This window comes from Arthrobacter sp. SPT-J7 (assembly GCF_059089965.1).
The window spans coordinates 57672-170503 of the sequence record NZ_JBNHFF010000001.1 but is presented as its reverse complement, the minus strand read 5'-3'; the positions used below and the strand labels follow the sequence as shown (position 1 = coordinate 170503).

The 112832-nt window shown below is 65.8% G+C and carries 111 protein-coding genes, 1 pseudogene and 1 riboswitch (1 of these 113 only partly in view); of the genes and pseudogenes, 50 read left to right on the top strand and 62 right to left on the bottom strand.

Annotated features, from left to right (window positions below):
* Positions 1-109: 109 nt before the first annotated feature.
* Together AC5RWX_RS00785 and AC5RWX_RS00780 are read right to left on the bottom strand one after the other, a co-directional pair.
* On the bottom strand, positions 110-565 hold the full coding sequence (locus AC5RWX_RS00785) for a DUF4190 domain-containing protein (protein ID WP_494096852.1): 456 nt from the start codon (positions 563-565) through the stop codon (positions 110-112).
* Positions 566-657: 92 nt separating this feature from the next.
* A complete protein-coding gene (locus AC5RWX_RS00780) occupies positions 658-1197 on the bottom strand; it encodes a TetR/AcrR family transcriptional regulator (RefSeq protein ID WP_494096851.1) in 540 nt (179 codons plus the stop codon).
* A 113-nt stretch (positions 1198-1310) separates the two neighbouring features.
* On the opposite strand from AC5RWX_RS00780, the gene AC5RWX_RS00775 reads away from it, so the two are divergent.
* From AC5RWX_RS00775 to AC5RWX_RS00760, 4 genes are all read left to right on the top strand, one after another.
* A complete protein-coding gene (locus AC5RWX_RS00775) occupies positions 1311-2816 on the top strand; it encodes an MFS transporter (RefSeq protein ID WP_494096850.1) in 1506 nt (501 codons plus the stop codon).
* A gap of 194 nt (positions 2817-3010) precedes the next feature.
* Positions 3011-3367 (top strand): metal-sensitive transcriptional regulator, encoded by a 357-nt coding sequence (locus AC5RWX_RS00770; RefSeq protein ID WP_493942607.1) that lies wholly within the window; start codon positions 3011-3013, stop codon positions 3365-3367.
* 37 nt (positions 3368-3404) lie between these two features.
* The gene (locus AC5RWX_RS00765; RefSeq protein ID WP_493942606.1) at positions 3405-3629 is read left to right on the top strand and encodes a heavy-metal-associated domain-containing protein; all 225 of its coding nucleotides are present in this window, start codon (positions 3405-3407) and stop codon (positions 3627-3629) included.
* Between the two features lie 109 nt (positions 3630-3738).
* Positions 3739-6180: a heavy metal translocating P-type ATPase gene (locus tag AC5RWX_RS00760; RefSeq protein WP_494096849.1), complete on the top strand. Its 2442-nt coding sequence runs from the start codon at positions 3739-3741 to the stop codon at positions 6178-6180.
* A gap of 17 nt (positions 6181-6197) precedes the next feature.
* Here AC5RWX_RS00760 and AC5RWX_RS00755 read toward each other — a convergent pair whose 3' ends face one another.
* The 3 genes from AC5RWX_RS00755 to AC5RWX_RS00745 all read right to left on the bottom strand — a co-directional run bounded on the left by AC5RWX_RS00755 (position 6198) and on the right by AC5RWX_RS00745 (position 8750).
* The gene (locus AC5RWX_RS00755) at positions 6198-6473 is read right to left on the bottom strand and encodes a DUF2277 domain-containing protein (protein ID WP_493951515.1); all 276 of its coding nucleotides are present in this window, start codon (positions 6471-6473) and stop codon (positions 6198-6200) included.
* Between the two features lie 85 nt (positions 6474-6558).
* Entirely contained in the window at positions 6559-7275 is a 717-nt protein-coding gene (locus AC5RWX_RS00750; RefSeq protein WP_493951516.1) for a ZIP family metal transporter, read from the bottom strand.
* 152 nt (positions 7276-7427) lie between these two features.
* Positions 7428-8750 (bottom strand): MFS transporter, encoded by a 1323-nt coding sequence (locus tag AC5RWX_RS00745; RefSeq protein ID WP_494096848.1) that lies wholly within the window; start codon positions 8748-8750, stop codon positions 7428-7430.
* 312 nt (positions 8751-9062) lie between these two features.
* Here AC5RWX_RS00745 and AC5RWX_RS00740 point away from each other — a divergent pair, with 312 nt between their 5' ends.
* Complete coding sequence (locus tag AC5RWX_RS00740) at positions 9063-9740, top strand: NADPH-dependent F420 reductase (RefSeq protein ID WP_494096847.1); 678 nt, start codon at positions 9063-9065, stop codon at positions 9738-9740.
* Between the two features lie 133 nt (positions 9741-9873).
* The gene (locus tag AC5RWX_RS00735) at positions 9874-12591 is read left to right on the top strand and encodes a PEP/pyruvate-binding domain-containing protein (RefSeq protein WP_494096846.1); all 2718 of its coding nucleotides are present in this window, start codon (positions 9874-9876) and stop codon (positions 12589-12591) included.
* A 78-nt stretch (positions 12592-12669) separates the two neighbouring features.
* On the opposite strand, the gene AC5RWX_RS00730 is transcribed toward AC5RWX_RS00735, so the two are convergent.
* Positions 12670-13662, bottom strand: coding sequence for an EamA family transporter (locus AC5RWX_RS00730; protein WP_494096845.1), 993 nt, complete (start codon positions 13660-13662; stop codon positions 12670-12672).
* Between the two features lie 106 nt (positions 13663-13768).
* Between AC5RWX_RS00730 and AC5RWX_RS00725 the strand changes: the two genes are divergently transcribed.
* Positions 13769-14317, top strand: a complete 549-nt coding sequence (locus AC5RWX_RS00725; RefSeq protein WP_494096844.1) for a CGNR zinc finger domain-containing protein — start codon at positions 13769-13771, stop codon at positions 14315-14317.
* Between the two features lie 40 nt (positions 14318-14357).
* On the opposite strand, the gene AC5RWX_RS00720 is transcribed toward AC5RWX_RS00725, so the two are convergent.
* From AC5RWX_RS00720 to AC5RWX_RS00625, 20 genes are all read right to left on the bottom strand, one after another.
* Entirely contained in the window at positions 14358-15242 is an 885-nt protein-coding gene (locus tag AC5RWX_RS00720; RefSeq protein WP_494096843.1) for a DUF4261 domain-containing protein, read from the bottom strand.
* A 41-nt stretch (positions 15243-15283) separates the two neighbouring features.
* Positions 15284-15715: a hypothetical protein gene (locus AC5RWX_RS00715; protein WP_494096842.1), complete on the bottom strand. Its 432-nt coding sequence runs from the start codon at positions 15713-15715 to the stop codon at positions 15284-15286.
* A gap of 121 nt (positions 15716-15836) precedes the next feature.
* Positions 15837-16469, bottom strand: a complete 633-nt coding sequence (locus AC5RWX_RS00710; protein WP_494096841.1) for a hypothetical protein — start codon at positions 16467-16469, stop codon at positions 15837-15839.
* Between the two features lie 10 nt (positions 16470-16479).
* Positions 16480-17829, bottom strand: a complete 1350-nt coding sequence (locus AC5RWX_RS00705; RefSeq protein WP_493962715.1) for an MATE family efflux transporter — start codon at positions 17827-17829, stop codon at positions 16480-16482.
* Between the two features lie 111 nt (positions 17830-17940).
* Entirely contained in the window at positions 17941-19095 is a 1155-nt protein-coding gene (locus AC5RWX_RS00700) for an MFS transporter (RefSeq protein ID WP_494096955.1), read from the bottom strand.
* Between the two features lie 180 nt (positions 19096-19275).
* Positions 19276-20649 carry an allantoinase AllB gene (gene allB / locus AC5RWX_RS00695; protein ID WP_494096840.1) on the bottom strand — a complete coding sequence of 458 codons (1374 nt, stop codon included), beginning with the start codon at positions 20647-20649 and terminating at the stop codon, positions 19276-19278.
* A gap of 7 nt (positions 20650-20656) precedes the next feature.
* On the bottom strand, positions 20657-21472 hold the full coding sequence (locus AC5RWX_RS00690; protein WP_494096839.1) for a bifunctional allantoicase/(S)-ureidoglycine aminohydrolase: 816 nt from the start codon (positions 21470-21472) through the stop codon (positions 20657-20659).
* Positions 21469-22755, bottom strand: coding sequence for a DUF6986 family protein (locus tag AC5RWX_RS00685; protein WP_494096838.1), 1287 nt, complete (start codon positions 22753-22755; stop codon positions 21469-21471). The genes AC5RWX_RS00690 and AC5RWX_RS00685 overlap by 4 nt, the downstream gene beginning before the upstream one ends.
* Entirely contained in the window at positions 22755-24353 is a 1599-nt protein-coding gene (gene aceB / locus AC5RWX_RS00680) for a malate synthase A (RefSeq protein ID WP_494096837.1), read from the bottom strand. Before aceB ends, AC5RWX_RS00685 begins: the two co-directional genes overlap by 1 nt.
* Before the next feature lie 44 nt (positions 24354-24397).
* A complete protein-coding gene (gene pucL / locus AC5RWX_RS00675) occupies positions 24398-25306 on the bottom strand; it encodes a factor-independent urate hydroxylase (protein ID WP_494096836.1) in 909 nt (302 codons plus the stop codon).
* Between the two features lie 5 nt (positions 25307-25311).
* Positions 25312-25653, bottom strand: a complete 342-nt coding sequence (gene uraH, locus AC5RWX_RS00670; protein WP_494096835.1) for a hydroxyisourate hydrolase — start codon at positions 25651-25653, stop codon at positions 25312-25314.
* Positions 25650-26144, bottom strand: a complete 495-nt coding sequence (gene uraD / locus AC5RWX_RS00665) for a 2-oxo-4-hydroxy-4-carboxy-5-ureidoimidazoline decarboxylase (RefSeq protein ID WP_494096834.1) — start codon at positions 26142-26144, stop codon at positions 25650-25652. Before uraD ends, uraH begins: the two co-directional genes overlap by 4 nt.
* 566 nt (positions 26145-26710) lie before the next feature.
* Positions 26711-27136, bottom strand: a complete 426-nt coding sequence (locus AC5RWX_RS00660; protein WP_494096833.1) for a hypothetical protein — start codon at positions 27134-27136, stop codon at positions 26711-26713.
* Positions 27133-27606: a riboflavin kinase gene (locus tag AC5RWX_RS00655; protein WP_494096832.1), complete on the bottom strand. Its 474-nt coding sequence runs from the start codon at positions 27604-27606 to the stop codon at positions 27133-27135. The genes AC5RWX_RS00660 and AC5RWX_RS00655 overlap by 4 nt, the downstream gene beginning before the upstream one ends.
* A gap of 5 nt (positions 27607-27611) precedes the next feature.
* Complete coding sequence (locus AC5RWX_RS00650) at positions 27612-28145, bottom strand: NUDIX domain-containing protein (protein ID WP_494096831.1); 534 nt, start codon at positions 28143-28145, stop codon at positions 27612-27614.
* A 274-nt stretch (positions 28146-28419) separates the two neighbouring features.
* Positions 28420-28968 (bottom strand): flavin reductase family protein, encoded by a 549-nt coding sequence (locus AC5RWX_RS00645; protein ID WP_494096830.1) that lies wholly within the window; start codon positions 28966-28968, stop codon positions 28420-28422.
* Between the two features lie 11 nt (positions 28969-28979).
* Positions 28980-29906 carry an SDR family NAD(P)-dependent oxidoreductase gene (locus AC5RWX_RS00640; RefSeq protein ID WP_494096829.1) on the bottom strand — a complete coding sequence of 309 codons (927 nt, stop codon included), beginning with the start codon at positions 29904-29906 and terminating at the stop codon, positions 28980-28982.
* Positions 29906-30859 (bottom strand): isocitrate lyase/PEP mutase family protein, encoded by a 954-nt coding sequence (locus AC5RWX_RS00635; RefSeq protein WP_494096828.1) that lies wholly within the window; start codon positions 30857-30859, stop codon positions 29906-29908. Before AC5RWX_RS00635 ends, AC5RWX_RS00640 begins: the two co-directional genes overlap by 1 nt.
* On the bottom strand, positions 30856-31377 hold the full coding sequence (locus tag AC5RWX_RS00630; RefSeq protein WP_494096827.1) for a cupin domain-containing protein: 522 nt from the start codon (positions 31375-31377) through the stop codon (positions 30856-30858). The genes AC5RWX_RS00635 and AC5RWX_RS00630 overlap by 4 nt, the downstream gene beginning before the upstream one ends.
* 35 nt (positions 31378-31412) lie before the next feature.
* A complete protein-coding gene (locus AC5RWX_RS00625) occupies positions 31413-32609 on the bottom strand; it encodes an LLM class flavin-dependent oxidoreductase (RefSeq protein ID WP_494096826.1) in 1197 nt (398 codons plus the stop codon).
* Positions 32610-33002: 393 nt separating this feature from the next.
* On the opposite strand from AC5RWX_RS00625, the gene AC5RWX_RS00620 reads away from it, so the two are divergent.
* Positions 33003-34109, top strand: a complete 1107-nt coding sequence (locus AC5RWX_RS00620) for a helix-turn-helix domain-containing protein (protein WP_494096825.1) — start codon at positions 33003-33005, stop codon at positions 34107-34109.
* A gap of 152 nt (positions 34110-34261) precedes the next feature.
* On the opposite strand, the gene AC5RWX_RS00615 is transcribed toward AC5RWX_RS00620, so the two are convergent.
* On the bottom strand, positions 34262-34813 hold the full coding sequence (locus tag AC5RWX_RS00615) for a TetR/AcrR family transcriptional regulator C-terminal domain-containing protein (protein ID WP_494096824.1): 552 nt from the start codon (positions 34811-34813) through the stop codon (positions 34262-34264).
* A 74-nt stretch (positions 34814-34887) separates the two neighbouring features.
* Here AC5RWX_RS00615 and bioB point away from each other — a divergent pair, with 74 nt between their 5' ends.
* From bioB to bioD, 5 genes are read left to right on the top strand one after another with little or no spacing between them, the layout of a single operon-like run.
* The gene (gene bioB, locus AC5RWX_RS00610) at positions 34888-35964 is read left to right on the top strand and encodes a biotin synthase BioB (protein WP_494096823.1); all 1077 of its coding nucleotides are present in this window, start codon (positions 34888-34890) and stop codon (positions 35962-35964) included.
* Entirely contained in the window at positions 35957-37312 is a 1356-nt protein-coding gene (locus AC5RWX_RS00605) for an adenosylmethionine--8-amino-7-oxononanoate transaminase (protein WP_494096822.1), read from the top strand. The genes bioB and AC5RWX_RS00605 overlap by 8 nt, the downstream gene beginning before the upstream one ends.
* A complete protein-coding gene (locus AC5RWX_RS00600; RefSeq protein WP_494096821.1) occupies positions 37312-38508 on the top strand; it encodes an 8-amino-7-oxononanoate synthase in 1197 nt (398 codons plus the stop codon). The genes AC5RWX_RS00605 and AC5RWX_RS00600 overlap by 1 nt, the downstream gene beginning before the upstream one ends.
* Positions 38505-39626, top strand: a complete 1122-nt coding sequence (locus AC5RWX_RS00595) for a cytochrome P450 (RefSeq protein WP_494096820.1) — start codon at positions 38505-38507, stop codon at positions 39624-39626. The genes AC5RWX_RS00600 and AC5RWX_RS00595 overlap by 4 nt, the downstream gene beginning before the upstream one ends.
* Entirely contained in the window at positions 39626-40402 is a 777-nt protein-coding gene (bioD, locus tag AC5RWX_RS00590) for a dethiobiotin synthase (RefSeq protein WP_494096819.1), read from the top strand. The genes AC5RWX_RS00595 and bioD overlap by 1 nt, the downstream gene beginning before the upstream one ends.
* A gap of 530 nt (positions 40403-40932) precedes the next feature.
* On the opposite strand, the gene AC5RWX_RS00585 is transcribed toward bioD, so the two are convergent.
* The 6 genes from AC5RWX_RS00585 to AC5RWX_RS00560 all read right to left on the bottom strand — a co-directional run bounded on the left by AC5RWX_RS00585 (position 40933) and on the right by AC5RWX_RS00560 (position 46595).
* Positions 40933-41106: a hypothetical protein gene (locus AC5RWX_RS00585; RefSeq protein WP_494096818.1), complete on the bottom strand. Its 174-nt coding sequence runs from the start codon at positions 41104-41106 to the stop codon at positions 40933-40935.
* Between the two features lie 401 nt (positions 41107-41507).
* Positions 41508-42443, bottom strand: a complete 936-nt coding sequence (locus AC5RWX_RS00580; protein WP_494096817.1) for an SDR family NAD(P)-dependent oxidoreductase — start codon at positions 42441-42443, stop codon at positions 41508-41510.
* A 382-nt stretch (positions 42444-42825) separates the two neighbouring features.
* Positions 42826-43779 (bottom strand): isocitrate lyase/PEP mutase family protein, encoded by a 954-nt coding sequence (locus AC5RWX_RS00575; protein ID WP_494096816.1) that lies wholly within the window; start codon positions 43777-43779, stop codon positions 42826-42828.
* 105 nt (positions 43780-43884) lie between these two features.
* Positions 43885-44394: a cupin domain-containing protein gene (locus AC5RWX_RS00570; protein ID WP_494096815.1), complete on the bottom strand. Its 510-nt coding sequence runs from the start codon at positions 44392-44394 to the stop codon at positions 43885-43887.
* 216 nt (positions 44395-44610) lie between these two features.
* On the bottom strand, positions 44611-45825 hold the full coding sequence (locus AC5RWX_RS00565) for an LLM class flavin-dependent oxidoreductase (RefSeq protein WP_494096814.1): 1215 nt from the start codon (positions 45823-45825) through the stop codon (positions 44611-44613).
* 191 nt (positions 45826-46016) lie between these two features.
* Entirely contained in the window at positions 46017-46595 is a 579-nt protein-coding gene (locus AC5RWX_RS00560) for a flavin reductase family protein (protein ID WP_494096813.1), read from the bottom strand.
* Positions 46596-47043: 448 nt separating this feature from the next.
* On the opposite strand from AC5RWX_RS00560, the gene AC5RWX_RS00555 reads away from it, so the two are divergent.
* From AC5RWX_RS00555 to AC5RWX_RS00545, 3 genes are all read left to right on the top strand, one after another.
* Positions 47044-48063 carry an AraC family transcriptional regulator gene (locus AC5RWX_RS00555; RefSeq protein ID WP_494096812.1) on the top strand — a complete coding sequence of 340 codons (1020 nt, stop codon included), beginning with the start codon at positions 47044-47046 and terminating at the stop codon, positions 48061-48063.
* An 84-nt stretch (positions 48064-48147) separates the two neighbouring features.
* A complete protein-coding gene (locus AC5RWX_RS00550; RefSeq protein ID WP_494096811.1) occupies positions 48148-48276 on the top strand; it encodes a hypothetical protein in 129 nt (42 codons plus the stop codon).
* Positions 48277-48619: 343 nt separating this feature from the next.
* Complete coding sequence (locus tag AC5RWX_RS00545) at positions 48620-48796, top strand: hypothetical protein (protein ID WP_494096810.1); 177 nt, start codon at positions 48620-48622, stop codon at positions 48794-48796.
* 146 nt (positions 48797-48942) lie between these two features.
* Here AC5RWX_RS00545 and AC5RWX_RS00540 read toward each other — a convergent pair whose 3' ends face one another.
* Together AC5RWX_RS00540 and AC5RWX_RS00535 are read right to left on the bottom strand one after the other, a co-directional pair.
* Positions 48943-49110: a hypothetical protein gene (locus tag AC5RWX_RS00540; RefSeq protein WP_494096809.1), complete on the bottom strand. Its 168-nt coding sequence runs from the start codon at positions 49108-49110 to the stop codon at positions 48943-48945.
* Between the two features lie 460 nt (positions 49111-49570).
* Positions 49571-50491 (bottom strand): SDR family NAD(P)-dependent oxidoreductase, encoded by a 921-nt coding sequence (locus AC5RWX_RS00535; RefSeq protein ID WP_494096808.1) that lies wholly within the window; start codon positions 50489-50491, stop codon positions 49571-49573.
* 467 nt (positions 50492-50958) lie between these two features.
* Between AC5RWX_RS00535 and AC5RWX_RS00530 the strand changes: the two genes are divergently transcribed.
* The 11 genes and pseudogenes from AC5RWX_RS00530 to AC5RWX_RS00480 all read left to right on the top strand — a co-directional run bounded on the left by AC5RWX_RS00530 (position 50959) and on the right by AC5RWX_RS00480 (position 62149).
* Positions 50959-51516, top strand: a complete 558-nt coding sequence (locus AC5RWX_RS00530) for a hypothetical protein (protein ID WP_494096807.1) — start codon at positions 50959-50961, stop codon at positions 51514-51516.
* 248 nt (positions 51517-51764) lie between these two features.
* Positions 51765-53099: an MFS transporter gene (locus AC5RWX_RS00525; protein ID WP_494096806.1), complete on the top strand. Its 1335-nt coding sequence runs from the start codon at positions 51765-51767 to the stop codon at positions 53097-53099.
* 60 nt (positions 53100-53159) lie between these two features.
* Positions 53160-54323, top strand: coding sequence for an amidohydrolase family protein (locus AC5RWX_RS00520; RefSeq protein WP_494096805.1), 1164 nt, complete (start codon positions 53160-53162; stop codon positions 54321-54323).
* Between the two features lie 4 nt (positions 54324-54327).
* A complete protein-coding gene (locus AC5RWX_RS00515) occupies positions 54328-55542 on the top strand; it encodes an alpha-hydroxy acid oxidase (RefSeq protein WP_494096804.1) in 1215 nt (404 codons plus the stop codon).
* 15 nt (positions 55543-55557) lie between these two features.
* Positions 55558-56133 carry a Rieske (2Fe-2S) protein gene (locus AC5RWX_RS00510; RefSeq protein ID WP_494096803.1) on the top strand — a complete coding sequence of 192 codons (576 nt, stop codon included), beginning with the start codon at positions 55558-55560 and terminating at the stop codon, positions 56131-56133.
* A complete protein-coding gene (locus AC5RWX_RS00505) occupies positions 56130-57218 on the top strand; it encodes an amidohydrolase family protein (protein WP_494096802.1) in 1089 nt (362 codons plus the stop codon). The genes AC5RWX_RS00510 and AC5RWX_RS00505 overlap by 4 nt, the downstream gene beginning before the upstream one ends.
* Positions 57215-57979 (top strand): HpcH/HpaI aldolase family protein, encoded by a 765-nt coding sequence (locus AC5RWX_RS00500; RefSeq protein WP_494096801.1) that lies wholly within the window; start codon positions 57215-57217, stop codon positions 57977-57979. The genes AC5RWX_RS00505 and AC5RWX_RS00500 overlap by 4 nt, the downstream gene beginning before the upstream one ends.
* Positions 57980-58007: 28 nt before the next feature.
* The gene (locus AC5RWX_RS00495; RefSeq protein WP_494096800.1) at positions 58008-59033 is read left to right on the top strand and encodes a phosphotriesterase family protein; all 1026 of its coding nucleotides are present in this window, start codon (positions 58008-58010) and stop codon (positions 59031-59033) included.
* 45 nt (positions 59034-59078) lie between these two features.
* Positions 59079-59411, top strand: a complete 333-nt coding sequence (locus tag AC5RWX_RS00490; RefSeq protein WP_494096799.1) for a 2Fe-2S iron-sulfur cluster-binding protein — start codon at positions 59079-59081, stop codon at positions 59409-59411.
* Positions 59408-60649 carry an NAD(P)/FAD-dependent oxidoreductase gene (locus AC5RWX_RS00485; RefSeq protein WP_494096798.1) on the top strand — a complete coding sequence of 414 codons (1242 nt, stop codon included), beginning with the start codon at positions 59408-59410 and terminating at the stop codon, positions 60647-60649. Before AC5RWX_RS00490 ends, AC5RWX_RS00485 begins: the two co-directional genes overlap by 4 nt.
* A 191-nt stretch (positions 60650-60840) precedes the next feature.
* Positions 60841-62149: pseudogene (locus AC5RWX_RS00480) on the top strand (ISL3 family transposase).
* On the opposite strand, the gene AC5RWX_RS00475 reads toward AC5RWX_RS00480, so the two are convergent.
* Together AC5RWX_RS00475 and AC5RWX_RS00470 are read right to left on the bottom strand one after the other, a co-directional pair.
* The gene (locus AC5RWX_RS00475) at positions 62129-62893 is read right to left on the bottom strand and encodes a GntR family transcriptional regulator (RefSeq protein ID WP_494096797.1); all 765 of its coding nucleotides are present in this window, start codon (positions 62891-62893) and stop codon (positions 62129-62131) included. The pseudogene AC5RWX_RS00480 and the gene AC5RWX_RS00475 sit on opposite strands and share 21 nt — an antisense overlap.
* 300 nt (positions 62894-63193) lie before the next feature.
* On the bottom strand, positions 63194-63655 hold the full coding sequence (locus AC5RWX_RS00470) for a hypothetical protein (RefSeq protein WP_494096796.1): 462 nt from the start codon (positions 63653-63655) through the stop codon (positions 63194-63196).
* Positions 63656-64086: 431 nt separating this feature from the next.
* Here AC5RWX_RS00470 and AC5RWX_RS00465 point away from each other — a divergent pair, with 431 nt between their 5' ends.
* Together AC5RWX_RS00465 and bcp are read left to right on the top strand one after the other, a co-directional pair.
* Positions 64087-64692: a hypothetical protein gene (locus tag AC5RWX_RS00465; protein ID WP_494096795.1), complete on the top strand. Its 606-nt coding sequence runs from the start codon at positions 64087-64089 to the stop codon at positions 64690-64692.
* A gap of 439 nt (positions 64693-65131) precedes the next feature.
* Positions 65132-65596 carry a thioredoxin-dependent thiol peroxidase gene (gene bcp, locus AC5RWX_RS00460; protein ID WP_494096794.1) on the top strand — a complete coding sequence of 155 codons (465 nt, stop codon included), beginning with the start codon at positions 65132-65134 and terminating at the stop codon, positions 65594-65596.
* Positions 65597-65688: 92 nt separating this feature from the next.
* On the opposite strand, the gene AC5RWX_RS00455 is transcribed toward bcp, so the two are convergent.
* Positions 65689-66936, bottom strand: coding sequence for an MFS transporter (locus AC5RWX_RS00455; RefSeq protein WP_494096793.1), 1248 nt, complete (start codon positions 66934-66936; stop codon positions 65689-65691).
* Between the two features lie 95 nt (positions 66937-67031).
* Between AC5RWX_RS00455 and AC5RWX_RS00450 the strand changes: the two genes are divergently transcribed.
* The 3 genes from AC5RWX_RS00450 (at position 67032) to AC5RWX_RS00440 (ending at position 68736) form a co-directional block, all read left to right on the top strand.
* Positions 67032-68129 carry a WD40/YVTN/BNR-like repeat-containing protein gene (locus AC5RWX_RS00450; protein ID WP_494096792.1) on the top strand — a complete coding sequence of 366 codons (1098 nt, stop codon included), beginning with the start codon at positions 67032-67034 and terminating at the stop codon, positions 68127-68129.
* Between the two features lie 15 nt (positions 68130-68144).
* Entirely contained in the window at positions 68145-68447 is a 303-nt protein-coding gene (locus AC5RWX_RS00445) for a MoaD/ThiS family protein (RefSeq protein ID WP_494096791.1), read from the top strand.
* Positions 68448-68514: 67 nt separating this feature from the next.
* Positions 68515-68736: a hypothetical protein gene (locus AC5RWX_RS00440; protein WP_493963745.1), complete on the top strand. Its 222-nt coding sequence runs from the start codon at positions 68515-68517 to the stop codon at positions 68734-68736.
* A 46-nt stretch (positions 68737-68782) separates the two neighbouring features.
* On the opposite strand, the gene AC5RWX_RS00435 is transcribed toward AC5RWX_RS00440, so the two are convergent.
* Positions 68783-69322, bottom strand: coding sequence for a DinB family protein (locus tag AC5RWX_RS00435; protein ID WP_494096790.1), 540 nt, complete (start codon positions 69320-69322; stop codon positions 68783-68785).
* Positions 69323-69358: 36 nt separating this feature from the next.
* Between AC5RWX_RS00435 and AC5RWX_RS00430 the strand changes: the two genes are divergently transcribed.
* Positions 69359-69943: an LOG family protein gene (locus AC5RWX_RS00430; RefSeq protein ID WP_494096789.1), complete on the top strand. Its 585-nt coding sequence runs from the start codon at positions 69359-69361 to the stop codon at positions 69941-69943.
* 197 nt (positions 69944-70140) lie between these two features.
* On the opposite strand, the gene AC5RWX_RS00425 is transcribed toward AC5RWX_RS00430, so the two are convergent.
* Positions 70141-71127 (bottom strand): ABC transporter substrate-binding protein, encoded by a 987-nt coding sequence (locus AC5RWX_RS00425; protein WP_493943907.1) that lies wholly within the window; start codon positions 71125-71127, stop codon positions 70141-70143.
* A gap of 259 nt (positions 71128-71386) precedes the next feature.
* Positions 71387-72049 carry a transglycosylase family protein gene (locus AC5RWX_RS00420; RefSeq protein WP_493956864.1) on the bottom strand — a complete coding sequence of 221 codons (663 nt, stop codon included), beginning with the start codon at positions 72047-72049 and terminating at the stop codon, positions 71387-71389.
* 833 nt (positions 72050-72882) lie between these two features.
* Between AC5RWX_RS00420 and AC5RWX_RS00415 the strand changes: the two genes are divergently transcribed.
* Positions 72883-73077, top strand: coding sequence for a DUF2795 domain-containing protein (locus tag AC5RWX_RS00415; protein WP_493942116.1), 195 nt, complete (start codon positions 72883-72885; stop codon positions 73075-73077).
* Here AC5RWX_RS00415 and AC5RWX_RS00410 read toward each other — a convergent pair.
* Both AC5RWX_RS00410 and AC5RWX_RS00405 read right to left on the bottom strand, forming a co-directional pair.
* Positions 73074-73586, bottom strand: coding sequence for a metallophosphoesterase family protein (locus tag AC5RWX_RS00410; protein ID WP_493956865.1), 513 nt, complete (start codon positions 73584-73586; stop codon positions 73074-73076). The two genes, AC5RWX_RS00415 and AC5RWX_RS00410, sit on opposite strands and share 4 nt — an antisense overlap.
* Before the next feature lie 22 nt (positions 73587-73608).
* The gene (locus AC5RWX_RS00405; protein ID WP_493956866.1) at positions 73609-74229 is read right to left on the bottom strand and encodes a LysE/ArgO family amino acid transporter; all 621 of its coding nucleotides are present in this window, start codon (positions 74227-74229) and stop codon (positions 73609-73611) included.
* Between the two features lie 70 nt (positions 74230-74299).
* On the opposite strand from AC5RWX_RS00405, the gene AC5RWX_RS00400 reads away from it, so the two are divergent.
* The 7 genes from AC5RWX_RS00400 (at position 74300) to AC5RWX_RS00370 (ending at position 82232) form a co-directional block, all read left to right on the top strand.
* Positions 74300-75199, top strand: coding sequence for a LysR family transcriptional regulator ArgP (locus tag AC5RWX_RS00400; RefSeq protein WP_493956867.1), 900 nt, complete (start codon positions 74300-74302; stop codon positions 75197-75199).
* 109 nt (positions 75200-75308) lie between these two features.
* Entirely contained in the window at positions 75309-76820 is a 1512-nt protein-coding gene (scpC, locus tag AC5RWX_RS00395; RefSeq protein ID WP_493956929.1) for a succinyl-CoA:acetate CoA-transferase ScpC, read from the top strand.
* A 111-nt stretch (positions 76821-76931) separates the two neighbouring features.
* Positions 76932-77041, top strand: a riboswitch (TPP riboswitch).
* 30 nt (positions 77042-77071) lie between these two features.
* Positions 77072-77743, top strand: a complete 672-nt coding sequence (locus AC5RWX_RS00390; protein ID WP_493956868.1) for a YkoF family thiamine/hydroxymethylpyrimidine-binding protein — start codon at positions 77072-77074, stop codon at positions 77741-77743.
* Between the two features lie 21 nt (positions 77744-77764).
* Entirely contained in the window at positions 77765-78382 is a 618-nt protein-coding gene (locus AC5RWX_RS00385; RefSeq protein WP_493956869.1) for an ECF transporter S component, read from the top strand.
* Positions 78372-80090 (top strand): ABC transporter ATP-binding protein, encoded by a 1719-nt coding sequence (locus AC5RWX_RS00380; protein ID WP_493956870.1) that lies wholly within the window; start codon positions 78372-78374, stop codon positions 80088-80090. Before AC5RWX_RS00385 ends, AC5RWX_RS00380 begins: the two co-directional genes overlap by 11 nt.
* Positions 80087-80899: an energy-coupling factor transporter transmembrane component T family protein gene (locus AC5RWX_RS00375; protein WP_493942390.1), complete on the top strand. Its 813-nt coding sequence runs from the start codon at positions 80087-80089 to the stop codon at positions 80897-80899. Before AC5RWX_RS00380 ends, AC5RWX_RS00375 begins: the two co-directional genes overlap by 4 nt.
* Entirely contained in the window at positions 80883-82232 is a 1350-nt protein-coding gene (locus AC5RWX_RS00370; protein ID WP_493956871.1) for an NtaA/DmoA family FMN-dependent monooxygenase, read from the top strand. Before AC5RWX_RS00375 ends, AC5RWX_RS00370 begins: the two co-directional genes overlap by 17 nt.
* Before the next feature lie 4 nt (positions 82233-82236).
* Here the strand turns inward: AC5RWX_RS00370 and AC5RWX_RS00365 are convergent, their stop codons facing one another.
* The 3 genes from AC5RWX_RS00365 to AC5RWX_RS00355 form a co-directional block, all read right to left on the bottom strand.
* A complete protein-coding gene (locus tag AC5RWX_RS00365; RefSeq protein ID WP_494096788.1) occupies positions 82237-83061 on the bottom strand; it encodes an oxidoreductase in 825 nt (274 codons plus the stop codon).
* 235 nt (positions 83062-83296) lie between these two features.
* Complete coding sequence (locus AC5RWX_RS00360; protein ID WP_494096787.1) at positions 83297-84703, bottom strand: YibE/F family protein; 1407 nt, start codon at positions 84701-84703, stop codon at positions 83297-83299.
* Between the two features lie 367 nt (positions 84704-85070).
* Entirely contained in the window at positions 85071-87653 is a 2583-nt protein-coding gene (locus tag AC5RWX_RS00355) for an AMP-binding protein (RefSeq protein ID WP_494096786.1), read from the bottom strand.
* A 266-nt stretch (positions 87654-87919) separates the two neighbouring features.
* Here AC5RWX_RS00355 and AC5RWX_RS00350 point away from each other — a divergent pair, with 266 nt between their 5' ends.
* Together AC5RWX_RS00350 and AC5RWX_RS00345 are read left to right on the top strand one after the other, a co-directional pair.
* Positions 87920-88681 (top strand): hypothetical protein, encoded by a 762-nt coding sequence (locus AC5RWX_RS00350; protein ID WP_494096785.1) that lies wholly within the window; start codon positions 87920-87922, stop codon positions 88679-88681.
* Positions 88682-88959: 278 nt separating this feature from the next.
* On the top strand, positions 88960-90798 hold the full coding sequence (locus tag AC5RWX_RS00345) for an FAD-dependent oxidoreductase (RefSeq protein ID WP_494096784.1): 1839 nt from the start codon (positions 88960-88962) through the stop codon (positions 90796-90798).
* A gap of 117 nt (positions 90799-90915) precedes the next feature.
* On the opposite strand, the gene AC5RWX_RS00340 is transcribed toward AC5RWX_RS00345, so the two are convergent.
* A complete protein-coding gene (locus AC5RWX_RS00340; protein WP_494096783.1) occupies positions 90916-93378 on the bottom strand; it encodes a hypothetical protein in 2463 nt (820 codons plus the stop codon).
* A 7-nt stretch (positions 93379-93385) separates the two neighbouring features.
* Positions 93386-94135: a peptidoglycan-binding protein gene (locus AC5RWX_RS00335; RefSeq protein WP_494096782.1), complete on the bottom strand. Its 750-nt coding sequence runs from the start codon at positions 94133-94135 to the stop codon at positions 93386-93388.
* Between the two features lie 266 nt (positions 94136-94401).
* Here AC5RWX_RS00335 and AC5RWX_RS00330 point away from each other — a divergent pair, with 266 nt between their 5' ends.
* Positions 94402-94998, top strand: a complete 597-nt coding sequence (locus AC5RWX_RS00330; RefSeq protein ID WP_494096781.1) for a hypothetical protein — start codon at positions 94402-94404, stop codon at positions 94996-94998.
* A gap of 10 nt (positions 94999-95008) precedes the next feature.
* On the opposite strand, the gene dnaB is transcribed toward AC5RWX_RS00330, so the two are convergent.
* Positions 95009-96376, bottom strand: a complete 1368-nt coding sequence (gene dnaB / locus AC5RWX_RS00325) for a replicative DNA helicase (protein ID WP_493941666.1) — start codon at positions 96374-96376, stop codon at positions 95009-95011.
* Positions 96377-96866: 490 nt separating this feature from the next.
* On the opposite strand from dnaB, the gene AC5RWX_RS00320 reads away from it, so the two are divergent.
* Both AC5RWX_RS00320 and AC5RWX_RS00315 read left to right on the top strand, forming a co-directional pair.
* Positions 96867-97574 carry a hypothetical protein gene (locus AC5RWX_RS00320; RefSeq protein ID WP_494096780.1) on the top strand — a complete coding sequence of 236 codons (708 nt, stop codon included), beginning with the start codon at positions 96867-96869 and terminating at the stop codon, positions 97572-97574.
* A 104-nt stretch (positions 97575-97678) separates the two neighbouring features.
* Positions 97679-98110: a DUF1801 domain-containing protein gene (locus AC5RWX_RS00315; protein WP_494096779.1), complete on the top strand. Its 432-nt coding sequence runs from the start codon at positions 97679-97681 to the stop codon at positions 98108-98110.
* Between the two features lie 72 nt (positions 98111-98182).
* On the opposite strand, the gene AC5RWX_RS00310 is transcribed toward AC5RWX_RS00315, so the two are convergent.
* From AC5RWX_RS00310 to AC5RWX_RS00270, 9 genes are all read right to left on the bottom strand, one after another.
* Positions 98183-99022 (bottom strand): PhzF family phenazine biosynthesis protein, encoded by an 840-nt coding sequence (locus AC5RWX_RS00310; protein ID WP_494096778.1) that lies wholly within the window; start codon positions 99020-99022, stop codon positions 98183-98185.
* Positions 99023-99098: 76 nt separating this feature from the next.
* The gene (rplI, locus tag AC5RWX_RS00305) at positions 99099-99548 is read right to left on the bottom strand and encodes a 50S ribosomal protein L9 (protein WP_493951687.1); all 450 of its coding nucleotides are present in this window, start codon (positions 99546-99548) and stop codon (positions 99099-99101) included.
* 27 nt (positions 99549-99575) lie between these two features.
* Entirely contained in the window at positions 99576-99815 is a 240-nt protein-coding gene (gene rpsR, locus AC5RWX_RS00300; RefSeq protein WP_136787674.1) for a 30S ribosomal protein S18, read from the bottom strand.
* Positions 99816-99874: 59 nt separating this feature from the next.
* The gene (locus AC5RWX_RS00295; protein ID WP_493941671.1) at positions 99875-100444 is read right to left on the bottom strand and encodes a single-stranded DNA-binding protein; all 570 of its coding nucleotides are present in this window, start codon (positions 100442-100444) and stop codon (positions 99875-99877) included.
* A gap of 95 nt (positions 100445-100539) precedes the next feature.
* Positions 100540-100845 carry a 30S ribosomal protein S6 gene (rpsF, locus tag AC5RWX_RS00290; RefSeq protein ID WP_136787676.1) on the bottom strand — a complete coding sequence of 102 codons (306 nt, stop codon included), beginning with the start codon at positions 100843-100845 and terminating at the stop codon, positions 100540-100542.
* A 281-nt stretch (positions 100846-101126) separates the two neighbouring features.
* Positions 101127-101846 (bottom strand): response regulator, encoded by a 720-nt coding sequence (locus AC5RWX_RS00285; protein WP_493951688.1) that lies wholly within the window; start codon positions 101844-101846, stop codon positions 101127-101129.
* On the bottom strand, positions 101839-103107 hold the full coding sequence (locus tag AC5RWX_RS00280; protein ID WP_494096777.1) for a sensor histidine kinase: 1269 nt from the start codon (positions 103105-103107) through the stop codon (positions 101839-101841). Before AC5RWX_RS00280 ends, AC5RWX_RS00285 begins: the two co-directional genes overlap by 8 nt.
* A 21-nt stretch (positions 103108-103128) precedes the next feature.
* A complete protein-coding gene (locus AC5RWX_RS00275) occupies positions 103129-103977 on the bottom strand; it encodes an ABC transporter permease (protein ID WP_493963715.1) in 849 nt (282 codons plus the stop codon).
* A 2-nt stretch (positions 103978-103979) separates the two neighbouring features.
* Positions 103980-104966 carry an ABC transporter ATP-binding protein gene (locus AC5RWX_RS00270; protein WP_494096776.1) on the bottom strand — a complete coding sequence of 329 codons (987 nt, stop codon included), beginning with the start codon at positions 104964-104966 and terminating at the stop codon, positions 103980-103982.
* A gap of 217 nt (positions 104967-105183) precedes the next feature.
* Between AC5RWX_RS00270 and AC5RWX_RS00265 the strand changes: the two genes are divergently transcribed.
* Entirely contained in the window at positions 105184-105477 is a 294-nt protein-coding gene (locus tag AC5RWX_RS00265) for a DNA gyrase subunit A (protein ID WP_494096775.1), read from the top strand.
* A gap of 372 nt (positions 105478-105849) precedes the next feature.
* Here AC5RWX_RS00265 and AC5RWX_RS00260 read toward each other — a convergent pair whose 3' ends face one another.
* On the bottom strand, positions 105850-106509 hold the full coding sequence (locus AC5RWX_RS00260) for a GntR family transcriptional regulator (protein WP_494096774.1): 660 nt from the start codon (positions 106507-106509) through the stop codon (positions 105850-105852).
* A 98-nt stretch (positions 106510-106607) separates the two neighbouring features.
* On the opposite strand from AC5RWX_RS00260, the gene AC5RWX_RS00255 reads away from it, so the two are divergent.
* Entirely contained in the window at positions 106608-107921 is a 1314-nt protein-coding gene (locus AC5RWX_RS00255; protein ID WP_494096773.1) for an MFS transporter, read from the top strand.
* Positions 107922-107944: 23 nt separating this feature from the next.
* Complete coding sequence (locus tag AC5RWX_RS00250; RefSeq protein WP_494096772.1) at positions 107945-109174, top strand: alpha-hydroxy acid oxidase; 1230 nt, start codon at positions 107945-107947, stop codon at positions 109172-109174.
* Positions 109175-109208: 34 nt separating this feature from the next.
* Here AC5RWX_RS00250 and AC5RWX_RS00245 read toward each other — a convergent pair whose 3' ends face one another.
* Positions 109209-109865 (bottom strand): nucleoside/nucleotide kinase family protein, encoded by a 657-nt coding sequence (locus AC5RWX_RS00245; protein WP_494096771.1) that lies wholly within the window; start codon positions 109863-109865, stop codon positions 109209-109211.
* Positions 109866-110250: 385 nt separating this feature from the next.
* Between AC5RWX_RS00245 and AC5RWX_RS00240 the strand changes: the two genes are divergently transcribed.
* Entirely contained in the window at positions 110251-111033 is a 783-nt protein-coding gene (locus tag AC5RWX_RS00240; RefSeq protein WP_494096770.1) for a DUF2238 domain-containing protein, read from the top strand.
* A 43-nt stretch (positions 111034-111076) separates the two neighbouring features.
* On the opposite strand, the gene AC5RWX_RS00235 is transcribed toward AC5RWX_RS00240, so the two are convergent.
* Both AC5RWX_RS00235 and AC5RWX_RS00230 read right to left on the bottom strand, forming a co-directional pair.
* Positions 111077-111895 carry a class I SAM-dependent methyltransferase gene (locus AC5RWX_RS00235; RefSeq protein WP_494096769.1) on the bottom strand — a complete coding sequence of 273 codons (819 nt, stop codon included), beginning with the start codon at positions 111893-111895 and terminating at the stop codon, positions 111077-111079.
* Positions 111896-112020: 125 nt separating this feature from the next.
* Positions 112021-112832, bottom strand: partial view of an MFS transporter gene (locus AC5RWX_RS00230; protein WP_494096954.1) — the 3' portion only. 337 nt of this gene lie beyond the right edge of the window; only the last 812 of its 1149 coding nucleotides appear in the window; its start codon lies beyond the right edge, outside the window; it ends in the stop codon at positions 112021-112023.

Sequence of the window (112832 nt, the reverse complement as noted above, 5' to 3'; positions counted from 1 at the left end):
TTGTGGGCGGAGTGGTCAACGGAACGTGAGGGGCGCGCCTGACCCGAAACCAAGAGCCGGCGCGGCCCCCTAGGGATCGCGCCGGCTCTTGGTTAAGGGCTGGGGGAGGTCAGCTGCAGGTGTAGGTGACGCCGTCCTCGAAGTGGGTGCCGGGGCCGAGGTCGCCACAGACTTCCATCATGTAGGCGACCCCCGCGATCGTGATGATGGTGAACAGGATCAGCAGCACGGTCCCCACCGCGCCGATGATGATGCCGGCCAGAGCGAAGCCATTCTTGGCGTTGGCACGCTTGGACTGCACCATGCCGATGATGCTGACGATCAGACCGGCCACGGTCAGCGGACCCAGCAGCGACAGGACGAAGCCGACGATTCCCATGGTCTTGCCGGGCACCGGCTGTCCGGGGATGGGCTGCCCCGGGTAGCCGTACGGGGCGTTCTGCTGTGGATACGGCTGCTGACCTGGACCCTGTTGCGGGTAGGCCGGGTAGCTGGCCTGCGGCGCCGGCGGCAGTCCGGACGTTGTGGGTTCGGGATATTCCCCGGGGCCGTTAGGGGTGGACATGATTTCCTCTCATCGTGCGGTGCGGTGCGGTGCGTGATTATACGATTCATCCTTTCGCACGAAACCGGCGAAGCCTAAACGTAAGGCACGGATCAGCTCCGGCCCACCAACGCGTCGACCTGTTCCAGCAAGGCTTCCATCTCACCGTCGGCCAATTGGTTCTGCTGCGCATCCGCCGAAAAGAACGTCGCGCTGTAATACAGTCCGTCGCCGATCAGCTTCACCGCCTGCGCCACCGGCCGGCTCCCCAACGCCACCTCCAGGGTGTCCAGCCAGAGTTCCTGGATCTGCGCGAAGGTCCGGGCGGCAGCTGGGTGGCCCTGCTGGACCAGCCGGGCCACGGCAACGATCGCCCGGTCCAAGGGCGAGTCAACGTAATTGGAGGTGCGCACGTAGTAGCGGGCCGCGCCTTCCGGTGCACTGCTGATCCGTTCCGCGTCCGCGGTGGTCAACTCCGCCAGCCGGTCGCAGAGACCCTCGACCATCGCCTCCTTGGAAGGGAAGTGGTAGAGCAGCCCGCCTTTGGACACTCCGGCGGCCGCCGCGACGGCATCCATGGTGGCGGCTCGCTCGCCCTCTTTGATCAGGATGTTTTCGAAGCTGTCGAGGATCCGGTCTTTCGCACTGGCCATCCACCCATCCTAGGACGCAGCCCTCCACCAGGGACGGAAGCCGCCGCTTTGCTAGTAAACCGTCCAGACGGTACAGTAAAAGCATCACCCAAAACTTTTCCGAGAGATCCATCATGCTTACCGTCACCCAGCGCGCCGGCCGCAAGGAATGGACCGCACTGGCTGTCTTGATGCTGCCGGTCCTGCTGGTCGCCGTCGACAACACCGTCTTGAGCTTTGCCGTGCCGGCCATTTCGCTTGCCTTCAGCACCAGCGGCACCACGCTCTTGTGGATCATCGACATTTACCCGCTGGTGCTCGCCGGCCTGCTGGTGGCGATGGGCAGTCTGGGCGACAGGTTCGGCCGACGCCGGATGCTGATCATCGGCGCCGCCGGCTTCGCTGCGCTCTCCGCTTTGGCCGCCTTCTCGCCCAGCGCGGAACTGCTGGTGGCCGCGCGTGCCGGGCTAGGCATCTTCGGAGCGATGCTGATGCCCGCCACGCTGTCCCTAATCCGGAATATCTTCGTCGAGCGGACCCAGCGGCGCTTGGCGGTGGCCATCTGGGCCGCCGGCTTTTCCGCCGGCGCGGCGCTCGGCCCGCTGCTGGGCGGCGTGCTGCTGGAGCACTTCTGGTGGGGTTCGGTGTTCCTGCTTGCGGTTCCCATGCTGCTGCCGATGCTGGTGCTGACGCCGCTGTTTGTGCCGGAGTCGCGCGACCCCGACCCGGGTCCGGTGGACGCACCCAGCATCCTGCTGTCGATCACCGCACTGCTTCCGGTGGTCTACGCGATCAAGCAACTGGCATCCGGTGGCGATACGGCCACCATCGCCGCGGCCGCCGCCGTCGGCATCCTGTCCGGCTGGCTGTTTGTCCGCCGCCAGCTGCGCCGCCCGAAGCCCATGCTGGACGTCCGGCTGTTCCACTACCGCCCGTTCACCGGCGCCGTGCTGGTCAACCTTCTGGCCGTCTTCTCCGTGGTCGGCTTCCTGTACTTCGTCTCCCAGCACCTCCAGCTGGTCCTCGGACTCGGTCCGTTGCAGGCCGGCTTGGTGCTGCTGCCCGGCCTGCTGGTGACCATCGCCGCCGGACTGCTCGCGGTGCCGCTGGTGCGCCGGATTGCCCCGCACCTGGTGGTTTCCGTGGCCCTGCTGCTGTCCGCAGCGGCGTACTGGCTGGCGGCCTCCACTCCGGACGCGTCGGCTGTGACCCTGATGGCCGCGTTCGGGCTGCTCGGCGCCGGTGTCGGCGCTTCCGAAACGCTATCGAACGACCTGATCCTGTCCAGCGTCCCGGCGGCCAAGGCCGGTGCCGCCTCCGCGGTGTCGGAGACCGCCTACGAGGTCGGTTCCGTCTTCGGCACCGCCGTGCTCGGCAGCATCCTTGTCGGCGCCTACCGGCAGAACATCGACCTGCCTTCCGGTCTGACCGCGGAACAGCAGCACGCCGCCGGCGAGACCTTGGGCGGTGCCATCACCGTCGCGGATCAGTTGCCGGAACGCACCGCCGCCGCCTTGCTGGACTCCGCGGTGCACGCCTTCGACAGCGGGGTTACCGTCACCGCCGGATTGGCCGCCGCACTGATGGTGGCGTCCGCGTGGCTGGCCTTCCGGATGCTGCGGGCGCCGCAGCACCAGTAAAAAGGCTGCCCGGCACCTACGCCAGGCAGCGCGTCCCGCACCCCCGCCCGCCGGCGCACCCCACCCCCGAAGGCCGCCCCGCCGTCATTTATGCGCCCCCTTCCCGCCGTCGCGCCATGACATCCGCCACAAACCCTTGCGCCATACCCCTAGGGGGTATACTTTGGTGGTGTAGCCAACGGAACGAGGAAGTCATGAGCCACGCAGCCCTGCCAACCGACACCGAACTTGCCGGCACTCCCGTCGACGAGCACATCGGTCACGCCTACACCTCGGACAAAGACGCCTACCTGCGCCGGCTGAAGCGCGTTGAAGGCCAGGTCCGCGGCATCGCCCGCATGGTTGAAGAGGACAAGTACTGCATCGACATCCTCACCCAGGTGGCCGCAGTCAACAAGGCCCTGCATGCGGTGAGTGTTGGACTGCTCGAAGACCATATTGCGCACTGTGTGGTCGGCGCGGCCAAGGAATCCGAGCTGAGTGGCGATCCCCAGATCGTCCAGGACAAGGTCAAGGAAGCCTCGGACGCCATCGGCCGGCTGCTGCGCTGACGCCGCCCTCCCCCACCCCATCTCGAGGAGACTTTTCATGAGCACCACCACCATCAGCATCGACGGCATGACCTGCGGCCACTGCGTGGACGCGGTCACCGAGGAACTCAAGGCCCTCGACGGCGTCCAGAACGTCAGTGTCCGGCTGAACAAGGGCGGGATTTCCGTCGCCACCGTCAGCTCCACAGCGCAACTTGATCCGGCACAGATCGGCGAAGCAGTCGCCGAAGCCGGGTACACCGTCGTCGCCAACAACGCTTAACGCGCACGACGGCGGCGCCTCCCGCCGTTGTCCGCCCACCTCTTCGCGCCCACCCCTGATCTTCCGCAGCGGCCAAAGGGCCGCCCACCGAGAATCGAGATGACCACCAATGGCCTCCCATCCCGCTACCCAGGACTCTGCAGTCGGCCCGGCTCCGGCCAGGACCGTAGAACTGGCGATCGAAGGCATGACCTGTGCCTCGTGCGTGAACCGCGTGGAGCGCAAACTCGGCAAGATCGAAGGAGTCGAGGCGAGCGTGAACCTGCCGTTGGAATCCGCAGTGGTCAACGTCCCGCACGGTGTCACCGACCAGCAACTGCTGGATACGGTCAACGCCACCGGCTACAAGGCGCGGATAAAGCAGCAACCGCATGCCGGCGTTTCCACCGCCAAGGCGCACGCCGGACCTAACGCGGACCATGGCGGGCACGAACACGCCGCTCATGGCGAAGCCGGCGGGAACAGCGACACCGCCGACCACGGCGATCACGGCGAGCACGCGAACCATGAGGACCACATGGCGCACGGCGGTACCGCCGACCAGCTCCGGCCGCGCCTCTGGACGGCGGCCATCCTGACCATCCCGGTCTTCATCATTTCGATGATCCCAGGCGCGCAGTTCCCGCACTGGGGCTGGGTGGCGTTCGCGCTCAGCATCCCGGTGGTGTTCTGGGCAGCCTGGCCGTTCCACCGCGCCGCCGCGGTCAACGCCCGGCATTTCGCCTCCACCATGGACACGCTGGTGTCCCTCGGCGTGCTGGCCGCGTTCTTCTTCTCCGCCTGGCAGCTGGTCATGGATCCGATGCTGACCGAACATGTGGGCGGCAGCATGTCCGAGCACGCACTGTACTTCGAGGTCGCCGTCGTCGTGGTCACCTTCCTGCTGCTGGGGCGGTATCTGGAAGCCAATGCCAAGCAGAGGGCTGGCGATGCGCTGAAGTCGCTGCTGGACTTGGGCGCCAAGGAAGCCACCGTCCTGCGCAACGACGTCGAGGCCAAGGTCCCGGCCGCCGACCTGGTCCCGGGCGACATCATTGTGGTCCGGCCGGGCGAAAAGATCCCCACCGACGGCTATGTGGTCGACGGTCACTCCGCCGTCGACACGTCGCTGCTCACCGGTGAATCCGTGCCGGTTGAAGTGGATGTGGACGACGCCGTCACCGGCGCCACCATCAACACGTCCGGCCGCCTGCTGGTTCGCGCCACCCGGGTCGGTTCGGACACCACGCTGGCGCAAATGGGCCGGCTGGTCAGCCAGGCGCAGGCCGGCAAGGCTCCGATTGCCCGGCTGGCCGACCGGATCAGTTCTGTCTTTGTCCCGGTGGTGCTGGTCATCGCCGTCGTCACGTTCATCCTCTGGATGGTCTTCACCGGCGACCTCCAAGCGGCGTTCACCGCAGCGGTGACGGTGCTGGTCATTGCCTGCCCGTGCGCGCTGGGACTGGCCACCCCCACTGCCCTGCTTACCGGCACCGGCCGGGCTTCGCAGCTGGGCATCCTGATCAAGGGCCCGCAGATCCTCGAGGACACGCGGCACGTGGATACGATCGTGCTGGACAAGACGGGCACGGTGACCACCGGTCAGCAGGCCGTCGAGGGTGTGGTGGCCCTGGCGGACCGCAGCGAAGACGATGTCCTGCTGCTGGCCGGGGCCGTCGAGGCGGGCTCCGAACACCCGATTGCGCTGGCCATCGTGGAGGCGGCCCGGGAAACAGCGGCGCGACTGGCCGCTCCGGCGGGTGCCTCGGCTGCGTCCCTCGGCCAAGAGGCTGCTGCCCTGCCGGCCCTGTCGGACTTCCACAGCACGGCCGGCGGCGGGGTCCGCGGCACCATCACGGAAGCAGCCGGCCGCACCGGCACCGTGGTGGTCGGACGCAACAACTGGATGGACGAGAACGGCATTGCCCTCTCCGACGGCCACCGGCGCGTCCTGCTGGAGCAGCAGCAGGCCGGGTCCACCGCCGTGTGGGTCGCCGTCGACGGAGCGGTCGTCGGCATCGTCAATCTGCAGGACACCGTCAAGGAGAACTCCGCCACGGCGATCGCCCGGTTCAAGGAGCTGGGCCTGCACCCCATCCTGCTCACCGGCGACAACGCCGCCGTCGCCGCGGAAGTGGCGGCTGAAGTCGGCATCGCGCCCCAGGACGTCTTCGCCGATGTGCTGCCCGAAGAAAAGGTGGCCGCGATCAAGCGGTTGCAGGAGCAAGGCAAGACCGTGGCAATGGTGGGCGACGGCGTCAACGACGCGGCCGCGCTGGCCCAGGCCGATCTCGGCATCGCCATGGGCGCCGGGACCGATGTGGCCATCGAGGCCGCGGACCTAACCGTGATGGGCAGCGACCTCATCCAGGTGGTGCAGTCCATCGAGTTGAGCCGCCAGACGCTCTCCACCATCAAGTCCAACCTGTTCTGGGCCTTCGCCTACAACACGCTGGGCATTCCGGTGGCGGCCTTCGGCCTGCTCAACCCGATGATCGCCGGCGCCGCAATGGCCGCCAGTTCGGTGCTGGTAGTGGCCAATTCGCTGCGGCTGCGCCGCTTCGGCCGGTAAACGGCCGGGCGGCGGACCTAGACGGCTGTGCCGTAGCGCTCGGCGGCGCGGGCACGGGCCTTGGCTGCTTCTTCCTCGCGGTTCTTCGGCGGTGCCGCCGTCACCAGGTCGTCGAGCAGGTGCGCGGTGATGTGCGCGATGTCGTGCACCGCCTGGTTGAACGCTTCCTCGTTGGCCTTCGACGGCTTGTTGCTGCCGCTGACCTTGCGCACGTACTGCAGCGCCGCGGCCTCGATTTCGGCATTCGTCGCTGCGGGTTCGAAATTGTGGAGCTGACGGATATTCCGGCACATGTCGGGCCTCCGGGGTCGTAGCTGCTGGCTGGTTCCAGTCTGCTCCCCCGCCGCGGCATCGCACCAGCCCCTCCAGACGGCGGGCTCAGTGCTTGCCGAGGATCTCCACGAGGGTGAACGACAGGCCGAAACCTACAGAGATGGCGATGCCGGTGGCTGCCCCGGCGTCCCGGATCCCCTCCGGCACCATGCGGACCGTCACGTTCGTCAGGACGCCGCCGCCGGCAAAGGCGAGCACGAAGGCAACCGCTTCGGGCGGAACAACCCCGAGCAGCAGCGTAAACGCGGCCACGGATACGCCGCACAGCAACGTCATGGTTAGCCAGGCGGACATCACGTGGCGGGAGGTCAGACCGTAGGTGCGCAGCGGGCCGGTGTCGGCCATTGCCTCAGGAACGCCGCAGAGGAAGACCGCGGCCAGTACGGCGGCACTGAGCCCGTAACCGCTGACTAGGCCGCCGGCAATGACAATGGATTCGGCGACCACGGACAGCCCGATCACCAGGAAGCGGGGCTCGTGCAGAGGCGGCGAGGACAGCCGCACGCCCCGGCTCGCCCCGGTCACCACCCAGGACGTCGCCACCGCCCCGCCGAGCAGCCCCGCTCCGACGAACCCGCTCCCGCCGGCCAGCTTGCCGGCCTCGTCGATCAGCTTGTAGGCGACCGCCGACAACAGGGCGCCGGCACCGAATCCCGTCAGGACACCGAGCAGCACGCTGTTGACCCGCCACCGCAGGGCAAGCAATCCGCCCAGAAAGTAGGAGGAGCCAGCAAGCAGGCCCCAGCCCAATGCCTGCAGCATCGGCGTCCCTTTCGGCTTAGGCGCTAAAGCACCGCGCCTAGGCATCATCCCGGAACCGCCGCGGGGATGGCAAGGGTGGAACGACGACGGCGGGACTCGGCACTGTGCCGAGCCCCGCCGTCGTGAGGGGGTTCTTTTGGGCTAACCGGCCGCTAGTGCTTGCCGGCCGGTTCCTGCTCGCGGGCCGCTTCGCCCGTGGGGGCGACCGATGCCAGTACCGGTTTGCCCAGCATCGAGATCACCACGGCGCCGATCAGCATCGGGATGATGAACAGGAAGTACAGGTCGGTGGGCTGCCAGCCGCCGTCCATCAGCGCGCCGGCGATGATCGGCGAAGCGATGGCGCCGACGCGGCCCATGCCGATGACCAGGCCCAGCGCCGTGCCGCGCACGTCGGAGGTGTAGTAGGTGGGGCTGATGGCCAGCATCCCGGCGATCGGGGCGTTGGAGCCGAAGCCGACCAGGGCGGCGGCGAACAGCGCGCCGGCCAGCGAGCCGGTGGAGAGCGAGAACGCGCCGAAAGTCAAACCGCCGATCACGAAGAACACCGCGAGGACCTTGCGCATCGGGAAGCGCGCGCCGAAGGCGCCCAGCACGACGGCACCGATGATCGCGCCGACGCTGAAGAGCACTCCGGCGGTAATGCCGTCCTGCTGGCTGAAGCCGCTGGCGGTGACCAGCTTGGGGGTCCAGGAGTTGGCGAAGTAGAAGCTGGCCATCAGGATGAAGTACGCCAGCGAAATCAGGATGGTGCGGCGGGCGTTGACGCCGGTCAGCACGTCCGCAAAGCGGGACTTCTTCTTGGCCGGGGCCTCGGGCAGGGCGGGCAACTCGGCGATCACCGGCTGCTCGATCCGGCGCAGCACCTTGTTGATGCGCTGCAGGGCATTCTCCGGGCGGCGCACCAGCAGGAAGTCGACCGACTCCGGGACGGCCTTCAGGATGAACGGGATCATGGTCAGGGTGATGACGGCACCGAACAGGAAAGCGGAGCGCCAGCCGAACGCGGAGATCAGGGCGCCGGTGGCCATGCCGCCCAACACACCGCCGATCGGCTGCCCGATGCTGACCAGGGCCAGCGCGGTGGAACGGCGCTTGGCGTTGGAGAACTCGGAGGCCAGCACGTTGGCGGTCGCCTGCAGGGTGCCCACGGCCAGGCCGGTGATGAAGCGCAGCACCACCAGCACGCCATAGCCGGGCGCGAAGGCCGAGACCAGCATTCCCACGGCGACGACGGCGGCGCCGATCGCCAGGGTCTTCTGCCGGCCGATGATGTCCGCGACGCTGGAGACGAAGATGGAGCCGATCGCCATGCCGATCAGCGCGGAGCTCAGCAACACGCCCAGCTGGCTGGCGCTCAGGCCCCAGTCCTCCATCACCGCGTTGGCGCTGAACGCCATCACCAGGACGTCGAAACCGTCGATCATGTAGAGCGCCATGCAGATGGCGATGACGCCCATCTGCGTTCGCTTCATGGGAGCCGCTTCGATGCGGGCCTTAATATCCATTGCGTGGCCTCACTTGTTCCTGGCGCGGCCGCCGCGGGCGGCCACTGGTGTAACTGAACGTTCGGTAGGTTCGTTGAGCCATCAACTATATGACTTGCGCGACCCCACTTTTCGCCACATGCCTTGGATATGTGAGGAAGCTCTCGTGGCGGGCGTTACAGCGCGCCCGCGCCCCGGGCATCCTCGACCGGGCTGGCCTGCCTCCCGCGGGAGGAGCACAGTGAGTAGTGCAGGCGTCCAGATTCGACCGGGCACCCCGAACCGAAAAGCGAGTACATCATGAAAGCAGCAGTCCTTGGGACCGGCAGGGTGGGCCGGACCATCGCAGCACGACTTGCCGAGCTGGGCCACACCGTCACCATCGGAACCCGTGATCCCGACGCGACGCTGTCGCGGACCTCCTCCGATGCCATGGGCACCCCGCCTTTCTCCGCTTGGGCAGCCGACAACCCAGGCATCGGTGTCGCCCGTTTGGCCGATGCCGCAGCCGGTGCCGAGCTCATCGTCAATGCAACCAACGGCGGCGCCTCCCTGGACGCCTTGACCGAGGCCGGGGCCGAAAACCTCGATGGCAAAGTCCTACTCGACATCGCCAATCCCTTGGACTTCAGCCAGGGAATGCCTCCGACCCTCTTCGTCAAGGACACTGACTCCCTTGGCGAGCAGATCCAACGGGCCTTCCCCGCCGCGCGCGTGGTCAAGGCCCTCAACACCCTGACCGCGGATCTTCAGGCCTATCCGGCCAGCCTCCCCGAGGCCGGCACGGTCTTTGTTTCCGGCAACGACGCCGATGCCAAGACCACGGTCACCGGGCTGCTGAAGGACTTCGGCCACCAGGACATCATCGACCTCGGCGACATCACCACCGCCCGTGGTGTCGAGATGCTCATGCCCGTCTGGCTCCGGCTGATGAGCGCGCTCGGCACGCCCGCCTTCAACTTCAAGATTGTCCGCTGACCACCCCTTGGCTCTGCCCTGCGCCGCCTGTTGAATTCTTGCCGGGGCTGGCCTTAGAGTCGCATGCATCATCTTCGCCCGTCCGGTGATCGGGTCAATTATGGATCGCGCAGAGCAGCCCACCCCGCGTCCAGTGGGTAACGTCATCGACCTGGCCCACGCGGATGCGGGCATGTTGCCAGAGGTCGGGGGCAAGGCCGCCAACCTCGGTGTGCTCCTGGCGGCAGGGTTCCCCGTCCCCGAAGGCTTTTGCATTGCCACCGCGGCGTACCGGCAGGCAGCGAGCGCTGCCGGGCTGGAATCGGTGCTTGAGGATGTGCAAGCCTCGTCCGGCAGGCCGGGCGCAGCAGCCGGAGGGACAGCGTCGAGCGCGGGGGAACCGGAACTGGCCGAACTTGCGGAGCAGATGCGCGGCAGGCTCGAAGCCACCCCGATACCCGAGGGCATCGCTGAATCGATCCTTGCCGCCTACACCAGTCTGGGGAGGGACGTCCCGGTGGCTGTTCGGTCCTCGTCCACGGCGGAGGACCTCCCGGAAGCCAGCTTCGCCGGCCAACTGGACTCCTACCTCAACGTCGTCGGCCCGGACGCACTGCTGGCCGCGGTCCGCCGATGCTGGGTGTCGCTCTGGACTGAGCGGGCCGTGGCCTACCGCGCAGATCACGGCATTGCCCAGCACTCGGTCGGCATCGCTGTGGTTGTTCAGAAGATGATCGATGCCGCCGTCTCCGGGGTGATGTTTACGGCCAACCCGCTGACCGGCCGCCGCCAGGAGACCGTGGTCAATACGGCGCCCGGGCTCGGCGAGGCGCTGGTCAGCGGGGCGGTGAACCCGGACCAGTTCAGGGTCGATGCCGCCTCCGGTGAGATCCTCGAGCGCAGGCTGGGGGACAAACGCATCGAAATCCGCGCCACCCCCGGCGGCGGAACCCGTCGCCTGCAGCTGCAGGACGGCCAGCGGCAGGCATGCCTGACCGACGAGCAGGTCCACGCACTGGCCAGGCTGGGCACCCGCGTGGAGGAGCACTACGGCGAGCCGCAGGATCTGGAGTGGGCCATCGGCCCGGGTGGGGAAGTGTGGGTGGTTCAGTCCCGCCCGATCACCACGCTGTATCCGCTGCCCGAGCCATACGGCCCCGGCGACGGTGCCCGCGCCTATCTGTGCGCCAGCCTGCTGCAGGGGCTGACCCGTCCGCTGACGCCCATGGGTATGGCAGCCGTCGATTTGATGGCGGGCAGCAGCCGGGACGCACGGACCAGCGAGGGCGAGGCAGCCTACCGGTTTGCCCAGATCGGAATGCGCATTTATCTGGATGTCACCCCGCTCTTGCGCAGCAAGGGCGGCCGCAGCGGCATACTGCGCTTGATGAAGGCGGCCGATGCCCGCTCCGTGGACGTGTTGAGGCACCTGGCGGACGATCCCCGGTTCTCGCTCATCAAAGAGTCCCGATGGGCGTCGCTGAAAACTACCTTCCGCACCTTCCCGCAACTGCGCCTGCTGCCGCAGGTCCTGCGTGCGGTGGCCAATCCCGCCGCAGCGGTGAAACGGGCCCGGGAATCGCGCAACGGGTTCGAACGGATGCTGGTGTTGCAGGAGCCAGCCTCCAGTACCCGGCGCCTCGACTTCACCGAGCGCATCCTCGCCAACGACGTCACCTCCGTCCTGATCCGCGAAGTGCCGCCGCCCGCGGCCGGGTATATCTGGTTGGCCGTGGCCCGTGTGGCGCTGGGCCGGCTGGTGCAGCCCGGCGACCTGCAGACGGTACTGCGCGGCTTACCAAACAATGTGACCACGGAGATGGATCTGCGCCTCTGGCACACCGCCAGAGTGATCCGCGAGGACCCTGAGTCGGTTCGCACGCTCACGGAGGAAGACCCCCAGCTGCTGGCCCGCCGCTACCTTGCAGGCTCATTGCCCGCCGTCTGCCAAAGCGAACTGCGCGCTTTCCTGGCCACCTATGGCCACCGTTCCGTGGCCGAGATTGACCTCGGCATCCCCCGATGGTCCGAGGACCCGGCCCACATCATCAACGTCCTGGCCAACTACCTGAAGCTGACGGACCCGGAGCTCGCGCCGGACCGATTATTTGCGCGAGCCGCAGAAACGGCCGAAGCCAAAGCAGCCGAGCTGGCCGCGCGGGTCCGCGGCAGGTCCGGCCTGCGCGGAAGAATCGTGGCCTACAGCCTGCGGCGCGCACGCGCCACCGCCGGCATGCGCGAGTCCCCCAAGTTCCGACTTATCGCCACCCTCGCCGCCCTCCGCCGGCAGCTTCGGCTGGTGGGCGAGGAACTCGCCGATGCGGGCCGCATCGCCGCACCCGACGACATCTTCTTCCTCGACTTTACTGAAGCCCGGGTGGGCCTGCGCGGTGCGGACTTGCGCGGACTGATCGCCGAACGCCGCCGAGACTATCAGCGCGAAATGCGGCGCAGGCACATCCCCCGGCTGCTGCTTTCGGACGGCACGGACGTCGAAGCAGCCATGGCTGCGCAAGCCCGCGCGGCATCGCCCGCGGACGGCCAGCTGCAACCGGGAACCCTGGTCGGGGCGCCGGCCTCCGCCGGGACGGTGACAGGCAAAGCCAGAGTCATTCTGGACCCGGTCAGTGCCCAGCTGGAACCGGGTGAAATCCTCGTGGCCCCGTCGACCGACCCGGGATGGACACCCCTGTTCATGACTGCCGGGGCACTGGTGATGGAAATGGGCGGACCCATTTCGCACGGAGCCGTCGTCGCCCGTGAATATGGGATCCCCGCCGTTGTGGGAGTCCCCGATGCAACGGTACGAATCAGAACCGGTGACACCCTTTCCGTCGACGGGGCCGCGGGGACGATCGTCGTGGAAGCATGACCTGACGCCTCGGTGCGCTTGCTTTTGTGAGCTGCAGCCGGAGGCTGCGCTGGACAAGGCCCCTGCCGGTCCCCCGGCCTACGCTACGGGCCGCGGTTGGCGGCGTCTGCGCAGCTTGGGGCCGCGCAGTTCGTCGGAGCGGACCAGCACCACGCCGCCGACGATCAGGGCGCCGCCGAGCAGCTGGATGACGGCGGGGAGCTCCCCCAGCAGCAGCCAGGCCCAGATGACGGCGAACAGCACCTCGGTCAGCGAGACGAAGGATGCCACCTTGGAGCCGAGGGCGCGGGCGGCCATGATGCCGGTGACATAGGACAGCACCGTGGACAGCAGCACCAGCCCGGCCAGCGGCACCCACCACTGGGTGTTCCAGCCGGCCAGTTGCACGTCGGCCGTGCTGTAGGCCATCGGCAGGATCTGCACCGCACCCATGACAACGATGGCGGCGCCGCCCACCAGCAGGCCGCCTGCGGCCAGGACCAGCGGGGGAAGCGAATCGTTCTGCTTGGCGGTGATGAAGAAGTAGACCACCAGGCACACTGCCGCGCCGAGCCCCCAGAGCACACCGGCCGGATCCAGCTTCACCGGGCCGAAGACGTCGAGGACCAGCATCAGCCCCACCACGGCCAGGACCGTTCCGGCGATGGTTGCCGGGCGTGGCATCCGGCGGCTGGTCAGCCAGAGCCAGAGGACAATCAGCACCGGGGCCAAAAACTCCAGCAGCAGCGCGACGCCCACTGACAAGGTGGCCACGGCGTTGAAATAGAAAAGCTGGCAGCCGGCCACGCCGATCAGCCCGAAGAGCACAATGGTCTTCCAGTTCTGCCGCAACTGGTGCCACCGGCCGCGCAGCATGAACGCGGCGGGCAGCGACAACACCAACGCCGCGGCCACCATGCGCACCGCCACCGCGGAACCGGGCGTCCAGCCGGCTTCCAGCAGGGCCTTGGCAAAGGATCCGGAGAGCCCGAACACCGCCGAGGAGGCCAACGCGATGCCGACGCCGGCCACGGCGGAACCGGGGCGCGGCGGGGCTGTCTGGGTGCGCTGCTCAGCGGCGGTAGAAGCCATGGTGGTCCTTCGGAATGTGTGGTTCGCTCCTGGCACAGAGTGAGCCTGTCAGGAGTCATTAGAGGTATACTCCTGACGATAGTACCGCCAATGTTCAGGAGTCAAGATGGTGTTTGCTCATGACACGGAGCATTCGCTGGTGGACGCGGCACGGCTGGTCAACACGGCCGAAGTGCATCCGGACGGCTTGGCCAGCGTAGCGGATCTGGACGCGCTAGTGGACGACTTCGGCCTCACCGGGTCGCGCACGCATTCCCAGGAGGAACTTCAGGCGGTCCGGGAGCTGCGCCGCGTGCTCAAGGAGGTTTGGACCGCCCCGGAGGACCGCGCCGTCGTGATGGTGAATAAGATCCTGGCCGACGCCGGTGCCATCCCGCAGCTGGTCAAGCACGACCAGTGGGACTACCACCTGCACGCCACCAGCCCGTCCGCGCCGCTGGACGTGCGGATTGCGGTGGAGGTTGCCATGGCACTGGTGGACGTGATCCGCGAGAAGCAGCTCGACCGGCTGCGGACCTGCGCCGCGGAGGACTGCTCGGCGGTACTCGTGGACCTGTCGAAAAACCGCTCGAAGCGATTCTGCGATACCGGCAACTGCGCCAACCGCACGCACGTGGCTGCCTACCGGGCTCGGAAGGCGGCCGCCGTCGGCTGACCGCTTGGCCTGCCGGCCGGCGTGCCCACCGAGGCGGCGGCTACCGGTTGCCGGCTGAGTACGGCGTGCCCGGGTCCAGATCGATCACCCCGCGCAGCGGCGGCAGCAGCGAATCTTCCCAGGTGGCGGTGAACTTCATGCCGTCGGGGCCGTTCAGCTGGGCCTTGGACTGGATCACCGGCCCGTGCTCGTAAAGGTACGCCGCCACGTTGAAGGCCAGTTCCACCAGCACGTTCGGGTCTTTTTCGCGGAAGTGCACCTGCACGTCCGGCAGGCCCAGCTGGTACATGCCCAAGCTGTCCACCACCATGGCGCCTTCGTCGTTGCTGACCAGGAAGAACCGCATGTTCACCGGGCCTGCCAGCGGATGGGCGGCCCCGAGGTCGCCCGGATCGCGCCAGTGGGAGTTGTGCAGCCAGCGGATGGCCGCAGGGCCGGTCGCTCCCGCCAGCAGGCGCAACACCCGGTGGAAGGACTCGACGCGCGGCTTGGGTTCGAAGCCGCTGGCCAGCACTTCCGTGACCAGGATCCGATGGCTGCAGCCGGGCACCTCCTGCGCGGCATCCGGCCAGGACCAGCTTTGGTCGGTGGGGGTGGCCTCCAGCGCTTCAGCGGAGGACATCTGGACGCTGGGAACGGCGACGCCGGTGCTCAGGTGGACGGTCTGCACCCCGGCGGAACCGTTGATGTCGAAGGAATACTCCGCGTGCGGCAGCAGGGCCACGCCGTCGGAAAAGGTGGCGCCGGGAAATTCGGCCGCCAATCGGTTCCGGAGCTCATCGCTGAAGAGTCCGGGATCGGAGCGGTACCACAGCTCTGCCGCCAGAGTGGTTTTCGTTTCCGTGGCTTGCTCGGCGGTCGCAGCCGCGGTGTCGCCGGGGTCGGCCGGGAAGGGATGCTGCGGGGAGGGCTCGCCGGAAGTCATAGTGCCAGCTTGTCAGGCGCGGGAGGGCCCGCGCCAGCGCATCAGCGGGCGTCGCCGCCGTCGTCGTCGTCGCTGTGCGAAAGACGGTTCCCGGCCTGGCCAGGATTCTTGGCGTCCTCCGCTGCCTGCTGTTTGGCGACCTCGGCCCGGCTCTGCGGAGTGCCGGGGGCCGGCACGGTGCCCGCGCCGCCGGGGATTTTGGACGAGACCCGGTGGATCCCGGAGCCCTCACTGAGGTGGCTGGGGTTCTCCTTGGTGGACATGGTCAGCACTGCCACCACCAGCAGGGAAGCGATGAAGGCAATGCCGGCAGCTGTCACGCCGAGGTCCCAGCGCAGCAGGTTTCCGGAGCCGCCGGTGGCGAAGACCATGGTGAGGAAACCGGCGATGACGGCCAGCACCGCCGAAAAGATCAGCGGGCCTTTGACGGACATCCGCTTTTCGTCCGGACGCCCAGACGCGTTCTTGGCCACGATGATTCCTCCTGCTGACGGGGTAAAGCCATATCCAGTCTACCGGCCGTAGAAGTGGTACAGGGTGTCGGTGGCCGGCGCCACACTGGTGCCGGCCGGGCTGCTAATCCAGGCGGGCCCGTCAGCCGGCGGTGGGCTGCCGTGCGTCGTGGCGCAGGCTCAAGGCAGCGATCAGCAGCACGACGGCGATGATGATCGCCGCCCCGCCCAACACGCCCAGCAACGCGTGCGGGCCGAGGTACGCGAAGAACGGCAGGGCAATGCCGAAGCCCACGGACACCGCGCCGGTGATCAGCCAGTCACGGGCCAGCACCGAGCCGGCGTCGCCGTGGGCAGGGGAACCGGTACCGGCCACGGAGCCGTCACCGTGTGCCGGTTGTCCCTTGGCCGCGCCGGACGGCCGGTTGCTCCAGCCGAGCATCAGCTCCGCGCCGCCGGAGACCAGCAGCGCCGCAGTGGCCAACACGGTGAACATCGGCACGGTCTGGAACACGCAGGCAAGGACGCCGGTCACGGCCAGCACGCCGGCCTGCAGGAGCAGCAGCTGGCGGTGCGCCGCGGCCGCCCGCTGGCGGGCCAGCAGCCAGACCGCCCCGCCGCTGAGCAGCAGGAAGAGTCCGCCGGCCACGGCCATCACGGCGCGGCCGGGCTCTTGCCAGAAGATGGTGATGGCGCCGAAGGCAGCGGCCACCAGGGCACGGATCAGGACCGGCTGCCAGAACGCGGCGGCCTGGGTAGTACTCGGGATCGTCACGGCTTCCAGCCTAATGCGCCCCGGTGATCATCCACGCATCGTTGCGCACCCGCCAGCCCAGCGTCGCGGCGCGCGCTGCCGTGTAGCCAAGCGCGAACGCCGCCCACAACCAGAGCAGGCCCTCGGTTCCCGTCAGCCCGGCCTGGTCCACCCACACCAGCAGCGGAGCATAGACGGCCAGATTCACGACGCCGGCAATCGCCAGATAGCGCGCGTCACCTGCGCCGATCAGCACGCCGTCCAGCACGAACACGAACCCGCAGATCGGCTGGCTCAACGCCAGCACCCAGATCGCGGCGGTGAAGGCCTGATGCACAGCCGGATCGGAGGTGAAGACCCAGCCGAGCACCGGAGCGACCGCGGCCAACAGCAGGCCGGTCACCGCACCGAACCCGATGCCCCAGACGATCATCCGCCGGGTCAGCGAGTGGGCCAGCGCCTTGTTCGACGCGCCCAGTTCCTTGCCGATCAGGGCCTGGGCGGCGATCGCAATGGCGTCCAGCGCGAAGGCCAGGAAGCTGTACATGGTCATCACCAGCTGATGCCCGGCCAGGCTGACCGGACCCTGCGAGGTGGCCACAAAAACGGTGGCGAGCAGCGCGATCCGCATACTCAAGGTCCGGAGCATCAGCCAGGATCCCACGTGCGTGGTGGCCTTCAGCCCCGCCCAAGTGGGCCGCAGCGGCACGGAGTATTTGACCGCCCCGCGGTAGACGATGACCAGGTAGACCGCAGCCATGCCCCACTGCACCAGGCTGGTGCCCATCGCCGAACCGGCCACTGAAAGTCCCATGCCGTAGACCAGCAGGAAGTTCAGGCCGATGTTGACCAGGAAACCGATGCCGGCCACCAGCAGCGGGGTCTTGGTGTCCTGCAGCCCGCGCAACACACCGGTAGCCGCCAGCACAATCAGCATGCCGGGCAGCCCCGGCATTGACCAGCGCAAATAGTCCACCGCAAAGTCCTGCACTGATCCGGTGGCGCCCATCGCCGCTAGCAGATCAGGGGCGGCAAACCAGCCGGCGATGGCCATCACGACGCCGACGGCCAGCGCCAGCCAGATGCCGTCACGTCCGACGCCGTAGGCCTCCGCCAGCCGGCCCGCGCCCAGCAGTCGCGCCACCGCGGGCGTGGTGGAGTAGGCGAGGAAGATCATCAGTCCGACGACGGTCTGCACCACGGTGGCGGCCAGCCCCATGCCGGCCAGTTCCGCCACGCCAAGGTGCCCCACGATGGCCGAATCGGCCGCGAGGAACAGCGGCTCGGCGATCAGGGCCCCGAACGCGGGGATGGCCAGCGCAAGGATACTCCGGTTCAGGCCCTGTCCTTGCTGCCGTGCAGCCGTCTTCTCCGGATTCACGCCTTCAAGCTTAAGCCTCGGACTGCCCCGATGCCGGAACCTCCGACCATCACCCCGATTCCGAAACGATGAACCCTCCACCGCGAAGGCTCCTCGCTGCGGCGGCTGGCCTCATTCCCCGGCGCGGCGAGTACGGAGGGCGAGCACCGCCGTCGTACCTGCGATGGTGGCGAGCGCGGCGGTAAAGGCGACGACGCCGGTCCAGCCGAAACGGCCGAAGAAGAGGCCGCCGGCCCAGCCGAACAGGCTGGATCCTGCGTAGTAGAACAGGTTGTAGAGACTTGAGGCCTGCGCCGCGCCGACCGTGGCGAGCCGGGGTGTCCAGCCGGACGCGATCGAATGGGCGGCGAAGAATCCCGCCGTGAAGAGCAGCAGCCCGAGCAGGATCAGCGGCAGCGAATCGGCCAGCGTGACCGCCAGCCCGGCAATACTGACCACGATCCCGCCCAGCAGCACCGGCAGGCGGCCGGTCCGCACCGTCAGCCCGCCGGCCACCCGGGAACTCACGGTTCCGGCCAGGTATGCGAGGAAGACCAGTGACGCCAGCGACGCTGGCAGGAAGAACGGCGGCCCCTCCAGCCGGAAGCCCAGGTAGTTGTAAACGGCCACGAAGCCGCCCATCAGCAGGAACCCCTGCGCGTACAGCGCCAGCAACGGCGCCGAGCGCAGGTTGGCCAGGATCCGTTGTCCGAGCCCGGGGCCCTGCCCGCGCAGGATGGGACGGAATCCGCGCGGGGCCGGAGCCAGCCGGACGAACAGCACCGCGGCCAGTGCGGCCGTGAGGCTGACCGCCAGCACGCCCGCGCGCCAGTCGGCCAACTCCCCCACCGGTCCGGCGATCAGGCGCCCAGCCAGGCCGCCGACGGTAGTGCCCGCGACGTAAGTGCCGGCGGCCACCGCCGCGTGCAGCCGCTGCACCTCCTCATTTAGATAGACCAGTGCGACGGCGGGGATCCCGCCCAGCGCGGCACCCTCCAGGAAGCGCATCACCAGCAGGGCCGGGAAGTTCGGCGCCAGCGGCAGCAGCAGGCCCAGCACCACGGCGGCGCTGATCGCCCAGGTCATGGTGCGCTTGCGGCCCGCGCGGTCCGCCACGGCCGACCACGGAATCACCGCGAGCGCCAGGCCGAGGGTGGCGGCGGAGAGGCTGAGAGCCGCGTCGGCCGGGCTGACCGTGAAGCTCCGGGCGATGCCGGGAAGGACGGCCTGAACGGAGTACAACTGGGCGAAGGTGGCGAAACCGGCGAACAATAGGGCCAGCAGCATATTGCGGTAGCCCCGGCTGCCTTTCGGGTGGCCCGCCCAGGGTTGCTCCGCACTACTCACGGATCCGATGCTATGCCGGAAGCCACCGCCGGCCGGAATTGCGTGGCCGCCGCTGGTGCCGCCGAGGTCCGGCGTCGGGCGGCCGCCGCTGGCGCCGCCGGGTTCGGGCTTCTGACCTCCTCAGTCCCTGCCGCGGCGCAGCAGTTGCCCGCGGGGGACGTCATCGGTGACCGGGGCGCCGCGCAGGAAAGTGCGCCGGATGACCCCCGTCAGGGTCTTGCCGTCGTAGGGGCAGACCGGGTTCTTGTGCTTCAGCGCTGCCGCGTCCACGACAAAGTCCTCCTTGTCGGCGAAGAGGGCGAAATCGGCGTCCGCGCCGACTTCGATTCGGCCCTTCTTCGCCAAGTCCGCGATGGCGGCCGGCCGGGCGGACATCCAGTCCACCACCCGTTCCAGTGCAACGCCGCGCTGGCGCGCCTCGGTCCAGACCAGCGGCAGGCCAAGTTGCAGCGAGGCGACCCCGCCCCACGCGGTGCCGAAGTCGCCGTGCTCCAAGTCCTTCAGGTCCACGGGGCTGGGCGAGTGGTCGGAGACCACGCAGTCGATTGTCCCGCCCACCAAGCCGGCCCAGAGCAGCTCACGGTTGGCTTCCTCGCGGATGGGCGGACAGCATTTGAACGGGGTGGCTCCGTCCGGGATGTCTTCGGCCGTCAGCGTCAGGTAGTGCGGGCAGGTCTCGACGGTGAGCCGGATGCCGGCGGCCTTGGCCTCGGCGATCTCCGCCAGCGCTTCGGCAGAGGACAAATGCACAATGTGGACGCGTGCACCGGTACTGCGGGCCTGATTGATCACGTCCGCTATCGCCGCGGTTTCCGCGCTGCCCGGCCGCGAGGCCAGAAAGGACGCATAGCTGGTCCCGGCAGGTTGCGGCGCCCGGTCGATGGTCGCCGCATCCTCGGCGTGCACCAGCATCAGCGAGCCGAAGGCTGCCAGTTCGGCCAGGTCCTTCTCCAGCTCCGCCGGATCCAGCGGCGGGAACTCGTCCACTCCGGAATGGATTAGGAAGCACTTAAAGCCGAAGACTCCGGCGTCGTGGAGCGGTCGCAGGTCTGTGCTGTTCCCTGGCACCGCGCCGCCCCAGAAACCAACGTCGACGAAGGCCTGGTCGACGGCGGCAGCCCGTTTCTCCTCCAAAGCGAGTACGTTCACGGTGGGCGGGATGCTGTTCAGCGGCATGTCCAGGATGGTGGTCACCCCTCCGGCCGCCGCCGCGCGGGTGGCCGAGGCGAACCCTTCCCACTCGGTGCGCCCCGGCTCATTGACGTGGACGTGCGTGTCCACCAGGCCGGGGATCAATGTCTCGTCGGCTTGCAGTTCCAGGGTCCTGGCGCCCCGCAGCCCTGACCCCAGGGGTGCAAGTGCCACGATGGTCCCGGCCCGGACGCCGATCTCCCGTGGCCCTGTGCCCTCCGGCGTCATGACCCGGCACCCCCGGACCACCAGGTCGTAGGCCTGTTGCGCTTCCTTCGTCAACGGACTTGCTCCTGTCACCATTCCGGCCTTAGAGCATGATCTGCCGGTTGACATCCTTGTACAGCAGGTAACGGAAATTGGACGGCCCTCCGGCGTAGCAAGCCTGCGGGCAGAAGGCCCGCAGCGACAGGTAGTCGCCTTCCTGCACCTCCACCCAGTCGCCGTTGAGCCGGTACACCCCCTTGCCTTCGAGCACGTACAGCCCGTGTTCCATCACGTGCGTTTCGGTGAAGGGGATGGTGCCGCCCGGCTCGAACGTGACCACGTTGACGTGCATGTCGTAGGCCAGGTCATCGACGGGCAGCATCCGGGTGGTGCGCCATCTGTTCTCCGTATCCGGCATCGGCACGGGTTCAATGTCCTGCTCGTTGCCGAAGACCCGCTTTGCGCTATGGCCCTCCAGCGGCTGGTAGGCCTTGCGGATCCACTGGAACTGCACGGGCGCATCGCCGTCGTTCTTGACCGCCCATGGGGCACCCGCCGGGGCGTAGGCAAATCCGCCCGGGAGCAACTGGCGACGCTCGCCGTCGATCGTCACGGACAGCTCGCCGCGGAGCACGAAGATGAAACCCTGCACCGTCGGCTGCTCTTCGGGACGCTCCGATCCACCGCCGGGGTCGACTTCCATCAGGTACTGCGCGAACGTGCTGGCTCCTCCCGGGACCGGTCGGTTGAGGATCCAGGCGCGGGTGCCGGCCCAGCCGGGCAGCATGCTGGTGACGATGTCGCGGAGTACGCCGCGAGGTATGACCGTGTAGGCCTCGGTTACGATGGCCCGGTCGGTGAGCAGGGCGGTTTGCGGCGGCAGGCCGGCCGGATTCGCGTAGTAGTGCGGCGTGGTCATGGTGTTTCCTCCGGCGCAGAGGCTCTGGGCGGGTATGCCAGCGTTCGGAGCCGTGCCTCGGAGAGGTCCGCCAGCTGAAGGATCTCGGCCTCTTCCACCGCGCCGCAGGTCAGCGCCCGGTCGAGGAAGCGGGCCAGGGCGCAAACGGTGGCGGGTTCATCCAGAACTGTGCCGTCGATCCCCTGCAGGTAGTTCCTCAGCCGCGAGGCCGCGGACTGCAGCCCGTCGCGGTAGAAGGCATAGGTGACCAGGAAACGGGTGGGCAGCTGGGCGGGGTGCAGGTCCCAGCCCTGATAGATGCCGCGTTCCAGGTGCCGGCGGACCAGCCTGGCGTGCAACGCCCAGGCCGTCCTGACGTTTGCGGGTTCGCCGACCGGAAGGATGTTCGTCGAACCATCGGAGAGGCGGACGCCGGTTCCTGCCACGGCAACCTGCATCACGCTCTTGGCGTGGTCGGCCGCCGGGTGCTCCATCGATTGGTAGGCAGCGGCGATTCCCAGCGAGGCGCTGTAGTCGTAGGTTCCGTAGTGCAGGCCCGACACCCGGCCGGCGCCCTCGTGGATCAGCCGGGCCACGGGCACGGTGCCGTTCGCGGCGAGGATCAGCTGGGGCGTCTCCACCTGGACTTCAAAGCGCAGCCGCCCCGTGGTGAAACCATGTGCGCGCTCCAGTTGTTCGCAGGCGTAGACCATGGCCCGGACCTGGTCCACGGTACTGACCTTGGGCAGGGTGAGCACCAGCCCATCGGGCAGGCCGCGTCCGGCGGCATGCTCGGCCAGGGCCGCGATGAACAGGTCCAGCGTGCGCAGCCCGCGGGCGCGGGTGGCCGCCTCCAAGCACTTGAACCGGACGCCGATAAACGGAGGCGCCGTCCCGTCTGCAGCGGTTTGGGCCACCAGCTCGCCGGCCAGCAGCGCCGCGGCGTCTTCCTCCTCGTCGTCGCGGCTGCCGTAGCCGTCCTCGAAGTCCACGCGCAGGTCTTCGATCGGTTCAGTCTCCAGTTTGCGCCGGACGAGTTCGGCCAGCTGTTCCGGCTCCCCCAGTTCCAGCGAGGCCGCCAGCTGTTCCAGGCCGCCGTGCGCTTTGGCCGCTGCCAGCGCCTCGGAGCCCCACGTCGCAGGCACATCTAGAACGTATGCGTCGGCGGGAATATAGACGGTGTGGACCGGCTGGCGCCCCGCGGTCTCGCCCGGGTAATGGGTGGCGAGAAGGCGGTCGGTGGCACCCAGCTCGGCGTCGATCCAGGCCAGCGCGGCCGCCCCCAGGGCCAGGCGGCGGGCCATCAGGACACCAGCTCATAGGCCGGCAGGGTCAGGAAGTCCACGAACTCCGCCCCGGTTGCCAGTTCGAGGATCAGCCGGCTGGCCGGCAGGTAGTGGCGCTCAAAGGTCTCCGGATCGACTTCCCCGCGCAGCCGCTCGGTTTCTTCGGTCAGCAGCGTGTCCACCAGTTCCGTGCTGACCGTGTTTCCGGTGTCGGCCAGCACCACCTTGTTGTGCAGCTGCTGCCAGATCTGCGAGCGCGAGATCTCGGCGGTGGCCGCGTCCTCCATCAGGTTGTGGATCGCCACCGCTCCGTTGCCGGACAGCCAGGCGGCGGTGTAGGCCACCGCCACATAGAGGTTCAGCCGCAGGCCCGCCTCGGTGACCTCGCCGCCGGCGGACGGAATGTCCAGCAGCTGATCGGGCGTGACCTGCACGTCCTCGCGCAGCCGGTCCAGCTGGTTCGGTTTGTCGCCCAGCACGGCGTCGAACTCTTCCTGGCAGATCGGCACCAGATCGGGGTGGGCCACCCAGGAGCCGTCGAAACCGTCGTCGGCCTCCCGGGTCTTGTCCGCACGGACCTTCTCCACCGCCCGGGCGGTAGTGTCCGGTTCGCGCCGGTTGGGGATGAACGCGGCCATCCCGCCCATCGCGAAAGCGCCCCGGCGGTGGCAGGTCTTGACCAGCAGTTCGGTGTAGGCCCGCATGAACGGCGCCGTCATCGACACACTCGCGCGGTCCGGCAGCACAAAGTCCGCGCCCGCATCGCGGAAGTACTTGATGATGCTGAACAGGTAGTCCCAGCGGCCGGCGTTCAAGCCGGAGGCATGGTCGCGTAGTTCAAAGAGGATTTCCTCCATCTGGAACGCCGCCGGGATGGTCTCGATCAGCACCGTGGCCCGCACGGTCCCCCGCGGGATGCCCACCGCGTCCTGCGCGGCGATGAACACGTCGTTCCACAGCCGCGCCTCCAGATAGCTCTCCATCTTGGGCAGGTAGTAGAACGGCCCCTGCCCGGTGGAAGCCAGATGGTCTGCGTTGTGGAAAAAGTGCAGACCGAAGTCCACCAGCGCACCGATGGTGGGGGCGCCGTCGAGCGTCAGGTGCTTTTCCGGCAGATGCCAACCGCGCGGGCGGACCACCACGGTGGCCAGCGGCGCGTCGGTGCGCAGCCGGTACTCTTTCCCCTCGGCGGAGGTGTGCGACAGCTCGCCCCGGGCGGCACCGTAGAGGTTGAGCTGGGCATCAATCACGTTGTGCCAGGTCGGCGCGCAGGCATCTTCCAAGTCCGCCAGCCAGACTTTGGCCCCCGAGTTCAGCGCGTTGATCGCCATCTTGGCCGGCGACGCCGGCCCGGTCATCTCCACCCTGCGGTCCCGCAAGGCCGCGGGAGCTGCGGCGACGCTCCAGTCGCCGGTGCGGATGTGCTCCGTTTCCGGCAGGAAATCCAGCCGGCCCGATTGCGCTGCGTCGCGGCGCCGCTCGGCACGCTCGGCCAGCAGGGCGTCCCTGGCGCCGGCGAACTTGCGGTGCAGCTCTTCGATGAAGGACAGCGCCTCCGGCGTGAGGATCTCCTCGGCGCCGGCAACAGGCTGCTGCTTCGTTATCGCGATGGTCATCGTGTTCCTCCCGTAAGGAATCGGTCGTGCCCGCGGCGCCACGGCTAGCAGAATCGCGGTATGTCGGCCCAAATCGTGTGGCTGGTCGGGCTTCCCTCGCGCTGGATGCTGGCTTCAATCAGCCCGTACGGCCGGTCGGCGGCGAAGAACACCTCGTTCGGGTTGTCCAAGCCGAACGGCTGCAGGTCCACGGCGAAGTGGTGCTTGTTGGGCAACGACATCCTGATCTCCTCGATCTCCGGCTGCGCTTCCAAGACCAGCTGCCCCATCTGGAACATGGTCTGCTGCAGGCCCAGCGAATGGGTTTCGGCGAAGCCCTTGAGCAGCAGCGAGCGGACACTGGCGTAGACCTCATCGAAGTCCACTTCCGTGCTTCGGTAGCGCCAGCGCGCCGTGACGTCCGTGGCCAGGATGCGGTCGGTGGTGTCCTGCAGCGTGGTGTATCTGTCCCGCGGGAAACCGTGGAACTCGCTGCCGGTGGACTTCAGGACCGTCAGGTCCTGGATACCGGCCACCACGGTTGCCCCCGTTTCGGACATCCCGACGACGGCGGTGCGCACCTCGCTCTTGTTGCGCGCGAAGGCGTGGTCATGGTCGTTGATCCGGTCCCAGAAGTACTGCTCGGCCGACCAACGCCCTCCGGTAACCCAGTCGAACCGGCCGGTGAAATACCGTCCCAGCCGGAGCAGGAATTCCTCGGGGGTTTTCACCCCGTCCCGGGCCAGCGCGTAGATGGTGTTCTTCTGGGTGTCCGTGGCGACCACGTGCGCGTTGTCGCCGGCGGTGTGTGCTTGCTCGAAGTCTCCGCGCAGCTGGGACGTGACGTTGAGGTCCTGAATCTGGTGCCGGTCGGTGTCCCGGGTGATTTTGACCAGCCGGACTTCTGCCTTGCCGTACTGGTTTCGTCCCAGGACCACGCGGGTGGACGTCCTGCTGTTGGCTGGTGTGCTCATCCTGGCTAGCTCCCTCGGTAGGTTGAGTAAGCAAACGGGCTGATCAGAAGCGGCACGTGGTAATGCTGGGCCGGGTCCTTGATCTCGAAGGTCACCTCCACCGACAGAAAAAAGGTCTCGGTTCCCGTCGCCGCGAAGTACGGTCCCGTCTCGAACCTGATCCGGTAGACGCCGGCATCTGCTACCTCGGGCCCAAGGTTCTTGATCCGGCCGTCGTCGTTGGTCTGCCCGGAGGCGACCTCCTGCCAGCCGGACGCCGACTGGGCCTCCAGCACGGCTTTGACACCGGATGCCGGTTTGCCGATGCCGGTGTCGAGGACGTGGGTGGTGATATGGCTGACGCTCACTGCTCGATTACTCCCTCCAGCCGCAGGAGGGCGATCTCGCGCAGTTGCTGGCCCACCACCGCGAGCTCCTGTTCCGGCGAGTTGTCCAGTCGGCTGTTTAGCTGCTTGAGGATGTCTTCTGTGCTGCGGCCCGCCGCGCGGATCAGGAAGACGCGGCCAAACTTTTCCTCGTAGGCGAGGTTCCGCCGGCGCAATTCCGCCTGGACCGCGGCGTCACGCGACACCCCGGACTGTTCAGTGCGGGACATTCCCGCTTCGGTGCTGGTGCCCTCGGCGCGTTCGCCAATGCGCGGATGTCGGGCCAGCGCAGTGTCGATTTCGGCCTCGCTCCACGGCTCCGCCGCGCTTGCCGCCGCGGCCAGCAGTTGCTCTTTGTCTCCGAACGGGCGCGCAGCCACCAACTCCGACAACCAGCGGGAATTGTCCACGCAGGGACGCAGCAGCGCGGCAGCCTCGGGAGCCGGGAGGGAGTTGAAGGACGATAACTTCATGGCAGGCTTCAGCTCTTTCGTCAGTTTCCACCCCAGCGCTGAACACCCTTGACCATCGCCCACAAGCGACTTGATTCGATGTTTTTAAATGGTGGAACTCGTCAGGTGCGCCTCAGTCTAGGCCAAGCCGCCACCCTTGTGAATATCACTGACGCGGCACCTGCCGACGCGCCCATTGGCCATTCCTGTTAGACCTCCTCGACGGAGACTTTCTCGGGCGGTCTGAGCAAGCGCTAACCGACCTCCACAGACTCTATGCCAACTGATCCCGTCGGCACCACTCCAGCGAACTGCCTCCAGTGACATATTCACGAACATCGGCGGCGAACAACGGGAACTACAATGCACGCAAAACCTTCCGGCACCCCACGCGATTAACCCAGATTCGCAGTCGGGGTTTGGGCGGTCATAGGATTCCTCGCCTCCCCGGGAAGCAAACGGAAGCACCAACCCATGAGAGTTCTGCAGGAGGTGCTGGCGCGCTTTCGGATATCGTCGGAATCCTTGGGATTCACCGGCACAGTTGCCTGTTGAAGGGCTCAGTTGTCTGGCTTGGGGTGTTTTGCTTATGCGTTGCGCGTGGATACGGCTCTGAAGATCTGGTTCGTAGTCATCCGGTAGCGGAGGCCGTCGGGCAGTTCCTGGGGTGTAACCCACACCTGGTGTCCCCGGGACGCTTCAAACATTTGGCGCGGACCGTTGGCGTCCGCGGCGATCCAGAGCACGGAAGAGTCAGGCATGGCGTCTTCGACGAAGCCAGTTCTGATGACTTGGCCGTCGTGCCGGATTTCTACCAGTGCGTTGATCAGCAGGCTCCAAGCTCCGTGTTTGCTGGGCGTTGCCCGGTTGAGTGTCAAGTGGCTTGCAGGGGCTTGGGCAGCAGCGGCTGCCCCCGTTTGGGCCGCCAGCCGCCACTGCCGGCGGGTAAGAGGTGCGGCCGTGAACCGTCGGTCCAATGCGGCGCCTTCGGATTGCCGCCTGTGATCTCTCACGACCAAAATTCCTCGCCAGCACCCAGGGCCCAGGATCGCGCCCTGGCCACGTCGTCCCTGATCTGGGTTACAAGTTCATCGGTTCCGTGGAATCTGCGCTGGGGGCGTATATAAACGTGCAGACTCACCACAACGATGCGACCGTACAAGTCACCGGTGTAGTCCAGAAGGTGAGCTTCCAGCAGGCGCGTTCCTTTGCGGTAATACGTCGGGCGGCGCCCCACCGAGACAGCGGCAGCATATGTCTCGCCCAGCCCTTCCGGCCCAAGGCAGACAGTGCCCGCCCAGACACCGTCCCGGATCTTCGCGTTCGGCACGGCAATGTTGGCCGTGGGATAACCAAGCTCCCGGCCGCGGGCATCACCGTGCTCCACTGCGCCTTCAAGCCGGACGGCGCCGCCGATTTGAGGCACAACGACGGCGCCCGGCAGTGGGTGACTACCGCCGGAAGAGGCGCTCACTTCGGTCATGGCTTTCATTGACTCACTCGCTGATCTAGCTGTTTTATGTTGGTCCGTGGCTGTGGTGCCGGGACGGCAGCGGGGTAATGGCCGGTTGCGTCGAGCACTTCGTCCAGCCAGGAGACCCGATTAGTAAAGCGCTTTGCCTTGTGCGGGGCAGTCCACCGGTATGAATCGTGTTCCCAGTTTGTTCGTAATCGTCTGCGGGAGGTCAGGGCAGTAAAGGTGTGAATTAGCCAGCGAGCTCCCGAGTCATCGGTGACCACCAGAACCGGTCCCTGCCGGAGGTCAAGGAGGTCTTTGGCCTGCAGCCCGGTTTCTTCAAATAACTCTTCAAGAGCCTGCTGTTCGGGCGTTGCCCCGGCTTCCACAAATCCCGTGATGCAGTGCCAAAGGCCACTGTCGTGCCCAACCTGACGGCTCCTTCTGAACAAGGCAATCCTGCCCCGCCATTGGACGACGGCAGCGATGACGACGTGGGCCGCAGGGATGCCATTTGCAGCGTCAGAGGAACACCTGACGCCAAGGGACCGATTGATCGTGCTCATTTCCTCTCCTCACACTGGGAACGCTGCCTTGGCGGTAAACCGGGCAGGCGTTCGGTCGGCCGAGGGTACAAGGCTGGCCCTTGGCATTGCCGATCGCGCCCGAGGCCTGAGCGGTCGAGGCCACTCACACTTTCGCAAGTGCGCTCCGCCCTTTTCTTGAGCGAGAAGGGCGGAGCCGCACCCTCGAACGCGCGAGCTCTCTTACTCGGCCAGGCGTCCACCGTCGACGACCAGCTCGCTGCCGGTTATGTAGGAAGCCTCGTCGGATGCGAGGTTACGCGGCGCGGGCTGAAGGAGGATCCGCGAGCTCGCGGAACGTTGAACCGTGCCAGACGAGCGGCTCGTTCTCACCGGCACCGAGCCGGTGCGCTTCGAGCAGTACCATCCAGTGATCGCCGGCTTCCGAGACCGAGGAGATCGAGCAGTCGAGCCACAGTGCCGCCCCGTCGATGAAGACAGCTCCGTCGTCGCTGGCCTCGATGGCGACGTGCTCGAACCGCGCGGCGCGATTCTTGCTGGCGAGCTGTCGTGTGAGCCCGCCCTGCCCCTTCCCGAAGATCGAGACGCCGAGGCGGCTGGCCTTTGAGATCTGGTCCCACGTCTCGGACGTCTTCTGCACCGCGACCGCGACGAGGCACGGTTCCAGGGACACACCGACCATGAAGGAGGAGGCGACGAGGGCGTGCTTCACGCCGTCGATATCGGCTGCCAGCGCCGCGACGCCTGAGGGGAACTGCGCGAACGTTTGACGCACGATCATCGGATCGTCATCGAAACCGCACAGCCTGTTCTGAATCATGACCAGTCCTTCCTTCTCTGCCACAGACATCGCGGTCACCTCGACACGTCCGCTGCGTCGGCGGGGAGCACCGCGTCGAGCTCGGGCGCCAGGTACACCATCTGGTCGCGGAACGACTCGCTCGCGTTGCGGAACTGACGCAGTTCGCCGTCCTTCATGAGCGCCTCCCCGCTGTCGGCCCAAGCCTCTGGCGTGGGCACCTCGACCTTCATCCGCGGCATTCCAGCGATTGCCACGCGGCCGGCTGCGACTCCCGCGATCTCGAACGTCTCGCCGTACACTGTGGTGTCCTGATGAGCCAGCCAGGTCACGAAGGCGGATACAGCGCTGGGCGGAACCGTCTCGCGCATGGCGTCTTGGATGACCGGGTTCGGGAACGCGTCCTCGGTCATCGGCGTCCACGCAACCGGCATCAGCGTGGTGACCTGGACCCCGACCTCCCGCGCCTCGGCTGCGAGGCTGATGCTCAGCCCCCAGATCGCGGCCTTCGCAGCGTTGTAGGCTGTGTCGGTCGGCACTCCCATGACCCCGTTCGAGGAGATGTTGATCAGGCGGCCGCTGCCCGAGGCGATCAAGTGCGGCATCGCGGCGCGCGAGACCCCGACGACGCCCTTCACTGCGACGTCGAAGATCCGCCACCATGTGTCGGAGTCCATCTCCCAGAAGCGGCCGAAGGCGTTGATGCCGGCGTTGTTGACGACGATGTCCAGCTGCCCGAACGCATCGAGCGCCGTCTGGACGATGTCGTATGATCCGGTGACGACGTTATGGGTGTCCACCACCGCGGTGCCGCCTGCCTCGGTGATCTCGGTTACCGCCTCGGCAGCATTGGCCGCGTTGAGGTCGTTGACGACCACGCGTGCGCCGCGGGAGGCAAGCATCTTGGCGTGCTCGCGCCCCATCCCCTGCCCTGCGCCGGTGACGATCGCCACCCGTCCATTGAAATCAAGCTGTTCGCTCATTAGTAGCTCCGTTCTCCTGCGTGGAGGTTATTTTCGTAGTCGCGCTGGGAGTCCTGCGGAAGGAACTTCTCTTCCGTCTCGCGGACGTAGTCGGTCGAGGGTCGCCCGAACATCGCGCCCCAGCCGATGCCGTCGGTGTCCTCGGTCATGCGGTCGATGTACTCGGCGATCGGCGTCGCTTCGCCGGCTTCCTTCACCTGCATGAGCAGTCGCCACACCTCATTGATCCCGGGCAGCACGAAGGGCACGGGCTGGATGGCTTGACCGATGGCGGTCATTTCGGCGACGCTCTTGCGCCCGATCATCGGAACTCCGATGGCGTATCCGGGCCCGGGAGTCTCCTTCAGCGCGAGTTCTGCCTGCTCCCACGTGTGGAAGCCCTCGAAGAAGATTACGTCGGCGCCGGTCTCGGCCTTGTAGAGCTGTGCGCGGCGGATCGCCTCGTCGACTCCGCCGCCGGCCGCGCCGTATCCGTCGGTGCGCGCGACGATCACGAAGTCTGCGCCGTACTTGTCTCGTGCGTCGACCGCGGCATTGAGGCGTCCGACCGCCTCGGCGTCGGAGACCAGCTCGATTCCCGCGACACCGCCTGACTTTTTAGGCTCGCGCTGATCCTCGATATGGATGCCGCCGACGCCGGCGTCGATGAACTCCATGACGGTGCGCTGCACGTTGATCGGCGCGCCGAAGCCGGTGTCGGCGTCGCAGTAAATGGGGATGTCGACAGCGCGGGCCGTGCGTTTGGCGTGTTCGACGACCTCGGTCAGCGTGAGCCAGCCTGTGTCGGAAACGCCCTGCCACCAGGCGGACATGCCGCCCGAGAGTTGGAACGCGTCGAAACCGGCGTGCTGCGCCATTTGCGCGTGGATCGGCAGGGCTCCGAACGGCATCAGCGCCGTCTTTTTGCTCTCGAAGACCGCCCGCAGCGCCTTGCCGGGTGACGTCGGGCTCACGACGTGCCCTCCGGGGTGTTGAAGCCGACCGTTACAACGATGTAGACGCAGTCCTCGTCGTACGGGTTTTTCCAGGCGTGGGGGACGCCCGCCATTACCAGGAGGTCGCCTGGCACGAGCGTGCGCTTCTTGCCTCCCGGGAGTACCAGGTCGACCTTGCCCGAAATCACGACCTCGTAGTCAATCGTGTCGCTCGCGTGCATGCCGGCGTCGCCGTCGTCCTCCGTGGCGGTCATGCTCTCGTCGAGGGTCGAGGCGTCCACCTCGCCGGAGGAGTGCGCGGGGAAGCTGCTGATACCGAAGGTGGATCCGTTGGGTCCTGCCAGCGCTACCTTGCTCGGCGGGGCGCCGAAGTTTTCCTTGCTGTGCCCGCCCTCGACGGCCCAGTAGAACGCGCCTGCGGACACGCCGGGGAAGTCGAACTCGGCGGCAGGGCCGGGCTCAATGAAGTCGACTTCGCCCGACTCGGTCGTGCCCGCCACGACGAGACGGAACTTCTTGGGGTCAGGAAATGTCATCTCATGCCTCTCTTGTTCTGAGTAGTCGACCGTCGTCAGGCGCGCAGGCCGGCTTCGCGCATCAGCGGGAAGATCTGCTCGTTCATCCGGTCCAGGCCCTCGTCGTAGTCGACGAGTCCGGTGCAGACGCCGGTGATGCCCGAGTCCTGCAGCTTCTGCAGACCCTCGACGATCATCTCTGGCGTGCCGACGAGCGGAACAAGACCCGCGCGGAAGAACGTCTTGATCGTCTCGTCCTGCTTCGGGTCCTCGGACTTCTTGTAGTTGTCCCAGCTCCAGCCGCGTGAGTCGCCGTTCATGATGATGTGCTTGTACTTGAGCGCTGCCTCATAGTCACCGTTCTCCTCGACGTACTCGAGGTACTGGCGCGCCTCCTTCTCGGTGTCCTTACAGATGATGTGCACGCCCGACCACAGCCCGAGGTCCTCGCGGCCCGCCGCGTTGGCATTCGCCCGCAGCTTGGGCGTGACCTCGGCACTGTGCGCAACACTCGTGATCGCCGCGAAGAGGATGTTTGCATGCTTGAACGCGAACTGCTGGCCGGCGGGGCTCGAGCCCGCGCTCATCACCATGGGACCCGGCGTCTGCACCGGCTTCGGGTGCGACTGCGCACCCTCCAGTTGGAAGAATTCACCGTCGAAGTCGAACTCGATCTCGTCGTTCGACCAGAGCCGCTCAACGATCGTCATCCACTCGTCGGCGAGCTCGTAGCGCACGTCGTGCTCGGGCACCGGAACGCCGAACATGGCGTACTCGGGCTTGAAATAGCCCGCCGTCGCGTTCAGGCCCATCCGGCCGCCGCTGATGTGGTCGACCGTCGCCATCATCTTCGCAGCCATGATCGGGTGGATAAACGGGATGAGGCAGGTAGCGAAGATCTGAATGTTCTTCGTCGCCGCCGCCAGCCCAGCCGCCCAAGTGAACGTCTCGAACTGGCGACCCCAAGGACCTTCAGGGCCCGTGAGTCCCATCCACCGCGCGATCGGGATGAATCCGTCCACGCCGTAACGGTCTGCCTTCTGCGCAAGCTGCTCGACCTCGGCCCAGTTTCCCAGCTTGATCGTGTTCTCGGCCAGGTTCAGCCCTCCCTGGCCCGTCGTCACGTTCGCCCCGAAAACCGCGACCTTGAACGCGTTATCGCCGCCGATCATCGGGCTCTGATCGCGTTCGACGGTGTGATCGGCGATGAAGTCACGCTGTGCTGTTGTTGTCGTGGTTGCCATGTCGGTCATTGGTGTACTCCCATTCATTGCGTCGGTGAGTGCCTTCGAGCGCGCTGGAGGTGGGCGTGCGATAGCACGACCGCATCGATTTGCCGGATCCGAGGTTCTCGGGACAAGCCAAATCGACGCGGGACCTGCCAGTGGAGTCGACCCGTGGTCGGAGCTCTTCGACTCTCCTGTGATGCGCCAGCGCCTCTGCTTGCGGCGGTTCATGTCAATGCTATGAGCCAAATCACTGCACTGGTCCGGTAAAGTACGCCAACTAACCGGAAATCTACGCCACAAGGTAAAATCGCGATCTGGAGCACGCCACCATGCTTGCGGCAATCACACACCCTGCAACGGGTCGCCCCATAACGTTGCATCACCGTGGCGATAACCCTGACGACGAGGAGTGAAGCGATGAAGTTGAACTCTTACCAGAACCTGCGCGTGCAGAACTTCAGCGTCCACAACCTGCGCGATCTGCTCCGGGATGCTGGTCTGGACTGGCGTGCCGCGCTAGCACGCGCCGACATCGCGCCCTACGCCGTCGACCGACCGGGAGGCACCATTCCCGCCAAGAAGGAGCTGGCATTCCAGCAGCAGTTCGTGGCGCTCACGCACGATCGTGTTGATCTCTGGATCCGAGCCGCGCGGGCGTACACAACGAGTACGACCGGTGCCCGCGGAATGGCCCTCGCAACAGCGCCGACCGTCGCAGCATGGCTGGAGGCCGCCACCCCGCTGGACTACACACCGGGACTCCTGCAGATCATCCCTCTGCGGACACCGGAAGGGGCAATCACCGGAATGGAATACTCCTACCCCGAGACCCCGGAAGACCTCATACCGTTCAGCGTCTACCGCGAGCTCTGTGTCACCTCACGCTCCCTTGACTGGCTGTATGGCGAACCATTCCCCTTCACACGGGTTGAATTCCCCCTCGCGGAAATCTCCCCAGAGGCCACAACGTACGTTTCCTGCGATGTCGACTGCGGCTCCGAGGCATTACGCCTGTGGTGGGATCCCGCGATGTCGACCTATGAACTCCCCTACGGAAACGCTTTCCAGCACGCGGCCTGGGTGCGGGCCGACAACGAGGTGCTCGATTCGTTCCGCGCCACGGGAGACTGGCCCGCCACCGTCGCACAAGCCATCAAGGCCGCGCCCAAACTCAACCGGAAGCTGGCTAACGCGGCCGCGGCGCTGCGGGTATCCCCACGAACCCTTCAGCGCAAGCTGGAGCAAACTGGCCATGACTTCGTCCAGGTTCGGGATGAGACCTTGAATGAACTCGCCTCCGACATGCTCTCGAATACGAGTCACTCCATCGCACAGATCTCCCGCACGCTGGGCTACACCGACCCTGACAGCTTCACGGTGGCGTTCAAACGATGGACCGGTGTGCCTCCGTCGAGGTTTCGAGAAGCTGCCCGTGGCGAGGGTGACGTGAACCTCGAGGACCGAACGGCGCACCAACCCGTGACGAACGTCCCGGGTTCTCAACGGAAGCGCAACGCCTTCTAGATTCTGGCAGGTTTTTGATAGTCAGAAACTCCTCGCATACGCGGTACTCCACCGCCATACCATTCGCCCACCTCCGGACCACTTTGACTACCCCCTATCTTGGAGGTGGATAACCGCCGGCATGACGAGGCGTACACCGCGGCTGGAGCGACTTATAGGCCCAGTCCCCGGAGGATGGTGTCCACACCGAAGTCGAATGCTTCGTCCGCCGGTAGTTCCTGGAAGCCGGAAGGCACCAGGCGGGCGCCGGCGAGCTCAGCCCGTGTCTGTTGCTCGGCGACCGCCCCCAGGATGAAGTGCATTAGTGTTCGGGCTCCCCAGCCTGCGTGCTCCGCCGGCAGGCCGCAGTCTGACAGCAGCGCTTCGAGCAGCCGCAAGGGCTCCAGGGACTGCGGGTCCAGTGCTTGGGTGAGGGAGACGACGTCGGCGCCATCCCGCACTGACAGCAGTGCCACCCGGATGTCCTTTGCCAGACGCCGTGCATCGGCGGCCCCACCGCCGGCGGAAGCATCCACGGCGACCGGCGCCAGGATCCGTTCGGCAAGTATCCCGAGCAGCTCCTGTTTGTTCTTCACATGCCAGTAGAGGGCGCCCGGCTGCACCCCCAAGTCTCGGGCCAGCCGCCGCATGGACAGGTCGGCCAGGCCGTAGCTGCGCAGGATCTCCAGGCCGGTGTCGATGATCTGTTGCCGAGATAACGCCATGCAAGCTCCTTAACGTTCGCACCTGGCTCCGGCTCACTATTGACAACCGGCAGGGGGATGCCGACTATTGAACGGTGTTCAATTCATTCAACGATATAGCGGACCGACTGCTGGCTGGCGGTCGCGCAAGCCGGGCAGACGCACTTTCCGTCCTGCACTCTACCAACGACCAGCTGATGGACCTCGTTGCCGCCGCAGGCCGGCTGCGGCGCGCGCACTTCGGGAACACCGTCAAGGTGAACTATCTGGTGAACCTCAAGTCCGGCCTGTGCCCGGAGGACTGCACCTACTGTTCGCAGCGGCTGGGATCGGCCGCGGAAATCCTTAAGTACACCTGGCTCAAGCCGGAGGAGACGGTGCGGCAGGCCGCGCTGGGTATCGGCGGTGGAGCCTCGCGGGTCTGCCTGGTCGCCAGCGGCAAGGGCCCCACCGACCGCGACGTGGAGCGGGTGGCCGGCGCAGTAGAGCGGCTCAAGGACGAGCATCCGCGGGTCGAGGTGTGCGCTTGCCTGGGCATCCTCAAGGACGGCCAAGCGGACCGACTTAAGGCCGCCGGCGTCGACGCCTACAACCACAACCTCAACACCAGCGAATCCAACTACCGCGATATCTGCACCACCCACGAATACGCCGATCGAGTGCGCACCGTCGAGTACGCCAAGAGCGCCGGCCTCTCCCCCTGTTCCGGACTGATCGTGGGCATGGGCGAGACGGACGAGGAGCTGGTGGACGCGGTCTTCGCGCTGCGCGAGCTGGACAGCGACTCCATTCCGGTGAACTTCCTGATGCCGTTCGAGGGCACCCCGTTGGAGGGCACCTGGCTGCTCACCCCGGCCCAGTGCCTGCGCATCCTGGCCATGGTGCGCTTCGTCTGCCCGGACAAGGAACTGCGGATGGCGGGCGGCCGCGAGATGCATCTGAGGTCCCTGCAGCCGCTGGCGCTGCAGGTGGCAAACTCCCTCTTCCTGGGTGACTACCTGACCAGCGAAGGCCAGTCCGCCGAGGCGGACCTGGCCATGATCACCGACGCCGGTTTCGTGGTTTTGGGGGCGGACGACGCCGGTGCTGGCGCCGATGCTGATCCTGCCCTCGCCGGTGGGATTGCCATCCGGCGCCGCGGCGCCGGAACGGAGCTGGCGCCCAATGCCTAGTACAGCGGGCCTGCCGTCGGTGGCAACAGCAACCGCCACCTTGGCTGCCCGCGACCGGGGCCTGCTCTGGCACCCCTACGCCCCGCTGGACGGACCGTCCCCCTACGCCGTCACAGGCGCGTCGGGGGTGCGCCTGGAGCTGGAGGCCTCGGACAGCGCGCGCTTCGAGGCCATCGACGCAATGAGTTCCTGGTGGTGTGCCATCCACGGCTACCGCAACCCGGTCCTGGACGAGGCCGTGCGGCAGCAGACCGGGCGGTTCAGCCACGTGATGTTCGGCGGCCTGACCCACGAACCGGCCGTGCAATTGGCCGAGACACTGGTCCGGCTGGCCCCGGAGCCGCTGCAGCACGTCTTCTTCGCCGACTCCGGATCGGTCTCCGTAGAGGTGGCACTAAAGCTGGCCGTCCAGTACCAGGCCGCCGCGGGCAGGCCGGAGCGGCAGCAGTTCCTGGCCCTGCGCGGCGGTTACCACGGGGACACCTTCGCCGCGATGAGCGTCTGCGATCCGGTGGACGGCATGCATGCCGCCTTCCCGGGGCTGGTGCCGCGGCAGCACTTCCTGCCCAAACCTCCGGCTGCCCGGCTTGCCGACGACGGAAGTCTAATCTCCGATGCAGCCGAAGTCGCGGCTTGGACAGCGCTGCTGGAGGAGACGGTTGAACGGCACCACCGCGAACTCGCCGGGATCATCGTGGAACCCGTACTGCAGGGAGCCGGTGGGATGCACATCTACGCCCCGGAGTGCCTGCGCGCCCTGCGCCGGATCGCGGATCAGTACAACCTGCTACTGATCTTCGACGAGATCGCCACCGGCTTCGGCCGCACCGGGAAGCTGTTCGCCGCCGAATGGGCCGGGGTGGCCCCGGATGTGATGTGCGTGGGCAAGGCCCTGACCGGCGGCTACCTCACGCTCGCCGCGGTGCTGTGCTCCGCCGACGTGGCCGCTGCCATCACGGCATCCGCATTCCGGGCACTGCTGCACGGGCCCACCTTCATGGCCAATCCGCTGGCCTGCGCGGCGGCCAATGCCTCCTTGGGCCTGCTCGAGTCCAGCAACTGGCAACGGCAGGTGGACCGGGTCGGCCGCGGGCTGGCCGGGGCGCTGGCACCGGCCAGCGTCCTGGCATCGGTCCGGAACGTGCGCACCCTCGGTGCCGTCGGCGTCGTCCAGCTGAACTGTCCGGTAGACATTCCCGCCGTCACGCGGGCAGCGCTGGAACATGGTGTGTGGGTCCGGCCCTTCCGCGATCTGGTCTACACCATGCCCCCCTACCTGGCCGAAGACGACGACGTCGCAGCCATCGGCGCAGCCCTCACCGCCGCCATCGCACAGGTGCACGGCTGATGGGTGCCATGCAGGACTGGCTGGCGGACCGGGAGCGGGTGCGCACCAGCCGGGGACTGGTCCGCCGGACCGCGGTGCGGGCAGATGTTGCCGGCGGACAACTGCCCGCCGGGCACCTGCTGGACTTGGCCTCCAACGACTACCTCGGCCTGTCCACGGACCCGCGGCTGAAGGCCGCCGCAATTGACGCGCTCCAGCGCTGCGGAACCGGCGCGCGGGCCTCCCGCGTCGTGACCGGAACCCAGTCCGTCCACCTGGAGCTGGAGGAACGGCTCTGCGCGCTGACCGGCCAGCCAGCGGCACTGGTCTTCTCCAGCGGCTACACCGCCAACCTCGGGATCCTCACCGCACTGGGCGGACCCGGCACACTGATCATCAGCGATGAGCACATCCACGCCTCGCTCGTGGACGCCGCCCGGCTCGCACGCTCACCGGTGGAAATCTGTCCGCACTCGGACCTGGCCGCACTGGAACGGCTGCTGGCCGGACGCACCCAGCCGCGCGCCGTCGTCGTACTGGAATCGATCTACTCGGTGCTGGGAGACGCCGCTCCCCTGGCCGAGGCTGCCGCCCTGGCGGCACGGTACGACGCATTGCTGGTGGTGGATGAGGCGCACGGCCTGGGCATAGCCGGGAATGGACGCGGACTGGTCCACGCCGCGGGACTGGCCGGGAAGGAACATGTGGTGCTCACCGCCACCCTGTCCAAGTCCCTGGGTGCCCAGGGCGGGGCGGTGCTGGGGCCGGCCCTGCTGCGCGAGCACCTGGTCAACACCGCCCGCCCGTTCATTTTCGACACCGGGCTCGCCCCGGCCGCTGCGGCCGCTGCTGCCGAGGCCTGCCGGATCATCCTGGCCGAACCGGGACTGCCTGCAGCAGTCGCCCGCAACGCCACAGCCATTGCGCAGGCGTGCGGGATCGAGCGTTCCGCGGGAGCGGTCCAGTCTGTTCCGGTCGGCCGGCCCGGGCCGGCGCTGCGGATCGCCACGCGGCTGGAGGCGGCAGGCGTGCTGGTGGGCTGTTTCCGTCCACCGAGCGTGCCGGACGGCATTTCACGGCTGCGACTGACGGCCCGGGCGGACCTGACAGCGGAGCAGACACGGCGCGCCGCCGAGCTCGTGGCTGATGCGGTCCGGGCAGAACAGTCACTACGGGCTGAACACCCAGTCCAAGCAGAACAGGCGGTACAGGCATGAATTTTCACGTCGTTAAGGATCCGGATCAGGTCCGTGAGGTCCTGCGCCGGACGGACGTCTTTGTGCCCACGAACGCCCTGACAGCCGTCGTGCCGCTGGGTCCGGCTGCGTTGAGGATCCTCAGCCGCGCGCGCTTCGCCCTGCCGCCAGTGCTGGCCTCCGCCACCGGCGAGGACCACCGCAGCGTGCGGAAGCTGGTAGCCGGGTTCTTCTCCCCCGCCAAAGTAGCAGCACTGGGACCGAGGATCCGCGAACTGGCGCGCCAACGGGCAGAGGTGGCCGCCGCCGGGCTGGCGCACGGGACGGTGGACCTGGCCGATCTGGTGGCCAAACACGTCCCGCCGGTGATCATGCAGGAGTTGATTGGCCTCAACTGCCCGGACCTGGACGAGTTGAAACGCTGGAGCCGCGACTCCCTGGAGCTGTTTTGGGGCTGGCCGGACGCACAGCGCCAGGTCGAACTGGCCGCCGGCGCCGCCGACTTCTACCGCTGGCTGCGCGCCGAAGTCGAGGCGAGCCGAAACACGGATTCGCTGTTCGGAGTGCTGCACCGGGCGGGGGTGGATGCCGCCCGGATCTGTTCCCTGGGCTACTTCCTGGTCATTGCCGGGCAGGAAACCACCTCCCAGCTGATCGCCACCACGCTGTACCGCTCACTGGAGGACCCGCAGCTGTGGCGGCGCCTCGCGTCCGGCGACGGGGAAGCCGGGCCGATGGTGCGCCGGGTGCTGGCAACCGAATCCTCCGTATTCACCTGGCGCCGGGCAGCGGCCCAGGACACCCAGCTGGACGGACATGAACTGCCCGCAGGAGCGGAAATCCTGCTGGAGCTCAGCGGCCACCATCCACCGAATGCGGGCCCCAACGCGTATTCGCTGGCCTTCGGTTACGGCCTGCACCGCTGCCTCGGCGCCCGGTTGGCGGAGCTGGAGACGGCACTGGTGCTGGAGGAGACCGCCCGCGCCCTGCCGGAGATCGCCCTCACAGGTCCGGAACCGGGCTGGCTCCGGCTGTTGTCCTTCCAGGCACCGCTGACGGTGACCGTCGCCGGCGCCGGCAATGGAGCCGGAACGGGAACCGCCGCCGGATCCCAGCCAGCCATGGCGGGACGGCCCTGATGCCTGCTTCCCTTGACGCAGGAACACCCGCACCTCCCCGGGTCCTGGTGGTGACCGGCACAGACACCGGGGTGGGCAAGACCATAACGACGGCGGCGTTGGCCGCCGCCCTCACCTCGCCGGCATGGGGCAGCCGGACGGTGGCCGCCTATAAGCCGGTCCAGACCGGCGTCGAGGAAGGTGAACCCGGCGACTCGGACGAAGTGCGGCGCCTGGCCGGCCTGGCGTCGGTTTCCGACGGCGCCCGGCTGCGGGCGCCGATGGCCCCTGCGGCGGCCGCCGATCTGGAGGACACCCGGCTGCCGCACCTGGCCGTACACATGGAACGGGTCAGGAAACTGGCCGCAGCGAACGATCACGTCCTGGTTGAAGGCGCCGGCGGTTTGCTGGTCGAACTGGACTCGGCCGGGCACACGCTGGCGGACCTTGCGGCGGCCCTTAGCGGCGGGGCCGGCACCCGGTCCGATCCGCGCGCCCTGACCGTAGGCGTCATCGTCGTCGCGCGCAGCGGCCTGGGAACCCTCAGTCACTGCATGCTCACACTGGAGGCGCTGGGCCATCGGGGGCTGGCGGTAAGCGGCGTAGTGATCGGAGCCTGGCCGCAGCAGCCCGACGTGATTGAGGCCAGCAATTTCGAATACCTGCGCGGCCTGTCCACACCGCTGGCCGGTGCGATCCCGGCCGGTGCCGCCGCCATGGATCCCCGCCGGTTCCGGTCCCTGGCCCCGCAGTGGCTCGACGGGCTGGTCTCCGTCCTAGACCGCTCCTCCCCGTGACTCCCCAGCGAATCATGAGGACCGAGAAATTCAACCCCGCTCACGGCGACGCCCTCACCGCTCCCGCGTATCGGGACGACGAACATTCGCAGCGATCGTCTCCAACCCGTATTCAGTTGAACAAACGTCCCACAAGCCGGCCCCACCGCGACAAAAATGAGCGAGGGCTTATGCAAGTGCCTGAATAACGCCGGTGCGTCGTGTTCCGACTGCATCCGGGTTTAATACTGTCTCTTTTGAGCATTCTTCATTGCGACACCTGACCGGACATACTCACGGTTATTGGCGTCGAACAACGGAGACTGCAATGAACGCAAAACCTTCCGGCACCCCACGCGATTAACCGGTTTCGCAGTCGGGATTTAGGCGGTCATGGGATCGGATCCTCGCCTCCCAGCGAAACAAACGGAAGCACCAACCCCTGAGAGTTCTGCAGGAAGTGCTGGCGCTTTCCGATATCTTCAGAACCTTTGGGATTCACACGCACAGCTGCCTGTTGAAGGTTCAGCTGTCTGGCTTGGGGTGGTTGCTTATGCGTTGCGCGAGGACGCGGCCCTGAAGATCTGGTTCGTAGTCATCCGGTAGCGGAGGCCGTCGGGCAGTTCCTGCGGCGTGACCCACACCTGGTGTCCCTGGGACGCTTCAAACATTTGGCGCGGGCCGTTGGCGTCCGCGGCGATCCAGAGCACGGAAGAGTCAGGCATGGCGTCTTCGACGAAGCCAGTTCTGATGACTTGGCCGTCGTGCCGGATTTCTACCAGTGCGTTGATCAGCAGGCTCCAAGCTCCGTGTTTGCTGGGCGTAGCTGGTTCCGTGCCAAATGGCTCACGGGGGCTTGGGCGGCAGCGGCTGCGCCCGTTTGGGCCGGCAGCCGCCACTGCCGGCGGGTAAGAGGTGCGGCCGTGAACCGCTGGTCCGATGCGGCGCCTTCGGATTGTCGCCTGTGATCTCTCACGACCAAAATTCCTCGCCAGCACCCAGGGCCCAGGAACGCGCGCTGTCCACGTCGTCCCTGACCTGGGTTACCAGTTCATCGGTTCCGTGGAACCTGCGCCTGTCCATGAGTTCGGTTATGACATTTCTTCCTTCATTGGAGTATGCGTGCCTATTTGGTCGACAGGTCCGCCGCGTCGGCGGGGATCTCCGACTCCATCTCGGGAGCGAGGAAAACGAGCTGCTCGCGGAAGGATTCGCTCGCGCTGCGCAGCGGGGAGAGCGCACCCTCCTGCATGAGGGTCTCCGCGTTCTCCGCCCAGACTTCGGGGGTCGTGCCGGGCACCGTGATGCGCGGCATCGCGGTGATTACCGTTCTCGCTGCAGAGACACCACCGATCTCGAACGCCTCTCCGTACACCGTGGTGTCCTGGTGCGCCAGCCAGGTGGCGAACGCAGCGACCGCGGCGGCAGGGAACTTCTCCCGCATCACCTTTTGGATGGCGGGGTTGGGGAAGGCGTCTTCAGTCATCGGTGTCCAGGCGACGGGCAGAATGGTCGAGATTTGCACACCGGCCTGGCGGCCCTCGGGGATGAGAGCGTTCCCGAAGCCCCAGATTGCCGCCTTCGCGGCGCTGTAGGCCGTGTCGTGCGGCGCACCCATCAGCGCGTTCGACGACACGTTGATGAGCCGACCGGTGCCTGAGGCGATCAGGTGTGGCATCGCGGCGCGTGAAACCTCGACCAGGCCGCGGAAGCTCGTGTTGAACACGCGCCACCACACCTCACTGTCCATCTCCCAGAACAGGCCGAACCGGTTGATCCCGGCATTGTTGATCACGATATCGAGACCACCGAAGCTGTCGATTGCCGTCTGCACTAGATGGGCGGCTCCTTCGACGATGTCGTGGCTGTCGACGACCGCGGAGCCGCCGGCGTCACTGATCAGTGTCACCGTCTCACCGGCGCGCTCGGCGTTAATGTCGTTGACCACGACCCGCGCGCCTCGGGAGGAGAGCATGAGGGCGTGCTCGCGGCCCATGCCTTGTCCTGCTCCGGTGACAATTGCAACTCGTCCGCCAAAGTCGAGCTCATTCATTTCAGCCATTTCCTGCACCTTCTTCGAGTTAGGGGCCGTCGGATTGAATCCAGGGCCAGTGGTTTTACAGTGTGTCGTTCCGTACCAAGACTTTGGGGTGCCGTTGAGTGGAACCATCGAGGTCATACCTGCATGGCTCACTCCACGGCACCCTGACGCTCTCAGCCGCAGGGATACTCGTGGCTGCTGGTTCTCAAGAACGGACTGAAGCCATGGTGGACAGCTAATCTGAAGTTCGCTGGCCCCTCTGCGTCGGGCACCGCTTCTGGCTGAGATCAACAACTTCGATCTCAGCCAGAAGCTCGGCACGGACGAAGAATGCACGTTTTCCGCCGCTGCCACGATGTTCGCAGCACCGCCACTGCTTAGGCGTTCAACTGCTCACCACACGCTAGGCGTTGAGGTTGTTGACGTAGTCGGGTCGCACTTCAGCCGGAACGTACTTTTCATCCATCTTGCGCACATCCTCCAGCGAGGGTCGCACGATCCCCTGGCCCCAGCCGATGTTGTATTCGGTGCCGTGCGTTTCATTCATCTTGTCCATGTACTGGGCGAAGGGAGTGGCGTCGCCAGCTTCCCTGGCGTCCAGGAGCAGGCGCCATACTTCATGGATGCCGGGCAAAACAAACGGCAGCACATCGATGGCCTGGCCCATGGCGGTCAACTCAGCGAGAGTCTTGCGCCCAAGTTGATCGACCATCGGGGCGACGTAGTTTGCACCCGGAGTTTCCTTCAGCACGATTTCGGCCTGTTCCCACGTGTGGAGTCCCTCGTAGAAGATGACGTCGACTCCCGTCTCGGCACGGTAGAGCTGCCCGCGGCGAATGGCTTCGTCAACGCCTCCGCCTGCGGCACCGTATCCGTCGGTGCGGGCGACGATGACGAAGTCGGGGTCCAGCCGGTCCCGGGCGTCCACGGCGGCGTTCAGCCTTCCGATTGCTTCTGCGTCGGATACCAGTTCAATTCCGGCCACGCCACCAGACTTTTTCGGATTGCGCTGATCTTCGATATGGATGCCGGCTACGCCGGCGTCGATGAACTCGGCGACGGTGCGCTGGACGTTGACAGGCCCACCGTAGCCCGTGTCTGCGTCGCAGTAGACGGGGATATCGACCCCTCGTGCAACGCGCCTTGCGTGCGCCACGACCTCGGTCTGGGTCAGCCAGCCGACATCGGAGACACCTTCAGCCCACCACGCCGACATGCCGCCAGAGAGCTGAAACGCTTCAAACCCGGCGTGCTGAGCCATCTGAGCGTGGATCGGCAGCGTGCCAAACGGCATGATGAAGGTCTCGGGCCGCTCGAAAATTGCGCGCAGCGCCTTACCTGGGGAACTCAGACTCATGATGCACTGCCTTCCGTGATGCGGTGGTATTTGAACTCGGACATGATGTCTCCTACTTCTTGATGCTTTGCCTGAAAGGGCGGGTTGTTGCGGATCGGCGCTGAGCTATTTGTTGTTGTAGCCGATCGTCACCACGGCATAGACGCAGTCCTCGTCGTAGGGGTTCTTCCAGGCGTGAGGTACGCCGGCCATGACGAGCAGGTCGCCCGGTACGAGCGTGCGCTTCTTTCCGCCGGGGAGTTCGAGATCGACCTTGCCTGAGAGCACGACCTCGTAATCGACAGTGTCGCTCGCATGCATGGCGGGGTCGCCGCCGTGCCCGGTTTCAAAAGTGGGATCGATCTCTTCGATGCTGATGCCTTTGCCGGCCGAACGCGCCGGGAAGCTGTTGACCCCGAAGGTCGAACCGTTGGGCCCCGCCAGTTGCACAGTGCTGGGAGGACGCCCGATGTTCTCTCTGCTGTGTCCACCCTCGATGGCCCAGTAGAAAGCTCCGACGGCAACGTCCGGCACGTCGATAGTTGCCGGGTCGCCGACTTCGAGGAAATCGGTCTCTCCTGAGTCGGTGGTGCCTGCAACTACCAGCCGAAATTTTCGTGGGTCCGGAAAGGTCATCTTGTGCTCCTCAGTTGTGGATGATCGCTTGATTTTTTGTTCGACGCGCTGTCGTTCGAGGCTCGCTGAGCTTGGAATGGTGGTGAGCGTCAGGGTCTGAAGTGCCCGGCTCGGCTGCCTACTGCCGTCGGCGACGGGGCAGTGCAGCCGAGCCGGAGGGGGTCGCGCTTCCGGTCGCCGCGGCCAGTGGCGGCTGGATCAGCACGAAGTCCTGTGTCAGGCGCGAAGTCCGGCGCTGCGCATCAGCGGGAAGATTTGCTCGTTCAGGCGGTCCAGGCCCTCGTCGTAGTCGACCATCCCGATGCAGGTACCCGCGATACCTGCGTCGGAGAGCTTCTGGAGCCCATCGACGATCATCTCCGGCGTGCCTACCAGCGGAACAAGACCAGCTCTCAGGTAGGCCCGGACAGCTCCGTCCTTCTTGAAGTCCTCGGACCGCTTGTAGTCATCCCAGTTCATGCTGCGGGCGTCGCCGGATTCAACGATTGCCTGATAGCGTGCGGCGCTTTCCCAGTCTCCCTTTTCCTCTTCGACGTACTTGACGTAGTCCTGCGCTTCCTTCTCGGTGTCTTTGCACACGATATGGACGCCTGCCCACAGATTAAGATCCGGCCTGCCTGCCTCGTCTGCGTTCTTCCGGAGTTTGGAAACGGCCTGCTTACTCTGGTCAACGCCGGCGACCTGGGCAAACAGGATATTGGCGTGGTCGAACGCGAATTTCTGGCCTGCCGGACTCGAGCCGGCGCTCATCACCACGGGTCCGGGCGTTTGAACGGGCTTGGGGTACGCCTGCGCGCCCTCAAGCTTGAAGAAGTCGCCTTCGAAGTCGAACTCGTACTCATCACCCTCGTCGGACCAGAGTCGCTTGACGATCGTCATCCACTCGTCCGCCAACTCGTATCGCTTGTCGTGCTCGGGCAGGTCGAGTCCGAACATCTTGTACTCCGGCTGGTGGTAGCCAGCGACGGCGTTCAAGCCCATGCGGCCTCCGCTGATGTGATCGATCGTCGCACTCATTTTCGCCGCCATGAGCGGATGGAAGAACGGCATGTGGCAGGTGGCAAAAACCTGGATGTTCTGCGTTGCTGCCGCCACTCCGGCCGCCCACGTGAGCGTCTCGTGCTGCCTGCCCCAGGGCCGGTCGGGGCCCGAAAGCCCCTGCCAGCGGGCGATCGGGATAAACCCCTCGACGCCATACCTGTCCGCTTTTTGAGCAAGGCCCTGAACCTCGTCCCAGTTGCCGAGCTTGATGGTGTTCTCGGCCAGCGTGAGGCCGCCCTGTCCGGTAGACACGTTCGCCCCGAACATGGCCATCTTGAACTTGTTCGGGCCGTCCATTATCGGCCGTTGGGCACGTTCAACTGTGTGATCAGCGACGAAGTCACGTTCAACGGTGCGGTCAGTGACGACGTTGGGCGATGTAATGGTCATGATTGTCAGTCATCCTTTCGTAGAGATGCAGAGGGGTTGGTTTTGTTCAGTGCCAGTTTTCTACGGACCTATGATTGGGTGCCGAAGAGCACCGGTCTCAGGCCCGGGTCAAGGGACAGGCATTCGAAGAGTTGGCAGAGGGCAGCACGCGTATCCGACTGCCGTTGATGCTTTGCCTTCACCGGCGTCGTTTAGAGTCGCGATGCATCTCCGAGAGCGTGCCAGGACCGGTTGTGGTAAACCAGTGGCCTTCCGGGCACCCCGTCACCGGACAAACCCGGCGACGCTTCAAGCGCCTCAACGGCTACGATGGCCGATCCGCCGGCAGCCATAGAGTTCACGATCCTGCCCCTGATCCAGGCCTGGGCCATGGGAAAGTAGGGTTCTCCGGTCTCAAGCCGCGACCACTGGGAGGGGTCCGCAAACCGGTCGATTCCGCTGGTCGCACAGAGTTTTGCAATGTGCACTTCATCCGCACTGAGCAGGTGCACAACGACCGTGTCTGCACTGCGAATGGTCGGCGTGCTGGACGAGAACTCAGAGACTGAGAAGGCCAGAATATTGGGTTCCACGCTGGCCGAAATCACAGAGGTTGCGGTCAGGCCGACCGGCCCGTCGCCGGCATCGGCTGTGATGACAGCGACTCCGCCTGGATGGTTGCGGAATGCGGACTTGAATTCTTCTGCCGTAATCGCAGGCCTGTCCATTTCCGCGAATCGAGTTCCCCCTCGAGCGGTGCGGGCGGCCGAGGCACTGCTGCTAATGCTCACTGGATCTCCTGTCATGTAGTTGCGCCGGCTTCAGTGCCGACCCATTGAGCACCAACTCTAGGAACAAACGTGATCTCAACGACACAGTAAAGTGGGCCAATAGCATTGAAAAGGAGGCCAGCGTGCTCGGTTCTTGCCGCAGAGGGCGCGAATGGGAAGCTTCCAACGGATCCGCATGCCTGCTCATCCTTCAACGCGGCAGCGTTCCCGGAACCGGACGACCCAAAAAAGACGGCAAAACGCGATCCGGGACCGTTCCTCCCGACATTCGGGCGGACACGCCATGGGCAGGAACGGCACCCAAACCTGGCTTCACCGGGACCGCCGGCCGGCTCCGCCGAGCAGGAGGACACGGCTAACATGGGAGCTCTGAACAATCCGGAGGGCCTCCATACCTCGGCGGCGAAAGATGGCAGCGGTGAGATTAAGCTCGTATCAGAATCTGAGGGTGCCGAACTTCTTTGTGCATGAACTGCGCGGACTGCTCGACGATGCGGATCTCGATTGGCGAACTGCACTCGCAAATGCGGAAATTGACCCTCGCGCGGTCGACCGCCCGGGAGGCACTATTCCTGCAAGGAAGGAGCTGGCCTTTCAGCTTCAGTTCGTCGCACTCACAAGAAGTCGTGTCGATCTTTGGATGAAGGCCGCGCAAGCCTACACACTGGGCTCCTTCGGCATTCGCGGATTGGCCTTCGTAACCGCACCGACCGTTGCCGCGTGGGTAGAAGTGGGCAGCGATGCAACAGACTACGCCCCTGCCCTCATGGAAATTACGCCTCTCCGGACATCGGATGGCACGGTTACCGGGGTGGAGTACACCTATCCCGGTGCCCCGGAAGAACTGATCCCGTTCAGCGTCTATCGCGATCTTTGTTCCAGCTCCCAAACTCTCACCTGGCTGTACGGCCGCCCTTTCCCCTTCACCCGGGTCGAATTTCCTCTGGCAGAAGCCTCCCCCGAGCTTTCGACGTACGTTCCCTGCGACATCGACTGCGGCTCCGAAACCCTGCGGCTATGGTGGGACCCGGCAACATCAGCACACGAGCTCCCCTTCGGTAACGCCTTCCAGCACGCGGCATGGGTCAAAGCGGATACCCAGATTCTCGAGACCCTCAGGACGACCGGCGACTGGCCCGACACCGTCTCAAAGACCATCAGAGCCGCCCCCGAACTCAACCGCAAACTGGCAAATGTGGCCGCAGCGCTGCGGGTTTCGCCTCGCACTCTGCGACGCAAGCTCGAACTCGCGGGGAAAGAATTCGCCCAGATTCGGGACGATACTCTGAGCGACCTCGCCACCCATTTACTCTCGAATACAGATCACTCTGTATCGCGAATATCCCGCATGTTGGGCTACACAGACCCAGCCAGCTTCACAATCGCCTTTAAACGCTGGAGAGGGATGCCACCAACAGCCTTCAGGGAGGCTTCCCACTACAGAAACAAGCTCAACTCCGATGCCTAGGACTGCCCGGCCCACGCCCGACCGTGCACAGGCCAGACGAGTGAGCTAGCACTACCTCGGCGATCGTGTATCTGTGATTGGACGATGTTCTCGTCCAATTCCCGGCTAAAGAAGATTGCCTACGGCTTCCTCCCCAGGCTTATCGGCTTCACCGTAAATCTCCTGGTGCGCAACCTCGTGGACGAAACCGCCGAAAGAAGGCTCGGCCCGTAACTGACAACAATGTGAACCCCCGCCCCGCCGACTGGCCGCCGATGCCAACAAGAGCGAAAAATATCGGCGCTTATGCCCTTCTTCGTGTGCCCCATAAGCGGGTCCTTCAGCGCACCACTCCCCCGGCAAATCCCACAGTTAATAAGGAGCGGGTTTCAGCGCTCCTCGAATTCGCGTAAACCCCGCCCGCAAAGGGGCCCGGTTAAGGTGCCCCAACCGCGGCAGATACGAATCGCTCTCAGCAGACAGGGCGACTGATCACAGACCGAAGTCACGGCCCTAGGGGATTCGTCCCCCACGAACCGGGGCCGGCCCCGGTTGAGACCGACATGTTCGTTATCGAGTGCGGGGCAACATCGAGCAGAACGCCATCGTCGCGGAGTTCGTGCGTACCCTGAAGTCCTTCGAAGGGGCTGCTGTTCATGACGACGAACGGCTGACCAGATCGACGAGGCGATCATCTCCCGCTGCACGGCCCAGCTATAAGGTGCCGAGCCGGGACGATGCCCGGCGCATCTGACAGTGTGCGGGCGCTGGTGCTTTCCAGCGGGCCGGGCCGGGTCTCCTGAGCGGGGCGGGGGTCTCGTCGACGCGAAATCAATGGGTGCTAGGTTCAAGCCATGACACAGGTTCAGCCCCGAACAACCCAGACAGTAGAGATCCGCGTTACGCGCGTGCCCGGCCCCCCGGCTCGCCCCTGAGGACTTCGCCCGGCGCTTCCTCGCCCTCTGTACTGCGCTCGGCATCGACGCGGCGCTCACCGATGATGGGAGGGGCGTAGAGTTCGGCGGCGACGGACTGGAGCAAGTCGGCCCGGAGGACGTGCTCTCGCAAGGGCTCTCAGACCTCATCCAAGCCCGCTTCGATATCTAGTTAGGGCCGTTTGACGGTTCCACCGTTCAAATGATGGATCTGCAAGCGACTTCTGAAAGACGACGCCTGCGAGATGCCTAGTTGGAGTACACCTCAACCTGACGTCAGATGAGTGCCCTGAATCCCGTCAGGGTAAAGCCCCATCTCCCATTCTGACACCGTGCAACCGCAGTCTTAGACCTCATTCTGACAAGATTTGAGCTCCCGACAGCAATCTTCTCTGGCTTTGGCCTCAGCAGTGATGCAACGGCATATTCACGGTCATCGGCAGTTCACGAGTACCTGTCGTGATGCGCTGCCCCACTGCGAGCTAGCGCTCGACTAAATGTTCGCTGGTCGTCCCGTGTTCGCATGCCGGCATCGGCGGGCGGCCGGCAGCCGTTGGGCTGTCGGCCGCCCGCGGTTGTATCGGGGTTAGCGGTTAGGCGCCGAGGTCCGCGGTGTTTATGTTCTTGAAGGCCTCCGCGACGGCGGGGTTCGCCGCAACCATCTCGTCGGTGAATTGTTCGCCGGTTATCCGGTACTGCGTCAATTGGTCGGAGTCTGCCTTGAGCTGGTCCGTGACATCGACCCATCCTTCGGGGGTGTTCTCCGTGGACTGCACGCGTGGCAGACCTGCGAGAACCATCCGGCCGGCGCGGCCGCCGCTGACTTGGAACATGTCACCGTGCACCGTGGTGTCCTGGTGTGAGAGGTAGGCGACAAAGTTCGCAACGTGCTCCGGGCCGAGCCCGTCGCGGAGGGTGCTGATGATCGTCGGATCGCTGTAGGCGCTCTCAGTCATCGGGGTCCAGGCGGTGGGCATTAGCGTACTCACCTGCACGCCAACGCGGTCGCCCTCCATGGCAAGGGTGTTCCCAAGCGCCCAGATCGCGCCCTTGGCAGCACCGTAGGCGGAGGCTCCCGGGTTGGCCAGGACACCGCTGGAGGAGACCAGGATCAGGCGGCCCGAACCGGACTTCACCAGGTGCGGCCAGGCGACACGAGAGAGTTCGGCCGTGCCGCGGAAGGACACATCGAACACCTGCCAGAACTCCTCCGAGGACTGCTCGCCGAACAGGCCGACACGAATGATCCCGGCGTTATTGACTACGATGTCGAGCTGTCCGTAGACATCGATGGCCGTCTGCACGATCGCGGGGGCCTCGGTGGCGACATCGTGCACGTCGACGACGGCAGTTCCGCCGGCGTCGACGATTTCCTTCACGACCTGCTCGGCGTTCGCCTGGGAGACGTCGTTCACGACGACGCGGGCACCCCTTGATGCCAACGTGCCTGCGTGTAGCTTGCCCATGCCCTGACCGGCACCGGTTACAATCGCGACTCGGTTTTCAAATTTCAACAAGCGAATTATCTCCTTATTTATGAACCCGAAGGTTCGCCCTGATACATATCCCTAATCCGCGCGGTCGCCTACTTGCCGGACACCAGCTTGCGGAGTCGGCGCGGACTGCCAAAACCGGGGTGCGACATCGGCCCAATTGCTGGCGACCGGAACGCCGCTTAGCTGGTTCCTAAACCTGCCCTAGGACCAAGTGCCACCGAAGCACTCGTATGCTAAGCCGGCCCAGCCGGAGCCCCCGATGATGGCGGCGGCAACCCGTTAAGTGGACGCGGGTACCCTCCCGCATGACTCTTACGCTTCACCCTCTGCATCACTCTGCGTCGAAGGACCAGAACAGCGGTTTCTACCTCAAGTTGTCCCATCGATGTCCGCCTCTCCACGATGCCCTGCCCTCCTGCAGCTAATCACCAAAAACAGAATGGCACAAAGTGCCATTCCGGGCAGGAGGTCGCTATCTTCGAATAGTGAGCATTCTTCAGCAACGTCAGCTCGACGTATCACGACGGTGCATTCAGGTGATGCTGGATACGGGATCGAGCGATGTCTGCGTCAAGGATCTTCTGGCCGCCTCCTCTGTGTCGCGCCGGACCTTCCACCGCTGGTTCCCCTCTAAGGAGCAGGCGATCCGCCCCTACTTTGCCGACATTTCGGAAAGATTCGCCAGGCAAATGGCCCAGCCGGGCCGTGGCTCCATCGATGGCACGACGGCGGCATGGGCAGAAATAGTCGCGGGCCCTGACCCCCTGACGAGGCTCGCGCTGCACCGGCTGATTCAGGAGAGCACCGAGCACTGGGCAGCCTTCCTCGAGGTCCTCAAGGACGGCGAGCGGATTCTGGAGGAGAGCCTTCGCGGCATGAAGACGACGGCCACCGAGCGTGAAATACGCGTCTCAGCCGTAGCGATTGTGGAATCTTCCCGCCTCGCGCTAGATGCGGCGCTGACCGATGGGGTCGATGCCGTGGATGAATTCAGGCAGTTCCTCGCAGCGTTCAACCCTCCTGTCCTGGGCCTGCCCCACTGAACTGGTAGCACCACCCGGACGACCGCGACGTCCGAGGACTTGGTCCACCAGCGCCTTTGATATCGCTCGTTCACAGCGGCCCGCCCCTCTCGTGGCTCCGACTTCAGGACAGCGCCGGCAGCACGTGCCTGGGGTCACATCTCGGGTATTTTTAATAAAAAATAAGTGATATGGTCCACGCTAGGTGTTGACTGCAGCACCCTCACCGTTCCGACCATCCCGCACACGGAGACACTATGGATGACTCAATGACGAGCACGGCAGGACCCCCAGAAGGGCTTGTAACAGAACCGGAAGTAACTGTCACGCCGCCGCGCGAACGACGCCGTGTTCTGGTTTCCAGCCTCTTTGGCGCCCTGATCGAGTGGTACGACTTCTACTTATTTGGCATCGCGTCCGCGATGGTGTTCAACGTTCTGTTCTTCCCATCCTTCGACCCGGTCGTGGGAACGCTGCTGGCGTTCGTCACCCTGGCGATCGGCTTCATTGCCCGCCCGCTGGGCGGTGCCATCTGGGGCCATTTCGGTGACCGGATTGGCCGCAAAAAAATGCTGGTCCTGTCGATTCTCACAATGGGTGTCGGCACGACGATGATGGGGCTGCTGCCCACCTACGAGCAGATCGGTATCTGGGCTCCGGTCTTCCTGTTGCTCTTGCGTCTGGTCCAGGGACTCTCCGGCGGTGGGGAGTGGGCCGGCGCGGTGCTCATGGCGATGGAACACGTCCCGGAGAAGCGGGGTTTTGCCAGCAGTTTTCCGCAGATTGGGCTCACCGGCGGCATCCTCGTCGCGAACGGCGTTTTTGCTCTGGTGGCCCTGATGCCCGAGGAAGACCTTCTCGCCTGGGGCTGGCGTCTGCCGTTCCTGTTCTCCGCCGTTCTCGTGGTCATCGGGCTGTGGATCCGTTTGGGCGTCAGCGAAAGCCCGGTCTTTGTCGCCGCGCAGAAGAAGGCCGAGCTGCAAAAGTCCAAGCAGAAGGCGCCGCTGGTGGAGGTGTTCCGACGCCCGAAGAACCTGATCCTCACCACCCTGCTGGCGCTAGGCCCTTTCGCTGTCAGCTCGGTGTACCTGACTTTCGCCGCTTCCTACGGCCTGCAAGTCGGTTTCGATCGGTCCCAGATGCTCACCGCGTCCATCATTGCCGCAGCCTTCGGTGTCATCGGCCAGCCGATTTTCGCCATCTGGTCGGACTTCATCGGGCGGAAAAAAGTTGTCGGGATTGGGCTTCTCGGGCAGGCCGTCGCAGGCATACTTCTGTTCCAGCAGATGAACAGCGGCAGTGTGGCCGGGCTGTACGTGACGATCTCCCTGATCTCCATTGCTCACGCCATCTGCTACGCGCCCTTGGCCGCCTGGATCGGAGAACTCTTCCCGACCCATCTGCGCTACACCGGCTCCTCAATGGGGTACCAAATCGCTGGATCCCTCGGCGGCGGCCTTACCCCGGCCCTGTGCTCGTTCCTGCTCTTGTCAGCCGGCGGAGCCCCCAACGTGCAACTGGTCGTCGTCTTCACGGCGGCAGTCAGCCTGCTGTCCCTGGTAGCAGTCTTCATTGCCCGAGAAACCTACAAAGACCAGATCTAGAAATTCGTACACACGGGACAGAATTTGCGCTCGTCCCACAGAGGAATAGAAGGACTAAGGATGACCATCACGGAACTCGGCGGCCCTGCCGCCCCCACCGGATCAAAGCTGGGAGTCATCGACGTTGACTTCCACCCCATGCCCTTGCCGACCGACCCGCAGGTCTCCGACCATCTGCCGCAAAAGTGGCAGGACTACATCGCCCGCTATGGGCTGGGCGCCATGGGCGGAGGTGTCTACCCGTCCCAGCGCGAATTCACCCACCGGCTGGACGCGCTTGACGATAACGGACGCGTCGGCATCGATCCCCACCTGGCCGTCGAGCAGGTCCTGGATCCGTTCGACATGACCGCAGCTGTGCTGACCTGCCCGCAGACCTACATCATCACCAACGGCGGGGCGAACATGCCGCACCAGCTGGCTACGTCGCTCTACCGCGCCTACAACAATGCGCTGGCCCACACCTGGTGCGGCACGGATGACCGATTCCGGGCTTCCGTCACCATCGCCCGGGACATTCCGGGCGGAGAGAAAGAGATCGAGCGTTGCAAGGAGGGCGAGTTCGGCGACAAGTTCGTGCAGGTCCTCATGTCCCCTTCCGGCCAGGACCCCCTGGGAAAGCGCCGGTACTGGCCCATCTTCGAGGCGTGCGAGCACTACGACATCCCCTTGTCGTTCCACGTTCCCGGCATGGGCCGTCAACCCACCGGTGCCGGGCGGCAGAACTTCTACGCCGAGACCCACGCCGCCTTCGGCGTGCTGCCCTTGGCCCTTGTCCCCAGCCTGATCTTCGAGGGTGTTTTCGACCGATTCCCCAAGCTGAAGATCGCCGTTCTTGAGATGGGATGGGACTGGGTTGCTCCCTTCAGCTGGCGCCTGGACGCCACCTGGGCCAAGCTGCGCCACGAGCTGCCTCACCTGCAGCGCAAGCCGTCCGAATACCTCCGCGAACACTTCTGGTTCAGCACGCAGCCCTTGGAAGAACCCGAACGGCCTGAGCAGCTCGAAGGCGTGTTCCACATGTTCGAAGACTCCGGTTTCGCCGACCGGCTCATGTTCTCGTCTGACTACCCGCACTGGGACTACGATTCCCCCTACGAGTCCGTCCCCGAGAGCTTCCCCGAAGAACGGCGCCGCCGCATCCTGGGCGAAAACGCCAGCAAGCTTTACGGAATCCCCCTGCGCCCCGACAGCGGCCTGCCCTCCCCTCTCGGAAACCGGTGACGGAATGACGATCAGCACCCTCCTGGCCGATCGGCGCATGGCCCGCGTCCTGAACTACGAGGACGCGCAGAACGAAGCGCGCAAGCAACTGCCCAAAGCCATCTTCGACTATGTCGACGGCGGCGCAGAAGACGAAGTCACTCTGCGCCGCAATACGCAAGGCTTTCGTGACCTCGCCTTCGAACCGCGCGGCGCTACATGGGTCCAGGACCCGGACCTGCGCACCAGCATTCTCGGCCTAGACCTCTCCATGCCGGTCCTGACTGCGCCCTGCGGGGGCATGCGTCTGGTGCATCCCCACGGGGACCTAGGCATCGCGGCAGCGGCCGCCGCCGCTGGCATCGCCCACGTGGCGACTTCTGCCTCCGGATACACGCTCGAGGAGATTGCCCGAACCCCGGGTCCCCAATGGTTCCAGGCATACCGGTTCTCCAACCAGGAAGCCATGCAGTCTCTGGTGCGCAGGGCCGAGGCGGCGGGATACGAAGGCCTGGTCGCCACGATCGACACCAGCGTCGCCGGCAACCGCGAGAAGGACTTCCGCAACGGATTCAGCTACGACATGCGCATCAATCTGGCCAACGCCGCACGCATGGCTCCCCAGATGAGCAAGCGTCCGGGCTGGATCTACCGTTTCATGCGTGACGGCATGCCCTTCCAATTGCCCAACACGGCGGACCTCACGGTAGACGGCAAGCCGATGGAACTGACCGAAATGACTCGCACCGGCAAGGACTCCCACTCCCCCTCGTGGGAAGACATCGCCTGGATGCGCGACAACTGGAAGGGTCCGCTTGTGGTCAAGGGCATCCTCAGCGTCGCCGACGCGCTGCGGGCAGCCAAGCTGGGAGTCGATGCCATCATCGTCTCCAACCACGGCGGCCGGCAGCTGGACGGAGCTCCGGCTTCGATTGCGGTCCTGCCCGAGATATCCGCGGCCGTCGGCGGCGACATCGACATCATCCTGGACAGCGGCGTCCGCCGCGGCAGCGATGTCGTGAAAGCCCTCGCGTTGGGGGCTAAGGCTGTTCTGGTCGGACGCCTTCCTGCCTGGGGGCTCGCGGTTGCCGGCGAAGCAGGAGTCTCCCATGTGTTGGAGAACCTGCGCACCGAAATGACCAGAACCATGCGCCTGCTGGGTTGCCCGTCCGTTGGACAGCTGGATCCGTCCTGGTTGGCCGGCACCCCGCAGCCCCTCGAACCTATCGGCATCAAGTAGAAAGTGAGCTTCCCAATGACACCAGATGCACCCTCGACGAAACGGCCGCAGAAATTCGTCGTGGCCCGCGCCGACGAGATCCCCGAAGGCGGCAGGGTCATCGTGGACGTGGGCGGACGCGAAGTCGGAATCTTCAACATCAAGGGCAGCTTCTACGGAATGCTCAACCGCTGCCCCCACGTGGGTGGCCCGCTCTGCCAAGGGCAGCTGGTCAACACCGTCACCTCCCCCGGGCCGGGTGAAATCACGCTTGACGAGTCCCAGGACCTGCTCACCTGCCCCTGGCACAACTGGGAATTCGACATCAAGACCGGCCAGTCCTACTGGGACCCGAAGCACATGAAAGCCCGCCCCTTTACCGTCGAGGTCCATCCCGGCCACGAGGTAGCCCACCAGGTCGAGACCGGTGCCACCGGGCGCATCAAGGGTCCCTATCAAGCCGAAACCGTCGAAGTGTCGATCGAAGACGACTACGTCGTGCTCTCGATGCGCCCCCAACGGCCCGGGAAGGCACCGGCACCCGGCCCATGTGCCCCGCCTGCCCATGGCACCAAAAACAACACCGAACAGAAGGAAGAGGTAATGCGATGACCACCGCCCTGCTGACCAACACCAGCCGCGAACGTCTGTGGCAAGGATCGGTCATCGACTGCGACGTGCACGCGAATGTTCCCTCGATCGAAACGCTCTTTGATTACATGGATCCGGTTTGGGTCCAAGGAACGCTGGAGCGCGGCTGGCACGGGCCGACCGGACCCCGGCTCAGCTATCCCCCGGGCGCGGCAACAACCGCCCGGGATGAATGGCGGCCAGAAGGCATGCAGCCGGCCTCGAATGTGTCCTTGCTGCAGAGCGACATCCTTGACCCCTGGAAGGTCGACCGGGCAATCCTCAACTGCTACTACGGAGTCGATTCGCTCCGGCACCCCGACTGGGCAGCGGCGCTGGCAAGCGCGGTCAACAACTGGCTCATTTCCGAATGGCTCGACAAGGACCCCCGGCTTGCCGCGTCGCTGGTCATTCCCGCCCGCGACCCGATCGCCGCAGCGGCGGAAATCGACCGCGTCGGATCCCACCCGGGATTCGTCCAGGTAATGTTGCCGGTCCGCTCGGAACGACTGTACGGCCAGCGGGTCTTCCACCCGATATTTGAAGCAGCAGTCCGCAATGATCTCGTCGTGGGACTCCAATGGGGCGGAACCACCGAGGACGCACCCTCACCGACTGGCTACGCCTCCTGGTACGCCGAGGAATACGCGGCTGAAACACAGGTCTACCTGGCCCAGCTGACCAGCATGGTCTTCGAGGGCATCTTCCAGAAATTCCCCACGCTTCGAGTGGCGGTCATGGAAGGAGGCTTCAGCTGGGTACCCACGTGGGGCTGGAGCATGAACAAGAAATGGAAGGGCCTTCGCCGCGAAACCCCTTGGGTGGACCGGCTCCCGCTGGACATCATCCGGGACCACGTCCGCTTCTCCGTTGCACCGGCAGATCTGGGACCCCGGGAGCACTCCAAGCTGATCATCGACTGGCTCGGCTCGGAGGATCTACTCATGTTCGCCACCGACTATCCCCACCGGCACGACGACCAGATCGAGGAGCTACTGGAAATCGTGCCCGAGACCATGCGACCGAAGCTGATGTCCGAGACCGCCCGGAGCTGGTACAAGCTGTGACGAAGCACAACCGACTCAAGGAAAAGCTCGCCCGGGAAGACACCGCTGTCGGCCTCTCCTGTGCTTTGGGCAGTGCCCAAATCGCCGAGGAATTCGCCATGGCCGGCTTCGACTTCATCTACATCGACCAACAACATGGCCTAACCTCCCAAGACACGTTGGTCACCATGCTGAGAGCCATCGCCCCCAGTACGACCACGCCGCTGGTACGGGTCGCACACAACGACCCGGCGCTGATCGGACTGGCCCTCGACGCTGGGGCTGAAGGCGTCATCGTGCCCATGGTCAATACCGCCCAGGACGCCGCAGAGGCAGCGCAGGCCTGCCTCTACCACCCGGAAGGACGGCGCAGCTGGGGTCCCATCCGCGCAAGATACGGGCTGGGTACCGATCCAAACATTGTCAATCGCGAAGTCATCTGCCTGGTCATGATCGAAACCGCTGAAGGACTCCTAAACCTTCGGGAAATCCTCGCCGTCCCGGGAGTGGACGGCATCTATATAGGGCCTGCAGACCTCAGCGTCACCCTCGGCGGTGCACCCCGCAGCTACGAACAGGCTACGGACCGGCAACATTTGGAGGCCATCCACCAGATCCGGAAAGCCTGCGCCGACGCGGGCCTCATCGCAGGAATCAGCGGGAACCCGGAAAAGCTGGCACCCGAAGGATTCAATATGATCACCGCTGGCATGGACCTGTCCCTTCTGCGGACGGCGCTCGATCAACTCCCTAATAACGCGCCAGTCCCCGCTGTCCGCTAATTCATTTCCCACGACGAAAGGCAAGACCATGACAATGATCGAAACAGTGCGCGGGCCGGTACCAGTTGCGGACCTGGGCCAGACCCTGACCCACGAACACATCTTCACGAAGAACCCCGAGCTCGAACAGAACTATCCCCACCCCGAGTGGGACGAGGACAAGTTCGTCGGAAAGGCCATCGACGAACTCAACGCCCTCTATGCCAAGGGCATCTCTACCCTGGTGGACCTCACCGTCCCCGGGCTCGGCCGCTTCATCCCCCGCATCCAGAAGGTCGCCGCCGCCATCGAGATGAACATCGTTGTGGCCACCGGCTTCTACACCTTCAAGGACCTGCCCATGTTCTTCAAGACCACCGGTCCCGGGCTGATGGTGGACCGCTCAGAGCCTCTGGAGGAATTCTTCATCAACGACATCACCCGGGGCATAGCAGACACCGGCGTCAAGGCCGCCATGATCAAGATCGCCACCGACGAATACGGGATCACTCCCGATGTCGATCGGGTGATGCGCGCCGCCGCCGTGGCACACCAGGAAACCGGTACCACGATCACCACCCACACCCACGCCGAACACTTCACTGGTCGGGACCAACAGAGGTTCTTCGAACGCCTCGGCGTACCCCTGGAACACATCGTCATCGGCCACTGCGGCGACAGCACGGACCTGGCCTACCTCCGCGAACTCATGGACAACGGTTCCACCGTCGGCCTCGACCGCTTCGGCATGGAACAAGTCCTGAACGACGAGGCCAGGATCGACATGCTCGTCCAGCTGTGCGAACTGGGCTACGCGGACCGGCTCACGCTCTCCCACGACGCCGGCTTCTTCAGCATCAACACCCCACCGTCCTGGCGCGCGAAGAACGCTCCGAACTGGCACCACGCCAACATCTCCGACCGGATCCTGCCGACCATCCGCGAACGGGGTGTCTCCGAGGAAACCATCCACCAGATCACGGTGACCAATCCGGCCCGGGTCCTCGCCGGACGCAGGAGCGCGGCCCCTGCATCAACCGAAACGGCCGTAGCGGAGGCGTTGCCGTGGCGCTGATCGCCGACCGCAACATCCGGCCATCGAACTACGAAGGATAAAACCATGCCAACGATCACCTACCACCATCCCGACGGGCGAACCGATGTCGTCGACGCGGTAGCCGGTGCGTCCGTCATGCGGGCCGCCATCAGCAACGGCATTCCCGGGATTATCGGCGAATGCGGCGGACAGGCCATGTGCGCGACCTGCCACGTCTACGTCCGTGACGAGTACCTGAACCAACTGCCGGAAATGAGCGAGGACGAAAAGGAAATGCTTGAGGTGACTTCCTCGCCCCGCGACGAAGAGCGTTCCCGGCTCGGCTGCCAGATCAAGGTCGGCAACCCGTTGCAGGAAATCTCCGTGGACGTTCCGGCTACCCAAGGGGAGTCATGAGCGGCATCGTCATCGTCGGCGGCGGACAGGCCGGCCTCCAGCTGGCTGATTCCCTGCGCGCGGAGGGCCACGAGGAACCCATCACCATCTTCGCCGACGAACCGCACCTTCCCTACCAGCGTCCTCCCTTGTCGAAGGACTTCATGGCTGCGACGGGGAGCGCCGAACCCCTGCCCCTGCGGGGGGAAGCCTTCTTTACCGAGAACGCCGTAGATCTGCGCCGGAACACGAAGGTCTCCGGCATTGACCGGTCCCTCCGCACCGTCACGGCCGCTGACGGCTCCCGGCTCACCTATTCCTCGTTGGTGCTCGCCACCGGGACCCGGAACCGGAAACTGGACATCGAGGGAGCGGACCTGGACGGCATCCACTACCTGCGCACCCTTGATGATGCCCGGTCGATGCAGGCCCGGCTCGCTACCGCCCGCAACGCTGTGGTCGTCGGCGCTGGATTCATCGGATTGGAGTTCGCCGCAGCAGCCCGGCAACGCGGACTGGAAGTCACGGTCCTTGAGTACAGTTCCCGTCCGATGGCACGGGTTCTGACCGAAACCATGTCCGCGTTCTTTACCCGGACCCACACGGCGTCCGGTGTTGATCTGAGACTGGGCGAGGGAATCCGCGCCTTTATCGGAACTGGCGGCCACGTCACGGGAGCTGTCGGAGCCAGCGGCACCGTGTATAAGGCGGACATCGTGCTGATCGGCGTCGGCGTTCTCCCCAATAGCGAACTGGCCGAGGAAACCGGCCTCCACGTCGACAACGGCATCGTCGTAGATACCTTCCTCCGTACGTCAGACCCTGACGTCTACGCCCTAGGAGACTGCTGCGCCTACCCGAACAGCCATACCGGAACCATGATGCGACTCGAATCCGTCCAAAACGCGACAGACCAGGCCAAAGCCCTCGCACGCACGCTCACCGGCCACCCCACCGCCTACGACAGCCTCCCGTGGTTCTGGTCCCAGCAAGGGCTCGTCAAACTTCAGATCGCCGGCATCATCCGCAGCGATGACGAAACCGTTGTGCGGGGGGATCTGGAAGATGGAAAGTTCTCCGTCTACTGCTTCCGCGACCGTCAAGTCTCTGCAATCGAATCCGTCAACAGTGCCGCGGAACATGTCCAGGCTCGGAAGCTCCTCAGCCTGAACGTCCCCCTCAGTCCAGACCAGGTCAGGGACCCCGGCTTTAATCTAAAGGCCTATCTACAGAACGCGCGGGAATCTGTTGCCGTCTAGAAGTGCCCGGGAGTCGGGGCCGGAACGCACGTCTGCATTCAGGTCCTGACCCCGGGCCCCGGCTCCACCCTAGACTTAAGTGGCTCATCGGAATCGAGAGTGTAAATAGCGTTGGCGCGTCGGTGCCCGGATAGAAGTCGAGGTCTTCCGATGATGGAAGTTCCTACACTGTCCATCCGAAAGACCTCGACATGCCCAACGCTACCTTTGATGCTCGACCTGACCACATTCTGCCGTCTGGACGGGCTCGGTCTGGTGGCCGTCGGCCAGCAGTTCCGAAACGGTTGCGCGGTATTGGAGTGCCGGATCATTGACCCGGACGACTGGTGCCATGGGTGCGGTTCCCAAGGCGTGTCCAGGGATACCGTGAAGCGAAGACTCGCGCACGAGCCCTTCGGCTGGCGGCCGACGACGCTGTTGGTCAGGGTCCGCCGCTACCGCTGCACCGGCTGCGGACGGACATGGCGGCAAGACACCTCGAAAGCCGCCGAACCCCGGGCGAAAATCTCCCGCCAGGGGCTGCGGTGGGCGCTGGAAGGAATCGTCATCAACCACCTCACCGTCAACCGCATAGCGGCAGGCCTGGGAGTGTCATGGCACACGGCCAACAGCGCGGTCCTGGCCGAAGGCAAGCGGGTGCTCATCGATGATCCGGCCCGGTTCAACGGTGTGAGGGTCATTGACGTTGACGAGCACGTCTGGCGCCATACCCGCCGCGGGGAGAAGTACGTCACCGTGATCATCGACCTCACCCCGATCCGGCATGGAACGGGACCGGCACGGTTGCTGGACATGGTCGAGGGCCGCTCGAAACAGGTGTGCAAGCAATGGCCCGGCGACCGGCCCCAGCAGTGGCGCACCCGGATCGAGGTCGTGGCCATGGACGGGTTCACCGGCTTCAAGACAGCTGCCGCCGAAGAGTTGCCCGACGCGGCACCGGTGATGGATCCCTTCCATGTCGTACGCTTGGCCGGCGACGCCCTGAACCGTTGCCGGCAGCGCGTCCGGCAGCAGACCCTCGGGCACCGCGGGCGCACTAACGAGCCGCTCTATAAATCCAGAAGGACGCTGCATACCGGTGCCGGGCTGCTCACCGAGAAGCAGGCCGGACGGCTCGCTGACTTGTTCGCCGACGACCGGCACGTCGAGGTCGAAGCGACCTGGGGCATCTACCAGCAAATGGTCGCCGCCTACCGCGAACCAGACAAGCCGGCAGGCAAGAGAATGATGACGGCGGTAATCGATGCCCTCAGCCAACACGTTCCCGCCGCGTTGACCGAGCTGATCACGCTCGGCCGAACCCTGAACCGCCGCGCCGCGGACATCCTCGCGTTCTTCGACCGCCCCGGTACCTCGAACGGTCCAACGGAAGCGATCAACGGCCGCCTCGAGCACCTGCGCGGCTCCGCCCTCGGATTCCGCAACCTCACCAACTACATCGCCAGATCAAGACTCGAAGCCGGAGGATTCAGACCGCAATTACACTCTCGATTCCGATGAGCCACTTAAGTCGATCGGTTGCCGAGCTGCGATCGATCGATGCTCAACTGCCCGGTCGAAACCTACTGAAGCCTCTGATTCTTGCCAGAAGGCCAGCGAATCCAGCCACTTCAGCAAGAGGTCGCACGTGCTTTGAAGGTGCTCATGCATTAGCCGGCGTGCACCGTCCCCGTCTCCAGCTTCAATGCAGTCGATGATTTGGGTGTGCCCGTAGCGGTTGATCTCTGCCCAGCCCGGCACCGAATAAAAGGAAGAATCAAAACGAAACGGAACCAACCGCCTGGCCCCGTCGACAAACCACAAAAGCTTGGGTGCATCGGCGATCTCGTGAACGGCACTGTGCAGATCCGCATTCAGTTCCAAGGCCAAAGGACTGTCGTGATCCGGCAGCTCCCGTAGGCGACCGTCGACATGACGCAGAACCGCAATGTTTTCCGGGGTCGATCGGCAAGCGGCGCGGGCTGCCAGCTCGCCTTCCGCCATTGACCATACCCAGTACGTATCAACGACGTCCTGCCGACGGATCGGCGCAACCCGGAAGCCCCGATTGGGCTCGTGGGCGACCCAGCCGTCTTGTGAAAGTCGCACCAATGCCTCGCGCACCGGGGTGATGCTCATTTCCAGCCGTTCGGCCAGCGGGGCAAGTCGAAGAACGTCACCGCGGTTCACCTCGCCGCTGAGGATCAGCTCGCGGATGGCAGAAACGACCTCCTGCCCCATCAACTCCCGCTTGACTTTTTTCATTTTTATATTTTATCACGAAGCCTTGTTCCGGCTCCGAGGAACTGCAAGGCAGAGCGCCGCAGTCAGATACACAGCGTTACTTGAAGAGCTCAAACTGTCCTTCTGCTTCCTGGGGTAGTGTGCCGGTCAATCACCAGCCGCCAACGCGCACTCATAGGAATAGATTTTTCGTTGACGGGAAGCGCGATGATCGGGGAGGACAAAGACTGAGGCGCACAGCGGGTTCTGCAAACCATCTCTATGGTCTAGCCGCCATGGAACCTACGGACGCAGGCCTTGGAATGGTCTTCTACTTTGGATCTAGTGGCCCGGCAACGCGTTTGTTTCGCGTTCGCGTAAGGTCCCGATATGGCTTGCAGGTAACAGACGACAACCGCGGCCTTGCGCGTCCAGTTGCACCGAGTTGGCAGATATCGCGGTCACGGTGGGCTGCAACTCTCCAGCAGCCGGCAAGTAGAGCTCAGCGGCCTTAGCGTCCAAGCAACGCTGTTGCATCCGATAGATGGCCACATTAACAAGACTGGTCTTTCCGGCGCCGATGGGTCCTTCTACAGACGGATGCGCACCGGTGCTACCGATTCTTTTCTGCAGGATTTTTATTTCTTTGTCCCGTCCAGCTAAGAGGGTGTTATCAACCTCGTCTGCTTTCAGCGTGCTCTGGCTGTAGGGATTCTCGAGGAAGCCAAAGTGATGCCAGATGTCAAATGAGCCCATAACCCAAGGGCCGCGTTTGAGGAGACGTTCTATTACGTCGTCGCTCAAACACTCATTAAGAACCAGGGCCTGTTCCCGGCTGTGGGCCTACCTAAACCCGACACTAAATTGCTTGATAGGTGGTTGAATAAGCCGCAATACACAAGTAAATCAGGCGGAGCCCAGGCCGGTGGATTTGGAATCGATGCGGGATACGGATCCGAGCCGAACTCAGGGGCGGGCTTTGCAGCGTCTGGTTTTCCAGAGGCCGTTCGGTCCCTACTTGAGGTCAGCTTCCCGAAGGGGGCAGGAGGCATCGTTTGCATCTTGGATAACCTCGAAATCCTCCAAAGCGCGGGCAGAGTCAGAACGGCGCTGGATGAACTCAGGGACAAGGTATTCAACATCCCCCAGATCCGGTGGGTGCTGTGCGGTTCCCGCGGTATCGTTTCACGAGCCAGAACCGAGCGGCTCAGTGGCATGATGCAGACCCCCTAATTGTGGGCCCCATTGATGACACCTCCGCAGTGGAGGCGATAAGACGCCGAATTCAACACTTCGGGCTTGAGGATGCTGTTCCTCCCGTTACTCCTGAAGGGTTTGAGTTCATCTACCAGACCCTGAACAAGAACCTCCGTGAAGCGCTCACCAAGTCCCACGAATTCTCGCACTGGCTCGACGAGCGGAGCGATGACGAGGAGTGGGAAGACTATCCCGACGACGCGGAGCGAACAGCACTGTTGAACAGTTGGATCATGGAGTTAGCTGAGCACGCTCTTCAAGACGCGAAGGATATTCGAAAGCGGGACTGGCAATTTTTCGATGCTCTCTGTGCCGCCGGAGGCCGTGCCGGATCTGCGGAATTTGAGGACTTCGAGTTCAACAAACAACAACAAATGACCAGCGCGGTGACGTCGTTGGCAGAGGCCAACCTCGTAAGTCGAGAAACAGACCCGGAGAACGCCCAGAAGACGATCAATTCTGTAACTCCGACTGGTTGGCTGGTTACTTTCTTCCGCAAGAACTTTGACGTTTCGAAGGAAGTCGAAGTACAAGAAGTTGAAGGCCAGGAGGAACTGTCCATCCTGGGCGTCAGAAGCAGATAGTGTACGGCGAGGTGCGCCTCCCGGGTAAGGGCCGTGCAGTTTTTTGATAGGTGAGGATCTAGACGAACGTCACCGTAACCATCCCAATGCCACGGGGTGAGGGCCAGTTTGGGCAGCTCCCTCCCCTGCCGGCGGCCCTTCTCTCCGCTAGGACGGCAGATGGTGTCCCTGGTAGGTCCAAACGCCGATAACAGCGCATATGTCGTCCCTTGGCTGCTTCCAGGCATGCCCCACCACCACCATTGAAAGCGGCTAGGGAGATGGCTCCTGCAAGTTCCTGTGCGAGAAGCCCCTCAGGTCCGGAACTCTGCCCCGAGGTCTTCACCGCCCCGCTGCCTCATGCAATGGTTGAAGCAGCGGCGCTCTCTGGGGGCTTGGCGCGCTACTAGACTCGAGGAAAGCACGGTTCTACCGTTTCTTCCGACGAAAGAGGATATTCGTGTCTCAGCTTCAGCCCGGTATGCCTGCCCCCGAGTTCACCCTGTCCGACGCCGACGGCAAGAAGGTCTCGCTGTCCGACTACGCCGGCTGGAATGTGGTGCTCTACTTCTACCCCAAGGCTGCCACCCCCGGCTGCACCACTGAGGCCTGCGACTTCCGCGACAGCCTCAACTCCCTGCAGGCTGCCAACTACGACGTCATCGGCATCTCGCCGGACGGCCCGGAGGCGATCCAGGCATTCAGCGATGCCGAGGGCTTGAACTTCCCGCTGCTGTCCGATCCGGATTTTGCCGTGGCCAAGGCGTATGGCTCCTACGGCGACAAGAAATTCGGCGACAAGGTCTTTACCGGCACGCTCCGCAGCACCTTCGTGATCGGCCCGGACGGAACCATCAAGCACGCCGAGTATGACGTGGACGCCAAGGGCCACGTCGCTCGGCTTCGGGAGACCCTCGGGGTCTGATTCCGGGACTTCCCAAGGGTCTCCACGCGCTCGCTGACGCTCGCTTGGTCGACCACCGTGGGCTGGCGCTCGCTTGGTCGACCACCGGGGCGTTAAGAGTCAGGTTCGCTCCGCACTGTCAGCCGGGCAGCGGCGGCTGCGCCCAATACTGCGCAGGAGAACCAGATGGCGCCGCCGGGCCCTAGCGGCGCGGCCACCAGACCGGCGGCGAGCGGCAGAACCACCTGCCCCACCCGGTTGCCCAGCAGTCTCAGGGCCAGCGCGGCGCCGCGGGATTCCGGCCGGACCGCATGGCTGATCAGCGTCATGGTCAGCGGCTGGCCCAGCCCCAGCAAGAAACCGCCCACGAAAAGCGCCGCCGCAGCCGCCCAGAACGGTTCCATCACAAACGGCGTCACCGCGATCGCGAGGCCGGATCCCAGCAGGCTGGCCACCAGCAGCTGGATCCGGCTCCAGCGGTGCACCAGCCAGGGCAGCAGAACCCGGGAGATGATCGACGCGCTGGCGCGGACGGCCAGCAGCACGCCCACCCAGAACGGCGCCACCCCCAGTTCCTCGCCGACCAGGGGCAGAAATGCCACCAGAATGTCAATCACGGACAGCAGCGCCATCGACGCCAGCATGTTCCACGCCACCCCGGGCCGCCGCAGGATCTGCAGCACCGGCTCCTTCACCATTGGAGGTCGGACGGCACCGCCGTCGTGCTTGCGGGAGCGGAACCGCCGCCTGGCCGCACCCGGATGCGCGCCGATCAGCATCACCGGCGCCCCGGCCAGGGCAATACCGGCGGCCAGCAGCAGGGCCAGGTTGAAGGCGCCCAGCCTGTCCGGGCCCACGCCTTCCGTGCCGGTGCCCAGCAACAGCCCGGCCAGCAGCGGACCGAGCAGCTGGCCCAGCGAAAAGGCCGCAGTGAACCAGCCAAAGCCGCTGTCCATCTGGTTCAGCGGGGCGTAGCGCCCGATCGCGGACTGGCCGGCGATGGTGAAGACCAAGTGCCCCATGCCGAGCAGGGCCATGGCGATGACAATCAGCAGGAACCCCTGCGCCAGCGCCAGCCCGACGGCGGCGACCGCCAGCATCACCGCGCCGAGCGCCACCATGCCCCTGAGCGAGGCAATACGGTCGCTCACCCGCCCGAGCCACAGCGCCGCCACCACCGGCAGCACCGCATAAACCGCGGTCACCACGCCGATCACCGCCGCGTCGCCACCCAGGGCCAGCAACTTGTAGGACACCACCGGCCGCGCCACGTTCAGCGACGTCTGGGTCAGCACGGCGGCCGCCATCAGGACCCAGAGCCACAGGCGGGAGCCAGGCTGGCTTGGCGGCTGCGTGCTCATGTCCTCTTTCTTTGCGTGGCGTCGGCTCTCCTATTCTGCCCCGTTTGAAGCCTTTCATCGCAAAACCGTTGCGCCGTCCGTACCGCAGTGGTCGAATGGGTGGCATGGCTACTGGGGAAACCATTCTGGCGATCGGGACGAAGAAGGGGCTGTGGCTGGCCACCAGCCAGGACCGGACCAACTGGTCCCTGTCCGGCCCGCACTTTTTGATGAACGAGATCCCCAGCATCGGGATCGACCAACGCAACGGGTCCACCCGGCTGCTGGTGGGGGCGCGCTCCGAGCACTGGGGACCGACGGTCTTCCACTCGGATGATCTGGGCGAAACCTGGACCGAGCCGGAGAACGGCGCCATCCGTTTTAACGACGGCGACGGTGCCGCGCTGGAGCGGGTCTGGCAGATCCAGCCGGACGCGGCGGACCGTCCGGGCGTGGTCTGGGCGGGCTGCGAACCGATTTCGGTCTGGAAGTCCACCGACGGCGGCGAACACTTCGAACTCAACCGCGCCCTCTGGAACCACCCGGACAAGGAGCAGTGGGGTGCCGGCTACGGCGGGGCGGCCGCCCATTCGATCCTGCCCAGCCCGCAGGATCCGGACACCGTGCATGTTGCCATGAGCACCGGCGGTGTCTACCGCAGCACCGACGGCGGCGAGAGCTGGCAGGCCCGCAACCACGGCATCAGCGCCTACTTCATGCCCGATCCGAATCCCGAGGTGGGCCAGTGCGTCCACAAGATCGCGCGGGATGCGGTGGAACCGTCCACGCTCTTCGCGCAGAACCACCACGGCGTCTACCGGTCGGATGATTCCGGCGACACCTGGCAATCCATTGCCGACGGCCTGCCCAGCGACTTCGGCTTCGTCATGCTCACCCATCCGCGGAAGTCGCGGACCGCGTGGGTGGTCCCGATCAAGGCCGACGGCGAGCGGATCCCGCCGGACGGGCACCTTGCGGTGCATCGGACCGACGACGGCGGTGCCACCTGGGCGCGGTTCGGAACCGGCCTGCCCGAGCTCGACTACAACGTGGTGCTGCGCGATGCGGCCGCCGTGGACACCGGCGATCCGGCCGGATTCTACTTCGGCACGCGCGGCGGTTCGGTGTACGCCAGCGCAGACGAAGGCGAAGCCTTCGTGCAAGTTGCCTCAGGCCTGCCGGACGTCCTCTGCGTCCGGGCCGCCAGTCTGTAAGAGGAGGGACTCGCCATGGTGGGTGTAGCAGAGAAGACGGTCACCGTCGTCGTGCCCAGCCTGCTGGCCAAGGTAACGGGCGAGCGGCGGGAGCTCAGCGTGCCGGCGTCCGGCCCGCGGTCCGTGGCGGAGATTCTGGACGACTTGGCCGGCGACTACCCGGTGTTCAACCGCCGCGTGCGCAATGAAACCGGGGCGATCCGCCGCTACGTCAACCTCTACCTAAACGGCGAAGACATCCGCACGCTGCAGGGGCCGGCCACGCTGGTTGCCCCGGGGCAGGAACTGCTCATCATCCAGTCAGTCGCCGGAGGCTAGTCCGCGCACTACCGACAAATCCACACATCCATCACCGTCAACCGCAGCAGAGACCAGGAGGGCCGCAATGACCAGCACCGGCAACCACGATGCAGAAGTCCCGGAAGCGGACGAGGCCGACCGCGCCTGGCAGGACCGTCCGGTGGATGAGGATGCGCCGGAACAACCGGCGTCGACGGTGCCGCCGGTCGGCTGGGAAGCCAATGAGGCGGACCTGCAGGAGCAACTGGAGGAGCTTAATGCGGACGCGGACGAGGAGTACCCCCGCGAAGCCGAAGAGCCCGAATAATTCCTGCCTCGGCCGGTGCGCTTGAACGTCCTCCGGATAGCGGCGGCTACTCTCCCACCAGCCCGTCCACTGCCTCGCGCAGCAGGTCGGCGTGCCCGTTATGCCGGGAGTACTCCTCGATCATGTGGACCAGGATCCAGCGCAGGTTCGGAACGTTGCCCGTCCGGCCCGGCCTGACCGCCATTCGGTCCAGCCCGCCAGCTGCCATCGCTTCCGCGGTCAGGACGCGGGAACGCGCCACGCTCTCGCTCCACAGCTCGCGGAGTTGTTCGGGAGTATCGCCGTCCGCGGACTCCCAGTCCCAGTCGGGATCGGCCTGCCAGTCCACGCTCTCCCACGGCGGCTGCGGCTCCCGGCCGTGCAGCCGGTGCGAGAACCAGTAGTCCTCCACAAACGCCAAGTGCTTCAGCATGCCGCCCAAGGTCATGCTGGACGGCGGCAGTTTGGCCGCCAGTCCGTCTACGCCCAGACCGGCACACTTCCAGTCAAAGGTGGCCCGCTGGAACTCCAGGAAACCCAGCAGGGTTTCCAGCTCGTTGCCGGCCAACGGCGGTTCCAGGCGTCCTTGTTCGTCGACTTCGGTCATGACCCGAGAGTCTAGCGGCACTGGAATAATGGCGGCATGCGACTTGCAGTCTTCACCGGTTCGGCCAGCGGAACAGACAGCCTTTACGCCCGGGAGGCGGCGTCCTTTGCCGCCGATCTGGCCTCCCGCGGCGTCGGCATCGTGTACGGCGGCGGGCAGGTAGGGCTGATGGGCACCGTGGCGGACAGTGCCGTCGCCGCCGGTGGCGAGGTGGTGGGCGTGATTCCCTCCTCGCTGGACCGCACCGAGGTGGGGCACACCGGCCTGAGCGCCCTGCACGTGGTGGACTCCATGCATGAACGCAAGCAGATGATGGCCGACCTGGCCGACGGCTTCGTTGCGCTCCCGGGCGGGGTGGGCACGCTCGAGGAGATTTTCGAGGCCTGGACCTGGCTGCAGCTGGGCATCCACGAGAAACCGGTGGCGTTCCTGAACATCAACGGCTTTTGGGACCCGCTCCTGGCGGCGATCGATTCGCTGGTCAGTGCGGGCTTCCTGAAGCCCGCTTACCGCGATGCTGTCATTGTGGCCGGCTCCGCCGGGGAACTGCTGGACGCGGTCGACGACTGGACGCCGCCGGCCCGCAAGTGGCAGGATCCCGGCGAGCGCACCCGGATCTGACCGATCGGTGCCGCCCCGCTGGACCCGCCGGCGCCGTAGCCCCGCTGGACCCGCCGGCCTGCTGGACCAGCCGGTCCCGCCGGCAGAATACAGAACAGCGCCCCTCCCCTGCGGGAGAGACGCTGTCCGGCGCATCGGACGGAAGGGGGACCCCGCCGTCGTACTGCTATAAGTTGTACTGCTTTAAGGCGTGACGCTTACGGGAAGAACTTGTCCAGTTCCGCAGCCTTGTTCAGGGTGCCGTACTTCAAGGCCGCGTCGGCGAGCTTCTGTGCCGCCTCCATGTTGAAGTCCTTGCGGAAGGCCGGCAAAGCCATCTCAGCGCGGGCGGCCTCGTCGATCTTGGTGTAGGTGCCCACGATGTCGCGGACCTCGTCCGGGTTCTCCTGCGCGTATTCCAGTGAGCGGTTCATCGCGGCCTGGAACTTCTTGACCAGTTCCGGATCGTTGGCCACGGTGTCGCCGGTGGCGAAGTAGCCGGAGATGTCCAGGTTCTTGTCGAAGTCGGCGAAGTTGTAGGTAACCACGCGGCCGCCGTCATCCACGGACTGGGACAGGAACGGGTCCAGGATCCAGGCTGCGTCAACCTGGCCATTGGCCAGTGCTGCCGGCGCGTCCGGGAAGCCTACCTCCACGAACTTCACGCTGTCCGGGTCGCCGCCGTCGGCTTCGATCACGCTGCGGATGGTGGTGTCGCCGATGTTGGACAGGGTGTTGACGGAGACGGTCTTGCCGGCCAGGTCCTTGGGCGACTTGATGTCCGAATCTCCCTTGACCACCACGCCGCCGAAGTCGTGCGAGGTGTCGCCCGAGGTGGAGTTGCCGTTGGCCACCAGCTTGATGTCCAGGCCCTTGTCATTGGCGACCATGACCGATACCAGGTTGCCGAAAGCGAAGTCGAAGCCACCGCTAACCACGGCCGGGATGGCGGCTGCGCCGCCGGCGACGTTCTGGATGTCCAGATCCAGGCCCTCTTCTTCGAAGAAGCCCTTCGAGTCGCCGAGCCAGAGCGGCGCCGTGTCGACGATCGGGATCACGCCGACGGTCACCGGGGTGAGTCCGCCCGAGGGCGCGGGTTCGTTGCCGCCGCCCTCGTTGCCTCCGCCGCTGGGCGATCCGGATCCGCAGGCCGCCAGGCCCAGCGCGGAGACTCCGGCCAGCAGCGTCAGGAATGTTCGCTTCATGTCACTTCCTCATATCGAAAAACAACGTGGCAGCGCCCACAGTCTCCCCCAACGGAAGCGCGGTTCAGCACGCGGCCACAGCCCACCACTATGTCATGGCTCACAACCGATCCTTGCGGCCGCGCAGAAATGTGACGCGTCACCCAATTAATCGGCCGCAACCAGCGAAGCCCCGCCCTCCTCGCGGAGAACGGGGCCTTGCGGGTGTTGCTTATAACCGGTGTTGCCTGCGACTACTGCAACCGGTGTTGGCTTGGAACTACTGGGCGGGAACCTGCAGCACCTGGTCCACGAAGATCAGGTTCGGGTCCGACACGGTGTCCGTGTTGGCCGCGTACAGATCCTCCCAGCCGCCCTGCAGGCCCATCGACTCAGCGATTGTGGCCAAGGTGTCGCCGGACTGGACCGAGTAGGTTTCGCCGCTCACGGCCGGGGCCTGCTCGGCAGCGGGGGCGGGAGCCTGCTGGACCGGCGCCTGCTGCTGAACCGGTGCCTCGGCCACGGGGGCCTGCTGGACCGGTGCCTGCTGGATCTCGGCAGACTGGCTGCTCACCTGCGACCCCCCGCCGCCACCGGACAGTCCCAGCTTGGACGAGCAAGCCGGCCATGCGCCCCAGCCCTGATTGTCCAGGACGTTTTCTGCCACTGCGATTTGCTCGGCGCGGCTGGCATTCTCTGCCGAACCGGTGCCGCCGTGGGCTGCCCACGTGCTCGGGGTGAACTGCAGGCCACCCGAGAAGCCGTTACCGGTGTTGGTGCTCCAGCTGCCGCCCGACTCGCACTCGGCCAGAGCGTCCCAGGTGGCACCGTCGGCGGCGTTTGCTGCCGTTCCGGCCATGGCCACGCTGGCTCCGGTCAGTGCCAGGGCGGCCAGGCCGCCACGCAGGGCACGGCTGAAGTTCTTGTTTTTATGTGAGTTCACAATGCTCCGCTGAGGCCGCCTTACGCTCAGTCCGTCCCCGGACATCCCTGCGCCGCCGTCAGCCACTCGTATAGATCGAGGTCATGTGGACGTCTGCCATTCTGACGGCGAAAGGCGTGGGCAGCGTCCGGGCATATTTACTTGGGTAGATCGTGCCGAATGTTCCGGCACCCCCTGGCGAGGCATCTGGCCTGCGCACTCCGTGGACGCTACCGGAAAGTAACCAACGTTGCAAAACCGTGATTGACCTACGGCGTGTCGATCCACCCTGCCGAGGGGATCAGGGCTATGTGTGCCTCGTTGCTCCAGCGGCAACTCGTGTTGGGCCAACTCCCCTCCGCTCCGACCTCTTGGGTGCGCCTTACAACGTAAGCAGCGGCAAGGAGGCGAACAACCAGTTTGGGCGCGTAACCGCGCGGTTTTTGCGGTCTGCAACCCGCTTATACGTCGGCCGCCAACGGGGCATGATGGTTCCGTGGTTACCACGAATCTGCGGACCGCCCAGGCGCCGCTGAAGGCCAAATATCGGCATCAGCCCGAGACCGCGATGATCACCCTTTACGCTGAGGGCGAACTTGGTGACGGGGCCGGTTGTTCCGTTGGTAAGGGCCGGCTTCAGTCGGAATGCACCCCGGCGACCGGTGGCGGCGCAAGCGTGGCTTGTTCCGGGGACATGCTGCTACAGGCGCTGGCGGCGTGCACCGCCTCCAGCAAAACAACGACGGCGGCGCGCCGCCCCTCCCGTAGCGCGGTCGCGACAGCCGCCGGGGCCTTCCCAGCGCCCGGCGCAGCGCGTAGCGTGGTGTTCTTCAGCCGACCGGAAGGAAACCTCCATGGCAGAGAACACCAGTCCGATTGACATCCAGAAGGCGCTGGGCGGCGTTGACTACCCCGCTTCCGCCGCTGATCTGGTTAAGAACGCGGAAAAGTCCGGGGCCGGCGACGACGTCCTGTCGGCGCTCAGGAATCTTCCCGACCGGCAGTACGAGAGCCCGGCCGAAGTCAGCAAAGCCGTTTCCGGCAACTAGCCCGCCGGCTTGTCCACCGGCACCAGCTTCACACCTAGGAGCCTGCCGCCGTCGGCCGTCGCCGTCATGTAGGTACAGACCGGTTGGCGGCGGCGGTCGGTGGGCGATCCCGGATTGAGCAGCCGGAGACCCCCGGGCGACGTGGTGTCCCACGGGATGTGGCTGTGCCCGAACACCAGCACGTCTACGTCCGGAAAGCGCGCCTCACACCGTTGTTCGCGGCCCTTCGCCGTTCCCGTTTCGTGGATCATGGCGAAGCGGACGCCGTCAACGGTTGCTGCTGCGACTTCCGGCAGGCGCGAGCGCAGGTCGTCGCCGTCGTTGTTTCCGTACACGGCGATCAGCCGTCGGCTGCGCTGCTCCAGTTCGTCCAGCAGGTCCGCGGTGACCCAGTCGCCGGCGTGGAACACCACGTCGGCCGCGCCTATCGCATCCCACACCTGCTTGGGGAGCCGGCGGGCACGCTTTGGCACGTGGGTGTCCGCGAGGAACAGAATCTTGCTGGCCATACCGGAATCCTTGCATACCCGCTCAGAATCCGAAGGCCATTCGCAGCCCCAGCGCCAGCATGACCACCGCGATCAGTCCGTCCAGGATCCGCCAGGAGCCGGGCCGTGCGAAGAAGGGGCGGAGCAGCCTGGCGCCGAATCCGAGCGCACTGAACCAGGCGATGCTGCCCAGCACGGCGCCGAGGCCGAAATACCAGCGCAGTTCGGGGCCCTGGGTGTTGGCGATGGAACCGAGCAGCAGGACCGTATCGAGGTAGACGTGCGGGTTCAGCCAGGTCAGCGCCAAGGCGGTGGCGGCCACGGAGGCTAGCCCGCCGCCGCGCTGGTTCTCCGAGGCGGTGAGCGCGCCCGGCTTGATCGCCCGTTTGGCGGCGAAGACGGCATATGCCAGCAGGAAGACGGCCCCGCCCAGCCGAATGATGTCCACCACCGCGGGCGCGGCCTGGATCACTGCGCCGATTCCGGCGATTCCGGCTGTGATCAGCACCGCGTCCGAGACCGCGCAGATGAGGACGACGACACCGATGTGCTCGCCCCGGATCCCTTGGCGCAGCACGAAGGCATTCTGCGCCCCTATCGCGATGATCAGGGCCAACCCGGTCCCCAGGCCCAGCAAAACGGTGGGGGCAATAGCGGTAGTCACAACAGTCGACGCTATCCGAGCCGCAGACACCAGTACAGCTAAAGAAACTACAGTTACGTAAGCTGAGCTTATGCAGCCGTTCCAACTCGATCATCTGGCGACCTTCGCCGTCGTCATCGAGGAAGGCAGCTTTGATGCCGCCTCTCGCGTACTGCACGTGACTCCCTCCGCCGTTTCGCAGCGGATCAAGGCCATGGAGCAGACGGCCGGGCAGGTCCTGCTGCAACGCACTACGCCGGTGCAGCCGACCGCTGCCGGCGATGTGGTCCTCCGGCTGGCGCGGCAGGTGCGGGTCCTGCAGGCCGATGCCCAGCGCGAACTCGGCGGCAGCATGACCGGGCTGGCCCTGCCGCTGGTGGTCAACGCGGATTCGCTCGCCACCTGGTTCCTGGGGGCGCTGGCCCGGATGCCGCGCGATCGTGGCGTGTTCTTTGAGGTGCACCGTGAAGACGAGCAGCATTCGACCTCGCTGCTGCGGTCGGGTCGTGTCACCGCGGCGGTGACTGCCACGCCGGAACCAGTCCAGGGCTGTTCCGTGGAAGCCCTCGGCTCGCTCCGGTACCGGGCGGTGGCCAGCAGCGACTATCTGGCGCACTGGCGGCCCAACGGGACGCCGGACGACGACCTGGCCTGGCTGGGTGAGGCGCCGGTGCTGGACTTCGACCGCAAGGACGACCTGCAGGAGCGCTTCTACCGGACGGTGACCGGCGCCGGCCTGTCCGCGCCCCGCCACTACATGCCGGCGTCCGGGGAGTTTGCGGCCGCCGTCCGGCTGGGTATCGGCTGGGCCCTGCTGCCGGAACAGCAGTGCCTGGCGGACCTCCGCCGCGGCACGTTGCATGAGCTGGCCCCGGACCTGCCGGTGGACGTGCCGCTCTACTGGCAGCGCTGGAAAATCAGCTCACCGATCCTTGATGAACTCTCCGCCTGCGTGCGGCAAACCGCGGAGGAACAACTGCGCCAGCCGTAGCAGCACCGCCACGCAGGAGCGCTCCGTGCGGTGCTTCCGCCCGTCACCAAGGCCCGAACATCCGTGCCCGACGCCTAAGGTGGAGGGAAGAATCTGACGAAGGGGCATGATGCAAGACCGCATTCGCAATGCCCGCATGCTCGAGCGCGTAATGTCCGCCGAGCAGGCGGCCGAACTGATCAAACCCGGCATGACGGTGGCCATGAGCGGCTTCACCGGGGCCGGCTACCCGAAGGCCGTGCCGCAGGCGCTGGCGGCGCGGATGGAATCCGCCCACGCAGCGGGTGAGCAGTTTAAGATCCGCGTTCTGACCGGGGCATCGACCGCCCCTGAGCTCGACGGCGCGCTGGCCAAGGTGGACGGGATGGAGTTGCGCTTGCCCTATCAGTCCGACCCAGCACTGCGCGAGCGCATCAACGCCGGGGAATTGGACTACATCGACATCCACCTCAGCCACGTCGCCCAGCACACCTGGTTCGGGTTCTTCGGCGACGTAGACCTCGCCGTCGTCGAAGTGGTCGGCATGCTGGAAGACGGCCGGCTGATCCCGTCGTCCTCGGTGGGCAACAACAAGACCTGGTTGGAGCAGGCGGACAAGGTCATTGTGGAGGTCAACAGCGCGCAGCCCGCCGAACTGGAGGGCATGCACGACGTCTACTACGGCACCGCACTGCCGCCGAACCGGAAACCAATCCAGCTGCTGCATCCGGATGACCGGATCGGCGACCCATATCTGCAGGTGGACCCGGACAAGATCGTGGCGATCGTGCACACGGACGCCCCTGACCGCAACTCCCCGTTCAACCCGCCGGACGAGACCTCGCAGCAAATCGCCGGCCACCTACTGGACTTTTTGGACCAGGAGGTCCAGCGCGGCCGCCTGACGGACAAGCTGCTGCCGCTGCAGTCCGGCGTCGGCAATATCCCCAATGCGGTGCTGGAAGGCTTGGCCGCCGGCGGCTACCGCGGCCTGACCGCGTACACCGAGGTCATCCAGGACGGCATGCTGAAGCTGATCAAGGACGGCGTGCTGCGGATGGCGTCGGCCACGTCCTTCTCGCTCAGCCAGGCCGGGGTGGAGGAGTTCAACGCCCACGTCGATTACTACCGCGAGCGCATCATCCTGCGCACCCAGGAGATCTCCAACCACCCGGAGCTGATCCGCCGGCTGGGCTGCATTGCGCTCAACGGCATGATCGAGGCGGACATCTACGGCAACATCAACTCCACCCACATTGCCGGCACCAAGGTGATGAACGGCATCGGCGGCTCCGGCGACTTCGCCCGGAACGGCTACCTGTCCGTGTTCATGTCGCCGAGCACGGCCAAGGGCGGAAAAATCTCCAGCATCGTGCCGATGGCCAGTCACGTGGACCACACCGAGCACGACACCATGATTGTGGTGACCGAACAGGGCCTAGCCGACCTGCGCGGTCTGGCCCCGAAGCAGCGCGCGCGCAAGATTATCGACACCTGCGTGCATCCGGACTACCGGCCGATGCTGCAGGACTACTTCGACCGCGCCTGCAGGGACAGCTTTGCCAAGCACACCCCGCACCTGCTCGGCGAGGCCTTGTCCTGGCACCAGCGCTTCGTGGAGACGGGAAGCATGCGCCCCTAACTCCCGCCGCCCGGCCCGGCAGCAGCCGGGCCTGGCCGCGGCCGTCTACCGGAGTGTGACGTCGTCGTACTGGCGTCCTTTCGCCACCTGGCGAACCTGCCGGTAGGCTGCTGGCTTGTACACGGGAGTCCGGTGAGCCGGGCTGAGAGGAAACTTCTCAAGTTTCGACCGTTGAACCTGATCTGGATCATGCCAGCGCAGGGAGCAACCCTCACACCCGTGCCCTGTCCACACCACAGAAGGGCGCGACCATGCGAGCACCTGACGCTGCCGCCACGGCAGCAAACCATCCCTCCCCCGGCAACACCGGAACCTCCTTCACCGCCACGCCGCGCGAATTCGGCGTCGGGGCCAGACTGACCTTGGCGGTGATGGCCGATGACTACGTCGACGTCATCCTGGCGGCGCTGCGGCAGGCCGACGCCACCGGGCTCGAGGTCCAGACCGGGAAAGTCAGCACCTACGTCTCCGGCGCCGAACAGGACGTGCTGCGCTATCTGAGCCAGGTGATTGCCGCGGCCGGCCGCAGCGGAGCGCACGTGGCGGCCGCGGTCCAGCTGTCCCGGGGCTGCCCGGGCGGCGTCAGCTGCGAGATCCCCGAGGGCGGCGCGGCGCTGTACTCGGAGATCCCGCAACTGGAACCGACCGGCATCCAGGCGGCGGCAGACTGGGCGATCTACCCGCTCGCCGACGGCGGAACCGGCAGCGCTGCAGCGGATCACATGCGCGACATCTACGCCGCCATCGACTACGCCAAGTCCACCGGCGTGATCGTGACCGAAGACCACTACGTCACCCGGCTGGACGGAGACGTCGCCCAGGTCCTGCAGACCATCGCCGCGGGATGGGTCCTGATCGGGCGCACCGTCCAGCACGTCGTCACGCATGCGACCTTGTCCATCAACAGCCCCAGCGCGTCCTGACGCTGGCCGGAAGGAATCTACATGTCAACCTCATCTAGCCCTGCCCGCACACGGTCTTCCTGGAGCCTCAAGGACCTGGTCCTGCTGGTGGTCCTCGGCGTCGTCTTCGGTTTCCTCTACTGGGTCTTTGTGCAGGCCTGGACTGCCCTGTCGATCCTGATGGGACCGGCCGGCGACCTCTCGCAGCACTTCCTTGCCGGCAGCTGGCTGTTGGTCGCGCCGATCGCCATTGCTATCGTCCAGCGTCCGTTTGCCGGCGTCATCGCCGAGGTGCTGGCCTCGGTGATCGAGGTCGTCTTCCTGGGCTCGGCGGTGGGCCCGATGCTGTTCATCGCGGCGGCCATCCAAGGCATCGGCAGCGAAATCCCGTTCGCGGCCACCCGCTACCGTTCGTACGGCTGGGCCACATATGCCTTGTCCGGCCTGCTCGGTGCCGGCCTGGTCTTCTTCTATTCGGCCTTCCGCTCCGGCTGGTACGGCCAGGACCTGTTTTTCACCCGCCTGGTCATCCACCTGATTTCCGGCGTGGTGCTCGGCGGCCTGTTGGCCAAGCTGATTGTCGACGCCCTCGCGAAGACGGGCGTGGTGGACAACTTCGCGATCGGGTGCGCGCGTCTGGGCAAGGCCAATGCCCGCTGAACCTGCCCTGCTGCTCGACGACGTCTCCGTTGAGTTTCCCCGGCGGGAGTCCGCGGTGCTGCGCGGCGTCGGGCTGCGGCTGGAGCCCGACGAGCACCTGATCGTGTTCGGGGCCTCGGGGTCCGGAAAGTCCACGCTGCTGCAGGCGATCACCGGGGTGGTTCCGCACACGGTGCTGTCCACGCTCACGGGCCGCGTGTCGGTGAGCGGGACGGCCACCACCGATGCGTCGGTCGTCGAACTCTCGCGCGATGTCGGCGTCCTCGCCCAAGACCCCTCCTCCGGCGTCTGCCTGCCGGACGTGGAACAGGAACTGGCTCTTCCGCTGGAGAACCGCGCCGTGCCTCCGGGGCAGATATCGGCACGCATCGACCGCGCCCTCGCGGCGGTCGATGCGGCCGGTCTGCGGCAACGACAGACGGGCCGGCTTTCCGGCGGAGAGAGCCAGCGCGTGGCGCTGGCAGCCAGCCTGATCGCCGAACCGGCGATCCTGCTGCTCGATGAGCCGACCTCCATGCTCGACCCGGCCGGCCTCGCTGCCGTGCGGCAGGCGATCGACGCTGCCACAGCAGCCTACTGCCCGGCCGTCGTGCTGGTCGAGCACAGGCTCGACGACTACGCCGGACGCGCAGGAATTGCCGGGCTGCCCGGCCGGGCGATCGTGCTCGGTGACGAGGGCCAGGTCCTGGCGGACGGCGCGACCACGGAGGTGCTGGCAGACAGCGCCGGACAGCTCAATGCCCGCGGATGCTGGCTGCCGCTGGGAACGGAACTGTTGGCGGTCACCGGATTGACCGGAGGTCTGGACGCGCCCGGCGTACGCTCCGCTCTCCGCGACTTGGCGGCACCGAACGACGGCGGCACTCCAGTTGCGCCCTGCGCCGGCGGCACGGTCCTATCTGCACAGAATGTCTGCGTCGCGCGCGGCAGCGAACCGAAGAAGCGCCGTTCCCGGCGTGCGCCAGTGGCGGAACCGGCGATCCTCGACAACGTGAACGTCGAGCTCAGGCGCGGGGAGATCACGGCCCTGCTGGGAGCGAACGGAGCGGGCAAGACATCGTTGCTGCTCACCCTGGCGGGACTCCTTCCGCCCGCCGAAGGAACGGTGCTCGGACCCCGCCCCGGCATGGTGTTCCAGAACCCCGAACACCAGTTCGTGGCCCACACCGTCGCAGAGGAAGTCCGGCACGGGCTGCCCGATGCCCCGGACGACTTCTTCGCAAACCTGTTGGACCAGCACCGGCTCACCCATCTGGCCGGCCAGAGCCCTTTCCGGCTGTCCGGCGGCGAAAAGCGCCGCCTCAGCGTTGCCGCCATGCTGGCCCATGACCGGCCTGCGTTACTGGCGGACGAGCCGACCTTCGGCCTGGACCGGAGGGACACGATTGCCACCGCCGCCGCGTTCAGGCAGGCGGCGGCCGCCGGCCGCGCCGTCCTCTTCTCCAGCCACGACCTGCGTACCGCTGCCGCCCTGGCCCACCGCGCCGTCGTCATCGCAGAGCGCACCGTGATTGCCGACGGAGCCATCTTCGACGTGCTGCGCGACCCGGACGTTTTGGGACGGGCCGGCCTGACGCTGCCGCCGCTGCTCGACTGGCTGTTCGCCGAGTTCGATTCGGCAGACGCCATCCGCCGCGTCCTCAGCGGGCTGGATGCGGCAGTTTCCGCTGGGGCCTGCGCGCAACCGCTGCCCGGGACCCGAGCATGACCGCCGCAGTCCCCGCGGGACCGGTCGCCGCTTTCGGCAGCGTCCTCGCCCGGCGCAATCCCACGGTCAAGCTCGCGCTGTTGTTTATCGTTTCGCTGGCGCTGGTCTTCATTTTCGATCCGGTCACGCCGGCCGTCCTCTACGTCATGGCGCTGGCCGCCATCGGTGCCTCTACGCGGCTGCCGGTCAAAACCATGGCACTGGGGCACGTACCCTTCCTCGCCTTCGGCCTGGGGATCTTCTTGGTCAACACGCTTAGCCGCCCCGGCCAGATCCTCTGGGAGGCCGGCCCCCTGCGGGTCACCGTCGAGGGACTGTCGGTGGGTGGTTCGCTGGCCCTGCGGACGCTGGTGATCGGCGTTCTCGCCATTGGCTTCATCGCTTCCACCGACGGCGTGGCGCTGATGGGAAGCCTGCATCAACATGCAAGGCTCGGCTCCCGGATCACCTACGCCGTGCTGGCCGGTTACCGGATGCTGCAGGAGATGCCGCGGGAGTGGCAGACCATCCGGCAGGCCCACGCCGTCCGGGCACCGCTCCGCCCGGACGGCACCCTGCCCGGCGGCCTCTCCGCCTACGGCCGTGCCGCCTTTGCCCTGCTCGTCGTCTCCGTGCGCAAGGGCGAACGGATGGCCCAGTCCTTGGAATCCCGCGGCCTCGGGCTGTCACCCCGGACAGTCTGGCGGAAGATTCCGCTCACCCGCACCGACTGGCTGATGGCGGCAGCCGTCCTGGCCGTGCTCAGCGGGACCCTGTATGCCAGCCACGTGCTGGGATTCTTGGAAGGCTACGATGCGCTCTTCACCTGACGGCATGCACCTGGTGGCGATGGTCAACCCGCCCACCAGCCAGTATTCGGAGAATTGGCGGCATCCGCTCTCCCGGCGGGACTGGCTGAGCGCCGAGTTCTACCTCGATCTGGGCCGGACACTGGAACGCGGCTGCTTCGACATGCTGTTCCTGCCCGACGCGCTGGCCGTCCCGGAGGACAACACCGGCGACTTCGCCACCACGCTGGTCACCGGCGGCAAGGGCGCCATTTATCTAGACCCCTTAATCACCCTGTCGCTGGTGGCCGGGGCGACGCGGCACCTGGGTTTGGCCGCGACCATCTCCACGACTTTCACTCCTGCCTACACGATCGCCCGGAAGCTGCTCTCGCTGGATCACCTCTCCGGCGGCCGCGTGGCATGGAACATCGTCACCTCCACCACAGACGCCGAGGCCGCCAACTTCGGCCTGGCCTCCATCCCGCCCAAGGCGGAGCGGTATGACCGGGCCGACGACGTGGTTCAGACGGTGCTGGACTTGTGGGACTCCTGGCAGCCCGGCGCCCTGACACTGGACGGGCCGCAGCGCCGCTTCGCGGATCCGGAACTGGTGCAGCGGATCCCCGAGCGGCCGCTGTACGGCGGCGGCCGGCCGCTGAGCCGCGGCCCGATCACCTTGCCGCGCAGTCCGCAGGGGCGGCCGGTGCTGATGCAGGCCGGATCCTCACCGCGCGGCATGGAGTTCGCCGCCCGCTGGGCCGAGGTGGTGTTCGTCGTGGCGGACACCCCGGACGCGATGCGGGCCGTGCGGACCGAACTTCGGGACCGTGCTTCCGCCGCCGGACGGAATCCGGATCAGCTGGCCGTCCTTCCTGCGGTTCAGCCGATCACCGGTGCAACCCGCGCTGCAGCCGTCAACTCCGTGCAGGGCCTGGAAGCGGCGCTGGACCAAGAGGACGTTCTGACCAAATTGGGCCGGCTCCTTCACGCGGACCGGAACGAGCTGGATCCGGACGGCAGCGCCGAGGCATTGCTGCTGGCCCACCGCGGCGCAACCGGCAGCGAGGGATTCGAACAGATGCTGCTGGCTGCAGCCCGCCGTCAATCCATGACCGTCCGCGAGCTGGCGAACGCCCAGGCCATGAACCAGCTGCACCCCCAGCCCGTCGGCGATCCGGCGGACATCGCCGACTACTTGTGCGAACTGTACGACTCGGAAGCGGCCGACGGTTTCGTGATCATGTCCGCGCTCTACCCGTCCTCGCTCGAAGAGTTCGTCAACGGCGTCGTCCCGGAACTGCAGGCACGCGGCCGGTTCAGGACCTCGTATTCGGGACGCACCCTGCGCGGCCACCTGGGCGCCGCCATCTGAAGCCTCAGCGCAGGAAGACCTTGGCGATCAGCGCGTCGAAGACCCGGTCCGGCAGCAGCCGGCGGGCGCTCATGATGGTCCGCGCGCCCCGGCCCACCGGGTACCGTGTGCGCGGGCGGCGGGCAGCCGCGACGCGGGCTATCCGCCGGCCAACCACCTCCGGACGCGCTGCTGTTCGTTCCGTATACGCCTCCGAAAGCGCCCGTGCGACGCTCTCCGCCTCGCCTGCATAAGCCGTGCCTTCGGAGTTCTGCAGCATGCTCCGGACCGCGATCGAGTCCCATTCGGTCAGGACGGGTCCCGGTTCGATGATCACCACATCAATGCCGAAGGGTTTGAGCTCCACCCGGAGACTGTCCGACAGGCCTTCCACCGCAAATTTGGCGGCGTGGTACCAGCCGGCGAGCGGCTCGTAGAACACGCCGCCGATCGAGGACACGTTGATAATCCGGCCGCTCCCCTGCGCGCGCATGGCCGGGGCTGCCAATTGAATCAGCCGCCCCATGCCGAACAGGTTCACTTCGAATTGCTGACGCGCATCAGCCAGCGGCACGTCCTCGACGGCACCATAGGACGCGTAGCCTGCGTTGTTGACCAGCACGTCCAGCCGGCCCTGTTCCGCGAGGATCTGCTCCACCCCGCCGGCCATGGACGCGTCGTCGGTCAGGTCCATGCCGAGCACGCGGACCCCGGCCCCTTCCAGCGGACGCATCCGCTCCAGCCGGCGCGCTGCCGCGTAGACCGTGAAGCCGCGGCGCGCCAGTTCATGGCAGGTATGCTCGCCGATCCCGGAGGATGCCCCGGTCACCAGGGCCACTTTATCCAGCACGGCTTCCCCTCACTTCCCCAAACCAACGACGACGGCGGTGCTCGCCTCGTGTGGCACTGTCCGGGCGGCGCCGTCCGGCCCCAAAGAGCCGCCGACAGCCATCGCTTTCCACTGCCAGCGGCGCACCGACGTCCAACCCCCCGGCCACCGGTGGGACCACGCTACCCCGCCCAGATCGGACGCGCCTACCTAGCAGCGCTGGCAGGGACCTTCGTTCGTCGTTGCCGAACAAGGGTCACAGCTGCCTGGGGCCCTGGCCTCCATAGCTAGGCAAGTGCCCTTCCGGTTGGGTTTGGGCAAGAACGGAATCGAGGCCTTCGATTCCGTGCTGGTGCTCGCTGTGGTTGTATCCACTCTCGCCGCCATCTGCCCGTGAACGCCGGGCTCGGCGCCCTTTGCCCGATGGCTCCCCCACGGCTGACAGCCCGGGGATGCTGGTGGCTTTGACCACCAGCACTGCGATCAGCGTGGTGATCGGAATTGCCAACACCAGCCCAATCGATCCCACGAGAGTGCGCACGATTTCCTCTGCCAGTTCGCCGCTGGTCAAGGTTGCCACCAAGGGGCGTTCGTGCAGCGACATCAGGATGAGCACCGGAAGGGAAGCACCAGCGTACGCGAAGGCAATCGTGTAGACGGTCGAGGCGATGTGGTCGCGGCCCACGCGCATGGCTCCGGTGAACAGCCGCATGGCGGAGGCGCCGGGAGCCAGCTCGTACATCTCCCATACCGCCGAGGACTGGGTGATGGTGACGTCGTTGAGCACGCCGAGGCCGGAGATGATCAGTCCGCACATGATCAGCCCGGAGACCGAGAGGCTGCCGCCCATGTTGATCAGCTGGTAGGTGTAGTCGTCGTCCACGCCGGTGAGGTAGGCGGCGTCGGTGGCCCAAGCCGCCAGCAATGCGGTCACGCCCAGGCCGATCAGCGTGCCCAGCAAGGCGGTGGACGTTCGGGCGGAGAAGCCGTGCGCAAAGTAGAGCACCCCGACCATAATGACCACCGAACCGATCAGCGCCATCAGCAGCGGCGGCTTGCCCTCCATCAGGCCCGGCAGGATGAACTGCGCCAGCACCACAAATCCCCCGGCCAGCCCCAGCATCGCGCGGAAGCCGCGCCAGCGGGCCACCGCCACCACCACCACCGCATAGAGTAGGGCCAGCAGGACCATCGGCACAGTTCGGACGAAGTCAACAAAGACGTGGACACCGTCCTGCCCGCCGCGCACACCGGAAAGGTCGAGGTAGCGGATGGTGTCGCCGACGTCGACGCCACGGGACGCCGCAATTTCCCGCGACATCTCCACAGGCAGGGTGGAGCCCCCGGCTTCTGGCAGGGTGTAGGCAACCATGCACTGTTCCGCTTCCATGCCTGCGGCCACCGAGGCCTGTGAGGTGGGACAGTCTTCCAGCTCAACCCTTTGGACGGTGCCCACTTCGAAGCTCAGACCGGGTGCCGCTGCAAAGGGATCGGGGATGTCGGTTTCGGTACCGGAACCCGAGGGCCACAGCAGGACCATGCCCACCAGCGTCAGCACGGTGACCGGCAGCAGGATCACCGCCAGCAGCAGGTTCGCTCGGCGTCTGGCGGCCAGCGCGGCGGCGCCGGGCGTGGATGGCTGGTGTGCGTGGCTGTGGCCCACAGTCAGCCGCTGACAATCGAGGTTTCGGCCCGCAGCCGGCTGGCATGCCCGGGGTCCGGCAGCGGCGGCTGTTGCATAGTAGGTACTGCCCTCACCAGGTCTTGTCCCACCCGTGCGGTCGGAGCGGGAGCTGATCTGGCTGCTGACATGAGGTGGTTCTCCGTATCTGTCCAAGCGGCTGACTAGCGCTCTGCAAGGCTGTCCTCGCGCAGAAACTCCTGGACTTTACTTGCTTGAATCGGCGGGGCAAAGCTACAACGTTAGCCTACTGAAAACGGGGACCCGGGCGGCACGTGCCGGGCTTCATGGTTGACGAAGGCGTACTGAAGGATGCTCGGGTGAGGATCTCCGGAGCGGCAACCGACACTCACCTCGCCCCTTTCCTGGGTGCTGGCCACCTCCAGGACAGGAGGTCAAGGGAAGCCGAGCGGGAGCTGCGAAGCTGCTTGATCCGGCGGCCAGCTGTGGCCATGAGATGCATGGACAAGGCCCAGTAGGCGGCTCCTGCGGCCAAGGAGGCGGTAACGGCGAGGGCGGGACTGATCGGGGCAAGGCCGGGGTAGACGAGCCAGTGGGTGAGGTAGGCGTACAGGGACGAGGCGGCGAGCACGCCGAGCAGGCGGTGGAAGCCGGTGGGCACGGGGAGGGCTGGCAGCCAGGTCAGCAGCAGGATGCCGGCGAGGATGGTGGCGTCGCGGTAGGGCTCGCCGAAGAAGCCCGGCACGGTGAGCGCGGCCAGGGCCGAGACGGCCAACCTGCGGATCTGGCTGCTGGCCCGGGCCACGGCCCACCCCAGGGCGAACAGCCACAGGACAGGGGCGGGGTTGGGCGCGGGGAGGACGAGGATCTCGAACCGGGTCAGCAGCCCAAGCGCGGTCAGGGCGAGAGGGAAGGCGAAGGGGAAGCGCCGCTCGGCCCGTGCCAGCTGGGGAATCGTGAGCAGCGCCGCCACGGAGACCAATACGTACACGAGCATTTCAATGAACCAGAAGTCCCAGCGGGTGGTCCACGTTTCCGGGCCGACCATGGAGTTGAGCAGGACGATGTTTTCGGGCCCGTACCGGTCGGTGAGCAGGTAGGCGGCGGCTATGAAGGCCACGCTCGGCACGATGATCCGCCCGAGGCTGCGCACCTGCCGCCGCAGCCGCGGGATCCGCTCGCCGCCGAGCTGGAAGCGGGCGAAATTGAAACCGGCTGCGGCGAAGAGCACATGCGCCATGCCCGGCCAGTGGAAGAGCTGCGCGTGCGTGGCGATGATCGCGACGATCCCGAGCGCGCGCAGGACAATGCCGGTCTCCAGCGGCGCGAACACCCGTCGCCAACCTGGCACCGCCGGCCGGGCCCGCGCCGCGAGCTCGCCCACGCGGGTGATGTGCCAGTCCGGCGGCAGGTGCCCGAGCGCCTGCTCCAGACGGATCGACGCCGCCACGTAGGAGAGCGAGTCACCGCCCAGGGAGACGAACGTGTCCTCATCCCGCACATCGCCGCACTCGAGGGTCTCGGTGAAGATGGTCCGTACGTCCTCCGGCGGCCCTGCGGGAACCGGCTCCGGTGCCGGATCTAAGGGTTCCGGTTCCGGCGTCGCGAGGGCCAGCACTGCCGGGTAATCCACCTTCCCGTTGGCTAGCCGGGGGACGCTATCGACGGCGTGCACCTGCACGGCGGCGCGCGGCAGCCCGAGCCGTTGGGCCAGTATCTTGCGCAGCAGTCCCGGGTCGTGGTCGCCGGTAACGGCGACAATAAGGCTGCGGTCCGACCCCGCGGCGGCCGCCGGAACTCCAAGTTCGGCCAGGATCTTCTCCACCTGGCCCAGGTCAATCCGCATGCCCACGATCTTCACGAATCGGCTAAGCCGCCCCACCACCTCGTACACTCCGGAGGGCCGCAGCCGCGCCAGGTCGCCGGTGCGCAGCTCGTCGGCCACGCGCCCGAGGGCCAGGTCCTCCGGCCGCCCGGCGTAGCCGAGCATGACGTTCGGCCCGGTATAAACCAGTTCGCCGTCCGGCAGTCCGGGCACCGGGTCGATCCGAAACGCCCCGCCCGGCACGGGGATCCCGATCGTTCCCGGGTTGTCCGCCGCGAGCCGCGGGGGCAGGTACGCCATCCGGGCGGTGGCCTCGGTCTGCCCGTACATAACGAACAGGTCCCACCCGCGGCGCTCGCCCAGCTCCCGGTAGCGACTCGCGGTGTCCGGGTCGAGCCGCCCGCCCGCCTGGGTGATGTACCGCAGGCCGGGCAGGTCCATGTCCGGGAACCCTATCCGCTTCAGCAGTTCGAACGTGTACGGAACCGCCGCGAACGTCGTGGCACCTTGTACCTGGAACAGTTCCCAAAAGCATGGATCCACCACAGAGAGGTCGGTGAGCACTAGGCCGGCGCCGCGCAGCAGGTGGCTGTTGATGACGGAGAGGCCGTAGCAGTAGGACATGGGCAGAGTTGTTGCGGCGCGGTCACTCGGCCGGATGTTCAGGTACTGGGCGATCGCCTCGGCGTTGGACTGCAAGTTCTCCTGTGAGAGGCGCACCAGTTTGGGAGAGCCGGTCGAGCCAGACGTGCTCAGCATCAGCGCCAGCTCCGGATGCAGTTCGTGCCGCGTACCCTCCCGCCGCTCTTCCAGCACCGGCTCCCCGCCGCCCGGACGCAGGACCACGTCCGGGTCGTAGGTTGCCAACACCGACTCAAGCGCCGCCGGCTTATCCGCCGGCACAAGGATGAGCGGATGTCCCGCGGACAGCGCGGCCAGGTACGCGACGAGGGAGTCGAGGTCGTTCGCCGCCGTCAGCACGGCGAGCCGACGCACCGGTCCCAGCCGGGCCGCGAGGTCGTCCACCCGGTCCGCCAGCTCGCGGTAGGACAGCGTTCGGTCTGCCGTGAGGACGGCGGGACGGTCACCGTGACGCTCCAAATCAGCAGCGAAACGGACCGGGGTAAGGTCGAGCTCAATAGTCACCAGAGCATCGTACAAGGTAAGCCTAACCTTACCTTGTACGTGAAGGTCTATTGCGGGAAGCAGTCGGGTCCTCGGTATACGTCCCGTTGCACTTGGCGGGAACCGGATCCGCGACAGCTGGGCGCCTGATGTCTTCTCGACAAGCGGTGAAGCCCGGAGCACACTGTTGGGAATAGCGGCTTGACCTCGTTGTGTCGTGACCAGGGCCGCAGGGTCCACTCCTGCCCGGGTAGTCGACGCGCCCGTCGCCGCGTGGAGGTGAACGAATGGATCAAGCAGGCGGTGTCATCCGGCCCACTCCGGAAAGGGAGCCGGAGCCTCGTGCCCCCATCCATTCGCGCTTGCGGCCGGCCGCAACGCTGCTTTTTGCCGGCGTGCTGGTCTCGTTGATAGCGGGGCTATTCCACCCTGACAACGCCAGCGCCAACGATCACCTGGCAGCGTTCTCCGAGTACGCGAACAGCGCTGCGTGGACCGGGATCCATCTGAGCCAGTTCATTGGGATGGCGATCTTGGTTGCCGGACTGCTGGTCCTGTTTACCGCCCTGGATCTCCATCGCGGCGCTGCTGCCTGGCTGGGAAGGTTCGCCGCCGTCGCCGCTGTGGCGGCACTTGCCCTTTATGCGGTCCTCCAAGCCGTGGACGGTGTCGCCCTGAAGCAGGCGGTGGACGCATGGGCCGCAGCGCCGGAGGCGGAAAAGACGGTCCGCTTTGATGTCGCGGAGGGCATCCGCTGGCTGGAATGGGGTGTCAGGAGCTACCAGAGCGTGTTGCTGGGACTCTCGTTTCTGCTGTTTGCCGTTGCGATTTTCTGGAGCGGCCGGGTGTCCCGGTTCGTGGGCGGCCTCCTGGGGCTGACCGGATTGGCCTACCTGGTGCAGGGCTGGGTCATTGGTACCGAAGGATTTTCGCCCAACAACGCCGTGCCGACCCTTATCGGTATTGCGGCGAGCATCATCTGGAGTATTTGGCTCCTGATCAACGCGTGGCGCCGACCGACGGCGGACCTGCCCTCCGCAACCAACTGACTGGCCGATTGGCTGCGGGAAACTTCCTGTGCAAGGGTGCTAGGAGGGCGGCTAATCGCCATCGATGCTTCCCGTCGCGGGATTGGATCGCGGTGCGCCCCGGGCTGAAAAGCTACGTGGCATGGCATGGGCGCTTCCCCCAGCAGCGGGATAAGGTTGACACGTCAACTAAAGCAGATACGGTATATGCATCTGCATGTAGTTGTTTGGCGAGGGGAAGGCCCCGGCACCGCCAAGCGACAAGGCCGCCTGCGGAACCAACAGCAAGGAGGAAAATCGTGGTTGATCGTTCAACTCTGCACTCTGGCTCCATCGGGACAGTGCCCCAAAAGGGCATCCCGGACGAGGTTGACGTAGTGGTCGTCGGCTCCGGCGGAGCAGGCCTGATGGCCGCGCTCACCGCCGCCCGGGAAGGTGCACGAGTTCTCGTGGTTGAGTCGCGGGAACTTGTTGGCGGCGCCACCGGCATTTCTGCGGGTGCCGCTTGGATCCCCAACCACGGCTTTTCGACCAAGGACCTGAAGGTTAAGGACAGTTTGGACCAGGCCCGGCGCTACATCTACGGCCAAGGCCGCGACCAGATCCTCGACCACGACCTGGTAGAGAGGTTCCTGGAAGCCGGGCCCCACGTCGCACGATTCATCGAAGAGCACACCTCCTTTGGATGGATTCCGACCATCTGGCCGGACTACCGTTCAGACATTGACGGCGCATCGGTCGGCCGGGCGCTCTTCCCTGGCCCCTACTCCCCCGAGGGCCTGGGCGAAGCGGCAAAGTACGTTCGGCCAGCCCTGACAACCGGCATGGCCAAAAACCCGCTCCCGTTCTGGCTGCTGGGCGGGATCGGCATCGATGACGTCTGGCTGGCCGGACCGGCATTGGTCGGCGCCCTGCTGGAGGGCAGCCTGCGCAACGGCGTCGACGTACGTGTCGAAGCACCTGCAGTCCGGTTGGTCACGGATGACTCTGGTGTGCGGGGCGTCGTCGTGCGAGCCGAGGGTGCCGAGCACACGGTGCGCGCGACCAAGGGCGTCCTGCTGGCCAGTGGTGGGTTCGAGAGCTCGGACGAGGTCACCGCGAAGTACCTCGAAGCGCCCTTCGGCGTTCAGGTTTCGCCCAAGGGTCACGATGGCATCGCGGTCCAGTTGGCCAACGAGGTTGGCGCTGACCTCACCGGAATGGAGGACGCCTGGTGGATGCCCGGCGTGCAGTTGCCCGGTGAGGAACTGGAGGGCCAGCCGCTCAGCCGCGTGTTCCTGGGAGAGCGTGCGCTGCCGCACAGCATCATGGTGAACAGCAAGGGCGAGCGTTTCGCTAACGAGGCCCTGGCCTACGACCAGTTCGGCCAGATCATGCGCGAGGTCGACCCGGAGACGGGCACTATGCCCAATGCCACCGCGTGGCTGATCTTCGACCAGAACTACTGGGAGAAGTTCGGGATTTTCGGCGTTACGCCGGGCGGGAAGGTGCCCGAGTACCTCCACAGGGCCGATACCCTGTCCGCACTGGCGGCCAAGATCGGCGTCGACGAGGTGGGACTGCTCCGCACCGTCGACCGGTTCAACCCCGAGGCCGCACGAGGCCGCGACCCGCAGTTCAATCGCGGCGACACCATGTTCGACCGCTACTTCGGTGCCTACTACCCACGGCTGGGCAAGAACTCGCCCGACGCACGCTTCCCCGCCGCCACCGCAAAGGCAAGAGTGCTCATCGCCAAGGCTGTCGGTCCGATCGCGAGCAAGCTCGCGGGACGCGTGGCAAAGAAGAACGACCCCGACCGTCTGCGTTCCTTCGTGGTCCGGCCCCTGGCGAAAATCATCCGCCCGGTGCTGAAGAGTCCGAAGTCGAGCGTGCTGGGACCGGTCGACACCGCACCCTTCTACGCGCTCAAGGTCGAGGCCAGCGCACTCGGCACTGTCGGCGGTCCGAAGACCGACGCAGTCGGGCGCGCCCTGAACACCGAGGGCGAAGTCATCACGGGCCTCTACGCCGCCGGCAATGCAGGCGGCGCTCCCACCAAGGGGTTCTACGGAGGCGCCGGCGGAACGATCTCGCTCGGACTGGTGTTCGGCTACCTTGCCGGACTCGAAGCAGCCCGGCGGTCGGACGACGCGTAAGGATCATGTCGGTGGTGACCTCGACCGTCGAGACGACGGTCGAGGTCACTCCTCACGGACTAGTGCCGCTGCGGGTAACCGCATGACCCGTCGTGTCCGCGGCCCTCAGGTAGCCGGTTATCCGGTAGGCGCCGGTGCCGGCTGATCAGCCGGGGTGGGTGCGGGGGCTGGCTCTTGCTCGGGCGCCGGTGCCGGCTCCGGTGTGGTGGTGGTTGTCGGTGCCGGTTGCGGCTCGCCGCCGGTATCCACCGGGGGCGTTGCATCCGCTGGCGCGTTCGGGTTGGAGGTTCCCGGTTCCGGCGCCATGGTGGTCGACTCGGGCGCCGGTTGAGGCTCCCCGTCTGCTCCCTGCTCCGAGGTCGGCCGGGTATCGGCTTCCGTGTCGGAGCCTGCGTCGGTGTTGCTGTCACTGAGCGCGGCATCCTGCTCGATGATGCCGAGAATGCGCGTCTTGTAGTCGTTTAGCCGGGCTTGGATTTCGTTCAGGGGAACATCTTCGAGCGATCGTCCGTAGGCTGCTATCTCTTCCCACAGGGTTTCCAACTGGGCCATGCCGGCGTCGCTGAGCGGACCGTCGAGGGTGAGGACAAGCTGGCTGGCCAGGGCGTAGGTGAGGCATTCGACGCAGTTGTAGTTAGCTGCAGCCGAAAGATTTTGTGGGACCACTACGTCGGCCTGTCCGAGGACCAGAACAACTTGGAAGCCGACGGCGACGGCGGTGCAGCCCCGGCAGGAAGCGAAGGCGTAGGCCTCGTTGGTGGCGTCGACCGGTCCATCGTCGGCCCAGACAAGCGCGAAGGCGACATCGTAAACAACGGATCCGTCCTCGGTGTTGACGGCGAGGGCCTGGTTTCCGTCCTCCTCGGGCGCCAGCGGTCGGTCGAAGGGGAAAACCCAGGCCGGGGTCGTGTTTCCGGCGCCAGTTTCAGCAACGGTGCCGGACCCGCCGTCGTTCGCTGCATTTTTACTGATGTCGGTGGTGGCGGTCCCGCGGGGGACGAGAACCATCGCCAGCCGCGGGTTCTCCGCTGTCGGCAGGTCAGTTCCGGACGGCCACGCCGCCACCGTTTGGCCTGCGCTGCCGTCGGCCAGTCCCACCGGGGAAACCGGGGCAAAGGACACTGCTGCATCGAACAGGGTGCCGCGTTCGTAGGGCTGCACCGGGCGGTAGGCCCCGTCATCGGGCCACCAGGCCCAGGCCAAGCCGGCGAACACGGCGGCGGCAGCGGCGACGGCCGTGACCTGTCGAAGCGGCCGGCCGCGGGCTTTCATCCAGACCGCGGTGCCGAGCTGACGGGCCAGGCGCGCCAGAATGTAGGCAATGCCGAGAATGGGAAGGGCGACGGCGGTGATGGCCAGGACACGCACAGCCATGCCGGCTATATCGCCGTCCGAACCGGCCTCTGCCAGCAGCCTCTGTTGTTCCATGATGCTGGCCCACGCCGTTCCCAGCACACGGGGAAGCGAGACCACCATCATGAACAGGCAGAACAGGAGCAGCGGCACCGTGACCAGAACCCACGCGGTCACGACGGCCCTGGCCCAGGGTTTGAGCATCTTGGGTTCGGGGTCGGACCACCGCCAAGGCAGCAGTCCCAGCAGCGTGGGCTTGATCCGTTGGAACAGGTCGGGGACGCCGGTAGCGTCGGCGAGGATGTGGTACCCGTCGAAGCGGACCAGGGGCAGCAACTGGCGCACCATTTGCAGGATCTGGGTCACCACAACCAGCAGCAGCGCATCGAATCCGGTGAGCCACCAGACGCCCATCGTGCCCACCACGACGATGGCGTTGAAGTACAGGCCGCCAAGATCCGTGCGGATCCGGCCGCCGCGCCCCAGCCGGTAGGAGTCAGTGACGTCTGTATAGAAGGCGGGCCAGATCAGGTACAGGCCGACGCCCATGGCTCCCGGGGTAGCGCCGCCGCGGCGGGCCGCGGCGGCGTGGCCGAACTCGTGGAAGCCTGCCGAAAGGATGGTGATGGCGAAAACCAGAAGCAGCAGCCCGGGGTTGGCGAAGGCTTCGTGCGTAGCCGAGCCCAGGCCCTTGACCAAGAGCACCCACCAGCACGCCACCAGGAAGGCCGCGGTAACGGGCAACGCGATGAAGGGATGGAACAGTGCGGCGAACGGAGCTGTCAGCTTCCGGGTCCGCTCCGGATCCGTAACCGTGTAGCGGAAGCGCATGCCCAGCAGCGGACTGGCTTTCTTGACCTCGGGTTCTGAGCCGTCCGCAAGCTGCAGCAGGCCCAGCGGCAGCAACTGTTTTTCAATCAGGGCCTGCACGTTGTCGGCAGTGACCAACCGGCCGGACTTGTTGCCGGCATAATCCGCGATCTGGCCGAGGCTGCGGGTACCGTCCACTCCTTCCAGCACTGCATACAGCAGAGGCGTGAGCTGGAGGGTTTGCCCGTCCGCGCGCCGGACCAGCGCGGGCGGTTCGCGGTAGCCGGACCCCAGCGCCAAACCGAGGAGTTGCACGCCGTCGGCCAGCGCCGGGACTTCAATGGACGGGGGCGCCGCCGACCGGTCTCCGGGAAGCGGGCCACCCAAGGCAGGTGGCCCGCTCGGATTCATGCTCATTCAGGGATTATTGTTCTAGGTCGGACTGCTGGCCGGCATTGGCCTCGGCGGCACCGTCGATCTGCTGGGTGATGATGGCGTCCTGCTGCGCCACCGCGGTCGCTTGGCTGTCGATCGAACCGATATTTGCGGCAACCGCTGCGTCAATCGGCGCGGCAACGTTGGCGTTGGCCGCCACAGCGCCATTGATGGGCGCGGCAATATCGGCGTCCGCGTCCAAGTTGACGTTGACATTGAGCAGGTTCCCGTCCAGCATCGACCCGAGGTTATCCGTGGCCTGTCCGGCGTCGGGCAGCGTGCCGTCCGGCAGCAGCGCCGGGCCAGTGCTTGCCGCACCGCTGACGCCCTCCTGCGGCAGCCCGGAAGCACCGGCGGCGGCGTCCGTCCCGGCTCCGGGGCCAGCAGTTGTCTCGGTACCGTCTACGGTGTCGTTGCTCTGGTCGATGTTGCTGTCCTGCGCGGACTCAGCCGTTGCATCGGCCGCAATGCCCTGGTCGATGATGACTCCCTGATCGGACAGGGCCTGCGCGGTGGAGCCGTCCGAGAGGACGTTGGCCGAGGCTGCGGCATCGATGGGGGCCGCGACATTGGCGTTCGCCGCGACGGCTAGGTCGATAGGCGCGGCCGCATCGATGGCGAGGTCGAGATCAGCATTCAGGTCGAGAATGGACGCGACCTCCTTATCCGGTAGCGCGGTCCCTGACTGGGCTTCAAGTTCTTCCGGCGACAGCGGTGTGGGTCCGTTTTCGTTGCTCATCTAAATCTCCGTCTCCGGCGCTTGGCGCCATCTGTTCCAACAGGTGGTCGAAAGATGTCGATTCTTGTCAACGGCCCGGCGGCACCGGGCCCTCGTCGTCAGCCTTTCCTCTGCACTCGATGAAAAGCATACTGATGAATCATTCCATCGGGAAGCCATTCAGAAGTTATTGCTTCGCAACATCGCAATCCCCTGGCGTGGCCAATTCCGCAGTTAGCGTGAAACAGACGTTGATACACGACAGGCTTGGAGAGACGATGCGCAAGGTGGCCACTCTGACAGCTGCTGTCGCCCTGGTGCTGCCGCTGGCTGGTTGCGGCAACGGTCTAAAGCCGGAGGCTTCCGCACCGGAGACTCCGGCAGGAGCCGCCCGTGAAGCTGCGACGGAGTCCGGGGCGTTGCCAGCATCTACAACTGCCGTCCCGGCTTCCAGCCCCCCGCTGGAGACCCTGGTCGACGACTTGGGCTTCGTCAGCCTCAAGGACATCCCCGCGTTCTATCTGGCGGCGGTCGAGAGCTTTCCCCACGCCCTTCCCGCAGGTACGGACTGGCCTGCAACTATTCCCAAGGGCTACAACGACCCTCACGGACGTTACGAAGCCGGCTCGCTGGGCGAGAGCATAGCGTCCACGTACTGGCGCTGCGCTTGGGAAGGCGAGTTCCTTGACGCCCACGAAAGTAGTGACCAGGGCCGGCAGGCAGCCGCCCTGGCAATGCTCGATATCTGGGTTTCCGATCCCTACTTCGCGGAATACTTCGAAGACCCGGAACAGATCTGGAAAAGCCAGGTGCTCGATCCAGCCAAAAACGGCGATACCCTGCGGATGAAGCGCGAACACTGGAACTGCCCGACGCCGGACTGAGTACCGACGACTAGCCGTGTTCAACCGCCATGTTGGCGAAGCGGGAGTAGTGGCCCTGGAAGCCGACCACGATGGTTTTGGTCGGGCCGTTACGGTGCTTGGCCACGATGACGTCAGCTTCGCCCGCGCGCGGGGATTCCTTGTCGTAGATGTCCTCGCGGTGGAGCAGGATGACCATGTCCGCATCCTGCTCGATCGAGCCGGATTCACGCAGGTCCGAGACCATCGGCTTCTTGTCGGTACGCTGCTCGGAACCGCGGTTCAGCTGCGAGAGAGCGATGACCGGGACTTCGAGTTCCTTGGCCAGCAGCTTGAGCGCACGGGAGAACTCCGAGACTTCCTGCTGGCGGGATTCAACGCGCTTGCCGGAGGACATCAGCTGGAGGTAGTCCAGCACCACCAGCTTCAGGTCGTGCCGCTGCTTGAGCCGCCGGCACTTGGCGCGGATCTCCATCAGCGACATGTTCGGGCTGTCGTCGATAAACAGCGGGGCGTCATTCATCCGGCCCATGGTGGTGGCGATCTTGCCCCACTGCTCGTCCTTGATGGTTCCCTTGCGGAGGTCCTGCAGTCCGATGGTGGCCTCTGCGGAGAGCAGGCGCATGGCGATCTCGTTCCGGCCCATTTCCAGGGAGAAGAAGACAGTGGTCATGTTGTTCTTGATTGCTGCCGAGCGCGCAAAATCCAGTGCGAAGGTGGATTTGCCCACTGCCGGCCGGGCCGCGATGACAATCATCTGGCCACCGTGCAGACCCTGGGTGAGTTCGTCGAGTTCATAGAAGCCGGTGGGCACACCGGTCATGCCTTCGCCGCGGTGGCCGGCGGATTCGATCTCATCCACGGTGCCTTCGATGATGTCCTTCAAGGGGACATAGTCTTCGGCGGTGCGACGCTCGGCGACGGCGTAGATCTCGGCCTGGGCCTGATTGACGATGGCATCGACTTCGCCATCCTGGGAATACCCCAGTTGGACAATTTTGGTGCCGGCGTCGACCAAGCGGCGGAGCACTGCGCGTTCGCGGACGATCTCCGCATAGAAGCCCGCATTGGCGGCTGTGGGCACGGACTGGATCAGCGTGTGCAGGTAGGCGGGACCGCCGATGCGGGAAATTTCGCCCCGCTTGGTCAGCAGGTCGGAGACGGTGACCGCGTCCGCCGGTTCGCCACGGCCGTAGAGGTCGATGATGGCTTCGTAGATGCTCTCGTGGGCAGGGCGGTAGAAGTCCACGCCGCGGAGCACTTCAACGCAGTCGGCAATGGCGTCCTTGGACAGCATCATGCCGCCCAGCACTGACTGCTCGGCCACCAGGTCCTGCGGCGGAGTGCGTCCGAATTCGGAATCCCGACCTGTTGCCGAATCCGCGTGCGCTAACGACACCGCTGCCTGCTTTCTTTGTTCCTCGAACGGGTACCGCACCCCTTCTGGTCCAGAACTATCAGGCGGTTCGGACAGTTGCTCGAACCGCCCGAAGGGCGCGCAGGACTACAGCCCGGACGCGGACTATCAGTGGGATACTCCGCAACGGTAGCCCCCTTCCCGGCTTCCACCAAGCGACTTATCCACTGGCCCTGTGGATAAAATGTGGATTCACAGGCGTGTCTTGTGCACAGGCTGTGCGTAGAGCTGTGGATATTAAACTTAACTCGCGGGTAACATGCCTCTGACCTGCGTAAACGTTCTTCAGGGTCTGTGGATGAAAAGTATTTTCCTGTGAATTATGCCCAGTTTTTGGCGGTTGACAGATCGGAAATTGCAGCGTAGGCAAAAGTTATCCACTGGTTATCCACAGTGTGAATTACATCGGTGTCATCCCCATCAACCGACAAAGCGGGAAGGCGCAACCCCGGGCGCGACGTAGGATTCAAGTATGGAATTTGTGGTGCCGCTGCTGATCGTCGTACTGGTCATCGCGATCGGACTGGTCATCGTGCGTCTTGCGGCGCGGAACAAAACCAGCCGCGCCGGACAAGTACGCAGGTCGCCGGAGCAACCGGCACCGGCAACATCCAAGGAAGCTGCCGCCGAGGCCAGCGCCCGGCTGAACCAGCAGCAACACACAGCAATCTATGCACTGATCGCGCAAGGACAGGCCCTCTCCGCCATCCGGGAGTATCGCAATGCCACCGGAGCGGGACTCCGGGAGGCAACCGGGGCTGTCGCCCACATGTCGGCACACCCGCAGCCCTACAAGGCCTCCCCAGAGGATCTCCCTAAACTCCGGCCTGCAGATGAGGTGCCAAGGGAGACAGCACCGGAACAGCGACAAGAGGAGTCGGAGACCCGACAGACTCCCCCCGTATCGGCCCAGGCGGAGGATGCCCCGTCGCAAGAGCCGTCTCCGGCCGCACGGACCACGCCGACGGGATACCGCTACCGGGCCATTGTGTCCAAAGGCGACACCATCCGGGAAATCGCCAGCACGCGCCTGAACGACGACGTCTATGACCGAATCCGCACCGCGGCTCTCGGCGGCGACCGGGAAGATGCTGTTCGCTTGCTTCTGGACCATTCCGAAGCCACCGAGGCGGACGCGCGCGAGTTTGTGGATCTGATCGGACCCGAAGACGAGTCCTAGCGGCAGAGCCGGGCGGCGCGTCAGAGCCGGGCGGCGCGTCAGGGCCGGGCGACGCGCCCGTCCGGCGCTGGCAACCCCTCCGGCCTTCTGCGAGACTTCATCCCATGGCCGAGAATAAGACCGCGCCCACGGACGTTTCCGTCGAGGCATTCCTGGCGTCCGTGGAACACCCAGTCCGCCGTCAGGACGCAGAGACGGTCTTGGAGCTGATGCGGGACATCACCGGGCAGGACCCCGTCATGTGGGGGCCGTCGATCATCGGATTCGGCAGCTACCACTACAAGTACGCGAGCGGACGCGAAGGTGACGCTGCCGCCGTCGGCTTCTCCCCCAGGAAGGGCAATCTGGCCCTGTACGGACTGACCTACGCGCCGGAGTCCGCACCGCTGCTGGCACGCTTGGGCAAGCACAAGACCAGTGTCGCCTGCCTTTACGTTAACAAGCTGGCAGACATCGACCTCGACGTGTTCAAGGAACTGATTGAGCTCGGCTACCGGACCATCACGGCGGCGGACCCGGAATCCTTCCAGAGCTGACCTGACGCACGGTGGTTTGCTGTTGGCGGCCGCCGGTCTTCGCCGGCCAACTGTTCGCCGGTGCCGGCAGGCTCAGAGGTCGACGGTTCCGGTGATCAGCGTTTGCACGTCCCCGCCGATCCAGATCTCGTCACCGTCGGCATCGACATACAACCGGGCGTCGCGCCCCAACGCCGTTCCCTGCCGGACGGTGTAACTTACCGGCGCTTCGTTTTCGCCGATCAGCCACTGGGCCAGGGCGGCGTTCAGACTGCCGGTCGCCGGGTCTTCGGCCGGCAACTCCTCGAAGCCCATCAGTCCGCGGACCTCGAAGTCGGGCCCGGTGCCCCCGGTGTGGGCCCCGACCAGGCCGACGCCGAACGGGGACAGCGCCGGATAGTCGGGCACCACGTCCAGAACCGCCTGGGCGTCCCGCAACTGCAGCGCCTGCCACTGCGGACCGTTGTCGGCCCACTGGTGGCGCAGCACGTCGCCGCGGGCCAGCCCCAGCGCCGCACAGATCTTGGCGACGTTCTCCTCCGGCAGCGGGCCGGTGCGCCGCCGCGGCGGGGCTGCGAAGGCCAGCCGTCCGCCGTCGTTCTTCACCTTCACCAGGCCGGCGGCGCATTCCTGAATGATCACACCGTCAGCTTGGGGCTGCCCGCCGGCGGCGAGCCAGACCGCGGCGGTGCCCAGCGTGGGATGTCCGGCAAAAGGGAGCTCGCCGCTGGGTGTGAAGATCCTGACGCGGTAGTCGGCTTCCGGGCTGTCGGGCGGCAACAGGAAAGTGGTCTCGGACAGGTTGGTCCAGTTGGCGAAGCGCTGCATCTGCTCGCCGTCCAGCGTCTCGGCTCCCGAGACCACGGCCAGCGGGTTGCCGGTGCAGGGTCCGGTCGCGAAGACGTCTACTTGGCTGAACTGGTGTGTGCTCATGGGTTACAGCGTAGCGGGCGTTTAACACAGCAGGCCGGGCCCTCGACGGACCCGGCCTGCTGTGTCAGTGAGGCTGTTAGCCAGCAACGACCTTCAGGTCGATGACTGCGGAGACCTCTTCGTGCAGACGCACGGTTGCCTGGTAGTCGCCCACCGACTTGATGTGCTCGGTCAGCTCGACCTTGCGCTTGTCGATGGCGCCGAGGCCGGCGGCCTCGACAGCGGAAGCAACGTCGGACTGCTTGACCGTGCCGAACAGACGGCCGGACTCGCCCGCCTTGACGGTCAGCGTGACCGGCTTGCCGGACAGCTTGGCTGCGAGCTGCTGTGCGTCTTCCAGGGAAGCGATCTCGCGAGCGGCACGCGCGGCCTTGATGGACTGCACCTGCTTCTCGCCGCCCTTGGTCCAGGTCAGGGCGAAGCCGCGGGGCAGAAGGTAGTTACGGGCGTAACCGTTCTTTACCTCGACGACGTCGCCAGCAGTGCCGAGACCGGTCACTTCGTGGGTCAGAATGAGCTTTGCCATGTCAGTACTCTCTCCTCTTCGCTTCGCTTAGCCGCGGCCAGCGCCGGAGTAGGGCAGCAGCGCAACTTCGCGGGCATTCTTGATAGCCAGTGCGATCTTGCGCTGCTCCTGCACGGTGACGCCAGTCACGCGGCGGGCGCGGATCTTTCCGCGGTCAGAGATGAACTTGCGCAGCAAAGCTACGTCCTTGTAGTCGATGACGGTGACGTCAGCGGCCTTCAAGGGGTTGGACTTTGGTTTGGGCTTACGAATTTCAGCCTTAGCCATCGTGGAGCTCCTTTATCTTGTGGAGCCCGTGGATCTTTTCCACGGGATGGGGTTTGTTGTTAGAAGGGAGGTTCGTTGGAATCCGGACCGTTGCCCCAGCCGCCGGAGTTGCCGCCGGCCGGTGCTCCCCACGGATCATCCTGGGGTGCGGGCTGCTGGCCGGACTGCTGTCCGCCCCAACCGCCCTGGTTCTGGTTTCCGCCGAAGCCACCGCCGCCAAAGCCGCCTTGGCCGCCGCCGAAACCGCCCTGCCCGCCGCCGGAGCGCTGGGTACGGGTGACCTTGGCAGAGGCGTAGCGCAGCGAGGGGCCGATCTCGTCGACCTCAAGCTCCATGACGGTACGCTTTTCGCCTTCTTTGGTTTCGTACGAACGGGACTTCAGCCGGCCCTGAACGATCACGCGCATGCCCTTGGTCAGGGTTTCGGCGACGTTTTCGGCAGCTTCGCGCCATACCGACGCGCGGAGGAACAGGGTTTCCCCGTCCTTCCACTCGTTGGACTGGCGGTCGAAGGTCCGCGGTGTGGATGCAACGGTGAAGTTCGCTACCGCGGACCCGGACGGAGTGAACCGCAGCTCGGGATCGTTGGTGAGATTACCGACGAGCGTGATAACGGTTTCGCCTGCCATGTTGCCTCCTGATGTCCTGGTCCCGCTTGCCAGATGGTGCGCGGGATTGTCTTCGTCAATGCCGGTCCCGGAAAGGACGCGGCGATCACAGCTGATTACTCAGCGGAGATCTTCTGCTCCTCCGGGCGGATGATCTTGGTGCGCAGGATGGTCTCGTTCAGACCAAGCTGGCGGTCAAGCTCAGCAGCAGTAGCGGGAGTGGCGGTGAAGTTGACCACCGCGTAGATGCCTTCGGACTTCTTCTTGATGTCGTAGGCGAGCCGGCGGCGTCCCCAGATGTCCACCTTGTCGATGGTTCCGCCGTCGTTGCGGACGACATTGAGGAACTTGTCGAGCGAGGACTCTACGGTACGCTCTTCGACCTCGGGGTCGATGATTACCATCAGTTCATAAGCACGCATTGTGAACCCACCTCCTTCGGGCTAAGCGGTCACGGTCTTTCCGTAACAGGAGGTTCTGTTGCGTTGCCTGCCTGCCACCGAACAGGGATATTGCATGTGTTTTGGCTATTGTCACAAGGAATACCGGCTGGTGCTGACAGCACAGACTTGTCAATGCTACCGGACACCGGTCCGGGCGCGTAAATCCGCCGGACCGACCTGTCCTCCACAGCGCGTCACGGTTTCGGCGCACCGCGCCGCGCGGGCCAAGGGCGCAGGCCTGGCCCCAGGGACGGACTGCGTCAGTAGTCCAGCCCCTGGCTCGGCACCACCAGGCCGGTCTCGTAGGCGTAGACGACGGCCTGCACCCGGTCGCGCAGGTGCAGCTTGGCGAGGATCCGCCGCACGTGCGTCTTTACGGTCGCTTCCGAGAGGAAGAACCGGTGCGCGATTTCCGCGTTGGACAGGCCCTCCGCGATCGTCTGCAGCACTTCCAGTTCCCGCGGCGTCAGGTCGTCCAGCAAGGGGTCGCGCTGCGGCGGGGCCGCCGGGCTGCCCACCGGCGACAAACCGCGCACATACGTCTCCAGCAGCCGCGCCGTCACCCGCGGCGCCACCACGGCGTCGCCGGAGGAGACCAGGCGCACCGCCTGGACCAGTTCTGCGGGCGCCACGTCTTTCAGCAGAAAGGCGCTGGCTCCGGCCTGCAGCCCGGCGAACGCATACTCGTCCAGATCGAACGTGGTCAGAATGATCACCCGCGCCGGCAGCCCGGCGGTGACAATCTGCCGGGTGGCCTCGATCCCGTCCAGCACCGGCATCCGCACGTCCATCAGCACCACGTCCGGCGCCAGTTGCCGGGTCAGCTCCAGCGCCTCGGCGCCGTCGGACGCCTCCCCCACCACAACGACGTCGTCCTCGCCCTCGAGGATGAGCTTGAAGCCCATCCGCAGCAGCGGCTGGTCGTCCACCAGCAGGACTTTCACTGGCCCGGCCGGGCTGCTTTCGGTGCTCTCAGACACTCTTCTCTTCCTCTCCGGGCCAATACAGGGTTGCCTCCACCATCCAACCACCGCCGGATCGCGGACCGCTGGCAACGCGGCCGCCGTAGATGGCGGCGCGTTCGCGCATCCCGACGAGGCCTTGGCCGGCACCCAGCGAGTCGGACTCGCCGGCCTCCCGGCCGTCGTCGGCCACCGTGATGTGCACGGCGTCGCCGTCGCGGATCAACGCCACGTCAACCCTGGACACGCCCTTGGCGTAGCGCAGCACGTTGGTCAGCGACTCCTGCACAATCCGGAACACAGTGAGCCGGAAATTCTGGTCGTCCGGCAGCGCCGGCCCGGACATGACCGTGCGCAGCGGCAGGCCGGCTGCCCGGAAGCCGTCCAGCAGCCCGGTCATCTGATCGCCCGACGGCGCCGGTGCCAACGGGGCCACGTCCGCACCGTTCTCGGTGCGCAGCACTCCCAGCACCCGGCGCATGTCCGCCAGCGCCGTTCTGCCCGTTGCAGAGAGTTGGTCCAGCACCTGCCCGGCGCGTTCCGGATCCTTGCGGACCACGACGGCGGCGCCATCAGAAAGCGCGATCATCACCGATAGCGAGTGGGCCACCACATCATGCATCTCCCGGGCAATGCGGGTGCGTTCGTTCGCCGACGCCAGCTTGGTGTTGTCCGCCGCCCAGCTCTGCAGTTCGGCATCATGAAGCCGGTCCCGGCGTACGGTGACGCCAATTCCCGCGGCGATGATATTTGCCAGGATCAGCACCAGCCCGGTAATCAGGCCCACAAAGGCCGGGACTTCCCCGGTGGCGATTTGCTTGGCGATCTCCGGCGGCATCCGGACCGCCATGACCACCATCATCGGCACGACGGCGAGCACCGCCGCCGCGATGGCGCGCACCGCGGGCTGGGTGGTTGCCACCGTGTAGACGGCGAACCACATGGCGAAGGAGCCGCTGCCGGTGCTGGTCATCAGCACAATCAGCATGTCCACCACGGCAATGGCCGCCAGCACCAGCAGCGGGTACCGGCGGCGCCACACCAGCGCCGCGCCTCCGGCCAACAGGAGCAGCAGCGGCGACCACTCGCCGTCGGCCGCGGTCATCACCGCGTTCGGCAGTCCGAACAGCACGTTGATGCCGATCAGCACCCAGTCCATCGCCACCGGGTGGGTATGGAAATAGCGCCGGATGGGACCCCGGCGCTTGGAAGAAATTTCGGTGAAGGAGACGGCGGCCGTTCGTTCCGCCGCCTCCTTCACCGAAGGCTTGTCAGTCATCCGTTGAGCCTAGCCGGGCGCTTAGACGTCCCGAGCCTTGGTGGTCACCGCCGCGCCGGCCAGCAGCACTGCGGCCCAGGCCGCCATGACCAGCCCGCCCTGCCACTGGGTCAGGTCGCCGTCGGCGGTTTCCAGCATCACCATTTGCCGTCCGGCGTTGGAGGGCAGGAAGGGCATGACGCCGTCCTGCACCCAATCGAAGGGGATGATCTGGGCGACGATCGGCAGCACCAGCAGCAGCACCACCAGGGTGACGATCCCGCCGGCGCTGTTGCGCAGCAGGGATCCGAGCGCCAGGCCCATCAGCGCCACGATGGCCAGGTACACGCCGGAGAGCAGCATGGACTGCACCAGGTGGTCCACGTCCAGCCCGAATTCCCGGCCGTAGTTGGCCAGGATCGGCTGCAGCAGGAAGTAGGTGATGAAGCTGGAAACAATGCCGACGACGGCGGCCACCACCGCGACGACCAGGGCCTTGGCGAACAGCGGCGACAGCCGCGACGGCACCGCCGTCATGGTGGACCGGATCATGCCGGTGGAGTATTCGGAGGCGATCAGCAGCACGCCGAGCGAGCCGATGATCAGCTGGCCGAAGTCAAGGCCGCCGCTGGTCATCAGGTACAGGATGGACACGTCCATGCCCGCCGCGGCAGGGTCCTGGCCGGCGGATTCCATCTGCTCCATGCCGGTGGCAATGCCCCAGCCGCCGAGCAGGCCGATGCCGACCATCACCAGGACGGTGGTTGCCAGCAGCACCCAGGTGGAACGGAGCGTGGTGAACTTGATCCACTCGCTTCGCAGCGTGCGGGGGAAGCTCACGCCGTGGCCGGTGACGCGCCCGGCTTGGGGAGTCAGGGTTGCAGCGCTCATGGTCAGTTTCCTTCCTGGCTGGCGCCGGCGGCGACAGCAGCGTGCCGTCCGGACTCTGCGGTGCCGGCATGGTCATGTACATCGGCCACCGGGCCGGAATGGTATTCGACTTCGTCCTTGGTCAGGTCCATGTAGGCCTCTTCCAAGGACGCTTGCAGCGGGGTGAGTTCGTAAACAAGCACCTGCTGGGCGAGAGCGGTTTCGGCAATGGCCCGCGCCGCCACGCCGCTGATTTCCAGCAGTTCCGGTTCGCGCGCTTCGACGCTGACGCCCTCGCCGGCCAGCGCCCGGGTGAGGACGTCCGGGCGGTCGGTGCGCACCCGTACCCGCTGGGCGCGGTTGTTCAGGATGTCTTGGATGGGCGCATCGGCGATGATCCGGCCGCGGCCGATCACGATCAGATGGTCCGCCGTCAGTGACATTTCGCTCATCAGGTGGGAGGACAGGAACACCGTCCGGCCCTCGGCCGCGAGCGCCCTAACCAGGTTGCGCACCCAGAGCACGCCTTCCGGGTCCAGTCCGTTCACCGGCTCGTCCAAGATGATGGTCTGCGGGTCACCGAGCAGTGCGGCCGCAATGCCCAGCCGCTGCCCCATGCCCAGCGAGAATCCGCCGACGCGCTTCTTGGCCACGGCGCCGAGGCCGGTCAGCTCGATGACATCGTGCACCCGCTTGGTGGGGATGCTGTGGGTGGCGGCCATCGCCCGGAGGTGGTTGTACGCAGTCCGCGAGGTGTGCACCGCCTTGGCGTCCAGCAGGGCACCGACTTCGCGCAGCGGTGCGCGGTGCTTGGCGTAGTGCTTGCCGTTGACCAGCACGTCGCCGGAGGTGGGACGGTCCAGCCCCATGATCATCCGCATGGTGGTCGACTTGCCTGCGCCGTTCGGGCCCAGGAAGCCGGTGACCCGGCCGGGCTGCACAGTGAAGGAGACGCCCTGCACTGCCGGTTTGTTTCCGTAGACCTTGACCAGGCCCTGTGCCTCGATCATCTGAACCGTCCTTCGTGTATGGGATGGCGCCCTGGCTTTCGGGGCCACTAGTTACGTTACGGATTGCCGGCCGCCGGCACAGCGCACCCAAGGATGATCTTGGCGGGCGGCTGGATCATCCCTGCGGATGACGCTACGGGTTTCGCTTGCGCCCGCTCTACTGGGGGATGCCCTGAAGTGCCCCGGAGCGCTGAACCGTGCATGGAAGAATCGCAGCATGACTGCGGAGGAGCGGAGACAGGCCGAGCTCAGCCTGAAAATCTTGGACGGCCTCGTGAAGGCGATGGACCGGCGCGACGAGATTTTCCACGTGGTTGAAGCTTCAGAGGATATGGACGAGCCAATACGTCGCCTCACGGAGTTGCTGGAGGTGGACGAAGTGGTGTGTCGTGCAGTCCTCGACCTGCAGGTCAGAAGGTTCACCCGCGGCCAACGCCGGACCCTCGCTGCTCAGGCGGACAACATCCGGTCTCGCCTGTCCGGCGGCAGGCCTGTTACGGATACCTGCTGAGCAGGACTTCTACGTTTCCCGTCAGCCGCAGTCGCCGCCGCCACCGCCACCGGAATCTCCTCCGTAGGCAGTGGCTCCAAAGGCTCCCGCGCTCGCCGCATCCGTATTCACGGGACGCCGGCCGCTCTTTACTGATCGGCGGTCGGCGCGAGCGCCCAGAACCACCCAGGCGATACACGCTGCGCAAAGGATGGCAAAAATGATGGCGAATTCCATGCCTGTCTCCTGTCGTTGAGCTCAGGCTAGGGGCGGACGGAGCTGCGGGCAACCATTTCTCGGAGTGGAGCTTCCCCTGGCGGACGTGCCGATCGTGCAGAAGCCCGCCATCGGGTTACGGCCGGAGCAGTGCTGGGTTCCGCAAAGAGCCGGATACTAGGCCCAAAGGTCGCTTGGCCGCTCGAACTGACGGGCCACCGCGGAGCGTACGTTGCGCAGATGGGTTCGCATTGCCTCGGCCGCGCCTGCGCCATCGGCAGCGGCCACGGCCGTGTAAATGGCCTCGTGTTCAATCAGTTCCTGGTCCGCGGCCAAGTGGGCGTGAAGGCCGGGCAGCACGCGGTAGGCGCGGGAGGTCTCATCGAGGCATCGGGCCAAAAACTCGTCGAGCCTGCGGTTCCGCGCACCCCGTGCCAGGGCGCGGTGGAACGAGTAGGCGTGCTCCATGCTCGCGAGCGGCTCGGCCACGGCCTTCTCACGCTGCTTGTCCAAAAGTTCCCGCAGCGTAGTCAGCAGGTCGTGGTCCGCGTAGGCGGCGGCGCTCGCGCACGCATGCGGCTCAAGGAGCATGCGGAGGTCGAGGACCTCGGCGACGTCGTGCGAGCTCATCGTCACGACCAGGTAGCCCTTCTTAGGGAGCACGGTCAGGAGGCCTTCGGTGGTGAGAAGACGCAGTGCCTCCCGCACCGGAGTTTTCGAGACGCCAAACTCCTCGGCCAGCCTGGGCTCAACTACGAGGGACCCCGGCGCCAAGTCGCCGGCGAGAATCTGACTGCGCAACGCGCCGGCCACCCTATCGGTCATCGAGTCAGCCACAGTTCCTCCCTTCACCAGCTTGTGAATCGTATCACAAGATGCTAGAAATATATTTCACGTATTCCTGTCGCTCCATCTTCCGCCCTCCAGGAGGAACCTTGGCCAACGCCGCCGTTGCCACCAGTCCTACCGGGCTCACCCCGGGCGCCCGTCGCGCGCTCTTCGCGGCGACCCTCGGGACGCTGATTGAGTGGTACGACTACGCGCTGTACGGCGCAGCAGCAGGCCTTGTCATTGGTCCCCTCTTCTTTGCCGGAACCGGGTCCGAGGCATCGCTCGCGGCGTTCGCAACCTTTGCTGTCGGCTTCGTGGCCCGGCCGTTGGGCGGGGTGCTGATTGGGCATTTGGGTGACCGGCACGGCCGCCGGCCCGCGATGCTGCTGACGATTCTGCTCATGGGTGCCGCGACGGTGGGCATCGGTCTCCTGCCGACCGCGGCCGCGATCGGGGCTGCTGCCCCGCTCCTGCTGATCATGTTCCGCCTCCTTCAGGGACTCGGCGCGGGTGCCGAGCTCGCGGGAGCCATGACACTCGTCGCGGAGTTTGCCCCCGCCAAGCGGCGCGGCTTCTTCACCGCCGTGGTGCTGGCGACGCCACCCGCGGGCATTGCCCTGGCCACCGTGGCCTTCCTCTGGGCGTCCTCCGCCGGCGACGCCGCGCTGCTCGAGTGGGCCTGGCGCATCCCGTTCCTTGCCTCCGCCGTCTTGTTCTTCGTGGCGCTGTTCATCCGCGCCAAACTCGAGGAGACCCCGGAATACCGCCAGGCGAGTGAGCACGCCGACGAGGCGCGCAAGCGCAAGCTGCCTGTGATGGAGCTCCTGCGCAAGGACCCCGTTGCCGTCCTGATAGGCTTCTTCTCCATCACCGGTCACAATGCCCTGAACTACATCATGGCGGTGTTCGCGATCGGCTTGATGGCGTCCCCCGCCGTGGGGATGAGCCGTCCCGACGCGCTGCTCGCCGTCACGGTCGGATCCCTCGCGGGCGTCGTGGCAACGCCGGCGGGCGGCTGGCTTGCCGACCGCTTTGGAGCCGGCCGCGTTCTCGCGATCGGTTCTGCCGCCGGCGCGCTGTTCGCGTTCCCGCTGTTCGCCGCCCTGACCAGCGGCTCGGTCGCGGTGGCGACGGCAACGATTGCCGTGGGATACGGCGTCGTGATTGCGATGACGAGCGGCGCCCAAGGCGCTTTCCTGACCAATCTGTTCCCGCCGGAACGACGCTTCTCCGGCGTCGGGCTGGCACGCGAACTCAACGGCGCGATCGTGGCAGGCCTGAGCCCGCTCATCGCGGGCGCGCTGATCGCGGCGGCACAGGGCAGCACGTGGTCGGCGGCGCTGTTCCTTGCCGCATGCTGCGCATCTTCTGTGATCGCGGTGCTCTTGGCCCGCGGCCGCGGCACCACCGCCGCCTGATTCCACACCTTGGAGGTACCCTCATGAAGCGCAGCTTCCCCCGCGTGAGCGAACTTCGCCCGCTGCTGAAGTTCGAACTCCCGAGTCTGGACCGCCGGGCCGCACGGCTGGCTCACGCCGCAGATCTGTGGGACCTTCGCACGATCGCGAAGCGCCGCACGCCCACGCCCGCTTTCGACTACGTGGACGGCGCCGCCCAGCGGGAGCTCACGGCGAGACGGACACGGGAGGCGTTTGACGCCGTCGAGCTCCTCCCCCGCATTCTGCACGGGACCGAGAAGGTGGACCTTTCGACCCCGATCGCCGGCGGCACTTCCTCGCTGCCGTTCGGAATAGCTCCGACCGGGTTCACACGGTTCATGCACGCGGAAGGCGAGGACGCGGGAGCGACCGCTGCCGCCGCGGCGGGCATCCCGTTCTCCCTGTCCACCATGGGCACGCGCTCGATCGAGCAGGTAGCCGCAGCCGCCCCTGGGGGCCGGCGCTGGTTCCAGCTGTATCTGTGGAAGGACCGGCAGAAGTCGCTCGACCTGCTGCGCCGCGCGGAAGCTTCGGGCTTCGACACGCTGCTCGTAACCGTAGACACACCGGTCGCGGGTCAGCGGCTGAGGGACGTGCGCAACGGCATGACCATTCCGCCCAGGCTGACCCTCAAAACCGTGCTCGATGCCTCCTACCGTCCCGAGTGGTGGTTCAACTTCCTCACCACCGACCCCCTGACGTTCGCGTCGCTGTCCGGGGCCAGCCACGACCTGCCGACGCTCATCAACTCAATGTTCGATCCGTCGCTCTCGATGGCGGACCTCGAGTGGATCCGGTCGGTGTGGGCCGGGAAGCTGTTCGTCAAGGGCGTGCTGACGGCCCAGGACACACGCCGTGCGCTCGACGCCGGAGCAGACGGCCTCATCGTCTCGAACCACGGCGGGCGGCAGCTTGACCGCGCGCCGGTCTCGCTCCGCGCCCTGGCCGAGGTGCGGGCCGAAGCCGGGAGCAGGGTGGAGATCATCCTCGATTCGGGGATCATGTCCGGTACGGACATCGTCGCGGCGCTGTGCGCCGGAGCGGACTTCACCCTTATTGGGCGCGCCTACCTTTACGGGCTCATGGCCGGCGGGCGCGAAGGCGTTGACCGGGTGATCGAGCTGCTGGCGAAGGAGATCGAGGTGACGATGCAGCTTGTTGGTGCATCGACCATCGAGGACCTGGGGCCGCACTTGCTGCGCACATGGCCAGAGCCAGAGCCGGTGTCGTAGATAGCCTCCGCGTTGGCGGCGGCTGGCTCGTGAGCTAGGCAGCGCCTACTTCTTCCAAGGTGACGATGAGGTCTGCGGCATTGCGGGTGGCGCTGATCAGTTGGGCATTCCTTTCATCGACAGTTCTGACCCAGGCTTCCGCTTCCGACTGGCTCTTGCCGAAGTCAACGTGTCGCTGGATGAGGCGCCGGATCCGCATGCTGTCGTCTTGTTCGCAGTACCAGATTTCGTTGCACTGGCCGCGCACTTTGCGCCATTCCGGGCTGTCGAGGAGCAGGTAGTTCCCTTCGGTCAGGATGGTGGCGGCGGAAGGGAAGACGGGGATGACGCCGGCGATGGGCTGTTCGAGGGTCCGTTCAAATCCCGGGGCGTAGACGACGGCATCCCGCTCCGCGCGCAGCCGTTGCAGCAGCGCGGCGTAACCGTGCACATCGAAGGTCTCCGGTGCACCCTTTCGGTCAAGGATGCCAAGGCGGGCCAGCTCCTGGTCCGAGAGGTGGAAACCGTCCATCGGGACGTGGACGAACGCCTGGCTTTCGGGTTCCCGGGTGTCCTTGTTCAGTTCCTTGATGAGGCTTTCCACCAGGGTGGTCTTGCCGGCGCCTGGCGCGCCGACCACGCCGATGACAACGGGCGCTTCCGTGGAGGCTTTCCAATGCCTGACGCGTGCGAGCAGTTCTTCCAGGTTCACCGGGCCGCCCGGAGGGGGCCGTTGTAGCTCATGGCGGCCGTACAAGGAAGAACCGGGCCCTGCTCGGGTAACGGCCCGGCGACGTCACGCAGTATGAGTGAACCCTTCTCGCCGGGCATAACGGTCAGGGCTTGCATCATCTCTCCTCCAGCAGAAGGCGTTACCGGGCCAGTCTGACGCACTGGATACGTTGGGGCAACGGATTGGCATCCGCGAAGCGATAGCCCGAACTTCTTGCGCACCGGGGTCGGCACCGGTTAGCGTGACGCGGAACACCAAGCGCGCTGACCATAGGCCGGGCTTGAGGAGGTTCCATGGACCAGAACGAAGCTCCGATCCTTGACGCGCTTCAGAGTAGTCCAGGAATAACGCCGAAGCGGAAACCATGAACCTGCCTCCCGCACCCGACTCCTCCGGCGTACCCGACTTGCCCGAAAGCACCCCGAAGCACATGAAGGGCCTCGACCGGCCTGTCGGCGCTAAAAAACCCTCTGGCCGCGTGGCCGGCCCCCTTCGCTTCGGTGTCCGGTTCTTTCTGGCCGAACCCGGGACGGCGATGCTGATCCCGGTGGAGATGCTTTTTCTTGGTTTCCTGGCAGTGGCCGCGGTAGCCAATGCCTGGAGCGAGGCCGTGGTTCCCGCCCTGTTGGCCGTGGCCGCACTGGTTCCCTCCTCGGTGGAGCGGGTCATCGAGGCCCGGTTCCCCGCGTGGCTGCACGGCTGCTATCTGGGATTCCTGCTTGCCGGACCGTTCGCCGGCACCCGGTTGGGCCTCTATGCGTTCCGGCCCGATTGGGACAAGGCCATACACGTGTTCTCGGGGTTGCTCGTGGGGTGCGCCGCCACGTTCGCCCTCGGTATCGTCGGCCGCAGGAAACACCTTGACCTTCCGCCCTTTCTGGTTGTGGCCGGGGTGGTGACCGCTGGCGGTTTCGTCGCTGCCGCGTGGGAAATCGCCGAGTTCACCAGCGACCACCTCCTGGGCAGCCACGCACAAAACGCCAACCTGCAGGACACCATGACGGACATCATCTGCGGAGTGCTCGGAGCGATAACCGTGGCGGTCGCGGTGGGCATCCACCTCCGCGGCCACCCGGTTCCCCCGGTCAAATCGCTGCTTCGAAACCGCGACTTTGCCGCATCAATGCCGCCCCAGGAACGACCGTAACCCCTTCAGCGCGAATGCAGCATCCCAACCGCTTCCAGCGAAGTCACCTTTTGCGGGCTGTGAACAGCAGGTACTCCCATTCCATCCTGCCGTCACCGAGATCGTGCCGGCGGGCCAGGTCGGCAAGATCCTGATCGAGGGCCTGGACCCGGTCGGGATCCTCCGCAATGTTCCGGTACGTGTTGATGGTGGGGCCATAGCAGGCCTTGAAGAAGTCGCGGAATTCCTCAGCGGAGCCGAACCTGTCCACCGTCAGCTTTTCGCGTCGGGCCACGACGTCGGTGGCCCGGTCGTTGAACAAGTCCTGCACGTGCTCCTGATTGCCCCAGAGCGGCGGCGGCTGTGCACCAAAAGGCGGCGGAGGTGCGTACGGCTTCATCGTCGCAAACATATGCCCTACGAAGCCTTCGGGCGTCCAATTGGCCAAGGCGATCGTTCCTCCGGGCCGCAGCACCCGGACCAGTTCGTCGGCGCAGGCCTGGTGGTTGGGAGCGAACATGATCCCCACGCAGGAGATCGCGGCATCGAAGGAACCGTTCCCGAACGGGAGGTCCTCCGCGTCGGCCTCCTGCCAGTCCACGGAAACACCAGCACGTGCAGCCAACCTGCGCCCCTGCTCGAACAGTTCTGGCGTGAGGTCCGCCGCGGTGACCTGCGCCCCCGCCTGCGCCGCCGGAATGGCCGCGTTACCGGAGCCCGCCGCAATATCCACAACCCGGTCGCCCTCCTGTATGCCGCTTGCCTCGACCAGAGCGGTGCCCAGGCCGGGGATCACCTCCGTAGCGACGGCGGGGTAGTCGCCGAGTGCCCACATGGCCCGGTGCTTTGCTTTGATCCCCGAATTAACTGATGGATTGCTCATTGCCATTGCCTCCTGCTGTTGAGGCCCTTGTAAGTGGTTCTACAAGGATGGGTGTGAGCCCGCATTATTGCCAGTGGCAGTGGTCCGGGCGGCTACTGGAAGCGGCATCTATCTGGCGCCGCCCTTTAATTTCGGGGGTGCCACTGCTCCCGGGCGGCCGGGGCGGTGAGCAGCGAGGCGACCATCAGGACGGCGACGGCGAGCAGGGCGTTGCGGATGCCGACGTGCTCACCCAAAAAGCCGAGGAAGGGCGGGCCGGCCAAGAACGCCACGTAGCCCAGAGTCGAGACCACGGAGACGCGCTCGGCCGCCCGCCTCGGATCGTCCGCGGCGGCGGACATGCCCATCGGGAAGCCCAGGGCTGCACCAGCGCCCCAGAGCACGGCTCCGGCAAACGCCAGCGGCAGGTTCGGCGCAAACACGAAGACCAGCAGCCCGGCCAGCGCGGTGCCCAGGCTGATCCGCAGCACGGCAACCCGGCCCCAGCGGTCGATGAACCGGCCGCCGGCAAAGCGCAGCAGCGTCATGGCGGCCACGAAGACGCCGAACATCACGGCGCCCATGGCTTCGGTGGCGCCGAGCCCGACGACGGTGGCCTGCGCGATCCAGTCGTTGGCGGCACCCTCGGTCAGGGCGGCACCGAGGACGACGACGCCGATCAGCACCGTCCGCGGTTCGCGCCAGGCGGCGAACCGCCCGAGCCGGGCACCGCCGTCGTCCTCATGGCGCTTCAGGTGCGGCAGGAACGCCCGCGGCACCAGCCAGGTGGCGACGGCGACGATTGCCGCCAGCACCGCCAGGTGGGCGGACAGCGAGACGCCGAGCACGGAGAGCCCGGCGCCGACCATGGCGCCGGTGAACGCACCGAGGCTGAAGGCGGCGTGGAATTGCGGCATCACCGTGCGCAGCAATTTCCGCTCCACATCCGCGCCTTCGA

Excerpts from the sequence above, each read along its gene's own strand:
- AC5RWX_RS00595 (WP_494096820.1), top strand. The coding sequence starts at position 38,505 with ATGAATTTTCACGTCGTTAAGGATCCGGATCAGGTCCGTGAGGTCCTG.
- bioD (WP_494096819.1), top strand. The coding sequence starts at position 39,626 with ATGCCTGCTTCCCTTGACGCAGGAACACCCGCACCTCCCCGGGTCCTG.
- AC5RWX_RS00310 (WP_494096778.1), bottom strand. The coding sequence starts at position 99,022 with ATGAGCACACACCAGTTCAGCCAAGTAGACGTCTTCGCGACCGGACCC.
- aceB (WP_494096837.1), bottom strand. The coding sequence starts at position 24,353 with ATGACCATCGCGATAACGAAGCAGCAGCCTGTTGCCGGCGCCGAGGAG.
- AC5RWX_RS00785 (WP_494096852.1), bottom strand. The coding sequence starts at position 565 with ATGTCCACCCCTAACGGCCCCGGGGAATATCCCGAACCCACAACGTCC.
- AC5RWX_RS00485 (WP_494096798.1), top strand. The coding sequence starts at position 59,408 with ATGAGCGGCATCGTCATCGTCGGCGGCGGACAGGCCGGCCTCCAGCTG.
- AC5RWX_RS00435 (WP_494096790.1), bottom strand. The coding sequence starts at position 69,322 with ATGACCGAAGTCGACGAACAAGGACGCCTGGAACCGCCGTTGGCCGGC.
- AC5RWX_RS00685 (WP_494096838.1), bottom strand. The coding sequence starts at position 22,755 with ATGGCCCGCCGCCTGGCCCTGGGGGCGGCCGCGCTGGCCTGGATCGAC.
- AC5RWX_RS00490 (WP_494096799.1), top strand. The coding sequence starts at position 59,079 with ATGCCAACGATCACCTACCACCATCCCGACGGGCGAACCGATGTCGTC.
- AC5RWX_RS00730 (WP_494096845.1), bottom strand. The coding sequence starts at position 13,662 with ATGGCTTCTACCGCCGCTGAGCAGCGCACCCAGACAGCCCCGCCGCGC.
- AC5RWX_RS00650 (WP_494096831.1), bottom strand. The coding sequence starts at position 28,145 with ATGAGCACGATCAATCGGTCCCTTGGCGTCAGGTGTTCCTCTGACGCT.
- AC5RWX_RS00520 (WP_494096805.1), top strand. The coding sequence starts at position 53,160 with ATGACCATCACGGAACTCGGCGGCCCTGCCGCCCCCACCGGATCAAAG.
- AC5RWX_RS00240 (WP_494096770.1), top strand. The coding sequence starts at position 110,251 with ATGAACCTGCCTCCCGCACCCGACTCCTCCGGCGTACCCGACTTGCCC.
- AC5RWX_RS00575 (WP_494096816.1), bottom strand. The coding sequence starts at position 43,779 with ATGAGTCTGAGTTCCCCAGGTAAGGCGCTGCGCGCAATTTTCGAGCGG.
- rpsF (WP_136787676.1), bottom strand. The coding sequence starts at position 100,845 with ATGCGTGCTTATGAACTGATGGTAATCATCGACCCCGAGGTCGAAGAG.
- AC5RWX_RS00750 (WP_493951516.1), bottom strand. The coding sequence starts at position 7,275 with ATGCTGCAGGCATTGGGCTGGGGCCTGCTTGCTGGCTCCTCCTACTTT.
- AC5RWX_RS00755 (WP_493951515.1), bottom strand. The coding sequence starts at position 6,473 with ATGTGCCGGAATATCCGTCAGCTCCACAATTTCGAACCCGCAGCGACG.
- AC5RWX_RS00295 (WP_493941671.1), bottom strand. The coding sequence starts at position 100,444 with ATGGCAGGCGAAACCGTTATCACGCTCGTCGGTAATCTCACCAACGAT.
- pucL (WP_494096836.1), bottom strand. The coding sequence starts at position 25,306 with ATGAGCACACCAGCCAACAGCAGGACGTCCACCCGCGTGGTCCTGGGA.
- AC5RWX_RS00400 (WP_493956867.1), top strand. The coding sequence starts at position 74,300 with ATGCAGCCGTTCCAACTCGATCATCTGGCGACCTTCGCCGTCGTCATC.
- AC5RWX_RS00725 (WP_494096844.1), top strand. The coding sequence starts at position 13,769 with ATGGTGTTTGCTCATGACACGGAGCATTCGCTGGTGGACGCGGCACGG.
- AC5RWX_RS00390 (WP_493956868.1), top strand. The coding sequence starts at position 77,072 with ATGCGAGCACCTGACGCTGCCGCCACGGCAGCAAACCATCCCTCCCCC.
- AC5RWX_RS00280 (WP_494096777.1), bottom strand. The coding sequence starts at position 103,107 with ATGACTGACAAGCCTTCGGTGAAGGAGGCGGCGGAACGAACGGCCGCC.
- AC5RWX_RS00515 (WP_494096804.1), top strand. The coding sequence starts at position 54,328 with ATGACGATCAGCACCCTCCTGGCCGATCGGCGCATGGCCCGCGTCCTG.
- AC5RWX_RS00655 (WP_494096832.1), bottom strand. The coding sequence starts at position 27,606 with ATGACCGAAGTGAGCGCCTCTTCCGGCGGTAGTCACCCACTGCCGGGC.
- AC5RWX_RS00510 (WP_494096803.1), top strand. The coding sequence starts at position 55,558 with ATGACACCAGATGCACCCTCGACGAAACGGCCGCAGAAATTCGTCGTG.
- AC5RWX_RS00640 (WP_494096829.1), bottom strand. The coding sequence starts at position 29,906 with ATGAGCGAACAGCTTGATTTCAATGGACGGGTGGCGATCGTCACCGGC.
- AC5RWX_RS00450 (WP_494096792.1), top strand. The coding sequence starts at position 67,032 with ATGGGTGGCATGGCTACTGGGGAAACCATTCTGGCGATCGGGACGAAG.
- AC5RWX_RS00570 (WP_494096815.1), bottom strand. The coding sequence starts at position 44,394 with ATGACCTTTCCGGACCCACGAAAATTTCGGCTGGTAGTTGCAGGCACC.
- AC5RWX_RS00625 (WP_494096826.1), bottom strand. The coding sequence starts at position 32,609 with ATGACCGACATGGCAACCACGACAACAACAGCACAGCGTGACTTCATC.
- AC5RWX_RS00410 (WP_493956865.1), bottom strand. The coding sequence starts at position 73,586 with ATGGCCAGCAAGATTCTGTTCCTCGCGGACACCCACGTGCCAAAGCGT.
- AC5RWX_RS00740 (WP_494096847.1), top strand. The coding sequence starts at position 9,063 with ATGAAAGCAGCAGTCCTTGGGACCGGCAGGGTGGGCCGGACCATCGCA.
- AC5RWX_RS00765 (WP_493942606.1), top strand. The coding sequence starts at position 3,405 with ATGAGCACCACCACCATCAGCATCGACGGCATGACCTGCGGCCACTGC.
- AC5RWX_RS00745 (WP_494096848.1), bottom strand. The coding sequence starts at position 8,750 with ATGAAGCGAACGCAGATGGGCGTCATCGCCATCTGCATGGCGCTCTAC.
- AC5RWX_RS00475 (WP_494096797.1), bottom strand. The coding sequence starts at position 62,893 with ATGAAAAAAGTCAAGCGGGAGTTGATGGGGCAGGAGGTCGTTTCTGCC.
- AC5RWX_RS00265 (WP_494096775.1), top strand. The coding sequence starts at position 105,184 with ATGACTGCGGAGGAGCGGAGACAGGCCGAGCTCAGCCTGAAAATCTTG.
- AC5RWX_RS00700 (WP_494096955.1), bottom strand. The coding sequence starts at position 19,095 with ATGCTGCTGGCCCTATTGTTCGCCGGTTTCGCCACCTTCGCCCAGTTG.
- AC5RWX_RS00505 (WP_494096802.1), top strand. The coding sequence starts at position 56,130 with ATGACCACCGCCCTGCTGACCAACACCAGCCGCGAACGTCTGTGGCAA.
- AC5RWX_RS00340 (WP_494096783.1), bottom strand. The coding sequence starts at position 93,378 with ATGAGCATGAATCCGAGCGGGCCACCTGCCTTGGGTGGCCCGCTTCCC.
- AC5RWX_RS00270 (WP_494096776.1), bottom strand. The coding sequence starts at position 104,966 with ATGATCGAGGCACAGGGCCTGGTCAAGGTCTACGGAAACAAACCGGCA.
- AC5RWX_RS00250 (WP_494096772.1), top strand. The coding sequence starts at position 107,945 with ATGAAGCGCAGCTTCCCCCGCGTGAGCGAACTTCGCCCGCTGCTGAAG.
- AC5RWX_RS00580 (WP_494096817.1), bottom strand. The coding sequence starts at position 42,443 with ATGGCTGAAATGAATGAGCTCGACTTTGGCGGACGAGTTGCAATTGTC.
- AC5RWX_RS00720 (WP_494096843.1), bottom strand. The coding sequence starts at position 15,242 with ATGACTTCCGGCGAGCCCTCCCCGCAGCATCCCTTCCCGGCCGACCCC.
- AC5RWX_RS00335 (WP_494096782.1), bottom strand. The coding sequence starts at position 94,135 with ATGAGCAACGAAAACGGACCCACACCGCTGTCGCCGGAAGAACTTGAA.
- AC5RWX_RS00565 (WP_494096814.1), bottom strand. The coding sequence starts at position 45,825 with ATGACCATTACATCGCCCAACGTCGTCACTGACCGCACCGTTGAACGT.
- allB (WP_494096840.1), bottom strand. The coding sequence starts at position 20,649 with ATGGTGACAGGAGCAAGTCCGTTGACGAAGGAAGCGCAACAGGCCTAC.
- rpsR (WP_136787674.1), bottom strand. The coding sequence starts at position 99,815 with ATGGCTAAGGCTGAAATTCGTAAGCCCAAACCAAAGTCCAACCCCTTG.
- AC5RWX_RS00550 (WP_494096811.1), top strand. The coding sequence starts at position 48,148 with ATGTTCTCGTCCAATTCCCGGCTAAAGAAGATTGCCTACGGCTTCCTC.
- AC5RWX_RS00620 (WP_494096825.1), top strand. The coding sequence starts at position 33,003 with ATGAAGTTGAACTCTTACCAGAACCTGCGCGTGCAGAACTTCAGCGTC.
- AC5RWX_RS00275 (WP_493963715.1), bottom strand. The coding sequence starts at position 103,977 with ATGAGCGCTGCAACCCTGACTCCCCAAGCCGGGCGCGTCACCGGCCAC.
- uraD (WP_494096834.1), bottom strand. The coding sequence starts at position 26,144 with ATGAAGTTATCGTCCTTCAACTCCCTCCCGGCTCCCGAGGCTGCCGCG.
- AC5RWX_RS00425 (WP_493943907.1), bottom strand. The coding sequence starts at position 71,127 with ATGAAGCGAACATTCCTGACGCTGCTGGCCGGAGTCTCCGCGCTGGGC.
- AC5RWX_RS00430 (WP_494096789.1), top strand. The coding sequence starts at position 69,359 with ATGCGACTTGCAGTCTTCACCGGTTCGGCCAGCGGAACAGACAGCCTT.
- scpC (WP_493956929.1), top strand. The coding sequence starts at position 75,309 with ATGCAAGACCGCATTCGCAATGCCCGCATGCTCGAGCGCGTAATGTCC.
- AC5RWX_RS00770 (WP_493942607.1), top strand. The coding sequence starts at position 3,011 with ATGAGCCACGCAGCCCTGCCAACCGACACCGAACTTGCCGGCACTCCC.
- AC5RWX_RS00775 (WP_494096850.1), top strand. The coding sequence starts at position 1,311 with ATGCTTACCGTCACCCAGCGCGCCGGCCGCAAGGAATGGACCGCACTG.
- AC5RWX_RS00630 (WP_494096827.1), bottom strand. The coding sequence starts at position 31,377 with ATGACATTTCCTGACCCCAAGAAGTTCCGTCTCGTCGTGGCGGGCACG.
- AC5RWX_RS00370 (WP_493956871.1), top strand. The coding sequence starts at position 80,883 with ATGCGCTCTTCACCTGACGGCATGCACCTGGTGGCGATGGTCAACCCG.
- AC5RWX_RS00605 (WP_494096822.1), top strand. The coding sequence starts at position 35,957 with ATGCCTAGTACAGCGGGCCTGCCGTCGGTGGCAACAGCAACCGCCACC.
- rplI (WP_493951687.1), bottom strand. The coding sequence starts at position 99,548 with ATGGCAAAGCTCATTCTGACCCACGAAGTGACCGGTCTCGGCACTGCT.
- AC5RWX_RS00235 (WP_494096769.1), bottom strand. The coding sequence starts at position 111,895 with ATGAGCAATCCATCAGTTAATTCGGGGATCAAAGCAAAGCACCGGGCC.
- AC5RWX_RS00780 (WP_494096851.1), bottom strand. The coding sequence starts at position 1,197 with ATGGCCAGTGCGAAAGACCGGATCCTCGACAGCTTCGAAAACATCCTG.
- AC5RWX_RS00380 (WP_493956870.1), top strand. The coding sequence starts at position 78,372 with ATGCCCGCTGAACCTGCCCTGCTGCTCGACGACGTCTCCGTTGAGTTT.
- AC5RWX_RS00440 (WP_493963745.1), top strand. The coding sequence starts at position 68,515 with ATGACCAGCACCGGCAACCACGATGCAGAAGTCCCGGAAGCGGACGAG.
- AC5RWX_RS00315 (WP_494096779.1), top strand. The coding sequence starts at position 97,679 with ATGGCCGAGAATAAGACCGCGCCCACGGACGTTTCCGTCGAGGCATTC.
- AC5RWX_RS00320 (WP_494096780.1), top strand. The coding sequence starts at position 96,867 with ATGGAATTTGTGGTGCCGCTGCTGATCGTCGTACTGGTCATCGCGATC.
- AC5RWX_RS00445 (WP_494096791.1), top strand. The coding sequence starts at position 68,145 with ATGGTGGGTGTAGCAGAGAAGACGGTCACCGTCGTCGTGCCCAGCCTG.
- AC5RWX_RS00385 (WP_493956869.1), top strand. The coding sequence starts at position 77,765 with ATGTCAACCTCATCTAGCCCTGCCCGCACACGGTCTTCCTGGAGCCTC.
- AC5RWX_RS00600 (WP_494096821.1), top strand. The coding sequence starts at position 37,312 with ATGGGTGCCATGCAGGACTGGCTGGCGGACCGGGAGCGGGTGCGCACC.
- AC5RWX_RS00375 (WP_493942390.1), top strand. The coding sequence starts at position 80,087 with ATGACCGCCGCAGTCCCCGCGGGACCGGTCGCCGCTTTCGGCAGCGTC.
- AC5RWX_RS00760 (WP_494096849.1), top strand. The coding sequence starts at position 3,739 with ATGGCCTCCCATCCCGCTACCCAGGACTCTGCAGTCGGCCCGGCTCCG.
- AC5RWX_RS00415 (WP_493942116.1), top strand. The coding sequence starts at position 72,883 with ATGGCAGAGAACACCAGTCCGATTGACATCCAGAAGGCGCTGGGCGGC.
- AC5RWX_RS00585 (WP_494096818.1), bottom strand. The coding sequence starts at position 41,106 with ATGCCTGACTCTTCCGTGCTCTGGATCGCCGCGGACGCCAACGGCCCG.
- AC5RWX_RS00350 (WP_494096785.1), top strand. The coding sequence starts at position 87,920 with ATGGATCAAGCAGGCGGTGTCATCCGGCCCACTCCGGAAAGGGAGCCG.
- AC5RWX_RS00615 (WP_494096824.1), bottom strand. The coding sequence starts at position 34,813 with ATGGCGTTATCTCGGCAACAGATCATCGACACCGGCCTGGAGATCCTG.
- AC5RWX_RS00690 (WP_494096839.1), bottom strand. The coding sequence starts at position 21,472 with ATGACCACGCCGCACTACTACGCGAATCCGGCCGGCCTGCCGCCGCAA.
- AC5RWX_RS00495 (WP_494096800.1), top strand. The coding sequence starts at position 58,008 with ATGACAATGATCGAAACAGTGCGCGGGCCGGTACCAGTTGCGGACCTG.
- AC5RWX_RS00455 (WP_494096793.1), bottom strand. The coding sequence starts at position 66,936 with ATGAGCACGCAGCCGCCAAGCCAGCCTGGCTCCCGCCTGTGGCTCTGG.
- AC5RWX_RS00525 (WP_494096806.1), top strand. The coding sequence starts at position 51,765 with ATGACGAGCACGGCAGGACCCCCAGAAGGGCTTGTAACAGAACCGGAA.